This is a genomic window from Tenacibaculum gallaicum, assembly GCF_003387615.1.
GTDB classification, from domain to species: domain Bacteria; phylum Bacteroidota; class Bacteroidia; order Flavobacteriales; family Flavobacteriaceae; genus Polaribacter; species Polaribacter gallaicus.
This window is the reverse complement of sequence record NZ_QUNS01000003.1, coordinates 188591-303933: the sequence shown is the minus strand read 5'-3', so window position 1 is coordinate 303933 and position 115343 is coordinate 188591. Positions and strand designations below refer to the sequence as shown.

Below are 115343 nucleotides of genomic sequence, written 5' to 3'. Positions count from 1 at the left end.
ATATAACTTCTTTTTCAAGTAATAAATCAGCTAATTCAGTTAATTTATCTCTGTTTTGATCTAGTAAATCAACAGCTCTTTTATATTGATTTTCTATTATTTCAGAAATTTCTTCATCAATTTTTTGTGCAGTTGCTTCACTGTATGGCTTTACAAAAGAATCATTACCTGAAGAATCATAGTAAGTAACGTTTCCTACTTTGTCATTTAAACCATAAACAGTAACCATAGCTCGAGCTTGTTTAGTAACCTTTTCTAAATCACTTAACGCTCCAGTTGAGATTTTATTGAAAATTAGTTTTTCAGCAGCTCTACCTCCCATAGTAGCACACATCTCATCAAGCATTTGTTCCGTTTGAATAATTTTTCTCTCTTCAGGAAGATACCAAGCGGCCCCTAATGATTGACCACGAGGAACAATAGTTACTTTAACTAATGGAGCAGCATGCTCTAACATCCAACTAACGGTTGCATGACCAGCTTCATGAAAAGCAATTACTTTCTTTTCTTTTGGAGTAATAACTTTGTTTTTCTTTTCTAAACCACCTACGATTCTATCAACAGCATCTAAGAAGTCTTGATGCTCAATAGATTCTTTACCTTTTCTGGCAGCAATTAAAGCGGCTTCGTTACATAAGTTGGCAATATCTGCACCCGAGAATCCAGGTGTTTGTTGTGCTAAAAATTCTAAATCGGCATTCGCAGCTAATTTTAAAGGCTTAATATGAACCTCAAAAATTTCTCTACGCTCGTGTAAATCTGGTAAGTCAACATAAATTTGACGATCAAAACGACCAGCACGCATTAATGCTTTATCTAATACATCTGCACGGTTGGTAGCAGCTAATACAATTACATTAGTATCAGTACCAAAACCATCCATTTCAGTAAGTAATTGGTTTAAGGTATTCTCACGTTCATCATTACCACCGGTCATGCTATTTTTACCTCTGGCACGTCCAATAGCATCAATTTCATCAATAAATATAATAGAAGGTGACTTTTGTTGCGCTTGTTTAAATAAGTCACGCACACGAGAAGCTCCAACTCCTACAAACATTTCAACAAAATCAGAACCAGATAATGAGAAAAAAGGTACACCAGCTTCACCAGCAACGGCTTTTGCTAATAAGGTTTTACCTGTTCCTGGAGGTCCTACTAATAGAGCTCCTTTAGGAATTTTACCACCTAATTTAGTGTATTTTTCAGGGCTCTTTAAGAAGTCTACAATTTCTTGAACTTCTTCTTTAGCACCTTCTAAACCAGCTACATTTTTAAAGGTAGTTTTAACTTTAGTATTTTCGTCAAAAAGCTTAGCTTTAGATTTACCGATGTTAAAGATTTGCCCTCCAGCACCGCCACCTCCAGCAGCTCCAGACATTCTTCTCATAAAGAAAAGCCAAATAACAATAAGTAAAATAAAAGGAAGGAAGCTAATGATGGTATCCATCATGCTAGTTCTTTCCACATTTACTTTATCGAAATCAAGACCCTTTTCTTCCTTTTCCTTGTTGATTTCATTTTCAAAATTTTGTAAATCACCAAAGTTGTATGTGTAAAGAGGAGATCCTTTTCTGTAAAAAGGAGAATCTGCTAGTTTCTTATGCTCTTCTTTTTTTTCTGCTTCAGGCTTTAAAAATATTTGAGCAACATTGTTGTTTTCTACAACGATTTCTTTAATGTCGTTTGCTTGAAGAATTTTAGTAAACTCGTTTTTTGTAATATTACGAGAACCTAAGTTACCAGAATTAAAAAAGCTTAATCCTAGTAAAATAACTATTATTGGTATGTATAGCCAAAATGAGTTAAAACTAAATTTTGGCGCATTTTTTTTATTATCACTCATAAAAAGGTGTATAAAATGTTAGCAATTATGCTGGGTTGATTTCTGTAATTTTTGCATCTCCCCAAAGGCTTTCGATATCGTAAAATTCACGAACTTGTTTTTGAAAGATGTGTACAACAACGTTTACGTAATCCATAAGAACCCATTCAGAGTTTCCTTGTCCTTCAATATGCCAAGGTTTATCTTTTAGTTCTTTACTTACTATTTTTTGTACAGAGCCCGAAATGGCATTAACTTGTGTGTTCGAGTTAGCAGAACAAACTACAAAATAATCACAAACAGTGTTTTCTATCTCTCTTAAATCTAGTAATTGGATATCCTCTCCTTTTACATCATCAATCCCTTTAATAATCACAGCTAAAAGATCGTCTGTGTTTGTTTGTTTTATTGTCATTAAAAAAAATTAAGTTTTAGCAAAGTTATTATTTTTTTGCGAGTAATTTATGTAATATTGATACTTGTTTTACGCACAAAATCTATATGAAAATAATCAAACTTAATGCCATCGACTCTACCAACACCTTTTTAAAGAATATGGTGTCAAAAGTTGTAGTTGATGATTTTACAGTGGTGGTTACAAAAACGCAAACCAAGGGTAGGGGGCAAATGAATTCTGATTGGGTTGTTGAAGAGGGAAAAAACCTTACTTTTAGTGTGTTTTCTAGCTTTATAGGTTTAAAGGTAGAGCATCACAAATATTTGAATTTTTGTGTTTCGTTAAGTGTTTTTGAAGCTTTAGAAGCGTTGGAATTGCCAAATTTGTCGGTAAAATGGCCAAACGACATTCTGTCAGGGAATAAAAAATTAGGAGGTATATTAATTGAAAATACCCTGAAAGGAAGTAATATAGTGTCTTCTGTAATAGGAATTGGGATTAATGTAAATCAAAATTCGTTTCCTAATAACTTACCCAATGCGTCTTCTGTAAAAAAGATTTTAGGAAGAGAATTTGATTTGGATGTGTTATTAGAAAATATTTTAAAGAATCTAAAAGGGTATTTTAACCTCTTAGAAAGAAAAGAATATAATTTACTAGAAGAAGCTTACTTAAAAGTGTTGTATAAAAAAAATGTTCCAACAATGTTTAAGAATAGTCAGAACACTTTATTTATGGGTAAAATTATTGGAGTTTCAAAAAGTGGAAACCTCCAAATAGAATTAGAAAACGAAACGATTCAAGAATTTGGCTTGAAAGAAGTTTCGTTTGCCACTTTATAGCTTTTCTAAATTTTCAGTTAGCGTACCAATAAACTTTGTTAATGGTGCTTTAACCATCATAGCCATCATTGCATTAAATTCACCGTTGAATTTTAAAGTAGCTTGACTCTCATTATCGCCAATCTCAATAATGTTAGCAGCTAAAGTAAAAGGTAATTTACTACTTGCGGCACCTAAAGTAACATTTGAGTATTCCGTTTTTTCTTTCATTACTAAACGAATTTCTGGCATACCTTTTAAGCCAAAAATAAAACTATCACCATCAACCTCAAATTTTTGAGTATTTTCAGGCATTAGTTGTTCAAAGTTTTCTAATTTGGTTAGAAATTCAAATAAATCTTTAGATGATTTTTTTACAGTAACTGTATTTCCTTCTATATTCATTATTGTGTCGTTATTTATCGTTTTGATTCCATTCACTAGGAGCAATTCTCCAATCTTCTAAAGTTCGAAGTTCTTCACTAGTAATATATTTACTATCTAAAGCTTGTTCTAATAAATTTTCGTAATTACTTAAAGTAGTGAGTTCTACTTTATCATTGTCAAAATTCTCTGTAGCAATATTAAATCCATAAGAAAAAATAGCAATCATTCCTTTTACATTGGCATGTACCTCTTTCAATGCTTTTACAGCATTTAAACTACTTTTACCAGTGCTAATTAAATCCTCAATAACTACTACGTTTTGACCACTTTCTATATGTCCTTCAATTTGGTTTTGTCTACCATGTTTTTTAGGTTCAGGCCTAACGTATACAAAAGGCACTCCTAATTCTTGAGCAACTAGTATACCAATAGCAATAGCACCAGTGGCAACCCCTGCAATAACATCAGGCTTACCATGTTTTTCTTCTACTAGTTTAGCAATTTCTTGTTTTAAAAAGTTTCTAACGGGAGGGTATGATAATGTGATTCTATTATCACAGTAAATAGGTGATTTCCAGCCAGAAGCCCATGTGAAAGGTTCTTGGGGACTTAATTTTATAGCCTTAATTTGCAAAAGAAGCTCGGCAGTTTTTTTTGCTGTATCTTTGTTAAAATCCATAGCGCAAATGTATAAAGTTTTTGTTAATGATAAACCAATAATCTTTACAACTTCAATTAAAAATGAAGAAGATTATCCAGTTTATATTTACAAAAATACAATTATTGAAGAACTTATTTATAAGTTAAAAGTAGGTAAATTAAGTAGTGTTTATATCTATTCTAATAACCTGACAGAGGATTGGTTAGATTTTAAAGTAAAGTTTAAAGTAATTACAGCGGCTGGAGGGCTAGTTTTAAATGAAAACAAAAAAATACTATTTATTTATAGAGGAAATAAATGGGATTTGCCTAAAGGACGTGTTGAAGAAGGGGAAGGATTAGAAGAAGCAGCTGTTAGAGAGGTTGAGGAAGAATGTGGTATAGAAAAACTAACAATTCAACAAAAACTACTTGTTACTTATCATTTATTTATGCAACAAAACGAATATCGTTTAAAAGAGACACACTGGTATTTAATGTATTCTAATTATAAAGGAAGTTTGACACCTCAATTAGAAGAAGGTATTACCAAAGCTGTGTTTAAAGACAAAAAAGTCAGAAACAAAGCGTTACAAAATACATTTGCGAATATAAAAATGGTATATGAATCCTATTTAAAAACAGTAATCGATGACACTATGTCATAAAAAATGACTTGTTTTACATCTTTTCCTGTCAAAATATAGGCAAAAAACCAATGGCATACAGTTTGACTAATACTACTCGTAAAATTGAATTTAAAACTTTTAAAAAGATAAATAAAAATTATGAGTAAAATTATAGGTATAGATTTAGGTACTACGAACTCATGTGTGTCTGTAATGGAAGGTAATGAGCCAGTAGTAATTCCAAATGCAGAAGGAAAAAGAACAACCCCTTCTATTGTAGCATTTGTTGAAGGAGGAGAACGTAAAGTAGGAGATCCTGCAAAGCGTCAAGCGGTAACTAACCCAACTAAAACAGTTTATTCTATTAAACGTTTTATGGGGAATAAATATTCTGAGTCTGAAAGAGAAGCAGGAAGAGTTCCTTACAATGTTGTAAAAGGAGACAACGATACACCAAGAGTAAAGATTGATGATCGTATGTACACGCCTCAAGAAATTTCTGCAATGATATTACAGAAAATGAAGAAAACTGCTGAAGACTATTTAGGTCAAGGAGTTTCTGAAGCGGTAATTACTGTACCAGCATACTTTAACGATGCGCAGCGTCAAGCAACTAAAGAAGCAGGTGAGATTGCTGGATTAAAAGTTCGTCGTATTATCAACGAGCCAACTGCAGCAGCTCTAGCTTACGGATTGGATAAAGCAAACGATGATAAGAAAATTGTTGTATTTGACTTTGGTGGAGGTACACACGATGTTTCTATCTTAGAATTAGGAGATGGAGTATTTGAAGTATTAGCTACTGATGGTGATACACACTTAGGAGGTGATGATGTTGATGAAAAAATCATTAACTGGTTAGCAGATGAGTTTAATGCTGAAGAAAACATGGATTTACGTAAAGATCCTATGGCATTACAACGTTTAAAAGAAGCTGCTGAAAAAGCAAAAATCGAATTATCAAGCACAACTTCTACAGAGATTAACTTACCATATGTTACTGCTACAGCTAGTGGACCAAAGCACTTGGTAAGAACGTTAAGTAGAGCTAAGTTTGAGCAGTTAATTGATGATTTAGTAAAAAGAACGATCAAACCATGTCAAACAGCGTTAAAAAATGCTGATTTATCAACATCTGATATTGATGAAGTAATTTTAGTAGGAGGATCAACTCGTATTCCTGCAATTCAAGAAGCAGTTGAGAAGTTCTTTGGGAAAGCACCAAGTAAAGGTGTAAACCCAGACGAGGTTGTATCGTTAGGAGCAGCAATTCAAGGAGGAGTGTTAACAGGTGATGTAAAAGACGTATTATTATTAGACGTTACACCTTTATCATTAGGAATTGAAACAATGGGTAATGTATTTACAAAGTTAATCGATGCAAATACAACCATTCCAACTAAAAAGTCGCAAGTATTCTCTACAGCGGTAGATAACCAACCATCGGTAGATATTCACGTATTACAAGGTGAAAGAGCAATGGCGGCAGATAACAAAACAATTGGCCGTTTCCAATTAACAGATATTCCACCAGCACAAAGAGGTGTTCCTCAAATTGAAGTAACTTTTGATATTGATGCAAACGGAATCATCAAAGTATCTGCAGTAGATAAAGCAACTGGTAAATCACAAGATATCCGTATCGAAGCTTCTTCAGGGTTATCTGATGAAGAAATTCAAAAGATGAAGCAAGAAGCTGAGGCAAATGCTGATGCTGACAAAAAAGCAAAAGAAACTGCTGAAAAAGTTAACGGAGCAGACTCTATGATTTTTCAAACAGAAAAGCAACTAAAAGAGTTTGGTGACAAATTATCAGCTGATAAAAAAGAGCCAATTGAAGCTGCTTTAGAAGAGTTAAAGAAAGCACACGAATCTAAAGACCTTGATGCTATTGATGCAGCAATGGAAAAGATTAATGAAGCTTGGAAAGTTGCCTCTGAAGAAATGTATAAAGCACAACAAGATGCACAAGCTAATGGAGCTGGTGCGCAAGGAGGTGCTGATGCAGGAGCTTCATCAGAAAGCGGAGATAACGTAGAAGATGTAGACTTTGAAGAAGTAAAATAAATTTTGATTGTATTATCCTAAAAAGCATTACAAGTTTTATTAGGACTATAGATATAAAAAGCTCGTCATTTGACGAGCTTTTTTGCTTTTAAATAGATATTAGGTGTTTTAGAAACAAAAAAAAGTGTTTTAGAAAAAGATAAAATCACTTCAGCAGTTTTTTCATTGTAAAAGGTATCTTGTGTGTAATTTTACTTCCAATATAAGGGAGAAGTGCTTTATAACTATAAGGAAGCACAAAAAATTAAATCAGAAAAATAAACACACATGAGAAAAAAAATTAACATGTATGCAAGTGCTATTCTTTTTGTACTTGTAAGTATCACAAGTTGTGATAAAGATGAAGAAATTATTCCAGCAGAATTTTCTATTACTGATATAGAAAAGAATTTTGGAACAGTAGAAGTAGAACAAACTATTAACTATTCGTTTAAAGTAACAAATAAGGGAGGTTCAGATTTAGAAATAGATGAATTTGTATTAAAAGGAACAAATGCTGCTGATTTTTCAACTAGTGCAGTACCGAAAGTAATTAAAAAGGAAGAATCGTATACTTTTGAAATTTCCTTTGCTCCTTTAACAGAAGGAGAAAAAGAGGCTATCCTAGAAATTACTACCAATATTGGAAAAAAAGAAGTAAAAGTAACAGGAATTGCAAAACCAAAACCATTACCAGGTGTTGATTTAAGTGAAACGGCTTTGGTTTTTGGAAACGTAGAGATTAACCAAACAAAAGACGCTACGTTTACTATAACTAATAATGGAGATGCAGATTTAGAAATTAAGGGTTTTGAAATAAAAGGGGTCAATGCTGCAGATTTTTCAACTTTAGCAACAACAGAAACTTTAGCTGCTGGAGAAACAAAAAACATTACGGTAGTATTTGAGCCAACCAATGTAGGAGAAAAAACAGCAAGTTTAGAGGTGACAACTAATGCAGGTGTTAAAGCTATTGCCTTAAGTGGTAAAGCTACAGCAACACCTATGTCAGTTATAGAATTTAGTGAATCACCTGTAAGTTTTGGGAATGTTGAAGTAGGTAAAGACTTATCTAAAAATATTACAGTTTCTAATACAGGAAATGCAGATTTAGAGATTACTAATGTGAATATTATAGGAGGTAGTTCATCATCATCTTTTACAGTAATAGGAGGAACAAGTTCATTAATAAGAACTATTGCTCCAGGTGATACATATACTTTTGAAGTTAAGTTCACGCCAAGTTCACAAGGATTTGCTTCAGCATCTATTAGATTTTTTAATAACTCTAGTGAAAATGAAGTGTTTTTACCAATGAATGGAACAGGAACAGCGCCAGCACAACCTGCAATTGCTTTTAGTGAAACAGGATTGAACTTTGGTGATGTTACTGTAGGGAACTCTGGAAATGATTTAACTTTTGCTATTCAGAATAATGGTCAAGGAAATTTAGAGGTAAGTAATATTAGAATGAGCGGAGCCAATGCTAATAACTTTACTTTGGTAAATGTATCTGCACCACAAACGATTGCTCCTAATAGCTTTTATGAGGTAACAGCACGTTTTACACCACAATCTGAAGGACAAAAGCAGGCAATGATAGTTGTAGAAAGTAATGATCCTACAAAACCGAGTTATGCTATTATTATTAGTGGAAAGGGGTTGCAAGCTGCTACAGGTACTATTGTAAATATACCAGATGCCAACTTTAAGTCAGCATTGGTAGGGGATTCATCGATAAATACAAATGGAGATGGTGAAATTCAGGTTTCAGAAGCACAAGCTTACACAGGTGTCATTCGTGTAGATGGTCTTAGTATTTCAGATGTTACTGGTTTAGAGGTTTTTGAAAATATTTCACAATTTCATGCAATGAACAACTCTTTAACAAGTATAGATTTAAACCAAAACACAGCAATAACACATTTGTCGTTAAAAAACAATAACTTAACTTCATTAGATCTTTCAGCTAATACAGCTTTACAAACAATATTAATTCAGCAAAATAGTATTAGTACAATAGATTTAACAAATCATTCTAGCTTAGTGAATTTTCAATGTGGAGGTAACAATATTTCTACGTTAGTGTTACCTACTATTGCAAACGGTTTAAGAACTTTATATTTAGAACAGAATCAAATTAGTACGTTAGATGTTTCTATGTATCCAGATTTAAGAATACTTGTTGCTTATAATAACAACTTATCAAGCATGGATATTTCTAATAATTCAAGAGTAATTTCATTGCATTTAAGAAATAATAATTTAACAAGTTTAAACGTAGCAAATGGTAATAATGTAAATTTCATTTATATGATTGCAGATGGAAATGATAACTTAACATGTATTCAACATGATGCTGGTTTTGATCCTTTGAATCCACCAAATACACAAGCAAACCAATGGGTTAAGCCATCTGGAGCTTCTTGGAATACAGTCGCATGTCAATAAAAAACATTCCCTTTAAATAGTAATTCAAGAAAGAAAGTTACCTGTGTAAAAAGCAGGTAGCTTCTAGTAGTATAAAAACAATAATAGAAATGAAAAAATATACAATATTAGTTTGTTTATTCTTCGCTAGTTTTTTGTTTCATCAAACAGCCAATGCTCAGTTTGGTAACATGTTAAAAAAAGCTAAGCAAAAAGTAACAAAAAAAATAGAAGAGAAAGCTTCTTCATCAATAGAAAAATCAACTACAAGTTCAACTACTAATTCAACGTCTAATACAAATGAGTATTCAGATGAAGAGTTTAAGAAAGAGTTAGCTAAAAAGTATCCCAACGATAAAGAAAAGCAAGATTTTTATTTTAAAAAGTATAAAGAATATCAACAAAAACAAGTAGCGGAAAAAGAAGCTTTATTAGCTAAAGAAAATAGTAAAGGAACAGTTGTGAGCGAAATTCCTTCACCTATAGAAAGTAGTGAAAATGATAAATTTAAAGACAATCAAATTTATGTATTAAACAGAACGAAATTTAAAAAAATGCCTGCTTATGATGGTGGTTTTTCTGATAAGATGGAACTGTCTGGTTACTACCATTTATCACAATACTTTGTTAGAAATCCTTCAAGTCATTTTGATAGCAATCCAGGTGATATTTACGAAGGCTTTTCTATTGAATACGATCCAACATCATATCAGTTAAATGCATATTTTTCACCAAACCAAAAACGTTATGGTGTGGTTCCTGAAAAATATAGAAAATCTGCCGATAAAGGCAATATTCAATTCCAATTTGGAATGGGAGGCGGACCAGAATGGACTAATGCTAATGTTCTTTTATTGGAACCAGGAGTATTATTAATTGGAGCAGATGTATATCATAAAAACGATAACGTTGGTCATAAGTGGATGAATAATGCTCAACCAAAGCAGTTTGTAATTGCTGCAAAAAATCCAGAAAAAATTAAGAAGTATTATAAAAATCCTGAATTAACATCTCAAACAACTTTTGCTAAGTTCGATAACTTACGTAAAGATTGGTTAGGAGCAAAGTTAAATAGTGTAACAATGCCGTCAAAAGGAAGTTTTGATAAAAACTCAGTAATTAAAAATGCAGCTGTAAGTGGATTGAATAAATACTATGGTAAAATGAGTATGAAAAATATATATCAATACATGACATCTGATAAATGGTCAACTGTAAAACATAAAGTAACAGGAGTGCCTTTATATCAATGGGCTGTAGGAGCTGTTGTACAGAAAAATTCAGATGAGCAATGTATGTTGCAACAGTTTATAGTAAGAAAGGATTATATAGGTGGAGGAAAATATGGGAGTCCTTTTTTTAATGGAATTAACAGAGGAAGTGTTAGAGCTCCTTATGGAGGATATGTAAAATGTGATGCTAAACCTAAAAACTAAATATAGACTTTAAGTTAAGAGTAGTTCTAAAAGGTGGTGTTTTGCGTATTATTGCATAACCACCTTTTTTTGTAGTAAAATTAAATTTGTGAAAAAAACTTTTTATATACTAGTCTTTATTTCTTTTCTCTTTGAAAATGTATTTTCACAGGAGCCTTTTTATACACAATTTACATCTGATGATGGGTTAGTATCTTTAGCAAATTATAATATTATACAAGATAAAAATAACCTAGTTTGGGTGGGAGGGGAGCAAGGTTTGTTTTATTACAATGGTAAAAGATTTAGGCAAGTTAAAAATACTATTTCAACCACAAAAAGTATTTTTAACTTACAAATAGATGAGGAAGGACAAATTTGGTGTTCGACCATTTCAGGACATATTTATAAAGTAGTAAATAAAGAACTACAATTATTTAAAGATTTTTCAAATGATTTAAAAGGAACCTATGCTCATTTAATAGTGATGAAGAATAATATCTTTTTTCTATCACAGAAGAAGAGCTATCTTATAGCTAAGAAAACCGGATTTGTAAAAAAAGATTTAAATGCAGAAATTTCAAAAATAGCAAAATCTGAAAACGGTTTTTTTTATTATAATTTAAAAGAAAGAAATATAATTACTCATGTTCATGAAAATGAAGATGAACCTGTTTTTAGAAAAGTAAAATGTAATAAAGAAAAATATTTTTTAGATAATGGAAATTTTCAAATGTTTCAATGGTTCGATGAGATTGTAATTAAGTTAGATAGAGATGTCTTAAAACCATTTTCAATTAATATACATACAAGAAAAATTACCACAGCAAAACTTCCTCAAGCTCTTGAAAAAGCACAGGTTTATAATACCAAAAAGTTTAAAGAAAACTGGTTGTTAACATCAAAAGGTATTTACAGAACTTTAAATAAGAATAAAGTAAATAATACTAAACAAATTTTTAAAGATTATCATATAACCGATGTTTTAAAAGATTATGAGAATAATTATTGGCTTACAACACTGCAAAATGGAATTTTCGTTATGCCAAGTTTAGAAATAACGAAGAAAAATTTTTTAGAAATAAAAGAAGATATTATCTCAATAGAAACCATTGGTAATAGTAGGCTGTTATTAGGAACTCAAAATGGTAACTTAATAGATTACAATACAGAAGGTAACGATTATAAAATTATTAGTTTATCTAATCAACGACCTGTTAATAAAATAAAATATAATAAAAACCTACAAAAAGCATATATAAGCACAAACGGAACCAGTAGCTATACATATGATATAAAAAAGTTAAAAATTACTAATGTAGGAAATCAGTTTACCACAGCTAAAGGTTTTACTAAAATAAATAAAGATTCATTGGTGTATTTATCATATCGACGTGCTATTATTTATACTCAACTTTCTAGGAATAAGGAATATATAGTTTTAGAAAATAAAAGACCTATTAGTACTCATTACGATTCAAAAAACAAACTTATTTACGTTACTTATATTGATGGAACAGTAGCCTATAACAGTAAACTACAAACTATTCCAGTACATCATCAAAATAAACCTATTATTTTTTCTGAATATACTCAAACTACTAACGGTAAAATATGGGCAACTACAAGAGATAAAATTTTAGCTTTAGAGGCAGGAAAAGTAACTGACAGCATAACGTGTTTAAACGGATTGTTACAATCTCAAATAAAAGGAATTTTAGGGAAGGACAATTTTCTATGGATTGTTACTGAAAAAGGAATACAGCGATACGATACAGATAAAAAAATAATAAATACAATAAACTTAACTGATAAAAGTGCTATAAAATTTAAAACTCCAGTAATACAAAATAATTATTTATGGATACCTGGTAACAATTTTTTATGTAGAATAAATACATCTGTTCCAGAGTTAATAGAACCAAAATTAGCTCCGTTAGCCTACATAAGTAATGTTAAAATTGGAGGAATAGAACAAGAAATAAAAACAAAATACAAACTGCCTTACAAAACTAACGACATTACATTTAACTTTAATGCTAATGGATTTAAATCTAGTAATAAAAATGTTTTTCAATATAAACTTTTAGGTTTTAATACAGAGTGGCAAACATCTGAGTTAAACGATGATGTAATAAGGTATATTGGGATTCCATCAGGAAAATATAAGTTTTTACTTAGAACCAAAAGTTTAGATGGAAGTATTGGAAAAGAAAGTAAAGGAGTTAAAATAATTGTACAAAAGCCTTTTTGGGAAAGTTGGTGGTTTATCGTGACAATATTTATAATATCTGTTTTAGGAATAATAATATATTACCGAATTAAATTAAAATGGAAAGAAGAGGAAGGAGAACGAGAACTAGAAAGGGTAATTTTAGATAGTAGAATAAGTAAGTTAAGGCTAGAAAACTTACGCTCACAAATGAATCCTCATTTCATTTTTAATTCCTTAGGAGCTATTCAAGATTATGTAATGAAGAATGAGAAGTATTTAGCAAGTGATTACTTAGTTAAATTTTCTCGTTTAATAAGAATGTATTTAAATCATAGTAGAGTAAATGTAATACTACTCAAAGAAGAACTTAGTTCACTCGAGATTTATATATCATTAGAGCAATTACGATTTGAAAATAAATTTAAGGTTCACTTCTTAGTAGATAAAAACATAAATAAAGATCAAATTGAAGTTCCGCCGTTGTTTATACAACCTTTTGTAGAAAATGCTATAAAACACGGACTTGTTCATAAGAAAGACCGAGGGAATTTATGGATAACAGTAGAAGAAAATATTAACAAGGTTTTAATTATAACGATAAAAGATGATGGTGTTGGACGAAAAAAATCTTCAGAAATTAATAAGAAAAGAAAAGGACATAAGTCTTTTGCTGTAAACGCTACCCAAGAGCGAGTTTCGTTGTATAAGAAAGAAAAGTTATTTGATATTTCAGTAGATTTTACGGATAAAGTAGATGAAAACAATAATGCTACTGGAACGATAGTAACACTAAAAATAAAAAGAATTTAATAATGAAAGCTTTAATAATTGATGATGAGGCTAAAGCACGTAGTGTAATGAAAACGATGCTTACAGAGTTTTTTTCTGAAATAAAAAATGTTATTACAGCAGATAACTTAGTAAATGGAGTAAAGTCAATTAAAGAAAACAATCCAGATATTGTTTTTTTAGATATTGAAATGCCTGAGTACTCAGGTTTAGAAATATTAGATTTTATTTCAGAACCTATAGAGTTTCAATTAATTTTTACAACAGCATATCAACAATACGCATTAGAAGCATTAAAATTATCTGCAATAGACTATTTGGTTAAACCAATTGATAGAGAAGAGTTACGAGTAGCTATAAATAAAGCAAAAGTTAATATTAACCAAAAAAAGGTAACAGCACAATTTTCAGAGTTAAAAAAAGCCATTCAATCGTTATCATCACATAAAATAGCTTTAGAAGTACCAGGAGAAATTATTTTTGTTTCGCATGAAGATATTTTATACTTAGAAGCAGATGGAATGTATACAAAAGTACATTTAGCAAATAAAGAAAGAGAATTAATTTGTAAACCACTAGCATACTTTGAAAATCAACTTCAGGGAAATAACTTATTTTTTAGATGTCATAGATCTTACTTAATAAACCTTCATTATTTAGAAAAATTTGTAAAAAAAGACGGAGATTTTTTACTAATGCAAAATCAAACAACAATTCCTATTTCAAAAACAAAAAAGCAAGAATTTCTAAAAATTATAAAAGAAGTATTTTAGATTTGTAAAATGCAATTTTACCAAAAAGAAATTCAATTACCAGCATTTAATAGAGGCTATCATTTAATTACAGGTGTTTTGTTAGAAGTACTTCCAGAGCTTGAAAATATTCAAATAGGACAGCTACAAATATTTATAAAGCATACTTCTGCTAGTTTAACTATTAATGAAAATGCAGACCCAACAGTAAGAATAGACTTTGAGTCACACATCAATAAGATGGTTCCAGAAAATATGCCATACTACAAACACGATTATGAGGGATCCGATGATATGCCAGCACATATTAAAAGCTCTATGTTAGGATGTCAGGTACAAATTCCGATAACCAATGGAGAACTTAATTTAGGAACTTGGCAAGGAGTGTATTTAGGAGAGCACAGAAACCATGGAGGTAGAAGAAAAATAGTACTAACAGCTTTTGGAAGTTAATGAAATATCATAAATTCAATTTTTATAGAAGTACGTATTGTGAGTTTGAAATGCAAAAGATCAATTTCTTTGATGATATGAAGGCGCATTTTCAAAGTAAATCAGGAAGCTATTACTATTACACAGAAGATGGTGTTTTTCGCTATTCAAATCACTGGGGTAGAGTTGCCAATTGCCGATGGAAAATTAAGGGAATAGAAGACTATAAAAATCAGAAATATTATGTGGGGTATGCAAACTGGTCAAGTTTTTATCCATTAAACAGCATCGATAAAGTATTCTATTTAGAGGTAGATTATACAAAAGCAAAAGCAAGCATAAAAAGAGTTCAAGAAGGTTTAGAAAACAATCACTTTTTAATGAATTCAGAATTAGTACATCAACGCCTAAAGCAAATTCAAACTTTGTTTAAAGAGTATAAATGGGCGCGTTATTACGAAGAAGATATTGATGTTTTGAGAAAAAAAATAATCAATAAACTGGTAATAACAAACAAAACTCTACAGCAAGTAAAGTTAGAGTTATAAGCCTTTATAAACTCTATTAACACCAATACTAAAGCCAAAACGCATGTCACTTTCTCTGCCTAATCTGTGAATTGCGACCTTACCTAATGGAATTTTACCAAACTCATCGTTGGTAATCTCTTCATCATTTAAAACAAGCTTTCCTTTAAACTGTTTTTTAGTGTTGTACTCACTTCTATCTTTTTTATTCTGATAAATATTTATAGACAAAATATTGTCTCTTTCAGTATAACCGCAAAAAATACCATGCGTATCCCAAATAATATAATCATTACTTTTCTTTAACTCTCTAGTAGGTTTTCCTAAAATTTCAATCAAAGTAGTATAATCAGTGGGGAATGTAAGAGGTTTACTGTTTATGAGTATAACATCTGTATCGCACACTATAGTTAAACCCTTTACTTTTTTCTTCTTAAAAAAATTAAACATGACAGTTCCTGATTTGATTAACGAGGGTTTAACGTAAAACTAAAAAATAAATTTTAATTAACTCCTTTCTCTTTTAGTTAAATTTGCTTTTTAGATATAAAACCCTAGTAAATAATGAACATACCTCAAACAAGTTTTCCTCGAGTAATTATTATAGGAGGAGGATTTGCAGGATTGGCAGTAGCAAGAGCTCTAGAAAACCAAGAATTACAGGTTGTTTTAATAGATAAACACAATTATCATACTTTTCAGCCTTTACTATATCAAGTTGCTACAGGAGGCTTAGAGCCTGATAGTATAGCGTTTCCTTTAAGAAAAAGGTTTAACGATGTAGAAAATTTTTTCTTTAGATTGGCAAAAGTTACTCAAATACATGCAGAGAAAAACTATATAGAAACTACGATAGGAAACCTAGAGTACGATGAGTTGGTTATAGCCACAGGATCAATAACAAATTTTTTTGGAAACACTAATATTCAAAAAAATGCTATGGAAATGAAATCAGTTCCGCAAGCATTAAATATTCGTAGTTTAGTTTTAGAAAATTTTGAAGAAGCATTATTGGCTACAGATTTAGAAAAACGAAGAGAGTTAATGAACTTTGTTATCGTAGGAGGTGGCCCAACAGGAGTAGAGTTGGCGGGAGCTTTAGCAGAAATGAAAAAAGGTATTTTACCTAAAGACTACCCTGATTTGGATATTCGACAGATGAAAATAAACCTCATTCAAAGTTCAGGTGAATTATTAAAAGGAATGAGTAATAAAGCTTCTGAAAAAGCAGAAGACTTTTTAATAAAACTTGGGGTAGATGTATGGAAAGACCTTCGTGTATTAGATTACGACGGAGAAACTGTTACCACTAACGGAGAAGATCATTTTAAAGCACAAACAGTTATTTGGGCAGCAGGAGTAAAAGGAGCTGCTATTAATGGTTTAAACCAAGAATGTGTAGTTGAAAGAGCCAACCGATTTAAAGTAAATGAATACAACAAGGTAATCGGTTACGATAATATATATGCTATCGGAGATGTAGCATGCATGGAAACAAAAGGTTATAAAAGAGGACACCCAATGATGGCGCAACCAGCCATTCAACAAGGACGATTGTTAGGTAAAAATATCTTAGCAAAATTAAAAAGTAAAAAACAAAAGTCATTTGTGTATAACGATAAAGGTTCCATGGCAACTATTGGAAGAAATAAAGCTGTGGTAGACTTGGCTAGTTGGAAGTTTCAAGGAGTTTTTGCATGGTTTATTTGGATGTTTGTACACTTATTTTCACTTATCGGATTTAGAAACAAAGCAGTGGTATTTATGAATTGGGTGTATAATTATGTACGCTTTGATAGAGAAACTAGGCTTATCATCCGACCTTATAAAAAGAAAAATAAATACAGCTTTAAAGAACAAGAAAATGGCAATTACTAGAAACGTTAAATGTCCTAATTGCGGAGTTTTTAATACCAATAGAGATTACTGTAAAAACTGCAATACATTAATTTCTTTTAAAAAAAAACAAGAACAAAAAGTTACAGCTTACAAACAAGAAGAGCTCAAAAAAGCGAAGCATGAAATAGAAAACCCTAATTTAGCAGAACGATTAAAAAAACATTCATTTTGGTTGTATCGTGTTGTTGGTTGGATTTTATATTCAGCATATTTATTGGTGAGTGCTATAGGTGCTTTAATAGCATGGTTTGTAGCTATGGTCGCAGCAGGGTAGTGTGCAAAAAAAGATACTTACATATTATTTTATAATTTCAATAGTTATAGGAAGTCTTATCTATGTTGCACAAAAATTAAGTGTAAAACTTCCCTCTTTCATTAATAATTATGTGAACGACTTTCTAATAATACCTATAGTATTAACTATATGCCTCTATATTTTAAGGTGGAGTAAGAATAATAAATATTATCAAATACCTTTAGGGGTAATAGTTTATATATGTGTATTATACTCAGTGTTATTTGAGTTTGTTTTACCTAAATATCATATAAGGTATACTGTCGACGTATTGGATGTTGTTTTATATTTTGCAGGAGGCTTTGTGTTTTTCGTTTTGCAAAAAAAAGGAAGTAGTACATGAAAAATCGATTAATAATTTTATCAGACCTTTGGGGAACGACTGATACTCGTTGGGTTTCGATGTATGTTGATAAACTGTCAGAAGACTTTGAGGTTACATTTTATAGTAGCTGTGAACTAGCTGAAATGACAGAAAAGAATTTGTCAGAAGAAGAGCGACATCATTTTTTTGTAAACGGAGGAATAGAGAAGGCAGTTAAAAACTTAATAGAGTTAGAAAAAGAACGACTTACTGTTTTAGCTTTTAGTATAGGAGGAACTATAGTTTGGAAAGCCTGTTTAAAAGGTTTAGATGTTGAAAGTCTTTATACTGTTTCAGCTACAAGATTACGCTATGAAATAGAAAAAAACAAAGGAAAAATAGTGCTTTATTATGGTGAAAAAGATACTTACAAACCAAATAATAGTTGGTTTGAAAAAATGGAGGTTGATTACAGGATAATTCCAAAGAAAGTGCATGAAATGTATAAGGAAGAAGAATTTGCTGAAAGGTTATGTTTACAAGTAAAAAGTAGTTATGAAATCATCTAAAAAAATATCCAGTAAAACAATCATACGAGTAAGTAATGCTATTGATTTTATAGAAGGTAATTTAGATAAGAAATTAATTTTAGAAGAAATAGCAGAAAAGGCCTATTTCTCTCCATACCATTTTCACAGACTTTTTAAAGCGGTAACTAAAGAAACTGTTAATGAATTTATTACCAGAAAAAGAGTAGAGAAGGCAGCAGCATTTTTATTACATAAAAAACAAAAAACGGTTACAGAAGTATCTGAAGTAGTTGGTTTTACAACCTTGTCATCATTTTCAAGAGCTTTTAAGAAGTTCTATGGAATGAGTCCAGTAGAGTTTAAAAAAGAAAGTCCACTAAAATATAGCAAGATTTGTAAAACAGAAAGCAAGAAAGGAAAAATAGAAACACAGTTTGAGCAATACATTTGTAACATACACACAAACTTAGAATGGATGCAAATGAAAGCAAAAACTGAAGTAAAAATAATGCCAATCTTAAAAGTAGCCTATTTAACACATCAAGGAAAAATGGAGGCTGTAGAAAATACTTACCATAAATTAATGAAATGGGCTTATCCTAAAGGATTAATGCAACAAGAGAGTTTAAGAATGTTAACGGTATATCATGACAGTCCTAAAATTACCGATGAAGATAAAATTAGAATGAGTGTTTGTTTAACCTTAAATACAGAGGTAAAAACGGAAGGTGAAGTAAGTATAAAAGAAATACCAGAAGCAAAATGTGTGGTTTCTCGTTTAGAAATTACTTCATCAGAATTTCAACAAGCATGGGAAAGTAGTTTTGTATGGATGAGCGAACACGGTTTTAAAAAAGCAGACCAAGACCCGTATGAAATTTTTTATAACAATCCTAATGAGCACCCAGAAGGGAAGTGTATTGTAGACATTTGTATACCTGTAGAGTAAAATATCATAAAAAAGTTACAAAACAGTGCATAACATTCTTTAGAATGCTATGCACTATTTGTTTTATGGTATCAAAGGTTTAATGTTTTATCACCTAAGATAATTCTTTTAGAGCATTAGGTTTTGCAGACAACATATTTCTAACAACAAAATAACTAGCTAAACCACAAGTCAGTCCTACCATTGCAGCAGGGAAAATAGTATTATCATTTATACCCACAGTAAAGGCAAATATTACAAAACCTAAGATTTCAGCTCCAAACCAAGAGCCAATCATTATACCTCTCCATTTTTTAGGACTTTCTCCTTTTTTTTCTGCTAGTTCAGCTATTTTCTTACCTAAAAAAACTAATGCTAATATTTCTATCATACTTTTATTTTTGATTAAATTTTTCTTTTCATTCATTATGTATTAACACATAAATAAGACAAAAATTACTATTGCGCCTTGTTATAATAATATAAAGGAAGAAGTCTATAGCAATTTTCACGGCGTCAAATATAAAAAATAAATGCAAAACATGTTTAATTATTATCGGGACGGTACCTCAAGCCTAATAAGAGTGAAGAGTGTCTTTCTCCGTATAAGTAGAGTGACACTCTCTCGGTAAAGGGATAAGGGGAGTAACATTCACTGTCTAATAAAAGTTAGTCGGAAACAAACTATTTGTTGTAGAAAAATGTTAGTTGATTAGTAAGGTTGAAAGAGAAGGCTGTAATTGCCCCATAGTTATATAAAACAAAAATCCCGAGTTTATTAACTCGGGATTTTTGTTTTATATATTGTTTTGATTAGTAGTTTACATAATCAACAATTTCTAGTCCGTAACCAATCATACCCACACGTTTGGTTTGTTTGGTGTTAGAAACTAAGCGTAATTTATGAATGTGTAAATCGTGTAAAATTTGTGCACCAATACCAAAATCTTTGTTGTCCATCACCACATTAGGAGCTTTCATTTCTCCTTTAGCTTGGTTTTCTTTTAGCATACGAAGTCTATTCAATAAATTTAAAGCTTGCATTTGTTGATTAATGAATAAAATAGCGCCTCTACCTTCTTCATTAATAACCTTAAACATTTGGTCTAGCTTTTTGTCGGCATTATTAGTTAAGGTTCCTAAAATATCGTTGTTTACTAAAGTAGAGTTTACACGAGTTAAAATAGGTTCGTTTTTACTCCAAGTACCTTTAGTTAAAGCAATATGTACTTGATTGTTGGTAGTTTGTTGGTAAGCACGTAAGCGAAAATCACCAAATCGAGTTTGAATATTAAAATCTTCTTTCTTTTCTATTAAAGAATCATGTTCCATTCGGTAGGCTACTAAATCTTCAATAGAAACGATTTTTAAGTCGAACTTTTTAGCAACTTTCATTAGTTGAGGTAAGCGAGCCATGGTACCGTCTTCATTCATAATTTCAACGATAACTCCAGCAGGCTCTAAACCAGCTAAACGAGCAAAATCAATCGCTGCTTCAGTATGACCAGTTCTACGTAATACACCACCGTTTTTGGCTTTTAAAGGAAAAATATGCCCTGGTCTAGCTAAATCAAAAGGTTTGGTATCTGGGTTCATTAAGGCTTGTACAGTTTTAGCTCTATCAGAAGCAGAAATACCCGTAGTAACCCCGTTTCCACGTAAATCTACCGATACGGTAAAAGCAGTTTCCATAGGATCAGTATTGTTACTTACCATCATATTTAGCTCTAATTCTTTACAACGAGTTTCGGTTAATGGAGTACAAATTAATCCACGACCATGGGTTGCCATAAAATTGATCATTTCTGGAGTAATCTTTTCAGCAGCTGCTAAAAAATCACCTTCATTTTCACGATCTTCATCATCAACTACGATAATAACTTTACCGTTTTTAATGTCTTCTATAGCTTCTTCAATTGTATTTAATTGAATATTAGTTGGAGTTTGTGTTGTCATTATGTTGTGGTTTTCTCTTTTTAGAGAATAAGTTTTTTACTGAGTTTCGTATTGGAGCAAAAAAACTATTAATATCAAATAGTCCTTTGTCTTTGGTCGCTCTAACAGTTAAAGTAATAGCCAAAGGTAGCATTAAAAATACACTTAGCCAAGAGCCAGTAATGGCTGTAAGTGAGCTTTCTTCTGCTAAATTCCTTCCAAAAGTATTGGAGAAAAAGTATAGTACATAAATGGCTATTGCCAAAATCATAGGCAATCCCATTCCTCCTTTTCTAATAATAGAACCCAAAGGAGCACCAATAAAGAAGAGTAATAAACAAGAAAGTGAAAAAGCTACCCGATTGTAAAACTCAATATCATATAAGTTTAAATACTTTCGTTTGTTTTTTAAGGTGTCTTTGTTAGACTTGTTGTTGTTTATTGTACGTTCTAACTTAGAAGTAGCTGTTGAGAGAATATTTCGTTTTTCTTTTAACTCAAAGTTTTCAAGAATATCTAAGGAAAGGTCTTTGTTTTTTAACGAATCAGGATACTGATGTAAGTCTTCTACATCAATACTTAAAAATAAGTTTTTTGCTCTACTTTTAACAAAGGCATCGTAGTTTTGCTTCAAAGTTGGCAAAGTATCTTTTAACTGAGCCAAACTTAGCATGTTATAGTTAGTTTTGTATTTTTCTTCTTCAAGATCATCATTACTAAACGAAGAAATATCAATATTAATGGTGTATTTTTCAAAATCTGCGTATGAGGCAGGCATCTTTTCTCGTTCTTTAAAAGAAGCTCCGTTTTTTAAATGATGCTCAAAATAATAACCATCTTTTAAAACTAATGTCATATAGCGACTACCTTCTTCTGAAAGAATTTCACCTCTTTTTGCTGTAATAATTTTATTGTTTCCTTTTTTTGAAGATAGATCGTAAATCATTACCTCTTTTAAAAGGTTGTCTTCTTCGCCGTACTTCTCTTTAAATTTTATTTGAAAATTAGGAATTTCAGTGTTAAAGCTTCCAGCAACTAAAGCAATAGCTGGTTGTTTCTTTTTAATGTTTACCTTCATGTTTAATTGCTTAAGCATTGCATATGGATACACGTAATTAAGAAACAAAAAGTTAATACCACTTAAAAAAATAGCTAAAAAAACAATAGGACGAACCATGCGTTGTAAAGAAACGCCAGCAGACTTGGCTGCGGCAAACTCGTAGTTTTCAGATAAACTACCCAGTGTCATAATAGAAGATAGTAAAACACCAATAGGCAAGGCTTGAGGAGCTACAATAAGGGTAGTGTACCACAAGAATTTTAAAATAATTCCAACACTAATACCTTTACCAGCAAAATTATCAAAAGCTAACCATAGCGCTTGCATTACCAGTACAAATAAAATGATAAAGAAGGTTGCTAAAAAGGGAACTATAAAGCTTTTTAATATATATCTGTCTAATGTTTTCACAGATGCAAAGGTAGTAGGTTAGTGGTATATAAACACAAAAGTTTTGTTAATGATTTTTTAAGTAAACCAGTAACAAAACTTCTATATAATTTTTTAGTCGATATAGTATCCTTGTTTAGCGTACTTAGTTCTGTCGAAAGAAAAAAGTTGAGCAGATATAGGTTGATTACTTTTAAACTTAGTAATTGTAAAGGTAGTTTCAGCTCCGTTAGAGCCTATTTGGGTTAATTTATAAATATGCTTTGTTTTAGCATCGATACCTAATTGAACTTTTACAATATCAGAGTTACTATCAATAGGAGTAAGCTCTATATATTGAACTTTACGTCCGTTACTGTTCTTTAAAGCTCCCATTTGGTAATTATATCCTTCTTTGTAAAAAGTTAATAGTTTAGAAGGGTAAATAAAACCGTCTTCTTCATCTAAATTACCGTTGTTGATACTAACTTCTTTTTCATCTTGGTTGATAACAACTAATTTTTTTCCATCAAAAATAAAGGTGTTTCCAAGATAATCTAAGTTGTATTTTTCACCAGATAAGGTGATTACTCCTCTGATAGGAGGGTCGTTGGTAATGCCTGCTTCTCTATTTATTAAAGATGAGTTAAAACCGATAACCATATTTCTGTAGGTGCCCATTTTGTCTGAAACTTCATCAAGCATTTTTTTTGCTTCAGAAGAATTTGTTTGCCCCATAGCACTAATGCTAATACATAATCCAATAAATAATAATCCTATTTTTTTCATCGTCTTTCTTGTTTCCACTTTCGGAATAGTTTATAATTATTAATTTTTTTCACTCTCTAATAATTGCTCTAAAGCAATTAAATCTGGTACAAGTACTTGTCGTGCTTTACTACCTTCAAAAGGACCTACAATACCTGCAGCTTCTAATTGATCTATCAATCTTCCAGCACGATTGTATCCTAACTTTAATTTACGTTGCAATAACGATGCCGAACCTTGTTGCGCAGTAACAATAACTTCAGCTGCATCTTTAAACAGTTTATCCCTGTCTGCAATATCAACATCAAGATTTGTGCCACCTTCTTCACCAACATATTCTGGTAATAAATATGCTTCAGGGTAGGCACGTTGAGAGCCAATAAAATCAGTAATTTTCTCTACTTCAGGAGTGTCTACAAAGGCACATTGAATACGTATAACATCATTTCCTCCAGAATATAATAAATCACCTCTACCAATTAATTGGTCTGCTCCTGGAGCGTCTAAAATAGTTCTAGAGTCAATTTTTGAAGTTACTCTAAATGCAATTCTAGAAGGGAAGTTAGCTTTAATAATACCTGTAATTACATTTACTGATGGACGTTGTGTTGCTACAATTAAATGGATCCCAATAGCACGTGCTAATTGAGCTAAACGTGCAATAGGAGTTTCTACTTCTTTACCCGCAGTCATAATTAAATCAGCAAACTCGTCAATAACCAATACGATGTATGGTAAAAAGCGGTGTCCGTTTTCAGGGTTTAGTTTACGAGCCTTAAACTTAACGTTATATTCTTTAATATTACGAACCATCGCATTTTTGAGCAAGTCGTAACGGTTATCCATTTCAATACACAATGAATTTAAGGTGTTTACTACCTTAGTAGTATCAGTAATAATGGCTTCAGAATCGTCTGGTAATTTTGCTAAATAATGACGTTCTATTTTGTTGAATAATGTTAATTCTACTTTTTTAGGATCAACCAATACAAACTTTACTTCCGCAGGATGCTTCTTGTATAAAAGTGATGTTAGAATAGCATTTAATCCTACCGATTTACCTTGTCCTGTAGCACCAGCCATTAATAAGTGAGGCATTTTAGCTAAATCGATAACAAAAGTTTCGTTTGAAATCGTTTTTCCTAGAGCAATAGGAAGTTGCATTGGCGATTCTTGGAATTTTTTAGAAGCAATTACTGAATGCATAGAAACGATAGTTGCTTTCTTATTTGGTACTTCAATACCAATAGTTCCTTTTCCTGGAATAGGGGCAATAATACGAATTCCTAAAGCTGAAAGCGATAAAGCAATATCGTCTTCTAAATTTTTAATTTTTGAAATACGAACTCCAGCTTCAGGTACAATTTCATATAAAGTAATGGTTGGACCAACTGTAGCCTTAATTTGAGCAATACCAATTTTATAGTTTTTTAAGGTCTCTACAATTTGATTTTTCTTTGCTTCAAGTTCAGTAGGGTCAACAGAAATACTTTCGTTATATTCTTTTAGTAAATTGAAAGAAGGGAATTTAAAGTTTCCTAATTCTAACTTAGGATCAAATTCACCAAAATCTTTTACTAATTGATCGGATAAGTTTTCAGAAACACTTTTTTCTTCTGCAATTTTTTCAATAGCAACTTCTACTTCTTTTTTACTTTCTTCTGATATTTTTGATGATGGTTCACCAGTTTGAGTAATATCTAGAGAAATTTCTTCTTTTTTCTCATAGTCTGAAGTTTCATCAACACCAGAGTAGTTAGAAATAGTTGGTTGTAAATTTTCTAATGATAATTCAAAGTCTGATTTATCTTTTTTAGACTCTTCATTTTTTGGACTTTCGGTATTGTTTACATCAGTGTCATTTAAAATAGTTGAATCATCTCGGTTTACTTTTGTAGAGTTTTCTACAGTGGTTGCTTTATTTTCTTTATGAACTTTTACTTTTTCACTAATTGCTTCTGGAGTAATACTAAAACGGATAATTAGATAGGCAACCAAAAAGAAAATGAGAAGAATAGCTAATCCTGTTTTGCCTAAGAAAGTTTGTAAATATTCATTTAACTCAAAACCTATAACTCCTGACAATAGGGCATGTTTTTTTTCAACAAAACCAAGAGCAGTAGCAAACCAAAGCATAATTAAGATACCCCAGTTCCAGGAAATTATAAGTCTTTTTAGGTTGGTTTGTAATAAAATTCTAGCTCCTGTTAAAAATAATGTTATTGGAATGATAAAAGCACCTAAACCAAAACCTTTGTATACAAGAAAGTTACTTAGTTTAGCTCCTATTTTACCTAATAAGTTTTTAGTAGGGATAGTTCTGTTAGCAAATTGATTGAGTGTGCTTTGGTCTTCTTGCCATGAGAAGAAAAAAGAAACAAAAGCAACAGTTAAAAATATAGAAAACAATATCAGAAAAAAACCTAAGATAGTTTGGTTTTGTCTGTTTGAAAAAAAGGATTTAATCCTTTTAATAATAGATTTTTGAGGCTGTTTCTTTCGAACAGTTGTCTTCTTTTTTGCCATGTATTTTTGTTAGAAATAAATTGAACGCTACAATATAGCTATTATTTTAGGAAGGTAAATTATCCCAGCAATAATTAATGATATCATAGCTGCAAATGCAGGAGCACCTGCAGCAATATCTTTAATGAAACCTATTTTTTTATGATAATCAGGATGTATGAAATCGGCTACTTTTTCAATAGCAGTATTTAAAGCTTCTGCTACTAAAACTAATCCGATAATCAAAGTTTGAATCATCCATTCAGTAGAAGAGATTTTTAAATAAAAACCCAATAAAGTAGCTATTAAACCAAAGAAAAGTTGTGCTTTTATACTGTCTTCAGTGGTTATTAATAACCACATTCCTTTTAAAGCAAATTTAATACTACGTATGCGTCCTTTTAAAAAGCCGTCATTCGGATTCTTCATATGTTTTTAAAGTACTTTTAATGCAGCTTCGTAATTAGGCTCATCTACAGTTTCACTTACCTGTTCTGTATATATTACTTCTCCATTTTCGTCAATAATAACGATGCAACGAGAGTGCAAACCAGCTAAAGGACCTGAAATAACTTCTAAACCATAATCTTTACCAAATCTTCCTGCAGCAAAGTCAGATAACATAACTACATTCTCAATACCTTCAGCACCACAAAAACGACCTTGGGCAAAAGGAAGATCTCTTGAAATACATAAAACTTTAGTGTTTTTTAAATCAGCAGCTTTTTTGTTAAACTCTCTAACAGAAGTTGCACAAGTACCTGTATCTACACTTGGAAAAATATTTAAAATTAATCGAGAACCACTGAAATCGCCTAAGTTTTTAACTGATAAATCAGTAGCAACTAGCGAGAAATCAATTGCTTTGGTTCCTGTTTTAGGTAGGTCTCCTATTGTTTCTATTGTATTACCTTTTAGTGTTATTGAAGCCATTTTAATATGTGTTTTTTAGAAAATCAAAAATAAGAATAATAAAATAACTAAGAGGAAAATTCTAAGTTTTCCTTATGATTTTAAATTCTTTTAAAACCAAGAAGTACTCTTTTTCGTAGGTATGATTAAGTAGAAATATTAATTAAAAAATCATAATTTATGAAAACTTCAAACCTTTTTAAAGTAACAGTTTTAGCAATCACTTTATTTGCTGGCAGTAGTATTACAGCACAAGAAAAAACAAAAATGGTTGGAGGAGCAGAAATGTATCCATCTAAAAATATTGTACAAAATGCTGTAAACTCTAAAGACCATACAACATTGGTAGCTGCTGTTAAAGCGGCAGACTTAGTAGATGTTTTATCAAGTGAAGGACCTTTTACAGTTTTTGCTCCTGTAAACAAAGCTTTTGAAAAATTACCAGAAGGAGTAGTTGAAACGTTATTGAAACCAGAAAATAAAATGAAGTTACAAACTATTTTAAAGTATCATGTTGTTGCTGGTAAATGGAGTGCAAATAACCTAGTAAAACTGATAAAAGAGAATGGTGGTAAAGTTTCTATAAAAACTGTTAGTGGAGGTGAAATTACAGCATGGATGAAAGGAGAAAATGTTTACATCTCTGACGCAAATGGGGGGAAAGCAAAGGTTACTATTGCAGATGTAAATCAATCTAATGGTGTAATTCATGTAATTAATAGTGTTTTATTACCTAAATCGTAAGCACGGAAGCAAAGTGTGATTATTCTGATGTTATAAGAACCGCTTTTTAAGCGGTTTTTATTTTGTTATAACCCTACGATTATTTTAGATAACAGTTGTATTTTTGCAAGCTGAAAAGAATACTAAATTGAATATTAAGCAATATACATCAGAGTTTAAATACAACTTAAAACTTGCAGCCCCAGTAATGTTAGGTATGTTAGGGCATACATTTGTGAGTTTTATAGATAATATAATGGTAGGACAGCTAGGAACTGCTGAGTTAGCAGCGGTTTCATTAGGGAATAGTTTTATGTTTATAGCCATGTCGTTAGGTATTGGTTTTTCTACTGCAATTACACCTTTAGTTGCTGAGGCTGATTCTTCTAATAATTTTACACAAGCAAAATCTGCATTTAAACATGGGCTTTTCTTATGTACAATGATGGGAATTATATTGTTTTTGGTAGTTTTCTTTTCTAAACCATTAATGTATTTAATGAAACAACCTATAGAAGTGGTTGAGTTGGCAATTCCGTATTTAGATTTGGTTGCCTTTTCATTAATTCCGATGATTATTTTTCAGGCATTTAAACAGTTTAGTGACGGAATGTCTATGACGCGTTATCCTATGTATGCAACGTTGATAGCTAATGTATTAAATGTAATATTAAACTATTTACTTATTTATGGAAAATTTGGCTTTCCAGAGTTAGGAATAGTAGGTGCAGCATATGGAACTTTACTATCAAGAGTTGTAATGGTAGTGTACCTATGGTGGTTGTTGAGTAAGAAAGAGCGATCTAAACGTTTGGTAACTAATATTAAAATTTTTGTATTAGATACTTTAATGATTCGAAAAGTTATCAATTTAGGTACACCAAGTGCTATGCAAATGTTTTTTGAAGTAGCTATTTTTACAGCGGCAATTTGGTTAAGTGGATTGTTGGGTAAAAATCCTCAAGCAGCAAATCAAATAGCGCTAAATTTATCTTCTATGACATTTATGGTAGCAACAGGATTAAGTGTTGCTTCTATGATTAGAGTTGGAAATCAAAAAGGTTTACAAAACTATAAAGAGTTACGAAGAATAGCATTTTCAATTTTTTTCCTAGGAACTATATTGGCTGTTATATTTGCTACTTTTTTCTTTGTTTTTCATAAATCATTACCAAATTTATATGTTGATTTAAGCGATGCTGAAAATTATGCTGATAATATGGAGGTGATGAACATTGCAGCAAATTTACTAATTGCAGCCGCAATTTTCCAAATTAGTGATAGTATTCAAGTTGTAATGTTAGGTGCTTTACGTGGTTTACAAGACGTTAAAATACCTACATTAATAACTTTTATTTCGTATTGGGTAGTTGGTTTTCCTATTAGTTTTTTCTTTGGTGCAAAAGACATGTATGGTAGCTTTGGTATTTGGCTTGGGCTACTTGCTGGGTTAACTACAGCTTCTGTTTTATTATTTATACGATTTAACAAATTAACTATTAAACTTATTAAAACGAAACATCATGAACTTACCTAAATTTTTATTAGCAGATAATAGTGAACATCCAGAAGATATTTTTGTATTACATACTGAATATCCTCGTTTTTTAATCAATTTAAAAGATGATGAAATTGAATGGTTTGAAGATTTATCAAACGAGAATGAACAAGATCTAGCTAATGAATTAGAAGGGTTAATTGAAGCTGCAGGATTGTTTTACGATGTAGAAATGGAAGGATTAGATTAAAAATTAGTCTTCTAAAAATTCAATAGGGTTTAGATAAAACATTTTTTTCCATCCTTGCTTATCTGAACCTATTCTCCATATATAAGGTATCAATGTAAAGATAGAGTAGTGTAGGTGAGGGGCTTTTCCAGCAGCATTCCCACTAGTTCCTACAGTTCCAATTACTGAACTTTTGTTTACAAAAGTTAAAGAAGATGTTTTTACGTTTTCTAAATGTGCGTAGTAGTGTAGTCTCCATTTTGGACCTAAAACTAGTACTGTATTTCCGCCCATACTTGTTTTTCCAGAAAATAAAACTACTCCAATAGTAGAAGAGGTGATTTTAGTATCTTTCTTAGCAAAAATATCTACTCCTTTGTGAGTAACTGATTTACCCCAAGGGTAATACCAAAATGATTTTGGGTTGTAGTCGGATTTGGTAGCTCCATTAACAGGCATTTTTAAGTTTTGAGGAATTAAAAAGCCTGTTAATAGAATTACTAAAATAATAAGTGTTCTTTTTTTTATTTTAATTGTTCTTACCACCAAAGCTCTTTTTCTTCATCTTTCCAAATAATTAATCTGAAATCTTCATAATGATTTCCATTACCAATGGTATGTGTATCTCTGTGTCCTTTACCTAACTTTAATTTATGAAGAATTCCAGCATAGGTGCTTACCCATAAAGTCTGCTCGTTATCAGAAATTGTAATACCGCTTATGGTAGAGCCAAGATAGTGTCTCCAAATACAGTTTCCGTTTTTATCAAAAGCTTTAATGTATCCGTAAGCATCACCTAAAATATAATAATCTTTAGTGGTTGTACCAACATATACTCTCATTTCATCATCAATAACTTTAAAATTATCTGCTTCATCTACATAAGATTCAACTTCTAATCCGTTTAAATTTTTAGCATCAACTCCGATGGTAATTCCGTTATAAAAATGACAAGAGTTTGTAATAAGTTGTTTGTCGTCTTTAGAAAATAGACAAAAATGAGGATAAGAAGATTGCGGGCCAATTTCTCCAATTTGATTTCCTTCGTTATCTAATACTCGATGATCAAAAGATTGATCACCAACTACAATATATTTATTATCGTTTGATAAAGTTGCATTCTCCATGTCTAAGTATGGCTCCCATTCCTCATCTTCTAAATCAGGTTCAGGATGTACCATATTTATCGAGTTTTTAGAAACGATATATATTCCTTCTGAAGTAGTTACTAACACTTTTTTACCATCGTTAAAAGGTGTCATATTTGTGATGCCTATTTTATGTAATTCTCCAAGTTCAAAAGTTTCTATAATAGTTCCATCCCATTCCTTGCGTGTAATTAATGTTTTTGGAGTTTTAATGGCAAAAATGTTGTTTTGATGAGATTTTCCAATAGCTTCAATAGTACCATCTAACTTAATAAGTGTTCTATTGTCTAAAAGATAGGCTTGCCTTTTTTGATAAGCGCTACCTGTTACAAAAACAATTTTTTCATTTTTAATAAAGCATAGTTGCTCTATATTTTGTCCTTTTTCTTTAAAATATTTTATTAGTGGAGTATGAGCTGGCGGGCATTGTTCTCTAAACTTTTCAACTTGTTCGCTTTTATTAGCTTCTCTTAATTTTTGTATTATGGTATCCGCTAAATGATCACGGTTATCTTCGGGTTCATTACCTTTCCAGTTGTCCCAGCCATGTTCTTCACCAAAAGCAACCATTTTATTTACCTCAGAGGCATAAGTTTCGCCTATATTATACCATTCTTGTTGTATTTCTGTATCGGTTTTTTTAATAGTTTCCATTATGCTTTCTGTATATTACAATTTTAGTTTGTTTCGTTTGCTAATTTTTGAGTACTGATATCTAAAAATTTTTGATAAGATTTTAGAGCGTTATTACCCTGCATATTTGGTTTAGGGTAGTCTTTAAAAAGATTAAAAAGACAATTGGCTATGTGAAAGGGAGTAGTTTGCCAGTTTTTCTTAGAAGAATTTATAGCGCAAGATTTTGCTAAAAGTTTAACAAGTGTATTATGTACTATTTTATTATTATTAGTTGAATTTTTAACTATTTTGAGTAAATGAAACCTAAAGGTATCAAAACGTCTGTCTTCTTTTTCTAAAACTGTATCTATATAATTTAGAATAGGAAGAGTCCCTTCTTTATCAAAACTTCTAAGAAAATCTAATAGTAAATATTCATCAAATCCTTTATCGGTAATTACTGATTTTTCAGAATTAGCTATCTTATTGTATTCATTTAACCAGTAAATGATTTCATCGTTGGTAGAAAGATTAGAGATACTTTTTTTTATCGCTATTTTTCTTTCTTCTTCATGTTCTTCTTCATGAATTGTGATTTCGTATCTATTTAAAAACTGTTCATGAACTTTTTTAGGGTTCAGGTATTTAGAAGATTCTTCTTCGATTACTTCTGCTCTTTTTGAGTCAACAATAGTGGTAAATAGTGTAATGTTATTTCTTTCGTTACCTTTACCAAAGAAGAATTTCTGATCCAATATCTTTAGAGCATTTTGCATAGCTTGCATCACAATATCACAATATCTATAAAAGTCTAGTTGCTCTTCCATAAGATTCATTATAGGGTATATCTCTTTTAGATGGCTACTGTCTATGTGAATCCATTCAAAAGGGCTCCAACGTAAATACTCATCCATAGAAGTGTTGATTTCAGATTTATAATCCTTTAGTCGTTGAAGGTGGCTTTGTGTAGAGTTTGCACAAATACAAATAGATGAAGCATCATCTGTTGTGTATAGAGCAAAAGAGAAAAAGTTTTCATCTGGAAAATTATTTTTGAAATCGGTATATGTCTTTTCAGTAGCTTTAGCAAGCTTAAAAGATAATTCTTTTTCAGTTACATTCATGTTGACGAAGTGAATAGTTAAGTGTTATTCGTAATAAAATTATATATTAGAGCCAATCTGCTTCAATTCCTTTTTCTTGAAATTCTTCTAAAAGCGAGTCATTCTCGCTATAAAGAAGAGAAATACTTTTTAAGTTAGGAAGTAATTTAGCATCAACAACAGAGTTTACGCTAAATACATCATCTTCACCATCCCAAAAAGGAATAATTTGCCCATAGATTTCATCACCACCATCCATGTGTAGTTCTTTAATATTGGTAACCATTTCCGAAGTGATTTTTAAGTTTTTAAAATATTCTAATACTTCAGGAATAATTTCGTAACCTTCTTCTTCAATAACATCATAAGCTTCTGAATCGGATAAGTTTCGTTGTTTTGCTATAAATTCGTACACATCTAATTTAGGCTCTAATACTTCTTGAACGTACATTAATTCATTAATTATAGCTAGTTTAAAGTTTAATTCTTTGAAATTTAATTGATTACTCATAGTCTACTTTGTGTTTTTATTAGTAAGAGGCTAAGTGTAGAAAACACTTAATAGCTTTTTTGGGTGAAATTATTTATAAAAGCAAAGGCAATCGATACAAAATTTGTTAAAAAAAATATAAGGTTGGTTTATGAGTGATGATTGAAGTTTTGAAAGAAACGCAATAGTGTTTTTTTTATCACTATTGCGTTTTAGGTCTATTTAGTTATTTGATGTGTCCAAAAAGCACCACTAATATCAGTTATTTTCAATGTATATGTTCCGTTAGAAAGATTTGAAAAAGCTTGATTTTTGAAAATCATTTTAGCTTTAGCTCCTAAAGGAATAACCAAACTATGTTTGCCTGGTTTTATTTTAGCAACATAGTAATTTGAGATGTTTTGATTAGCTAAAGAGGCTAAGTCTTTTTGAGAATACTGAATAACAGTATTGTTTTGTTGGTTTGATAATTCAACAGAGATAACCCAAGAACCATAAACATCAACACCCTCTGTTCTAAAAAGGTCAAAAGAAAGTATATCGTTACTAATTTTACCTGCTGTTATTTCTAATTTAGGTTTTACTGATTTGTTATGAAGTGTTCCCCAAACTCCGCCATGAAATACTTGGTTAGTGAATAAGGTCATTCCTAAAATAGCTAAGGATCCTATTAAAACAAACCTTGGAAAAATATGGTTCTTAATTGGTATAACACCTGACCCTAACCATGCAAACCATTTCTTTTTAGTAAAGGAAAAATTGTTTTTTATAAAGTAGTTGTCTATTGAATATTTACCGCTACCTGTTAAAAAAAGTACATAACCTGTTGCAATCCCTAGTACACCAATTTGCCATTCGTCAAGACATGTTGTGCCTATCCAACCAGAGCCAAGGAGAATTCCCATTGCTAACCCAAACACACCTATACTCATTATTCTGGTAAATAAACCAAATATGATGAATAGGCCTACAATCCCTTCAATAATGGTGAATATTACCATGTTTAACCATAAGATGTCAGGATTTTCTACTAAATATTGAATAAGTGGTTTAATGCCTAAAGCGTTTGGGAGAAAGTGGTTGAATTTCTCTCCAATATACCCTGCTACTTCAGGATCAAGTTTATTAGCTAAAATTGTTCTTCTCCAAAAGGCAGAAAAATATGTCCAGCCAATAACCAATCGTATAGCAAGAACTAAAAGTCCAGAATCATTTTTTATATTGTTGTTAATCATTGTTTTTATTTAAGTTAAGTGAGGCCAGCTATTTTAAACTTAAAGCATAGCCATGAGCTACATAAGTATTGTTTATGTAGGTTGTTATTGTTTTACTTGTGATTGTTAAGTTCTACTTTTTATTAAAGTAAAACTATTAAGTGGAAAGTAGGGTTAAAGATAAACCTTAAAGTTTTTAAATAAAATATAAAGAGGAACTGAAGGTGTAAGAAACCTCTTTTTTTTGTAATTGGATACTGTTTCGTTAGGTATGTTTTCAATAAACTGAACAGAAAAGTTAAAAGTTCTTACAAAAAACAGTTGGAGCACTTTAACTGATGATGATACTTGTATTAGCGACTCATCTACAATTTTACTACTATAGCAGCTTAAGTTGCTAGTAGTTGTTTGACTTTTGCTTGAAACCTCTGTAAGTGGAACATTAAGTTCCGCTTGTATAAAGTTTCTAACCTTACAGGGAGAAAATAGTAATAAAAATACTAGCCCTACTATAGGAAATAGGGAAGAGGTTTTTGATATTTTGTTGTGTTTTCTCACATTGTAAACTTATAAAATAAACGGAGTGTTGTGTGTTATAGTTTTCTTAATAAAGTTACTGTATTTGTAAATGTTCCATTTCTTTATCAACTAAAGTCTTTTTACCAACAACTTTAAAGCCTAGTTTTAAATACAATTTTTTAGCATTAGGATTGTTTTTATCAACTAAAAGACCTAATGTTTCATTCTTTTTACGAACATATTCATCAATTAAAAACTGAAGCATTTTAGAACCGATACCTTTACCTTGGTAATTAGGGTTTACGCCAATACAATCAATGTAGTATTCTCCAGACTGTGTTTCTTTTTCGTATACTAACTTTTGGTTAAACATAGTTTTCATTAATAAAGCAACTGGTATTCTAAGCTTTTCTAAATCTGCACCATTATATACGTTTGCTGCAGTAATAACTTTATTGTTATCTTCTATGACCCAGCAGTTTTCATAAGAATATTGGTTGTTTTTTTGAATAATTAATGATTCTAAAAAGTGAAGAGCTTTTTTTGTAGAGTTTTCTCCAATAAATTTATAAACAATCTCTTCCATTGCTAGCATCATACAGGTAGCAATTTCTTTAACATCCTTAGTAGTAGCTCTTCTAATAATCATTGTGAATTTTTAATTAATTTTACCTCTAACCAGTCTAACACTCATACCTAAGGATTTTCCTTTATGATTTTTTATATAGGTTATAATTTTCTCTCTGTTTCCAGATACAGCAAACCCTTCTTTAAAACTAATGTAGCTAGCGGTATTTTTATTAGGTGTTGTAGAGCTCCAAAAAGCATAGGCTCCATTTCCCCAGAAGGAAGTAGAGTCAATTTCAATAAAATGTTGTTTATAGTTAGCTCTATCTTTTTTGTTCTTATTAATAGATCGATATTCTTTTATGTTCGGAACTCTCCAATTGTTGAATCCAGCATAATTAATAGAGTTCATTTTTTCTTCCCATTCAAAAACCTCTTCCCACTTATTTAAAAATCTTTTTTCAATAACGCTAAAATCTTTTTTCATCCAAATTAAGTTTGTGGTAGAATCCAATACAATTAAAGTAGAATCGATAGTCTTTTGATTATTCTTAGGAGTAATTTTTTCTATTTTTACTTTAGGTTTCTTTTTAGGTTCGTTATTTTCTTTTTTAGTGTTCTTACATGAAGAAAAGTTAAGTAGTAAAACAGCAAGGATAAGTATTCTCATTTTCTTAAAATTTCAATTTTTGCAAATTTATGAGTCTATAAATTAACTTTTCCTGTTTTATTTAAGTTTATGTGCTAAGATCGGTATCTTCCCATTCAGTACCGTTAGAAAGTATCCATGTTAACGAATGTCTACGTTCATGTATAACTCCTCCATTTCCAATAGGGTCGAAGCCATCAGGAGCAGTGTTTCTTCCTAGTTGAGCACTTCTTACTGCATTATGTAAGCAGTAAAATAAATCTTCTTTTTCTACCAATTTTTCTTCTTCTAGAGTGTGTTGCTGAGGAAGCCAATCACTAATTAAAGTATCAAGTGAGCATGTATGATTTATTAAGATTTCTTGCATTTGCTCTCCTGTCATCATCTGACCAGAAATTTCAGGTTCATCATAACCAAAATACCATGCAAGTGGCCATGCGTTTTCAAATTTCCAACCAATAGAATTTCTTAATTCGATATCATTTCTAGAAGTATCAAGTATTTCTTTTTCCTTTGGGGTCATGTAACCAAGAAGTTTATTTTGATTAATGAAGTTAATGATTTTTTCGTCAGGTAAGTTTTCTGAAGATACCATAAGCCATAAAACAAGAGCTTTTATAGCGTGAAGTCTTCCTGCAATTTCGTCAGCAGGTCTTAACTTTGTTTCTCTGATTGTAGGGAGAGAACTTGCAGGATGAAATCCAGCGTCAAGACAAATAGTAATCGATTGAGATCTAACTATTGAAGAGTCTTTTTGAGTTGTTTGAGGTTTTGGAGTATTATTCTTTGAAGTTTTTTTGGTGTTAAACCATCCCATAGTTTGTTTTTTTGGTGAAAGTATTTATAATAATAATAGGTATTGTTATGAAATTTGTTAAAATATAGTAAAGACTGATAAGAACTTTATGTTACTACTGTTTTAATGAATCGAAACTATTTGATAACATGCTTTTATCATATAAACAAAGTTTAAGTTATTTTGCTTGTAATGAGTTTAATATATTGTAAATGACAGCTCTATTAATTTCAAGGAAATTTCCAGTTCCGAGAAAAGTTTGATGTGCTTGTTTAAAGTATCTATATTTGAGCTCTTAATGAAAATGATTTTAGATGTTAGATTTTGTGATTATTGGTGGTGCACAAGCAGGTTTATCCATGGCTTACCACTTAAAAAAGATGGAAAAAAGCTTTATAGTAGTAGACGGAGAAGAAGAAGTAGGAGCCTCTTGGTTAAATAGATGGGATTCTTTAAAATTATTTACACCAACCGAATATAATCATTTACCAGGTTTAAAATTTAAAGCACCTAAAGGTCATTATCCGACTAAATATGAGGTTAGTAATTATTTTAAATCGTATGTAAAGAAGTTTGACATTCCTGTACAATTGAATACGTTAGTAACCTCTGTAAAAAAAACGGTAAAAGGGTTTCATATCATCTATAATGAAGGAGAAATTGTAGCAAAGAATGTAATTATAGCAACAGGTCCATTTCATATACCGTATACACCACCTTGTCACACCAAATTATCTGATGATATATTGCAAATGCATAGTAATTATTATAAAAATAGTGAACAGTTGCAAGAAGGGGATGTGTTAGTTGTTGGAGGAGGAGATTCTGGCTATCAAATTTTAGATGAGGTTTCTAAATATAAAAACTCAAAGAAGGTTTATTTTTCAGGGGATACTAAGGTGAAAACTTTACCACAACAATTTTTAGGTAAAACCCTGTGGTGGTGGTTTACGTTAATCGGGTTTTTAAGGTTTAGTAAATACAGCTGGATAGGCAAAAAAATAAGTACATCATTACAACCTGTAATTGGTACTGATGTAAAAGAAATTTTATCTCGAGAAAATGTAATTACAGTAGGAAGAACTAAAGATGCTTTAGATAACGAAGTTGTTTTTGAAAACAAAAAAGTAACTTCCATAAAAAATATTATTTGGGCAACAGGGTACCGTCCTAATTTTAAGTGGATAGAAGGCTTGGAGTTAGATTCAGATAACTACCCCAAAAACTATAGAGGGGTGAGTAATATTGAAGGATTGTATTTTATAGGTTTACCTTGGATGCATACACGTGGTTCTGCTACTTTAGGAGGTGTGTCAAAAGACGCTAGCTATTTAGCTGATATAATTAGAAAAAAATAAATTTTTGTACATAAAAGCAAAGCCACTAATACTATGAATTATTAGTGGCTTTGTTGTATAAGAGATAAAATGTTATATCTAATAAGCTTGATTACTTAACTAAGATACTTAAAATTTTAGCACTTAAAAACAATCCAAACCCAAATACAGCATGTGTTATTAAACTCATTATTTGAGCTTTAATAGGATGAGGAGTGTTAGAAGCAGCAATTCCTAATCCAAATGCAGGTTGCATAAAAAAGAAAGGAGCTATAACAGTTATAATTCCTATAATTAAAGCTGGTGAAAACGTAGGGTTTTCAAGCCATTTTTTGCCAAAAAAAAGGACTAAGAATAAAGCAAAAGTGATACCAATGGCGTAATGTGCAACCCAACCAATTATGTGTTCGTGTTTTATGGAAGGAGCGGTAAATATTGTGTGGTGAGAAAATTTACCATTAAAAAAATGCCCAATCCAACGACCAAGAAATTTATAATTAAGAGTTTTAATGCCAAAAGCATTTAAAATAAAAGAATACACATCCATAGTTATTGTAGCTCCAATGCCTACTAAAATTGTTTGAAACAAACTGCTCATGTTTTTTTTTAAACAAAAATATAGTGAGTGTAGTTAAGTGTGATAGGACAAAACAGAAATATAATAGGATAAATTAATAAAATTTAGTTGCTTTTAAACTATTCTGGTTGCAAATACAAACTAAAAAAACTTATTACATTCGCAATATGGAACAAACAACAAATACCATAGTAATGGTTCGTCCTGCAAGTTTTAGGATGAATGAGCAAACAGCAGTAAATAATTATTACCAGCAAGAATTGTCAGGAATGTTACCTGCATCAATAAATGCCAAGGCACAAGAAGAGTTTGATGCTTTTGTGAAAAAATTACAAGCTGTTGGAGTTACTGTAGTAGTTATTGAAGATGCTAAGGAACCAAACACACCCGATGCATTGTTTCCGAATAACTGGATTTCTTTTCATGAAAATGGTGATGTAGCTATCTACCCGATGTTTGCAGAAAATAGACGCTTAGAGCGTAGAGAAGATGTGTTAGAGATATTAGAAGAAAAAGATTTTGTAATAGAAAATGTTGTAGACTATTCGGAAGCAGAAGAGGAAGAAGTTTTTTTAGAAGGAACTGGGAGTATGATTTTAGATAGATACAATAGAAAAGCCTATTGTACCTTGTCTCCACGTGCCGAAGAAGAGTTGTTTATAGAATTTTGTGAAGATTTTGAATATACTCCTGTAATTTTTACAGCAAACCAAACAGTTGAGGGTAGGAGAGAAGCTATTTATCATACAAACGTAATGATGTGTGTCGCAGAAACTTTTGCGGTGGTATGTTTAGATTCGATAGATGATAAAAAAGAAAATAAAAACTTATTAAAGCATTTAAAGTCGGACGGAAAAGAAGTTATTGCTATATCAGAAAAGCAAGTAACACAATTTGCAGGAAATATGCTACAAGTTAAAGGAACGAATGACGAACGTTACTTGGTAATGAGTTCTTCTGCTTTTAATTCATTAAATCCAAATCAAATTAAAGCTATAGAAAAGTATTGCAAAATATTACACAGTTCTCTAGAAATTATAGAAAACTGTGGTGGAGGAAGTGCTCGCTGTATGATAGCTGAAGTTTTTTTACCAAAAGCCTAAGCAACCATAGTATTAGAAACTTTATAGTTTTTATAATACTGCATTAAAATAAAAGAACAGATAACTGAAGAAGCAATCCCTTCAATAGCTAAAGCAAATACAACTAGTGGTAAACTTAAATTCTGACCCCAAAAAGAAGACTGTTCAAGTATTTTCATAAAATCAGGATCAATAAAATCTACATATATAATTAACCCTAAAATGGTTAAAGCTACAGCAATTATAGAAGTTCCTATTCCTAATAAAAAATTAGTAAAATATAATGATTCGTGGTTTTTAACGATATTGGTTTTTATAGCTCTATTAATACCATAAAGAACGAAAGCAAAGTTTAAAAAACGTAGTTCGGAAATATCTTCTAATCCAAAAATTTTCATAACTAAAAAAAAGCTAACAATACCTGCAAAAATAAGCAGCGCATTGTTAAAGATGATTTTATTGTTCGCCATAATAGTACATTTTAAGAGTTAATCGTCTTAAAAGTACAAAATAAAGATATGAAAATCAATTATTTATAGTAAAGCTTCTTTTAAAATTGTTACAGGGTGTTTTGCTAAACGTTTTGTTCCGTCATAAATTTGATGACGACAACTCGTGCCAGCGGCTACTATTTCTGTACTGGTTGAACAGTTTCTAATCTTAGGAAACAACGTATCTTCACCCACTTGCATACTTACTTTATAATGTTCTTTTTCATACCCAAAAGAACCAGCCATACCACAACAACCAGTATTCATAATAGTTACTTTGTAATTCTTAGGGATATTTAAAACTGAAAAGGAAGCATGTGTGCTTGACAAGGCTTTTTGATGACAATGTCCGTGTATTTTAAGTTCTTTTACGGTATTACTAAATTTAGCTGTATCAATAGTTCCTTTTTTATGCTCTGAGGCTAAAAACTCTTCAATAGTAAAACAGTTTTCAGAAAGTTTTTTGGTTACTACTTTATCATCCGCTAAACGTAAGTATTCGTCTCTAAAGGTTAAAATAGCTGAAGGTTCAATTCCAATAAGAGGAGTTTCTTCAGAAATCAATTCTTTAAAAGTGTTCACATTTTTATTTGCAATCTCTTTAGCTTCTTTTAAAAAACCTTTGGAAATGTAACTACGTCCGCTTTCTTCATGATCCACAGTTTTTACTTCATATCCAAGTTTTTCTAATACAACCACAGCATCTTTACCTATTTCAGCATCGTAATAGTTGGTAAATTCATCGTTGAATAGATATACCGTTTTATTGGTAGGTTTAGTATTGTGTTTTTTCAACCAAGCACTCAATGGTTGTTTAGCTAATTTAGGAACGGAACGTTCTGTAGCAACTCCCATCACTTTTTTAGCTAGGGTGGTGTTGGTAAAGAAATTTGTTAGTACAGGGAACTTACTACCTAGTTTGTTATATTTAGAATTGTTAGCAAACAATTTACTTCGGAAAGAATACCCATTTGTTTCTTGGTATTGATATAAAAACTCTGCTTTCATCGAAGCAATATCTACGTTACTCGGACATTCGCTAGCACAAGCTTTACAGCTTAAACACAAATCTAAAACTTGTTTTAATTCTTTTGAATTAAACTTATTTTTAGCAGTATTGTTAGTTAAAACTTCACGTAATGTATTGGCTCTAGCACGAGTAGTTTCTTTTTCGTTTCGAGTTGCTCGATAACTAGGACACAAAGTACCGCCAGCTTCAGGAGACTTACGACAATCACCTGAACCGTTACATTTTTCAGCCAACTTTAAAATACCTTCACTATCTGAAAAATCTTGAATAGTTTCAATAATAAGTTCACTTCTATCAATTTCATAACGTAAGCTTTGATCCATCGGAAAAGCATCCGTAATTTTTCCTTTGTTGAATACATTCTTTGGGTCAAATGCCTTTTTTATTCTTCGCAGCAATTGATAGTTTTTATCACCAATCATCAGCGGAATAAACTCTGCACGTACAATACCGTCACCATGTTCACCACTAAACGACCCTTGATACTTCTTAACTAATTCAGCAGTTTCGGTAGTTATTTTTCTAAACAGTACAACATCTTCCTTTTTCTTTAAATTTAAAATAGGACGTAAGTGTAGTTCACCAGCTCCTGCGTGTGCGTAATACACCGCTCTTTGCTGGTACTTGTCCATAATTTTAGTAAATTCCTCAATATAGGTGGGTAAATCTTCTAAGGCCACGGCAGTATCTTCAATACAAGCCACCGCTTTATCGTCTCCAATGATGTTCCCCAGTAAACCTAAACCAGCTTTTCGTAATTGATGTACTTTTGTGATGTCTTCACCATACACTTTTGGATAGTGGTATCCGAAGTTGTACGTTTTTAAATCTTCAATAAGTTTGTCGGCTAGTACCTCTGCTTCTTCAATAGTATTGGCAGAAACTTCTAACATTAACACTGCTTCAGGGTCGCCTTGTAAAAAGAAGCGATTCTTTGCTTGTTCACGATTATTTTTGGTACAGTCTAAAATTACCTTATCCATTAATTCACAAGCATAAAGCGTGTGTTTCATGGTGATAACGGTAGCTTTTAAACTTTCGTTTATACTGGTAAAATGCGGACATACCATAATACTTTGTGTAGGAGGTAAGTCGTCTAGTTGAATAGTAATTGCCGTTGAAAAGACTAAGGTTCCTTCACTACCAGATAAGAACTTTGCGGGATTGATGGTTGGTTCTGTCCCGCCAAATAAATTGGAAGTTAAAAACTCATCAACAGCATATCCTGTATTTCTTCGGTGAATACTTTCCTTTGGAAATTCTTTTTTTATTTCTTGCTGGATAGCTTCTTGAGAAAGCTCTGTATAAATAGCACGATAGATATTTCCTTCTAACGAATTTTCTATTTTCTTTTGATTGAATTCAGCTGAAGTAATTTCAGAAAAAGTAACTTCACTACCATCACTTAGTAAACCTTGAATAGCAATTACTTTATCACGAGTAACTCCGTAACGAATAGAAGTACTGCCTGAAGAGTTGTTACCTACCATTCCGCCAATCATACAACGGTTAGAGGTTGAGGTATTTGGACCAAAAAACAATCCGAATGGTTTAAGGAAGCGGTTTAAATCGTCACGAATAATTCCTGGTTCTACCGTAATGGTTTTGTTAATTTCATCAAAAGCCAATATGTTGGTAAAGTGTTTAGAAACGTCTACCACAATACCATCTCCTACACATTGTCCAGCTAACGAAGTTCCCGCAGTACGCGGAATTAAGGTGATATTATTTTCAGTAGCAAAATTAATTAGTAGCTGAATATCCTGTATATTCTTAGGGTAAGCAACTGCTAATGGGATTTTACGGTATACCGAAGCATCGGTAGCATAAATGTTTTTATGTAGGTCGTCAAAAAATAATTTGCCAGTTAATGATTTTTTGAACGTTTCTAGTTGCGCTGTCTGTATCATTTATATAATAACCTAGAAAGGTGTTGTATTGTTAAATTATTCTATTGGAATGTGACGTTTAAAACAAGTATCGAAACATATAAAAGTATCGGTTCCTGCCACTCCTTTAATCAAATGTACGTTATCGTATAGTATTTTTTGTAAATGTTCATTGTCTCTAGCAAAGATTAAAATAAAAATAGCGTAGTAGCCAGAAACAAAGTTACATTCGGTTATTTCTGGTATTTTTTCCAACTCATGCATTACTTCTTTAGCAAAGCGAGCTTCACGTAATCGAATACCTGTGTATGATTTGGTTTTATAACCTAGGTTCTTTTCTTCTAAAACAAACTCAGCATTTTTAATAACACCTTCAGCGGTTAGCTTTTTAATGCGCTGATGAATTAAGGAGTTGGAAACTTTTAATTCTTCCGCAATTTGCGAATAGGCTTTACGAGCGTCTAAACGTAATTTTGAAAGTATTTGTTTGTCTATATAATCAAATTGATTTTCCAAAAGAATAATTTTGTTAGAATAAACTTAATATAAGCTACAAGATAAACAATCGTTTTTAACGAAAAAAGTGTAGCCGATAATGCAAATATACGGCTACACTTTTTCAATATTCGATTTTATGATTAAGCATTTATTACTGACAAGCAGTTTTGTATGCTTTCATTTTGCATATCTTCATACCATTTTGTTAACTTATAAACAGGTTCACCTAAATCTTTTTCAAATAATAATTGATTAGAAGTACCTTGATATTCACGTTTAGCATCATCTGTTCCTAAGTTTGAAGCAAAAATTCCTGCTGCACTTACAGGTAAGAAGTCTTCGTAGACTATCGGTTCCATGCTTAAATAACCATCCTCTAATAATTGGTTTACATCTGCTTTTGTATACACTTTATCTTTAGATAAAGTTTTTATTTTATTGGTGGTAAAGTAATGGAAATAAGCTAACTCTTTTAATTGTAATTCTTTGTAGTTATCAGGAAAAACTTTAAAATTTTCTGTCAATAATTCATTGTATTTTAAGGCATTTTCGGCAGTTGGTGATCCACCAATAGCTTTACGTGTTTTACCTAACAGCTCATGATACAGGTCAAGCCCTTTTTGAGTTAATGCTGCACCACGTTGTTCAATCTCACCAAAACGAGCTTTGTGTTCGCCTATTTCTTCTTTTTCAACATTATTTTTAAAAGTTACTTTTTCGGTCAATGCTTTAAAACTTGTTTGACGTAGTAGAATAGGACATTTTCTTGTAGGAGGTCCTTCTATATTATCTTTTGGTGGGATATTACGATCCTCCATACTTACTTGAACCTTATCGATATCTAAAGTTCTAGGAGTTAGGTGATTGATGTGAGGTCCTTTGAAGGCAACTACATCAGCAATTAATCTGTGTTGGTTTAGTAAAGCTTCGTACATTTCATAATCTACGGTAGCAGTATCGTGCCAACGAAAAGTTTCTAAAGCTTCTTGAACAAAGGTTTCGGCATCTTCTTTATTTAAACCTCCTTCTTTTTCAGATTTATCAATGAGTTGTAAAACTTTTTCTGTAAAAATTTGACGTTTTTCTAAAATAGTTTGAACATTGTTACGAAGCTGAACATCATCAATTAAATCTATACGTAATAAAGAGGTAAAAACTCTGAAAGGAGCTTGATTAAGAGTCGTGTTTTCAATAGCTCTAAACGCCGTAGAATGAACAGGAACACCTGCTGTGGCTAAGTCATAGTAACCAACAGAATACATTCCCATAACCTTAAATAGACGTCTCATTGTAAATAGCTCATAGGGCTTACCTAAACGAATTGCTCCGTGGCGTTCCATATCCAGTCGAGTTAATTCTCCAGTATGTGCTAGCTGTTTTTCAATTTCTTTAGACTCTGAAAGAACACTTTCATTAATGTCATGAACCAAATCAAGTAGTTCACCATAAAGTGGTACCTCTTTCTTGTACATATCAGACATAATTTTAGAGAAGCGGTTACGAATGTACTCTGGAGAGACAAATTCTTCAGTTGTATTAGTAAAACTTTCTAGTTTATTTTTTGATGACATAGTTTATTAAGATTTGCTACAAAATAAATGAATTTAATTTTTTTTAGCACTCATAAAAGTGAATTATGTTTTATTGGTGTTTGTTTTGAGTCTATTTTATTTTTTATGTATGTTTTTTAAAACCAAAAAGACATTTTTTTACTAAAAAAATGTTTTTTAAAAGTCAATTTGACTTTGTTTCAATATATGAACCTTAGTAAAATATTTCAGAGTTTTTTTGTTCTCAATTATGATGTGTTGGTAACGATAAGTTTTGTTCTATAATTATATTTTTTTGTTAAAATTTTATTTGTAAGTGTTTCATTATTAGTAGGTAGTGTTTTTGTTTCGGAAAAAATAAATTTTTAGGGTAGGTAATTTAAAGATAAGGTTGTCTTAAGGCTATAAACAAATAAAATAAATACATGAAAGCATTACAAAAAACAGTGTTATTATTAAGTGCAACCTCATTAATGTTATTAGGAACTTCTTGTACTAGCGACGAAGGAAATAATGAAAACTTAAGAATTAAAGCGTCTTCAACTAATACATTTAATCAAAGCAAAATTGCTTCAAAAAATGTAAATAATGCCGAAGTAACCATTTCTGAATTTAAACTAAATATCACAGAAATAGAGTTAGAATTTGATGATAAGTACCAGGATACTATGAATGACAGTATCATAAGTTCTGATGATGAAATTGAGTTAAGAGGACCATTTCAGTTAGATTTGTTAACTGGAACATCAAACATTACTTCTTTAGAACTTCCAAAAGCTGATTACGAAGAAATCGAGTTTGAATTTGATAAAAATACAGATGAATCTAGTGATATGTTTAACAAAACAGTTGTTATTAAAGGCTCTATAAATGCTGTACCGTTTATCTTCTGGCACGATTTTGAAGAAGAAATTGAAGTAGATTTTGAAAACGAAATGACTGATATTATCGTTTCTGAAAGTTTAACTGAGGTAACTGTTAATTTTGACCTAAATACTATGCTAAGTCAAGTAGATTTATCTACAGCTATTGATGGCAATGAAGATGGTACTATAGAAATTAGTCCAGAAGATGTAGATGGAAACAAAGATTTAGCTGAATTATTAAAAGAAAAACTAAAAACTGCAGCAGAGTTATTGGATGACTAATCATTACAATATAATTAGCTGTATTAAAAACCTGCGATACTTAGTGTCACAGGTTTTTTTACATTATTCAGAATAGGTTAAACCAGCTTGAGCTTCTAGTAAATAGCCTAATATTCCAAAACCTATGTTTGAATATTCATGATTAGTTCCTGGTGTGTTCTCAAATTCTATTCTGTTTTAAGATATTCTTTTAAGATATTCTTTTAAGTCTTCTTTTTTATAATTTTTATATGGGTTAGACTGATCAACCTTTTCTAGATTTAAGTTTGACGGTAACTTAGGTATTCCTGATGTATGGTTTGCTAATTGTAGTACAGTTATTTTGTTATTAGCTATAGGAAAGTTAAAATACTTTAGTTATAGAACCTATTTCAAATATATTATGAGAATTATTAGAGTATTGTAAAGTGTCATTTATGAGTTTAACACCATAATATGAGGCCTGACTATTTTTAATCTGTTGATAGAGTAGTGCTATATAAAATTAGTTACATTGTTTGAACTCTTAGTTTAGTAAATACAAACTGAATAGAGAGTTTGTAATGATTTTAAGAAGTAGGTAAGAACAAGCAATCATTTATAGTTATTGTTGGTAATTAGCTTTTCTCATTTCAGCAGTTATAAGTGGCTTAATAAATTTATAGTAACTCCATTCGGATCCTTTATAAAAAACCTTCTAACTCCCCAATTTTCATTAGTTATAGGATATACGATTTCTATATTCTGTTTTTTAGCGCGCACGTACCAATTATCAATATCGGTTACTTCTATTGATAAAAAAACAGATGAATTGTTTAATGGTTTGTTTTCCTCATTACGAAAAACGGAAATTTGTGCGGTCTCATTATTTCTTGATACAAAAGTTAAAATCCAACCCATATCCATCTCTAAATTCATTCCTAAAAAATCAGTATAGAACTCCTTACTTTCTTTTATGTTATTGGAGTAAATATTTGGTACTATCCTACGCATTGTTTTGTTAAGTATTTTTATTTAAACATTAACTTTTGTTCCGATTGTTTTTTTTACTGTATAAAAATTATAGACCATTGTTTGGTTAGTATTTAAATTGTTATTTTATATTCATTATTTACTTTTATTTTTTCTACCGATATTGAATACCAATATCTTTTCGGTGTTCTAGATATGCTTAATGACTTTAGGAGTGGTCGAAAAAATTGAAGATCTTTTCTTATTAAACAGTTCGTCTGGTTTTGTAGAAAGGCATTTGGTGAATTTTTAAGCAATCCAAAAAAATATAATCAACATAGTTTGTGCTAGCTTTATTGTGCTATTTTCTTTTTTTAGTTATTTTATGGTTTGTCTCGTCCAATAAACCTTGTATTTCCGTTTAGGAATTCGATTGCCCTTTCCACGTTTTTATCAATACTTTTTTCTGTTTTCAGAAATGATAGATATTTCAAAATTTCCTTTTGTAAGGATGGTGCTAAACTATCAAATATTTTTCTTGCGCTCTCATTCTCATTCAATGCCTTTCTGAACTTTGGATGAAAGGGTATTTTTCTCTCGCTTGAGTCAAACTCGATTTCAATTTTTGTCATTTGTCCAACTTCCTTTTTGGCAGACTTTCTCATCGGTGTGTTTAAATATAATCGCCAATGCCCGCTGTATTTTATCAAAGTCTGTTCAAATTTATTTCCTTCCACTTTGATATGGACAGGGATTTTTCCTTTGTTTTTCCCTGCCTTTTCAAAAAGATAGTCTAAAATATCATTCGGGATAAAAACGAATGGGTTGATTCCTATAATTTCAATTTTTGCTTTAAATGTTTTCATTCAAGCGATAACTTTTTAGCTTGTTACCAAGCTATTAACAATTTGTTCTCTCAAATATAGATAAATAAACATAAAAATGATGTTTCATCATTATCGAAACAACACCCAAAGCCTGTTCGTTTAAAAATTTAATATATTTACTTAAAAAAGGGCAACTTTTTCGAGTTCAATTTTGTAAGTTAGTTTAACTATAAAATATTCAAAAGTTATATTTTGTATATTAATTTTTCGTAATCTATTACTGTAGCAAATTCTTCATTCAAATTAGCGAGAGAGGTTAAATGTATTATTTCGGCATCGTATTTTTCTCCGTTAATACCAACTCTATCAAAAGAGGCCGTAGCGTCAGAAATTAGATAGGTTTCAAAACCAAAATTACCAGCCATTCTGGTAGTTGTTGATACACAATGATTAGTTGTAATTCCTACAATAACTAGAGTTGTAATAGCTTGTTGGTCTAATTGTTCTTTTAAATCGGTTCCAATAAAAGCACTATTTACTTCTTTAGTTATTATAGTTTCGTTTTCTAATGGTATTACATTTTCGTTAAAATTAAAACCATCATCTTGTTTATTAAGTTTTGAGTTTGGGTTTGTAGAACTATGTCTTATATGAAAAATAGGTAAGTCTAGTTCTCTCCATTTGTTTAATATTTTTCCGCAAATAATTTCAGCATTTTTATTGTTTCTATTACCGCCCCAATATTCTTCGTTTAAGAAAGCTTTTTGGACATCTACAAGGATTAAAGCTGGATTTTTTTCTCTTAATTTCATGCTTAAGTTTTATTTAATACTGTATAAAGGTTTTGAATATGAATAATACTTAGGATAACTAGTTCTTAATTTATTTTCCAAGTAGTTTTTTCCAGAAACTCTTTTTTTCTTTTTTATTACCGGATGTTATATCGATCTCTTCATGTTCTGTTTTTGTAGTTTCTTCGTTTAAACTGTCACTTTTCTCAATTGCTGCAATTTGCTCCATAGCTGCTTGTTGATATAGTAGAGCACCTTCAGGATCACAGTTAAACAAGTTAGAATAGCATGACGAATTGTTTAAGTCCATCGGGTTAGGCTCTATAACTTCTGTAGCTTCTAGTAAACCTAACTTGTTGTCTTTTGAAAAGTTTAAAGCTTTAAGGAAAACGTTAATTCTATCGTGTGAAAACAAGTCGTTTAATTCTTTTTTAATTTCAGAATCGCTTTCATAATCATTTAATAATTCAGTAACCTTATTTTGAGGAATGTAAACACCAGAGCAATAATTCTCAAAAATTTGATTGTTTACACTTTTGGTTAACTTTTCATTAGGTACTATTTCTTGCCATTTTTTATAATACTTTTTTAGCAAAGGATTTTCTGAAAGAGAAAGAGCTGAACCTCTTGTATAAAAGAATTTTTGAAAGAAACCTTGTGTAACAGCTATGTTAAATCCATGGCTTTTATCAAAAATATCATCTTCTTTAATGTTTAAGCCGTTTTCAATGACTTCTTTATAATGGTCTTTGTAAAAATTTTCAAAGGTATTTTCTGAGATTACTTTTTCAATTAAACTTTGATCATCTAATACATCAAAATACCAATCGTTTACTTGCTTTTCTGATATAGGGTGATAACTTATATCCCAACCCATAGTATTGTTTTTTTAGTTATTATTAATGTTTTTGTAAGTAAAAAGTAGTGAGGCTTGCCTATAGAACTTTTTTAATTAAATTGAAAAGCTAAATTTACAAAGATTAGGTTCTTTATAAGTGTTAAAAAACTGTTTTTATTGTAGATCAACTTCAATGATATACGATGTTATTAATTTTATTTTAGCACCTTTCGCTCCTTTGAAAAAATAAAAGTTTGAAAAAGCATGTTTTTTTCCGTTTTGCATTTTAATAGTTCCATTTACAGCGCCCTCTTTTCCGTGAGATAAGATTTGTTTAAGTGTTAATTCGGTTACCTCTTTCTCTTTTATTTTTTTTAATTCTTCAATAAACTCTTTCCTTCCTTCAATTTTTCTATCGCCAACTATACTCCAAACTATTTCATCAGTAACACTTTCGGTAAGAAATTCCATGTTTCCGTTTGCAAAGGCGATATTAAACTCTTTTAAAAATGTCATTTTTGGTGAGTTTCCACAGTTGGGACTTGAAATAATTTTTACCATTTTATTTAATTTTAATTTGTAGTAAAAAGAATGAGTAGTATATATTATTTTTCTACTTTAAATATTTTTTCAAAAGCATTGTACACGGCTTCATGTAAAGCATCTCCATGAGTTTTATCTTCTAAAAAGTCGAAATAAAGCTTCGTGTTTTTAGTTTTTTTACTCAGTAGTTTATCGTGTAGTTCTTTGGCAGTTCTTTCCATAGTTGGTCCTTCTTTACCAACAGCAATGTAAATGTTCTTCTTAGTGTCGTACTTTACTGGTGTAAAGGTTAAAAGTTTTTCATCATCCCACCAAAGACTCGGACTTACAATTATGTAATTGTTAAAAAGAGTAGGGGTTTTGAATAAAACTTCTGTAGCTAAAAGCCCTCCAAGTGATTGACCGATTAGTGTTTTGCCATTTGTAGTTCTGTAATTAGTATCAATAAAAGGAAGAAGTTCTTTTTTAAGAAATTGAATGAATTTTTTAGAGCTTCCTGAGGTAGGAAACTCTTTTTGGTCGATCTCTATAGAAGATGGATACGTAAAGTCTCTTTTTCTATCTACATTTCCAATTCCCACTACGATAGCTTCAGGAAGCATATTTATCCAAGAGAATGAACCAAATTGTACAATTCCGGTAATGTGAATAAAATCTTCATCTTTAGAGCCATCTAGTAAATAAATAACTGGATATTTTTTTGATTTATCAGTATTATAGCTTGCAGGAAAATAAATATTTAACGTTCTGTCTTCTTTCAAAACAGTAGATTTTATTTGAACTGTTTTTCCGATAGAAAAATCACCTTCATTAACTTTTACAGGAGTACTTTGAGCAAATGTTGAAATTGTAATTAATAGAATGGCAAGAGTTAAAATTTTCTGTTTCATATTATTAATAATAATGGTTATCATACAATTATGTAAATATAAGAGACTTTTACTCAATAGTTACTAGTTCTCCATCTTCAGGAATGCAAGTCTTATCAAGCAAATTATGTTGTTTTAGTATAATTTTAAGCTTTTTTCGAGTTAATGGGCAATGATTTATAGCTTCCATATGATTAGCAATGACTAAGCCTGAAGAATTTTTTACAAATTGAAGAATATCTTCTACGCTCATAATAAGTTGTTTGAAAACATCAAACTGAGCGGCTCCGCAAGCTAAGATGTTAATGTCTGGTTTATAGTTAGTTAATACATTATGCATAGCGTCAGTATAAACTGTATCAGAGCTGAGATAAATAGTTTTTTGATTGGGAAGCTTTATATAGAAACCCAATACATTCCCCATAAGTTTAGCTACAAAGCCATAACCATGTTTGGCAGGTATTCCTTCAATTTCGCCTCCTAAAAAAGGTTGTTGCTCCCAATATTTTAGACTTTGTACAATGTTTAACCCTCTCTTTTTAAAAGCTTTTTCATCTTTTACACTACAGGTAACAGGAATGTTATTTTTTATTAGAAATTGTACGCCTGCATTATCTATATGGTCAGGATGTTGATGGGTTATTAAGCAATGGGTTACTTTTTTAAGAAGTATATGTGTTTCTATAGGAAGAGGAACAGTTGGGTTCTTTCTAACTTTATGTCTAAAGAGAGTAAATGGAGGCATAATCCCTTGGTCACCTAACATAGGATCTACAAGAATAACCTCTTTTTCAGTTTCAATAATTGTAGTAGCGTTTCTTATTTGATGTATGTGTAACATTGTATAATATTTTAGTTATGCAAATGTCTTTTATAAACTATTTGTTTTCATTGATTCAAATCAAGAAATACGTTTTTTAATTCTACTTAACGTTTCTGGAGTTATGTTTAAGTAAGAAGCTAAATGATATTGAGGTATGTTTTGTATCCATTCAGGTTTGTAAATGAATAACTCGTTGTATAATTCTTCAGGTGATTTTGTTATGCGATTAAATTCTAATTTTTCTTTTTGTTTTAATAGTTTTTGAAAAGAGGCATTAACAAAGGTTTTACCACATTGATACTTTTCTAACAAATTAAAAAAAGGTTGTCTTTCAATACTTAAAATTTCTACAGAAGTTAAGGTCTCTTGATTTTTCTTGGTAGTAGTATTTTGACTAAAAGTTAGTAAATCGGATATAAACTGAGGTTTTATGTAAAAGTTAATATTGACTTCCTTGTCCTCATTTGCATAATACTCTCTTACAATTCCATTATTTAAAAAACGTAACTTTTTTTCTTTGGAGCTTTCTTGAAGAAAAATAATTCCTTTAGCATGTTTTTCTACTTTAAATAGACTAAATAGTTCATCAAGTCCGTGTTGATTTAAAGGAAACTCAGTTTCGAAGAATTTAGAAATTTCTGAAAATTGTTTCATTAATCTTGTTTTTCAATTCCAAATACCAATGGCTTAGAATCTTTATCTAACAAAAATAAAGAAAGGTTTATAAATGAAAATGCGATACTAATAACTGAGAAAAAAGTTAAAGACATATTTATATAGTTTAAGTTATCAACTTTAGAAGTTATTATAATTAGGGCGGCAAAACTTATAATATAAACTATTAAACATAAAATATAGTTGAAGAAAGAAAAAGTAGTGTTATTTAACCTCATGTAAACCAGTTTTAAATACCATATAATGATTAAAAGACTAGGAATACCAAAAATAATTGATTGCCAAAACATATTTCGATTAAGAGAATTGTTATTATCAGCTATAACTAAAATAGTACCAAATAGTATAGAGAAAATAAAAGCAGTAATAAATAGAAGCCCTAATTGTTTAATAAATTGATTAATAGTTAAACTTCCTTTTTTATATCCATCCTTTATATGAGGTTTAGTTCCTTTAAGAACTGAAAGGAAGAGTATTGAACTTATGCCTAAAATAACATAAAAAATGATGTTAAATGCATGAAAAACCTTTACTTGATTATCAATTTCGATCCCCAACATATTAGAAAACATCCCTAGGCTAGTAGTTGGTTTTAAAAAAACAACATCAAAAAAAAGAAAAATAAGTGTTCCAACTAAAGCACCTACCCATAAATTAGAATTTAAGTCTTTTACTCTTTTAATAGTTAAAGTTAAAACGCTGTAAAATAAAATAAAACCTACAGGTAAATTAGGGATAGTAAATGGTCTTATAACTTTATGCATAGCTAATAGCAGAGCACCTTTTGAGCTTATAATCGACGTAACACTATTAATTATAGTAAAATCAAGAATAAAAATAAAAGCTAAAAAGAATAGAACTATTATCCCAAATAAAAACTCTTCTTTATTAATAGTTTCTCTTGGGTCAAATAGTAGTTTTATTATTTTGTAATTCATAACTGTTTTATTGGGGGATACAGGTTGAGTTTTGTTAAAGTAAAAATTAAATGTTGTTTGTGTTGGCTAGACTATTTTCATTCTTCTCATTTAATTCTAAGTAATTATCTTTTCCGAATGATATATAATACAAAGGGTATAGAATGATAATTCCAGCAAGAATCAGAAAAATAAGACTTTTAGAAAACATAAATAGAGCAACAAATACCATCATAATAGCTTTTATAATTCCCTCATATTTAAAACTGTTAAGAGTTAAGGTTACGGTTTTATCATTAGTAACATTTATGTTGATTTTTTGACTACCACACCAAGATGCTTTGGCGTAAATTTCGTACTCGCCATTATCTAACTCATATTCTTTATCTTCTCTTTTTATTAAACCTAATTCTTTTTCGTTAACATAGATTTTAGCACCAACTGTGCTTTCAATTTTAATTTTTCCCATTTTAATTTTTAAGTGTTTTAATATATTATATGTTTCTTTTTTATAAGAACTATAACCAATATTACTTAGCTAGTTCTTTTGTTTTGTTCCAGAGACTTTTCCCTTTGTTTTTTAAGTCCTCTGTACTAGCATACTTTTTTAAGTTATCAATAAAACTTTTCAAATTGTCAATGGTTTTAAGTATTTCATCTGTATGAGGAATGTTTTGTTTCTTCATGACTTTTCCCCAATCTACTTTAGATAAAATTGCATACATGTATTTTGTGGCGATTTTACTTAAAAAGAATTTATCATAAAAACCATTTAATACTTTACCTGACTCCCTGTTTTTAACATATTCAATAGATTCATCTATTCTTTTTTTATCTTCTGAAGAAAGAAGGTCACTTGTTTTAAGTTTGGTTAAAGAAGCAATAGCCTTTTCGTTTTCTTCGTTTTTTAAATATAAATAGGTTTCTATCGACCAAGTAATTTCATTATTTAAACCAATTTTATTAGCGTCTTTTAAAAATGCTTCAAAATCTTCAAGTGCGCGTTTTTCATCAATTTCTCTTTCCATCATTAGTCGATCGAAACCTCTAAATAAGTGATTTAATGAATGAAGCCCTAAATGAGTACTTTCATTATCAAGATTTCCCCATTGAAAGAAAGCTCTGGTATAGGGTAAATCCACATTTTTATTATTATTTAACCAATTAATGTTTCTTGAAATTTCATCTTCAGATAAATAATAAAGTCCCTTTTCAAAAAAAAGGAAACCTCTAAAGTATTGTAGTAAAGTCTTAATTTCAGAGTCAGGAAGTAATTCTGGGTTTGTCTTTGTGCACTCGTAAAGCGATACTTCTTTTCCTAAGTCTTTACTTAATATTACAATTGCACTTAGAACAGCATGTTCTATATTCTGAACATATTCTTTTTCCTTTCCTTTATAATATTCTCTTTTTTTACTTATAGAGTCTCCATAAACTATATTAAAAGCATCTACTAATGTCGGAAAAACATCTTCATCTGTTTTCATAATGAAGCCTTCCATTCTTTTATAGTCTCGGTATATTAAAATGTAGTCTAATAATGATAAGCTTTCAGGGGTTTCAACATTATATTTTACAACTTTATTAAAAATCTTATCGAGATCTTTTTTAAAAGATTGAAACTCTGTTGAGATAGTGTCTTTTTCAGCTGAAGAACGAATTAAAATTTTACCAAATTTATACGTTGCTATTTTATAAGAGTCTAAATTTTCTTTTAATTCAATTTTGTCTTTTTCAAGTAGTTCTTCGTCTGTTTTATTTTTAGTTGAGCAACTAATAGTCAGTAAAAATAGTACAGGAAGTAGGTGTTTAAAGTTTATTATGTAAACTGTTTTCATAGCGGTTTTGAATAATAGAAAGAACGAATAATTTTTTGGTAACTGTCCTATTCCTTTTTTTGTATTTAAATAGTAGTTAATTTATAACTATAATTTTTGTCGAAAATATTCATAAAAAAGATATATGGCAAGTGTAAAAAAGTTTTTAATTAAAATCTAAGCCTTAAATTGTTTAAGGCTTAGATTGTTTGTATTTACTATTTTTTTAAATTACTGTTAATTAAGAGAGACCATTTATTGGCAACTAATAACTCATTGCTGATTAAAAGGTCTGTTTCTTCATTATAAATTGTAATACTAATATTCTCCTTTTTACTAGCATTAATGAAGTTAAGTTGTATTAAAGAGAGTGTTCTATCGTTTATATTTCTTGTTTTTTTTACAACTGTACATTCTTCAATAGTTTGTAAATCAATAATTTTACTATATGTGTTTTCTTGAGATTGTTTGTAAAAGAAAAGAGTTTTTTTTGTTTTATCAATTCCCAAAACAAAATCATTACAAAACTCATATTCTTGTATGGTACAATTATGCTCTTGCGAAAGAGTATGTAGTGCTTGGAGTTTTTTATTCCTTTTTGTTAATTGTTTTTTGCGTACGAGTATAAAGGGACCTACACACATAACTAATAGTGTAGCACCAACAATTGTGGTTCCTAAATCCATTTTATTTTTAATTAATTGTATTAAGTTTTACTCTTTAATTCATAAAGAGTATTATTTTTTTAATGATGAGTTTGATTAATTCACTGTAAAAACTAAATGAAGCTTCACCAGTGATAATGAAAAGGAAAAATTAAATCGGACTTTCTGTGATTTATTAATATACTTCTTGATAGTAAAGTATATTGAAGGTATTTTCTGTTGAAAAATAATTCAATAGATTTTAAAGTTATACCAAATCCAGAAAATGAGTTTTTTACATTTGTTGTGGGAAGGTTGTTAAGGTAGTTTGAAAGGTTTTCTGATTCAGAAGTATGGTATAAAGCTTTGGGAGAAAGTTTTTGAACATATTTTTCATGAGAAGAATTATCGCTTTCAAAAACTTTAGAAAAAGATTGATTTTTTTGGGTATAACTAATAGCAGAAAAATACACTACTGTTACAAATAGTACGCTTAAAAACCTCAACAACTTATTCATACTACAAAGGTAATCTAATATTTAAAATTAAATTGATTAACTATTGGTTTTTAAGGCTTTTATTAACTTCTTTAAAAATAGTAATTTTATCAGCAAGGACAATTAAAATATCGGAAGCATTTATTGTAGTAGAACCATTGGGAGTTAGATAACTTCCATCTCTTTTTATCATGGCAATTATAGCATTTTTAGGGAAATTCAATTCTACAATTTTTTTACCTACAGCAGCACACGATTTAGTAATTACAATTTCTTCCATTAAAGCTTTTGGGTTTTCTTGTAAGAGCATATCAGTAGCACTTAATTTCTTTGTTTCTTCTGGTAAGGCAACATTTAACCATTTAGCAACAATACTTAATGTAGTACCCTGTATTAATATGGAAGTAACAGAAATAAAAAAAACAATGTTAAAAATAATATTAGCTTTATCTATACCAGCTAAAAGAGGATAGGTAGCAAATACTATAGGAACTGCTCCACGTAAACCGACCCATGAAATGTAAAAACGTCTTCTTAGTTTCATTTTAAAAAAAAGTAAACTAATAAAAACACCTACAGGACGAGCAATAAAAATTAAGAATAAAGAGATTATAAGTCCAATACCTAAGTAAGGAATGATTTGTGATGGAAAAACAAGCAAGCCTAATGTTAAGAAGAGTACAATTTGCATTAACCAAGCCAAACCATCAAACATTTTTAAGATGGTTTTTTTATGTATTAAGTTTTGATTTCCTAAATAAACAGCACATATATAAATAGCAAGGAACCCGTTGCCGCCTATAAAATCACTAAATGAGAAGGTAATAAACATGAGTGCAATTACTAAAACAGGATATAATCCTTCAAAATCAAGCTTAATACTATTAATTATAGTTTTACTTAACATTCCAAATAAAAAACCTGTAATAGCTCCAAAAACCATTTGTTGTAAGAATAAAGGAATAATTGAAGTAATACTTTGATCTTGGTTGATAACTAACGTTAAAAAAGCAATAGTTAATACATATGCCATAGGGTCGTTACTACCACTTTCTAATTCTAAGGTAGGACGCAAATTTTCTCTTAATGCTAAGTTTTTAGAACGTAAAATAGAGAATACTGCAGCAGCATCGGTAGAAGAAACAATAGCTCCTAGTAGTAAACTTTCGAAAATTGTAAAATTAGTAACATTCCAAACAAATAGCCCTAAGGATACTGCCGTAAGTAATACACCTAAAGTAGAGAGTACTAAACCTTCTTTAAGAATCGGTTTTACTGCTTTCCAATTGGTGTCTAATCCCCCTGAAAATAAAATAAAATTTAAAGAAACAATTCCTATAAATTGTGCAGCTTTTGGATCGTCAAAAATAATACCTCCAATACCATCAGAGCCAGCTAACATTCCAATACTTAAGAATAGCAATAAGGTAGGAACTCCAAATTTATATGACGTTTTTCCGACAATAATACTTATTAAAAGTAATAAAGACCCTATTAGTAAAATGTTCTCAATGGTTAAACTCATACGAGGAAAATTTTAAACAAAGATATAGGTTTTAGTATTTTAATTAGTGGGATTTATATAAAGAAAAAGCCAAAGCTAAAGAGCTTTGGCTTAACTAATAAAACCAAGTATTAGTGTCATCGGAGTTAGCTAAACCAATGAACTAATGTTTTTTATATTGTTACGATAATTAAAATAAGATGTATCTCTTATTTTTTGGTCTCAACAAATTAATGTAGGCTAATAACTTTTGTCATTAACCACTGAGCATTTTCTTTTTTCCAAATAGCTATAAACTTACTAGGAATAGACCTAGCATTAGGTTCTCTATTATTAAAAAACGTATGATATCCAATTTCTACAGCTCCATAATTATTTATAGGATACACTTCAATGCTCCCTTTTATTAAGGTACGGGTAACCTTGCCACAAATATTTTTTTTAGTAGCAGCAATAATTTCACTTTTAGAAGTAGACAAACCTCCTTTATCATGAAAAAACTCAATATTATCACTTAAAATATTAGATTGTACTTTCATATCACATGTATTGTAAGCATTGAAAAAAATGCTATCCATTTTTACAATTTGATTGTGTAAGTCAATATCAACAGGTTTATAATTAGGAATTTCTTGTACCTGTCCGTTCATTACCCAAGAAAGTAATAGTGTATATAGCAGGGTAACTATTTTTATAAAAAAATTACCCTTAAAGAAGAAGTCAAATAAATCGTTCATAGTTTTTCAGTTTATGCGTTTACCAAATTTTAAAAGCTAAGCTTTTATCTTCTTCGCTATACTTTCTAGTAAATCCGTGTTTACCGTTATTAATTATTACTCCTTTATAGACACTGTTACCATTAAATCCGTCGTTACAGTCTACAGTTAAAGAATAGGTTTTAATTTTTCCGTCAGGATAAAAATCAGAATCAGAAAAATCGATGTCAATATTTTTACGTTTTTTAAACCAGTCAGCAAGTTTTTCTAATTCTTTTTTAGTAGTTTCTTTAGTAATAATTAATTCAGCTTTTACATCATTTATAGTACTATCAAATAAAAAACTTACATCGTCGTCGTTATTAGAGTCCCAATTATCAGAATCATTATTATTGATATCTTCATCATCACAATCCATACATTCAAAACCTTTAGATGTCATTTTAAAATGATGATTAGCCATATCACGATCGTATACATCTTGAATGTTGTTTACATTATCTAGAAAGTTACGAGACGAACCTTCAAAATATATAGTTGTTCCTTCAGGAATGTATAAAACGGCATCAATTTCTTCATCTTTCCACATGTTTTTGTATTCACTGATAAAAAAAGCATCAAAAACAATAGTATTGTTAGCCGTTTTAAAATTGTACTGAATCGCTTCAGCATTATTATTAGCATCGTTACGTTTTCTTCCTTCTGAAGTTTTTTTGATTTCTATGTATGCACTGCCTGTTTCACTCTTACGAACATCTATATTTATATCGTTAGAGTATTTCATTTCTTTATCATTTACATGAACAGATATTGAGTTATCACGATTTCGTAAACTGTGTTGGTAATAAATATTATCATCGTTTACTATTCTTAGTTTTAGTGGCTCTTCTTTATCGTATGTAATGCTGTGTTTTGAAATATGTGCACCATCATAAGCATGAGTGGTAAAATATTCAATACCAGAGAACCCAATAGCTAATAAGGAAATTAGCCAAAGCCCGAATAATGTTAAAACTGTAGCAATACCGAGTCTTTTAACATTAGGAGATAAAATTCGTAATCCTAAAATAAATAAGACAACAAAAGGAATTCCTATTAAAAAGAAAACAAATGTCATTAACAACCATTTAGGCATTGCCGAATCGTAGAAGAAAGGAGGGTAGTGAATCATATCTCCATCAAAATTTAAGATTTCTAAGCTTCCTACCGAAAATAAGCCTAACAATAATGAGATGATGGTAATACCAGCGATAAATATTAATAATACGCCCATGAATTTACCAAACACTTTAAATATGGCTAATAAAATTTTACCGATAGTGTCTATGAAATCCTGAAAACCAGATTTAGTTTGGTTACGTAGTTTTTGATAATCAGCATTGGAAATTTTATCCGATAAATCATGGGCGCCTTCCTTTACTTTTGAAGAAAGGTTTTCAAATTCGTTACGAATTTTTTTTTCAATGTTATCAATATTTACAGCTTCACCTTCCATCTGTAATTTTTCTGAGGTAGTTTTAGCTTCAGGCAAAATAATCCATAAAATGATATATCCTATAATTCCGAAACCAAACCCTGCTAATGTTAAAATAAGGAAAGCTAAACGAATCCAAACAACATCAATATTAAAATAATGTCCAAGTCCAGAACAAACTCCTCCTAAAAACTTATCGTCACCATCTCTAAACATTTTTTTGCTAGAGGTGTTTCTATTGTAGTTGTAAGAAGCATTCTCGTTATACCCTTCTTCAGCTTCTGCATAATCCTCTGGTTGTCCCATGATAGCAATAATTTCTTCAATATCGCTTTCATTTACTACTTGACGAGCATCGGTAATTCTTTCAGATAATAATTCGCTAATACGAGCTTCGATATCTGCTATAATTTCATTTTTTCCTTGCGGATCGTTACTTAACGAACGAGCGATGGCGTCTAAGTATCGTTTTAATTTCTGATAGGCAATTTCATCTATATGGAAGAAAAATCCGCCCAGGTTTATATTTATTGTCTTATTCATCTTTAGTTGATTTTGTACTTGTTACTTGGTTTACTGCGTTTACTAAATTATACCATGTTTTATTTAATTCTTTTAAAAACATTCCGCCGTTTTCTGTGAGTACGTAATATTTTCTTGGTGGCCCAGAGGTTGATTCTTCCCATCTGTAACTTAATAATCCTGCATTTTTTAAGCGGGTAAGTAACGGATATATGGTTCCTTCAACCACAATCATTTCTGCACTTTTAAGGCTTGAGAGTATTTCAGAGGTATAGGCATCTCCGTTTTGTAAAATAGATAAGATGCAATATTCTAAAACGCCCTTACGCATTTGTGCTTTTGTGTTTTCTATCTTCATGTAATGCGGTTTATGGGTTATTTTATAAATTTTATTGTAAGCGGGTAATGATACATTTCACCTTTGTTAGCTTTCATGGCAGCTATAATTATCAGTGCTACTTTAATAAGAGCAACGATACTTACTACTGAAGCAAAACCAAAAAAGCTAAATAATCCTCTATGTCCATGATGTCCACCAAAATCGATATCTATACCATTAAATCCATTAAAAATACTTCCGAAGAAAAAAGGAATAAAAGAAAGGCCTAGTATAAAAATGTATAAACTATAACTGATGTTAAAATTAACGGCCTCTTTACCATGTTCATCTAAAAAAGGACTTCTCTCTTTTAAGGTTTGCCATAATATAAGCGGGGTGATAATACTTCCTAAAGGAAATAGATACCCTGCAAAAGCAGAAATATGTATTAAAAAAGCATTGGTATTTTGGTTGTTGTGTTGCATAGTGAAATAATTTATATAATACTTTATAATGCAAATATATATCTTTTAAAAGGTATTATGCAATACATAGTACTAGAAATTAACAAAATTTAACATTTAAACGAAATGATATAATTAAATAAAAAGCTGTACATTGCCTGTAAATACTGAAAAAATGAAGTTTATACCTAAAAAAGTTAATGCCTTTTTATTATTTAAGTTACCCTCAGCTTTTTTTACTGGAGTACGATTAAAGTCACTTACTAACGATACAGCAGTGGTTAAAGTAACCCACAAATGGGTAAATCAAAATCCATTTAAATCAATGTTTTGGGCAGTGCAAGGAATGGCATCGGAATTATCTACCGGTATTTTGGTAATGAAAGAAATAGGTGCGTCGAATAAAAAAATTTCTATGCTGGTTACTAACATGAATGGAACTTTTACTAAAAAGGCTACAGGGAAAATACGTTTTGAATGTAACGATGGTAAATTAATAAGAGAAGCGATACAAAAAGCAATTGATACAGGTGAAGGGCAAACAATAACTGTTACTTCAGAAGGTTTTAATGAAGAAGGGGTTTCTGTTTCAAAATTTGAATATGAATGGAGTTTAAAGGTAAAAAATTAGTTTTGTGGTGAGGTTTAATTATGTTTTTATAATTATAGTACTGCTATTTTCTTGTAAGAGTGAAGAAAAGAGTAAAAAAGAGAAAGTTGAAACAAAGTTTTTAGTTAGTAATCAGTTTCAGAAAATTCTTGATAGTACAAAGTTAGAAGGAGCTATACTAGTTTATGATTTGCATAAAGATGTGTATTATTCTAATAATTTTGATTGGTGTAAAGCTGGAAATTTACCAGCGTCAACATTTAAAATTCCGAATTCTATCATTGCTTTAGAAGCTGGAGTTGTAAAAAATGATAGCGCAATCTTTAAATGGAATGGAGAATCTAGGTATCTAAAGATTTGGGAGCAAGATTTAACGTTTAACGAAGCTTTTCATTATTCTTGTGTTCCATGTTACCAAGAGGTTGCTAGAAAGATTGGAGTTGAAAGAATGAAATCCAGTTTAGCAAAGTTAGATTTTGGTTTAATGGATGTAAACGAAACAACTTTAGATAATTTTTGGTTAGAAGGTAAATCAAAGATTAATCAATTTCAGCAAATAGACTTTTTAAAACGATTACATAATTCAGAATTACTTATTAGTGAACGTACCGATAGTATCATGAAAAGTATGATGATAATGTATAAAAGCAATCAGTATGTATTGAGAGGTAAAACAGGTTGGTCAGTAAGAGGTGTAGAAAATAATGGTTGGTTTGTTGGTTATGTTTTAGTTAAAAACAGAGCTTATTTTTTTGCAACAAATGTAGTTCCAAAAAAGAATTTTGATATGAAGTTTTTTAGTAGAGAAAGAAAAGAAGTGACTTTTAAGGCTCTTGACGAATTAAAAGTTTTAGGAGAAAATAAATCATTTGTAACAAAACAGTAAAAAACTCTTCTTATAAATATAAAACAAAAAATTATGAATGCACACGAAATAGATTATCGCATTTTTGGAGAAGAAATGCAGTATGTAGAAATAGAATTAGACCCGCAAGAAGGAGTAGTTGCCGAAAGTGGTAGTTTTATGATGATGGATGCTGATGTAAAAATGAATACAATTTTTGGAGACGGTTCAAATCAAGAAAAAGGATTGTTAGGGAAAATTTTTTCTGCTGGAAAACGAATCTTAACAGGTGAAAGCCTGTTTATGACGGTTTTTACCAATGATGGTCAAGGAAAAAAACAAGTTTCTTTCGCATCACCATATCCAGGGAAAATAATTCCGATTGATTTAACTGAGTTTGGTGGGAAGTTTATTTGTCAAAAAGATGCTTTTTTATGTGCAGCTAAAGGTGTGTCTATCGGGATAGAGTTTTCAAAACGTTTAGGTAGAGGATTGTTTGGAGGTGAAGGATTTATTATGCAAAAAATGGAAGGAGATGGTATTGGTTTTGTACATGCAGGTGGTACTATGGCAAAAAAGGTCTTACAGCCTGGGGAAATTTTAAAGGTAGATACAGGATGTATTGTAGGTTTTACACAAGGTGTTGATTATGATATTGAATTTGTTGGAGGGATAAAAAATACTATTTTTGGAGGAGAAGGATTGTTTTTTGCAAAGTTGAGAGGTCCTGGAACTGTATATATTCAATCATTACCATTTAGCCGATTAGCAGGAAGGGTATTAGCAATGGCGCCTCAAACAGGCAAAGGTGATAGAGGAGAAGGAAGTGTTTTAGGTGGTTTAGGAGATATCTTAGATGGAGATAATCGTTTTTAATTATAACCTATAAAGTAGTATCGTGGCGTCCTAAAAAACCGTTACAGTTTTTATCTACATAGATAATATTTTAAGGCTTCTATATCATTTAATTTTTTCGACTAAATATAGACGTTTTGTTTTAAGTTCTAAAGTAGATATTATTTTAAGGAAGACTTGTTTAGTCATTGAATAGATATGAAATTAACTTTTTTGAAAATGGGAAAAGATAAGGGATACGTTCCTTTTTTTACATCAGAGTGTTTTAATATACTAAATAGGGTGGGCAGTCATAGTAGTGAGAAGATCGTTTTTTAATGTATTGACAATCAGTTTTTAAAAAAAGGAAGGGTTTGAGGTTTTACATAAAAATATTCAATTGAAATTAGTTTAAGAATTTAAAGCCTTAGTGCAAGCCCGAAGGGTATTTATTTAGATTTTATATTGGCCTCACACAAACGAATAATTTCATTAATTCGTTTTATTCTTGTGGCCTCTCTTTTAGCTTGGTATATCCAGTATAAGTAATTCTTACGGTAAGATGGCGCAAAGTTTTGATAGTTATTAAAAGAGGTAGGGTTTTTATCAAACTCAATTTGTAGGTCTTTTGGAACAATCAATTTTTCTACAGGATCTAAAGCTGTCCAAGAGCCATTTTTTTTAGCAATTTTAACAGAGGTAATTCCTGAAGGATGCATTAGGTCATTTTTAATTAATTCTTCAATATACTTCTTATTTAAAGCACTCCAAACACTTTTAGGTTTTCGAGGACAAAAATATTGTCGTCTCTTGCCGTTTCCTAAACTTTTTACAGTGCTATCAATCCAACCAAAACATAAGGCTACTTTTACAGCTTCTTCCCATCGCATACTAGGTATGTCAACATCAATCTTGTATAAAATTAGGTGAACTCCGTCACTTTTATGATGGTTTTCTAATAACCAAACTCGCCATTCAATATCGGTTTTAAAGTATAAATGAGGTTTATTATTCATCGATTAACGTATAATTTTTGAAGGGAACGAAACAATACTTTCGTGTCCGTTTTTACCAACAGCACTTACTCCGAAGAAGTAATTGTCTAAAACAATCCCCTCTAAAGTAAACTCAGTAGTATTTTCTATATACTTGAAATTATCCCAAGTAGGAGAGGTGGTGTCTCTCCAATAGATTTTATAGCCTTTAGCCCCCTCAACTTTATTCCACTGTAGTTTAGCAGAAGCTTCAACAATACCACCAATTCTTACATTTTTTGGTGAAGGTGGTGCAGCAGCAATGCTTGCTAAGTTAATAGCGTTTACAGCAGTTAATTTTTTAGCATAATCAAAATTTACAAACTTTAATCGGTCACCATATTCAATACCATTTTCGGTTCTAATATCTTGATGTTGTTGTGTGTAGTTTTCATGAGCTTCCATAATTCTAATACCAGCAAAGCCAGCATCGTTAAAAGGTCTATGATGTCCGCCACGACCAAATCTGTCTAAGCGATAAATCATTTTCGGATTCATTTCTGGCATATAGGTTTTGGTAGTTTTGTATATGTAACGTGCTAATTGGCGTGATACTCCGTCCACCTCGCCACCGTAAAAACGACGTGCTTTCCGTTGAAGTTCTGTTTCTGTAGGAGGTACAGGTTCAGAGAAAATTCTAAACGTACGATTGTCAATTACTCCATCAACACCTTTAATGTTTCCAATCATATCGTTATTCATAACACCTACAATATTCCAGTCTTTTTCTTTAGCATATTCAGCTAATCCTTTTCCTCCAAACAAACCTTGTTCTTCACCAGACAAACCAACATAAATAATACTGTTTTCAAATGTATAATTACTTAAAACACGAGCCGCTTCAATTGTTCCAGCCATTCCAGAGGCGTTGTCATTAGCTCCAGGAGCATCATCGGTAAAATTATTAGGATCAGAAATTCGAGAATCAATATCACCACTCATAATAATATAATTATTAGGATATTTACTTCCTTTTTGAACGGCAAGGACATTAACAACCCAAACATCTTTGGTAATTCTTTTGTTGACTCCTTTTTTAACGAAGTCTTTTTGATAAAACACCTCTAAACAACTGTTACAATCAGAAGAGATTTCTTCAAATTCAGATTTAATCCAACGACGTGCAGCACCTATTCCACGAGTATTTGAAATAGTGTCACTTAATGTGTGACGTGTTCCGAAGTTTGTTAGTGTAGTAATATAAGTTTTGATTCTATCTGTCGAAATAGCATTAATAATATCGTATATTTTAGTGTCGGTTTGCGCTGATATTGTCGTAGAAATTAATAAGAATAGTACCGTGAATTTTCTCATGTTAAGGAATTTAGCTTACTAAATTACAAAACAAAAAAGAGAATAAAATTAGCTTTATTCTCTTTTAACATATTTATTAAAGTAATTGATTATTTAAACAAATTTTATTCGTTGTCTAATTTTTTAGTATGATTAAAACCGATTAATAAGGCCCCACCTGCACAAAGAAAAATAGATGAGATAAAGAAAACTTCTGAGTCAATAGCGTTTGATGGTCTATCTGCCCAAGAACCACTATACCCAAATAAAGAACTTAAAATAGCACCTAATAAAACACCAACACCTATTCCCATAGCTAATAAAGCTAAGTTTAAGATAATTACCCTACCTGTTAATGTAGAACGCTTTTTTTCGCCTTGCATAAAAATTTTGGCATCTACACCTTTTTCAATTAAAGCTAAACGTTCCTTATTTCTTGTTGAATAGAATAAATAAAAGATTCCGAATATTACTGCAAACAAGAACATAAATACAATTGCTACTTCCATATTTTTGAGTTTAAAATGATTATTTTTAATGTGTTTACAGGTATGACAGCTACATCTAAAAAAAGGTTACAGAAAATTTTTATTTTTTTTAATGAATAGTTGTAACCTTTTTTAACTAGTTACAGTCATAGTATAAAACGACTATTATTAACGATCAAACTTATATAGATAAAATCCTTAGAGGAGATGCTAATGCTTATGCTTTTTTAGTTGAAAAGTATAAAGTAATGGTGTTTTCGTTGGCGTTAAAAATGGTAAAGAGTAGAGAAGAGGCTGAAGAAATATCACAAGATACTTTTATAAAAGCTTACAAGAATTTAAGCAAGTTTAAAGGAGAGTCAAAGTTTTCTACTTGGTTGTATAAAATAACGTACAGAACTTGTTTAGATAGCTTTAAAAAGAATAAAGAGAAGTATAATACTGATACAATTGATGAGATAACGATCAATAGAATTAAATCTACTGATAGTATTTTAGAGGGTATTGAACGAAAAGAACGAGCAGAAGTGATAAATAAGTGTTTGTTAAGTTTGCCAGAAGAGGAGCGTTCTATTTTATGGATGTTTTATTTTGAAGAATTAAGTTTGAAGGAAATAGTAGAAGTAACCGATTTCTCTGAAGCGAATGTTAAAGTAAAATTACATAGAGCTAGAAAGAGTTTATTGAGTATAGTAGAAAAAAATGTAGAACCTGAATTGATAAATCATTATGGGAGAAAATAAAGATATTAAAGAGTTGGATGCTTTTGCAAAAAAGTACATCAACGAAATAGGAGAGGCAACACCATCTATTGATTTTACAGCAAATATTATGGATGCTATTGTACAAGAAGAGCAATCTTCTATTTATAAAGTAGCACCATTAATATCAAAAAAAGTATGGTTTGTATTAGTAGCTATATTAGCTGTTAGTATTTTATATGTTGCTAAAGTAACCCCATCAAGCTGGTTGAAAATTCCAGAGTTAAAAATGGATTATTTATCGAATATTCAATTGCCAAATTTATTTGAAAGTATAACTGTATCTAACCTTATGTTATGTGCTTGTTTCTTTTTTACCATAATGGTATTTATACAAATATACTTTTTGAAAAATCATTTTACTAGAAATTTTAATAGATAAAAAAATCCGCTTTGAATTTTCAAAGCGGATTTTTTTATCTATTAAAGTAGTGAGGTTAGTTTTGAGAAGTAATCCAGTTGTCAATTTTGTTTTCTAAAAGTGCTAGAGGAATACATCCAGTTTCTAAAACTTGGTTGTGGAATTCTTTAATGTCGAATTTATCACCTAATTCCTTTTTGGCCTTTGCTCGTAATTCACGGATTTTTAATTGTCCGATCTTATATGATAAAGCTTGCCCAGGATTTGCCATATAACGTTCAATTTCAGAAATAATACTAGCTTCGCTTTCAGCTTCATTATCTAATGAATATTGAATTGCTTTTTCACGACTCCAACCTTTAGCATGTAGTCCAGTATCAACAACTAAACGAATTGCTCGGTGCATTTCCATTCCTAACATTCCGAAGTATTGATACGGGTCGGTATATAAACCTAATTCTTTTCCTAAATTTTCGGTATACAATGCCCAACCTTCACCGTATGCACTGTACCATAAGGTTTTTCTAAAGTCTGGCAATTCTTCGTTTTCTTGAGTTAATGAAATTTGATAATGGTGTCCCGGAATAGCCTCGTGTAAAAATAAAGCTTCATCAGAAAATACGTTGTATTTAGTTGCATCGGGAATTGGCGTGTAGAAAACACCTGGGCGAGTACCATCTAACGAACCAGGGTTATATTCAGCACTTGCTGAAGCTTCTCTGAATTTTTCAGTTTGCTTAACTACAAAAGGAGTTTTTGGTTTGTTACCAAATAACTTTTCTAATTGTGGCTTCATTTTTTCGTGAATTGCATTAAAGTTATCGATGATTTGTTGCGATTCAGTATAAGGCATTAACTCTTTGTTATTGCGAACAAAATCAAAGAATTCTTTTAAATTTCCTTCAAAACCAACTTGCTCTTTTACCTTTTCCATTTCTGATAAAATTCGAGCAACTTCTTTTAGCCCTAACTCATGAATTTCACCAGCAGTCATGTTAGTAGTTGTGTAGTTTTTAATAGCATGTAGGTAATATGTTTTTCCGTTAGGAATATCAGAAATACCACTACTTTCTCTACCGGCTGTTAAATAATCATTTTTTAAAAACTCGTGCATTGCTTTGAATGAAGGAATTAATTTATCATTCAGTATATTAGTATAAGCTTCTGTTAATCTTGTTTTATCAGCATCCGAAAAATCAGTTGGTAAAGCGTTTATTGGAGAATAAAATAAATGTTCAGAAAAATCAGTAATTCCTTCAGAGGATGTTTTTACAACAGTTAAGCTTTCGAATTGAGGAATTACTTTCTTAATTAATGATTTAGGCAATACATATCCTTCATTAATACCTTGTTGCATACGCTTTTTAGCTGATTGTAACCATGTGTTGTACTTGTCTAATCTACTTAACCAATTGTCATAATCTTCCACTGTTTTAAACGGTTGTGCACTGCTACCACTTGCCAATTGTCCTATGGTAAGGTTAATTGTCCACATTTGGTTAATAGGCATTAATAAGTCGTTTTTATAGCTAGCTTGAGCCAATGCCATATCGCAATCCCAAGCCAATACAGCTTTGCTCATTTGTTGACTTTCAGTTAAGTCAGTATCGTTAAAGTTGTTAAGTTTTTTTTTGTAATTTTTAAAAAACTTATTACTTTTTGCTTGATATTCGTCAGACAACGTATTAGGAAATTGATCGTTAAAACGATTGTCTCCGGCAAAAGTAGCGCTTATAGGGTTTAATTGTAGTTTACCTTCGTTGTAATCTTTTAATAACTGATTGAATTCAGTATTTTCTGGAGTAGGGGTGCTTACTGCTTCCTTTTTTTCTAGCTTACAAGAAACTAGGAAAGTAGCTGTGGCTACTATAATTAAGAGGATTTTTTTCATGGTTTTGTTTTTATAGCTAACAAATATATCAAAAATAAAACCTCTCTGTTTTCACAAAGAGGTTTTGAATATTGATATGTGATACTGAAACAAGTTGTTCAGCATAACATTTTGTTACTTAATTAGTTCGTAAGAACGTTTGATAAAGTTAGTTAAATCTTCACCGTGTAATAGGTTTTGAGATAATTTGGCTAAATCGAAAGCTTGTGAAACTAATTGTTTTTGCTTGTCTTCATTAGCAGTTAAGATTTCTGATACTAACTCGTGATTAGTGTTCACTACTAAGTTGTACATTTCTGGCATGTTACCCATTCCCATCATTCCACCACCACCAGTAGCGCTCATTTCTTTCATACGACGCATAAATTCTGGTACAGTGACTAAGAAAGGAGAAGCACTTGAATCCATAGCTTCTAATTGTACCGTATAACTTGAGTTATTTACAGCGCCTTCGATAACTGGCTTTAATTTCTCTTTTTCTTCATCAGAAAGTTTAGAAATTACCGTATCGTCTTTCTTAATTAAATTATCAACATGATCAGCATCTACACGCTTAAACTGTACTTTTGCATCACCAGATTCAGTTTCTAATTTTTGCATTAAATGTGGAACAATTGGAGAATCTAATAACAATACTTCATATCCTTTAGCTTTTGCATCTTCGATATAACTGTGCTGTGCATCTTTGTTTGCTGCATATAAAACAATGTGGTTACCATCTTTATCTGTTTGAGAATCTTTTGTTTTTTCAACTAATTCATCAAACGTAAAGAATTTGCCGTCAACAGTTGGGTATAAGGCAAATTTCTTTGCTTTACTGAAGAATTTTTCTTCTGATAACATTCCGTATTCAATAATAACTTTAATGTCGTTCCACTTTTGTTCAAAGTCTTCGCGGTTGTTTTTGAATAAAGAAGAAAGTTTATCAGCTACTTTTTTAGTAATGTATCCAGAAATCTTTTTAACAGCTCCATCTGCTTGTAAATATGAACGAGAAACGTTTAGTGGAATATCTGGTGAGTCAATTACACCTTTTAACATTTGTAAGAAATCAGGAACAATTCCCTCTACATTATCTGTTACAAATACTTGGTTTTGGTATAATTGAATCTTATCTTTTTGCATATCCAAGTTTTGCGTTAACTTAGGAAAGTATAAAATTCCTGTTAAGTTGAATGGATAATCTACATTTAAGTGAATGTGGAATAGAGATTCCTCAAATTGCATTGGATACAATTCACGGTAGAAGTTTTTGTAATCTTCATCTTCTAAATCTGCTGGTTTTTTAGTCCATGCAGGATTTGTATTATTGATGATATCATCTACTTCAATTTGCTTGTGAGGTTCAGTAACTTCTTTACCGTCTTCGTCTTTAGTTGTTTGTGGGGTGAAGTCAGGGTCGTTTATTTTCTTGGTTCCAAATTTAATTGGTACTTGGTTAAAACGATTGTACTTAGTTAGTAATCCACGGATTTTACCTTCTTCTAAAAACTCTGTAGAATCTTCAGCAATGTGTAATACGATCTCTGTACCTCTGTCAGCTTTGTCATGTTCTACTATAGTATATTCAGGAGAACCATCACAAATCCAGTGAGCAGCAGGCTCATCTTTAAATGATTTAGTAAAAATTTCTACTTTATCAGCAACCATAAATGCAGAATAGAAACCTAGTCCGAAATGACCAATAACGCCTGTTTCGTTTTTATCATCTTTGTACTTTTCTAAGAACTCTTCAGCTCCTGAAAAGGCAATTTGATTAATGTATTTTTCAACCTCATCTAGGGTCATACCTAAACCTTGGTCTTTAATGGTTAAGGTTTTCGCGTCTTTATCAACGCTGATTTCAATTTTAGCATCACCTAATTCTGTTTTTGCTTCACCAATAGAAATAAGATGTTTTAATTTAGTAGTAGCATCTGTTCCGTTAGAAATTAACTCACGTAAAAAGATTTCGTGATCAGAATACAAGAATTTTTTAATCAGTGGAAATATATTTTCAACCGATACATTAATGTTTCCTTTACTCATAATTTTATATTTTATTTGATATTATTTTCTGATGAATAGAGTAGTCAAAAAAAATACCAAATAACTTTTTATGACAAACTGACACTTTTTGTGCAGACTATATAAAATTCATACTTTTACAGGCTTTTAATTTGTTAATATTAAAATAACCAACATAAAAATATATGTATAACTCAAAAATTACAGGATTAGGTTATTATGTTCCTGAGAACGTAGTGACTAACGATGACTTGACTCAGTTTATGGAGACGAGCGATGAATGGATTCAGGAAAGAACTGGTATCAAGGAACGTCGTTGGATTGACCCAAAAACTTCTGATGATTCAACATCAGTTATGGGGGCAAAAGCTGCAAAAATAGCTATTGAGCGTGCTGGTTTAACAAAAGATGATATTGATTTCATCGTTTTTGCTACGTTGAGTCCTGAATTATATTTCCCAGGAGGTGGTGTACAAATTCAAGATTTACTTGATATGCCAACAATTGGTGCGTTAGATGTACGTAACCAGTGTTCAGGTTTTATTTACGCAATGTCGGTTGCTGATCAGTTTATAAAAACAGGGATGTATAAAAATGTACTTGTAATCGGTTCTGAAAATCACTCAGGAGGTTTAGAACGTTCTACACGTGGTCGTGGTGTTACAGTAATTTTTGGTGATGGAGCAGGTGCTGCGGTATTATCACGTAGTGAAGAAGAGGGAAAAGGAATCTTATCATCACATTTACATTCAGAAGGGAAGTATGCTAAAGAGTTAGTGTTAGAAGGACCTTCTACTGGACGTTGGGTACCGGAGATAATAGAAGCAAATGATCCTGAGGATACTTCATATTACCCATATATGAATGGTCAGTTTGTGTTTAAACATGCAGTAGTTCGTTTTTCGGAAGCTATTGTTGAAGGTTTACAAGCAAACGGATTACAAAAAGAAGATATTGACATGTTAATTCCGCATCAAGCGAATTTACGTATAGCACAATTTATCCAAAAGAAATTCCAGTTGTCAGATGATAAGGTGTATAATAATATAATGAAGTATGGTAATACTACTGCGGCTTCAGTTATTATTGCGCTAACAGAGGCTTGGGAGAAAGGAAAAATAAACGATGGAGATTTAGTAGTCTTGGCTGCTTTTGGTAGCGGATTTACTTGGGGGTCGGTAGTGATTCGTTGGTAGTTTATTTACATATAAAATAAAAAATCCGAAGTTTTAACTTCGGATTTTTTATTAAAACATGCCTCCTTGAGCTTCATTACTATCTCTATACTTTCTGCCTTTACTTTTGTTTTTACCGCTTCCAAAATTATAGGAAAAGCCTAGATAAATTGAGTTGTACTCCAATGTATACTTTCCTTTTTGTATAAACGGGGTATTTGAGGTGTAATCAAAATTTACATTATTAAAAATGTCAGTACCTCTTAAAGTCAAACTTCCTTTACCATCAAATATTTTTAATCTTGCACCTATGTTAACCATAGTGTAAGGTTGCACTGAATATTGAATATTTTCGCTTTTACCTCTAAAAACTCCTGATAATTGGAAACTTAATTTTTTAGAAGCTTTAAAGGAGTTACTTATTCGCCCTTTTACTAACGTATTTTTAACTGTTTCTAAGTTGTTGTTTAGTATTCCTTGAGAGTCTTGTATATAAGTTTCAAAAGAAGGTCTAAGTGTCCACCATTTTAGAGGTTTAAAGCTAGCTGAAAGTTCAATACCATAACTATCAGCGAAGTCATAATTGGTAAAAGAACTAATAGTTCTATCAGGGTTTTGATTGTCTTGTTGTAATAATCGACCAATTTTATCATTTGTTCTTCGATAAAATGTACCGAAAGATACATAACCTTTAGTAATCGTCTTAGTATAGTTAAGTTCCAAAGAGTTTGTAAATTGTGGTTGTAAGTTTAAATTTCCTTTCGATATAGTTAGGGGTGAAAACCATTCTTGAATAGGGGTTACTTGATATGCAGAAGGTCTATCAACTCTTCTACTATATGCAAATTGTAAATTGTCTTTTTTAGTAAAGTTATAGGTGATTGATGCAGAAGGATACCAGCTAAAAATATTATCTTTTAAAGATGTGTTTCCTTGTTCAGTATTTGAAAAAAGAGCATTTAAGTTAAACTGTTCTAATCGAATTCCTGTTTGAATAGCAAACTTATTGAATTTCTTATTAAAATTGATATATCCAGAGTAGATTGAACGGTCGTAGTCTAAATAAGTATTTCCAACAGGTTGTAGTGTAGCAGAATCGTTTATTGCTTCTCTGTCTGTGAGTATTTGATTATAAAAATCTTGCTTTCTGAATTCAATTCCAAACTCTAGTTTTCCAGATTTTATAGGTTTTACATAATCAATATTTAATAACCATAACTTTCGTGTGTCTTTTATATTGTTTGTGTAATTGTATTCTTTTGAATTAGGGGTGATAAATTCTTCGTTGGTAGTTTTTTCTGGGTTTTTTGTTGTAGAGTGATTGAATTCAATTTCTAAATTTTGGCCTTTGTCATCAAAATGATAAACATAATCAATATTGTAGGTTCTGTCTTTTTGATTATAATCAGAAAAACTTTTATTATCAAATATTAACGAGTTGTTTTCATGAACAAGAGTGTTTGTAATTAAACTATTGTTATCAAAGTTCTGAGACGTGTACATAGATAATACACTTTTTGAAGTAATATCTATATCTACACCAAATTTAATATTGTGATTGACTGATGCACTCAAAAAATCAATATTTTGAGTTAAGTCAATGTCGGTTCTTTCTAAATCATTAAAGGTTTCATAATCACCCCAACTTGCATTGTAATTTAAGTGAAAATTGGTAATTCCAGTTTTATAGTTTGTATTTAAGGAAATTTCGGGTCTTAGATTTCTACTTTGAGTTGCACCAACAGATAAATTTCCGTTAAAACCAATTTTAGTATTTTTTTTAAGAATTAAATTGATGATACCACTCATACCTTCTGGAGTGTGTTTTGCCGATGGGTTTGTAATTATTTCAACACTTTTTACTGAATTGGAAGGTATTTGCTTTAACAACTGAGCTGTACTTATGTTGGAGGGTTTTCCGTTTACTAAAACTCTAACATTTTCATTTCCTCGTAAACTTATAGTGCCAGAAAGTTGGTTAATGTCTATAGAAGGAATATTTTCAAGCATTTCTAAAGAAGTTGCGCCAGTTGCTGTTAGGTCATTACCTACATTAATAACTTTTCTGTCAATTTTTTGAATAATGGTTGAAGTTTCTCCTTGTATTTCAACTTCATCCAATTGAGTAGTGTTTTCTTCGAGAAAAATTGTTTCTATTTTATTATGCTCTTTTAAGTTAATTTTCTTTTCAAAGGTTTTATAACCAATAAACTGAAAAGATAAGAGTAAACTATCTTTTGGAAGTTTTTCAATTTTAAAATTACCATTTTTGTCAGAAATACTACCTGTTAGTATTTTGTTAGAAGTATTTTTACAGGTAATGGTAACAAAAGGTAACGGGTGGTTGTTTTTTTTGTCTAAAATGGTTCCTGTAAGCTGCAAGTTTTGTGCTTGACAAAAATAAGTACCTAGGAATGAAAGTAATATTAGCAATCTTTTCATGTGTTGAAGGGAATGAAATTGCGCTAAAAATAAAAAAAACGAAGTATTTAACTTCGTTTTTTTTCAAATAATTAATAAAAACTTATTTTATAAGAAGCCTCCGCCTCCTTGTTTTTCATTGTTATCACGTTGTTTTCTAGAACGAGCTTTGTTTTTACCTCCGCCAAATCTATAGTTGAAACCAATATAAGCAGTTCTGCTTTCCCATTTGAAACGTCCGTTTTGAACGAAAGGTCTTTCAGAGTTAAATTTAAATCTCATATCGTTAAAGATATCATTTACTCTAAAGTTAATGTTTCCTTTTCCTTTAAGTATGCTGTAATTAGCACCAACGTTAACCATTTTCATAGGTTCTACATTCCATTGAATATCTTCCCTAGGACCTCTATACATTGCAAATAATTGTAAACGTAATTTTTTAGATATTGTAAAACTATTACTTATACGTGCGTTAAAAATATCTGTTTTAACTTCGGTAGTTGGAGCGTTCGGGTCACTTAAATCTGTAGTTCCAAATTGTTTTTGAGAATAGTAATCCATACTAGCGTTAGCTCTCCACCATTTCGCAATTTTATAACTAGCAGAGAACTCTAATCCATAAGCATCTGTGTCATCAAAATTAGCAAAAGTTAATATTTGTCTAGTGTTTGTTTCATCTAAAGGGTCCATGTAAGTAGCTCTATTCATTACATCGGTGATGTTTCTATAAAAACTACCTAATGTTATCGATCCACCTTTTATCTTTCTGGTGTAATTAAATTCAACCGAATTTGTAAATTGAGGCACGAGGTCAGGGTTACCTACAGAAGTAATTAAAGGAGTACTCCATTCTCTAATAGGGTTTACTTGTTGTATTCCTGGTCTGTCTACTCTTTTACTATAACTTAGCTGAAATTGATCATCATCATTAGGGTTGTAAGTGAAAAAAGCAGAAGGATATACACTAAAAATATCATCAGTAACTTTGTCGTTCTTTTCAACACCATTTTCATCCAATCCTGTAAAGTTCCCTTCAATTTCATATTGTTCAAAACGTGCTCCTAACTGCATAGATAGTTTACCAAACTGGTGACCATAGTTTACATAAGCTGAATAGATATCTCTGTCATAACTAAAATAAGAGTCTCCTACGTCTCTAAATGTTTCATTACCATTAATATCTTGTAATACAATTTGTTGGTTTGTAAGGTTAATGTTACCTGTACTGTTTACTCGATACTCTAAACCTAATTCAAGTTTACCGTTTTTAGAGATTGGATTTGTATAATCTAAATTTAATAATGTACTTTTTCGATTATTATTAATATCATTGAAGTAATCAGGTTGAGTACCTTCAAAGAAATAGTTATTTAAATAGTTTGGTGCATTGTTTTTAGAATAGTTAGCCTCAAACTCAATAGAGTGACCTTCTTTGTCAAAATCGTGTTTGTAATTTACATTATAAGCTTGGTTGTGACTTTCACTCGTTTGTGTATTAGGGGAATGCTCTATTAAATCACCATTATTATCTGTAATTATAGCACGTCCGCTAGCATTACTGTCAAACCAGTTTTGAGTAGTGTAAAGAGATAAAGTGTTTTTATCATCCAAATAAATATCAGCTCCAATTTTAAATAAGTGAGATTCATTGTCATTTGTAAAAATGAAATCTTGGTTGTTAACTCCGGGCCTATTTACATAACCAAAGTTGTAGCGATCTCCACCATTAAATCCATAATTACCAAAAAAGTTAACTTTTCCTGTTTTATAGTTCATATTTGTTGAAGCGTTGTAACGAACATAATGACCAGCTTCAACACCAGTGTTTATAGAGCCATTAAAGCCCATGTTGGCATTTTTATTAAGTATTATGTTGATAATACCACTCATTCCTTCAGGGTTGTATTTAGCAGAAGGATTGGTAATTAACTCAACACTTTTAATTGATGTAGAAGGAATTTGTTTTAATAATTCAGAGGCAGGAATGTTGGTAGGTTTTCCATCAACTAATACACGTACATTTTCGTTACCACGCAAGCTAATATTGCCTGATTGGCTATCAACACTTACTGATTGTACGTTGTTTAATAACTCAGAAGCAGTAGCACCTGCAGATGTTAAATCTTTACCAACATTAATAACTTTTCTATCTACTTTTTGAGTTACAGAAGAAGTTTCTGCACGAATTTCAACTTCATCTAAAGTTGTGCTATCTTCCTCTAGAGAAATGGTTCCCAAATTAACTTTGTTTGATTTACGGCTTACAGAAATAGGTTTAGAAAACGTTTTATATCCTATAAACTGAACTTCAACAATGCTATTTCCTTCAGGAATGTTTTTTATAGAGAATAGTCCGTTATCATCTGTAATTCCACCAGTAATAATTTTTTTGGCAGCATCTTTGATTATAATATTTACGTAAGGAAGAGGTTGTTTGGTTATTTGATCAACTACCTTACCAGTAATAGTGCCTGGTTTAGGTAGGCTACTTTTAGGCATTTGTGCATATATACTTGTAGTAAATACAGCTAAAAGTATTAGTAATATGTTTTTCATTTTTGTTGTTTTTGAATTGTTTTGATGCTTAATAGACTCTTTATTACCTAAATTTGTTACTTAGTTTAAGAGAGTTTAACGTATTATTAACAGAAAATGAAAAAACGTACTTTGGTATTGGGAGCTTCTTTAAAGCCCTCTAGGTACTCTAATATTGCTATTAAAAGGTTAAGAGATAGTGGTATAGAAACTGTAGCAATAGGTTTACAAAAAGGAAGTGTAGCAGATGTTACTATTGAAACAGAAAATGTTTTTTTTGAAGATGTTGATACTGTGACCTTATATTTAAACCCGGAGCGTCAGAAATTATATTATGATTATATAATCGGTTTGCAACCTCGTAGGGTAATCTTTAATCCAGGTACTGAAAACACAGAGTTTATAAAGCTGTTAAAAGAGAATAGTATTGAAAGTGAAGTAGCTTGTACTTTGGTACTTTTATCAACAAAGCAGTATTAATTTAAAATCTCCACTGGAAAAGAATTAGTGCTATATCGTTTTCCCGCTTCAGCTAATTCAGTGTTCTTGAAAACTGTTTGAGCTTCTACTTTAAAATCGTTAATGTTTTTATATCTGCTAGAGTAATGTCCAATAATTAACTTATTCGCATTTGCTTGATTAGCAATATAAGCTGCTTGTTCTGCTGTAGAGTGTTTTGTTTTATCACACAAATCTTCTCTATCTTTTAAAAATGTAGCTTCATGGTATAGCAAGTCTACATTCTTAATTATAGGAACAATATCTGGCTTGTATTCGGTATCACTACAAAAAGCAAAACTTAAAGGTTTAGGCGGATCAATAGTTAACTCTTCATTCGAAACTATCTCCCCTGTAGAAAGAGTAAAGTCTTTACCAGCTTTTATATTATGAAAGTCACAAGTTTCTATTTCATCATATTGCTGAATATTTTCAATATGTAACTTTCTAAGTTTTGGTTTTTCAGTAAATAAAAAACCATTAGTGTATATTCTATGATTTAAAGGAATCGTTTTTACGGAAACTTTATCATCTTCAAAAATAAGTTGACTTTCTTTAGATTCTAATTCATGAAAAATAATGGGATATTTAGTCCACGATTTAGAAACTTTTAACTGAATTGTTGTTGCTTCTTTGATTCCTTTAGGACCATAAATATGGAGCTCTTTTTCTCTGTTTAAAATTCCAAAAGTAGCAATGAGTCCAACTAAACCAAAAAAGTGATCACCATGTAAATGAGAAATAAAAATATGGTTGATTTTAGAAAAACCAACCTTATACTTTCGCATTTGACGTTGTGTACCTTCACCGCAATCAATTAAAAAATGACGATTGTTAATTTCTAAATATTGGGCGGTAGGGTAGGCGTTAACTCTTGGGGTAGCAGAATGACAACCTAAAACAGTTAAGTGTAAACTCATTTATTTAATTACAAAGCGTTTTGAAATTATTTCCTTATTACTTTGTATTGCATAAATATACATTCCAGATTTTAAGTCGTTACGTTGAAACGGAAAAGAGTTACGTCCCTTAACCACTTTAAGCTCTTTATTATAAACAGTTTTACCCAATACATTTCTAACAGTTAAAATAACTGTTTGATTATGTTTAGCATTAAAGTAAATAGTAGTGTTGTTCGTAAATGGGTTAGGGGATGCTATTAACTTATCGATTGATTTTTCCTGAGAAAAACCAACTGAAATAGCTAAGAAAAAAGTTATAAAAAGTATTTTTTTTATCATAAATTATCTTTTAGGGGATGGATAATTATTAAAAATATAAGGTTAAAAACCTAAATCACGTTGAATATTCTCCATTTCAATAACATCTTCTGCTTCTACTAAAGTAGGAACAATGTTAAATGTTTCAGGAAAATCATCAATAATAACATCTTTAGAGACAACTACAAAAGATGTGCCATTGTTCTGATGCTCATGAGCGTATTTCAAAAATAATAAAATATTTTTGTTAGAGGCATTAAATTCTTCTGAAATTTGAATAATCAGGTTTTTTCCTATAAGGTTTACATGTTCATTTTCAAAGTTTTTTACAAAACTAAAAAACGTTTTTTCATCAGAAGTAATTAAAGTGTAATCAGTTTTATCTGTTATGTTCATGATTATCTTTTTATTTGTTGTGCTAACAAATAAATAACAGCCATACGAACAGCAACTCCATTTTCTACTTGGTTTAGAATAATTGATTGATCACTGTCGGCAACATCACTTGTTAGTTCTACACCTCTATTAATAGGTCCTGGGTGCATAATGACAATTTTTTTGTCTAGATTATCTAATATTTCTTTATTAATACCAAAAAGCTGTGTGTATTCTCTAGTTGATGGAAAATATTTAATATCCATACGTTCGTGTTGCACACGTAATACGTTAGCAACATCACACCATTCTAAAGCTTTTTTAAGATTGGTTTCTACTTCAACACCTAAACTAGAAATATATCTAGGAATTAAGGTACTAGGCCCGCAAACTTTTACCTCAGCTCCTTGTAATTGTAGCGCAAAAATATTTGATAAAGCAACACGTGAATGTAACACATCACCAACAATTACAATTTTCTTTCCTTTTAAGTCACTGTTTAAGGCTTCCCTCATAGAAAAGCTATCTAATAGTGCTTGGGTAGGATGTTCGTGTGTACCATCACCGGCATTAATAATTTTAGCATCTACATGATTTGATAAGAAAATTCCAGCTCCTACATTAGAATGACGCATCACAACAATATCAACTTTCATTGATAAAATATTGTTTACAGTATCAATTAAGGTTTCTCCTTTTTTTACAGAAGATTGTCCTGCAGAAAAATTAATAACATCTGCTGATAAACGTTTTTCGGCTAATTCAAAAGAAAGTTTCGTACGTGTACTATTTTCAAAAAATAAATTGGCAATGGTAATATCACGTAACGAAGGAACCTTTTTTATAGGTCGGTTAATGACTTCTTTAAAATGAGCAGCAGTTTCAAAAATAAGCTCAAGGTCATTTTTGTTAAGGTATTTGATTCCTAATAAATGTTCAACGCTTAACTGCTTCATCTTAGTTTGTTTTTTTAATCATAACTAATCAAGCTTTGAGGGCTTGGGTTCAAGGTAAATTGTGTCTTCTTTATGAGTTTCTTGCCAGTTAACAACTACTTTTTCTTCATTAATGGCGTCTACTTGTCTTCCTCGATAATTAGGTTGAATTGGTAAGTGGCGGCTAAAACGACGATCAATTAACACCAACAATTCAATATTATCAGGTCTTCCGTACGACTGTAGCGCTGTTAAAGCACTTCGAACACTTCTTCCTGAAAATAATACATCATCGATAATTACGACCTTTTTACCTTCAATTAAAAAGTCAATTTGTGTAGAAGTGGCTTCTAAGGGTTCTTCTCTTCTGCGAAAATCATCACGATAAAAAGTAATATCTAGTAAACCTAACTCTAAGTCTTTAATATGATACTCGTCTCTTAATAACTTAGCTAATCGATTTGCTAAATAAGAACCTCTAGGTTGTAATCCTATTAAAACGGTGTTAGAAAAATCGTTGTGATTCTCGATTAACTGACATGCTAATCGATGCAGAATGATTTCAATTTCTTTCGAAGTAAGTAGTGTTTTTCTGCTCATTTGTTGCTACCAAATTGGTTTGATAGTTCAACGTTCAAAATTAAGGCAAAAATTAACGCTGACAAAATTAAACTTAATGAAACCTAAAACTAGGTCTATAAAATTATCTTTACATTTGCGCACTTTTACAAAAGACTCTTAGAAATTATGATGAAATACATTAAAGGTAAGAAGATTAACATAAAAGACGATTCGTTAGCAGGTATAACAGTATCGCTAGCGATGATACCAGAAGTGGTAGCTTTTGCTTTTGTGGCTCAAATTAGTCCTATTGTAGCGCTATTTGGAGCTTTTGTGGTAGGAATTGTTTCCGCAATTTTTGGTGGTAGACCAGGGTTAATTTCTGGTGCAGCAGGTGCTGTGGCTGTAATTTTTGTAAACATGATACAAGAAGGGCATGCCAAAGGATTGTTATTTGATACACCTGTAGAAAACATGGGATACTTTTATTTATTAGCAGCTGTAGTGTTGATGGGAATCATTCAAGTACTAGCAGGAGTTTTTAAGTTAGGGAAATTAGTTAGGTTAATTCCGCACCCAGTTATGATGGGATTTGTAAATGGTTTAGCCGTAGTTATTTTTATTGCACAGTTAGGAATGTTCAAAGAAAATAAGAAGGATGTTTTCGGGCAAAATATGCGTAAAACTGAATCGAAAGAGTTGGTATATAAAGTTGCAGATAATGAGGTACAAGATTTGGTTTCAAATGCTGCGTTGTTTTCAATCAAAGGAAGTTCAATTATCAACAATAAAACAAACCAAGAAGTTTTTGTAAAGTCAGATACGCAAGTCTTTGATGCAAATACAAAAAAGGTGGTTTATAATATAGAAAATAATGGGTTTTATTCAGTAAAAGATAGTGGAGTAGTAAAATCAACTTTACAAGGAACAAAGTTATATACTATGATTGGGTTAGTATTATTAACAATGCTAATTATGTGGTTGCTGCCTAAGCTAACAACGAAGGTACCAGCTGCATTAACTGCTATTTTAATAGTAACGTTTATATCTGTTTTTGGTGGACTAGAGTCTATTAATGTGGGGGCTTTTATTAGAGATGGTGGAGGAGCCGGTTTAAATGGACTTGATGAGATTTCAAAAAAAATGAATTTAGCAGAGCTTTGGAGTAATTTACCATTCAATTTAGATACGTTAAAATTTATCGCTCCGTATGCCTTCTTAGCAGCTTCAGTAGGATTGATTGAAACATTAATGACGATGAACTTAGTGGATGAGTTAACTGACTCTAGAGGTGATGGAAATAAAGAATGTGTAGCACAAGGAGCTGGAAATATGTTAAGTGGATTATTTGGAGGAACAGGTGGTTGTGGTATGATTGGTCAAACTGTAATCAATATTAATGCAGGAGGTAGAGGACGTTTATCAGGAGTTATGATGGCAGTTACCTTATTAGTTTTTATCCTTTTTGCTGATAAGTATATTGAGCAAGTGCCTATTGCTGCTTTAGTAGGAGTAATGTTTATGATGGTGATTGATACATTTGCATGGTCTAGTTTTAGAATTATGAACAAAATACCAAAATCAGATGCGATTGTATTAATTATAGTATCTGCAGTAACAGTAATTTTTGATTTAGCAATTGCTGTATTTGTTGGGGTAATTATTTCAGCATTAGTTTTTGCATGGGAGAATGCGAAGAAAATTAGAGCAAGGAAACGTTTTAAACAAGATGGAACTAAGGTTTACGAAATTTGGGGACCTTTATTCTTCGGAAGTATTACAGCTTTTAATGAAAAGTTTGATATTAAGAATGATCCAGAGAATGTTGAGATTGATTTTGTAGAATCTCGTATTTCCGATCATTCAGCTATTGAAGCTATTTTTATATTAGTTGAAAAGTATCAAAAAGTAGGGAAAAAAGTAACGCTAAAACACTTAAGTGAAGATTGTAAAGTGTTGTTATATAAGGCAAGTCCAATTTTTGCAGATGTTATAGAAGAAGCGGTAGATGATCCTCGTTATCATTTGGCTGCAAACCCCGAAGATTTTCCGAAACCATTATCAGAATATAGTTTCTAAATCGCATAGCGATAGCTAAAGATTTAATTTAGATGCTTGTTTTGAAGTTAAAATAAAAAATCCCGCAATTTGCGGGACTTTTTATTTTTTAACTTTTCTGAAGTGGACTTATAATTTCTACATCACTAAAAGCAATGGCTCCTCTAATCACACTATCAATAGTGCTTTTCAAAGCTTCAATCAATTGCATTTTTAATTGTGATTTATGATAAATAAGGCTAACTTCACGTGCAGGAGAAGGAGTTTCAAATTCTCTTAAATGAGTTTTATCTCGTTCGTTTAAGTCTAAAGTATTTAAGTAAGGAAGTAACGTCATTCCTAAACCGTCTTTAGATAATTTAATCAGTGTATCAAAACTTCCACTTTCTAACTGAAAGTGATGTGTTGAACTTCTTTTATTAGTTCTACAAAGGTTAATTACACTGTCTTTAAAACAATGCCCGTCTTCTAATAATAAAATATCATCAACTTCTAAATCATCAACCTTTAATTTCTTTTGTTTAAATAAACGATGCTCGCTAGGAACCAAGCCAACAAAAGGCTCGTAGTATAAAACTCGTTCTTTAATTGCTTCGTTTTCTAGTGGAGTAGCAGCAATAGCAGCATCAATATAACCATCCATTAATTTCCTAACAATTTCTTCAGTAGTTAACTCTTCAATAACTAATTGAACTTTAGGATAATTTTTACTAAAAGTTTTTAAAAACATAGGAAGTAACGTAGGCATAACCGTAGGAATAATTCCTAATCTAAATTCGCCTCCAACATATCCTTTTTGTTGATGTACAATATCTACAATACGGTTGCTCTCATCAACAATAACCTTGGCTTGTTCCACAATACGTTTACCAACCTCAGTTAATTCAATTGGTTTTTTAGAGCGGTTAAAAATTTTAGCATCTAATTCTTCTTCTAACTTCTGAATTTGCATACTCAAGGTAGGCTGTGTGACAAAGCAATGCTCTGCTGCTACGGTAAAGTTTTTATATTCCGCAACAGCTAGTGTATATTTTAATTGTGTGATAGTCATTTCAATAATAATTTTCGATAAAGATATTAAAACAATCGATTACCTTTATAGTAAAACTGTTAAAACTTGCCTTAAATTTGTAGTAGAAAAAGTAAAAAACTTAAAATCAAAACAATATGTCAACCACAATTTTAGGATTAGATAAACAAAAAACTGAAAATTTAGTGAATGAGTTAAATACATTACTAGCAAATTTTCAAGTGTATTACCAAAATGCAAGAGGATTACACTGGAATATTAAAGGAAAAAACTTCTTTGAGTTACATATGAAGTTTGAGGAGTTTTATACAGATGCACAAGAAAAAGTAGATCTAATTGCAGAACGTATTTTAACATTACAAGGAACACCGTTGCATACTTTTGAGGACTACACTAGTGTATCAAGAGTACCAGTAGGAAAAAATATTTCAAATGATGTTGAAGCGGTGAAATTAATTATTGGTTCATTATCAGAATTATTAAAAATAGAACGTACAATTCTTGATTTGTCAGATGAAGCTGAAGATGAAGGAACAAACTCAATGATGAGTGACTTTATTGCAGAACAAGAAAAAACATTGTGGATGATGAATGCTTGGTTAGGCTAAGAAGATAGTTATCTATGTTTTGGGGATGAAAGAGCAACGTATTTACGTTGCTTTTTTTGTTTTTAATAAAAAAAACGATGTAACCTATTTGCTTTTATGTCGTCCTAAATGTAATAATCATGAAAATAAACCAAATGAAAAACCGAATTCAACTAAAACAAATATTATTCTTCTCTTTATGCTTTTTATTAACAAATTTAGTGTCAGCCCAAAGTTTAACATCAAAGGTTGATGAAATTTTACAAACTCAATTCAAGAATAATGGAACAGGAGCAGTTGCTTTGGTTGCAAAAAAAGGGAATGTTATTTACAGAAAAGCTTTTGGAAAAGCGAACTTAGAGCTTGATGTAAACATGGTGCCAGAAAATGTTTTCGAAGTAGGTTCAATTACCAAACAGTTTACAGCAGTTTCAATACTAATGTTGTTGGAAGAAGGTAAGCTAAGTTTAGAAGACGATATAACTAAGTTTATACCCGATTATCCAACGAAAGGAAAAGAAATTACTGTTCATCACTTATTAACACATACATCAGGGATAAAAAGTTACACTTCAATGCGTAAGTTTGGGGAAGTAATGACAAAAGATGAACCTCCTTTAAAATTTATTGACTTCTTTAAAAATGAACCGATGGATTTTGAACCAGGCGAACAATATAAATACAATAACTCAGGATATTTTATTTTAGGATATATTGTTGAGAAGGTAAGCGAAATGAGTTATCCAAAATTTGTTGAAGAACGAATTTTTAAGAAGCTAAATATGAATTCTTCTTACTACGGAAGTCATACAAAATTGATTAAGAACCGAGCGACAGGGTATCAAGAAAGAGATGGGGAATATTTAAATGCTCAATACATAAGTTTAACATTACCGTATGCAGCAGGGTCAATTATGTCGAATGTAGATGATATGTTACGATGGCAGACAGCAATTCGTAAAAATATTTTAGTAAGAAAAGGAACAATTGATAAAGCTTTTACTAATTATACATTAAATAATGGTAATAAAATAAATTATGGGTATGGTTGGAGTTTTAACGAAATAAATGGTGTACCAACTATTGAACATGGTGGAGCAATTCCTGGGTATAGATCTATGGGAGTATATGTTCCTAGTGAAGAAGTATATGTAATTGTGTTTTCTAATTGTGGAAGTAACTCGCCAACCAATACAGCTATAAAAATAGCAGCTTTGGCTATTGGTAAACCTTTTTCTAAAGGTAGGAATGCTATAGCTTTATCAAAAGAAGAGTTGCAAAAATGGGTAGGTGCTTATAAATTTGAAGATGGAGGAATTCGTTTAATTACGATGGAAAATAACCAACTGTATAGTCAAAGAAAAGGGAGTTCAAGTAAATTTAAGATTTATCCAACTTCACCAAATGAGTTTTCTTTTGAAGACGGATTTTATACATATAAGCTTTTAGAAAAAAAAGGAAAGAAAACAACAATCTTTCAAAACAGAATAAAAAAAGAAAAAGGTGTGTTTACACCTAACCAAAGCTAAAGGCAATAAAAGGAGCAAAAAAGCGAAATTAGAATAAATACTTAATTAAAATCCGAATACTTACAAAGGCAATCAAAATAGCGGTTGCCTTTTTTAGTTGAGCAGGAGTAAAGAATTGATTACTCATTCTACTACCAATTTGACCGCCAATAAAAACGGTAACCAATAAAATAGAGGTTAAACCCCAATCGATAGAAAATTCAGGATTTGTATATTGACCTATCAGTCCAGATATAGAGTTAACCAAAATAAAAAAGCTAGCAGTAGCCGCTATTTTTTTGGGAGTATCCCAGTTGGTTAAATGAAGTAATGGAGCTAAAAAAATACCACCACCAATACCTACCATTCCAGAAACAAAACCAATAACTCCACCATAACCTGCGTTTTTTGTTAAGCTTAAATCAGAAGTTTTGTTATTATTGGTAACTGCTTTATTAGAAACCCACATAGTAATAGCAGCAAAAAGTAACGTAAAACCTAATAGGATAAAGAAAAACGTTTGACTTATACGTAAAAATCCACCCAAAAAAGCCATGGGAATGCTAAATAAAGTGAGAGGAATGACCTTTTTCCAATCATATTGTTTTTGTTGTATATACAGTAAAACATTCCCTGTAACGACCATCACATTACAAAGTAAAGCAGTAGCTCTAATTTGTGTAAAAAGTAACCCAGTAAGTGCTAAAACGGCTAAGTAACTAGAACCTCCTCCAAATCCAACAGAGGAGTATAGAATAGCTACAATAAAAAAAAGTAAGATAATGTACCAGTTAGCACTTAAAACATCTAAGAAAAGAGATATCACCATAGCAAACAAATGTAACTATAAAAGCTTTTTGAAAAAAGTTGAAGATTTACTCTTTTAGAAAAGACTTTTTAAACTGCTGAGGAGTAATCATCTCCATTTTTTTAAACTGTCTGTTAAAGTAGCTAATATTGTTAAAGCCTGATTTGTATGCTATTTCAGAGATTCGGAGGTTTTTAGATTGTTTAATGAGTTTTTTTGAAAATTTAATTTTTTCAGAATTTATATAATCAATAGGAGAGATTCCTAGGGTGTTTTTAAACTTTTTATGAAAATGAGATGTACTCATGCAAGCCTTCTTAGCTAACAATTCTACAGTGATGTCTTTATTAGTAAGATTGTTTTTTATAAACTTAATAACCATACCTATACGTGTATCTGTAAACGTTCCAGAAGGATCATTTAAAATAAAAGCTTTAGCCTTAGTTTGTAATAACCTCACAATAAGTTCTTGTATCATAAGATCAAGAAGAATGTCTTTAGATTTGTTTTGATTGGTAAACGTATGTACCAAACGTCCTACTAAATGATTAATACCCGTATTATGAACAAGGTGAGATGAAGTTTCATTTAGCTTCCAATTATTGTTTTCACGTTCAATAGCTACGTTATGATTAAACTTTTCTACTATCTCGTCAATCTTATCAGAGTCAATACCTAAAGCCAAACATTGAGTAGGGTTATTTTTTTCAGCCAAGGGGAAATCTATAATCATTTCTTTGTTAGTTGGCATTACCACAGATTCACCAGGAAAGAAATCAAAAGGCTCCATGCCTTCTAAATGCATTACTTTTTTTCCGGTAAGCATACTTGCAATCACAGGGAAATCAAAAGTCAAAGAAACCTGTTCAGCACTTTTATGAGTCTCAAAAATATTCAACTCAGCATATTCAGCATTATACGTAGTTCTGTTCTCAATTAAAGTAGTGAGTTTTCTACTTTCTTTATGTCGACTTAATAAATGGTTCATAATCAATAGTACAAAATTCTATCTATGTATTTTTTAAGATAATAGATATGTGTTACAATTTAATAAATACGTTCAATATATTGACTATATGATATTTTAATTTTACAAAAATTACGAAATATTCATTTTTAACATGTGTTAATTAAGGAAGTGTTATTTCGATAGTTGATTTAAGTAAAAAACAAAAATACAAAGTTTTATGAGTTACACGAAACCAAAATTTAAAGACACGTATGCAAATTTTATCAATGGAAAGTTTGTGTCTCCATTAGGAGGAGAATATTTTGAAAATACATCTCCAATTGATAATAGCATTATAGCAAAATATCCTAGATCACAAAAAGAAGATGTTGAATTAGCATTGGATGCAGCAAACGCAGCCAAGGAAAGCTGGGGAAACACTTCAGCTGCAGAACGAGCATCTTTATTAAATAAAGTAGCAGATATTATTGAGGCAAATTTAGAAGAGTTTGCATTAGTAGAAACCTGTGATAATGGAAAGCCAATACGAGAAACATTAAATGCAGATGTTCCTTTAGCGGCAGATCATTGGCGTTATTTTGCTGCAGCAATTAGAGCAGAAGAGGGTAGTGCTACCGAGCTTGACCAAAATACCTTATCAATGAACATTAAAGAACCTTTAGGGGTTGTGGGGCAAATTATTCCTTGGAACTTTCCTCTTTTAATGTTGTCGTGGAAGTTGCCACCAGCATTAGCTACAGGTAACTGTGTAATATTAAAACCAGCAGAGCAAACTCCGTCATCAGCAACATTGTTAATGGAAAAAATAGCGGATGTTTTTCCTCCAGGGGTTATTAATGTAATACATGGTTTTGGTCCAGAGACAGGAAAACCATTAGCATCAAGCCCAAGAATTGATAAAGTAGCATTTACAGGAGAAACTACTACAGGACAGTTAATCATGCAATACGCTTCTAAAAATTTAAACCCAGTAACGATGGAGTTAGGAGGTAAGTCTCCAAATATTTTCTTTAATAGTGTAATGGATGAAGACGATGTATTTTTAGATAAAGCAATTGAAGGAGCGGTGTTATTTGCTTTTAATCAAGGAGAAGTTTGTACCTGTCCTTCACGTATTTTAGTACAAGAAGATATTTATGATAAGTTTATGGAGCGAGTGGTGGCAAGAACAGAAGCAATTGTACAAAACAGTCCGTATGATGTAAATACGATGGTAGGTGCGCAAGCGTCAAACGATCAATATGAAAAAATTCAAGCGTATATTAAAATAGGAAAAGAGGAAGGAGCGAAAGTGCTATGTGGAGGAGAAGCCAATATACTAGAAGGAGAGTTGGCAAATGGATTTTATATTAAACCAACTATTCTAGAAGGACACAATAAGATGCGTGTATTTCAAGAGGAAATTTTTGGACCTGTTGTGTGTGTGACAAAGTTTAAAGACGAAGCTGAAGCGTTAGAAATAGCAAATGATACGATGTACGGATTAGGAGCAGGAGTGTGGACACGAGATGCACATCAGTTATATCAAATTCCAAGAGCTATTAAAGCAGGAAGAGTTTGGGTAAATTGTTACCATGCTTATCCAGCGCATGCACCATTTGGAGGATATAAAAAATCAGGATTTGGTAGAGAAACCCACTTAATGATGATGGATCACTATCGTCAAACTAAGAACATGTTGATATCGTATGATAAAAACAAGTTAGGGTTCTTTTAGTTGTTTGAAAATACTGAGCTTTTAAAGCTCAGTATTTTGTAATTAAAAAATATAATATGCAAAGAGTAGCAATAACAGATGCAGCAAAAGAAATAGTTGAAAAACTAAAAAAGCAACACGATGAATTAATTTTTCATCAAAGTGGAGGGTGTTGTGATGGTTCATCACCAATGATTTTTCCTAAAGATGAAATGTATTTAGATGAAAGTGATATTTTGTTAGGTGTGTTAGATGAAGTTCCTTTTTATATGAATAAAGATCAATATGAATACTGGAAGCACACGCACTTAACCATTGATGTAACTGAAGGAAGAGGATCAAGTTTTTCGTTAGAAATTCCTTTAGGAGTTCGTTTTATTGTGCGTTCACGTTTATTGCAGCAAGAGGATGAAGAGTAGCATATGTTTTAAGAAGAAGAACCAATAAGTTGATAAACAATTAAAAATGATTTATTTTAGTAGCTTTAGCTAAAATAAAAGAAGTATAAGAATGAGTAACTACCACGTAAAAAATCTAGAAGAATATTTTCAAGTATATAGAAAGTCAGTAAGAAATCCAGAATTATTTTGGGAAGAAATAGCAGAAGAACACTTTGTTTGGAAAAAAAAATGGGATACCGTTTTAGATTATGATTTTGATAAAACCGAATTTAAATGGTTTGAAGGAGCAAAGCTAAACATTACAGAGAATTGTATAGATCGTCATTTGCATATTAGAGGAGATAAAACAGCTATTTTATTCGAACCTAATAACCCAAAAGAAGAAGCCCAACACATATCTTATAAAGAATTACACAAGCGTGTTTGTAAATTTGCTAATGTGTTAAAAGACCATGGAATTAAAAAAGGAGATAGAGTTTGTATCTACTTACCAATGATTCCAGAATTGGCTATTTCAGTTTTAGCTTGTGCTCGAATTGGAGCAGTGCATTCGGTTGTTTTTGCAGGATTTTCGTCAACAGCATTAGCTACTAGAGTTAATGATTGCGAAGCAAAAATGGTAATTACTTCAGATGGTTCTTATAGAGGAGCTAAAACAATTGATTTAAAAAGTATTGTTGATGAGGCATTAGAAAATTGTCCTACTATAGAAAATGTATTAGTTGCTAAAAGAATTAATTCAGATATTCAATTAAAAGAAGGACGAGATAAGTGGTTAGAACCTTTATTAGAAGAAGCCTATCAAGATTGTGTTCCAGAGATTATGGATGCTGAAGATCCATTATTCATTTTATATACTTCTGGCTCAACAGGAAGTCCAAAAGGAATGTTACATACTACAGCTGGTTATATGGTATATACAGCATATACGTTTAAAAATGTTTTCAATTATAAAGAAAATGATGTGTATTGGTGTACCGCAGATATTGGTTGGATTACAGGGCATAGTTATATTGTGTATGGTCCGTTAGCAAACGGAGCAACAACTGTAATGTTTGAAGGAGTTCCTAGCTATCCAGATTTCGGTCGTTTTTGGGAAATTGTAGAAAAGCACAACATAAATCAATTTTATACAGCACCCACAGCAATTAGAGCATTAGCGAAAGAGAATTTAGAATTTGTTGATAGCCATAATCTTTCATCAGTAAAAGTGCTAGGAACGGTAGGAGAACCTATAAACGAAGAAGCATGGCACTGGTATAATGATAATGTTGGAAAAAAGAAAAGCCCAATTGTAGATACTTGGTGGCAAACTGAAACTGGTGGAATTATGATTTCTCCTTTACCTTACATTACTCCAACAAAACCAACTTATGCAACATTGCCTTTACCAGGAATTCAAATAGCATTGATGGATGAAAACGGAAAAGAAGTAAAAGGAAATCAGGTTGACGGAAGATTATGTATAAAGTATCCTTGGCCATCTATGGCAAGAACTATATGGGGAAACCATCAGCGTTATAAAGAAACATATTTCTCAGCATTTGATGATATGTATTTTACTGGTGATGGAGCACTTCGTGATGAGGTAGGCTATTACCGAATTACAGGTAGGGTAGATGATGTAATTATTGTTTCAGGACATAACTTAGGAACTGCACCTATAGAAGATGCCATCAATGAGCATCCTGCAGTAGCAGAAAGTGCTATAGTTGGTTTTCCACACGAAGTAAAAGGAAACGCTTTATATGGTTATGTTATTTTGAAAGAAACAGGAGAAGTAAGAAATCAAGATAACTTACGTAAAGAGATAAATCAAATTATTACGGAGCATATTGGTCCGATAGCGAAGTTGGATAAAATTCAGTTTACAGAAGGACTGCCTAAAACACGTTCAGGAAAAATTATGCGTCGTATTCTTCGAAAAATTGCACATAATGAATTAGATAATTTAGGAGATGTTTCTACACTCTTAAATCCTGAAGTAGTACAAAGTATAATTGATAACAGATTGTAAAATAGTGAAAAAGGGATTCTTATAAGAATCCTTTTTCTTTTGCTATTAAAATCAAATCGCGATCATCAGAGTTATCAACCTCAAATATTTTAGCCATTTGTCGTTTTCTTTTTTGTACAGCAGCTAATGATAAGGGTAAGATGTTAGGTAATTTATTTACACGATTACCAATAGATAATTCATACAAAATTTTTCGATCCAAATCATCTAAAAAGTACTCATTAGAAACTTGACTTCTCAGCATTTTCATTACAGTCTTACTATAATATGGAGGGTCGCTAAGTACTTCTTCAATAGCATGAACTAACTCTACAGGGGTAATGTCATTTTTAACTAAGAAACCATCAGGATTTACGTTTTTTAAAATGCTATGTACTCGATAATTATCGTTAAAAGTAGTGGAGATAATAATTTTAGACTCAGGAAGCTTTTCGTTTATAATCAAACCTAAATCCTCACCAGATAAAATACCTTTTTCTTCTAGAGGAGGTAAACTAATATCTAAAAAAATAATTTCAATAGATCGATTAGAAGAAGAATACGTTTCTATAATTTCATCGGCAGTACCGCAGTTATTTGCTATTTGTACCTGAAAAGAAACATTTTTATTTTGACTTTCAATATAAGCAAAAGCACTTTTGTAGGCTTCTGATATTAAGGGGTGATCGTCAATTATTAAAGCGTTATACTTTTTACTTTCCATTTTTAGTATTAAAAGGGGTTATAATAACAAGTGTAGTTCCTTGGTTTTCTTTAGAAAAAAACTCTAAATTACCACCTAGTTTTTGTACCCTTGCTGTAATATTTTTTATACCAATTCCCTTTTTCTTTTTCTCGGTATTAAAACCAATTCCGTCGTCTTTTAACGAAATAATGAGCTCTTTTTTCTTAAAAGAAACGTCTAAGGTAACATTTTTTGCCTTAGCATGCTTAATAATGTTTTGTAAAGCTTCTTGAATGATACGATATACATTGGCTTTTGTAACCTCGCTAATTTCGCTCCAAGGGATAGTTTTATCAAAATCAAATTGATAAGTAAAGTTACCAATGACGCTCCTGTCTTTTAAAAGTTGTGTTAAAATTGTTGTAAAGTTAATATTAGTGCTATCAAAATTATCACTTAATCTGTGAGAAACATCTCTAATTTCCTTTTCTATCTCTTGTAATTCGTCTAAAAAAGCTTGATGTTTTTCTTGGGTTTCAGGTTTCATTTGCATAGCTAAAAAACCAAGGTTTACCCGAGTACCGAAAAGTTTTCCTAAAACACCATCGTGTAGTTCTGCTGAAATACGGTTACGTTCGTTAACACGTTCTTCTTCTAACTTAGCTTGTTGTTGTAGTGTTAATACATACACTTCTTCATTAGCTTTTTGTTGTTCCGCTTCTAGTTTTAATTTTTCGTTCCTTACTTTTTGTACACGTAAAAAATATAGTAGGCTAAGAACTAACAGACCCGCAAAACTAGTTACTATAATCCATATACGTTGTTGACTTAAACGCTCGGTTTCTTCAATATATTCATCTGTTTCAAACTCAATACGCGTAAACTTGTTTTGTATTCTTCGTTCAGCACTAATTAAGCTGTCGTTAAACACAATATAACGATCTAAGTATTTTTTAGAATTTTGTTTGTCTAAGTTGGCGAGTTGATTTAATGTAGTTAAATAATCTCTTCCATTTTTTAACTCTTTAGCTAATAAATTAGCTTCTTTGGCATATTGTAGCGCTTTTGTGGTGTCTTTTATGTATTTGTAATAATCTGAAATATGAATATTCGAAGCTAAAATAGCTGTTTTATTACCTAAACTATCTCTAATAGTTAAAGCTTTAAAAAAAGATTTTTCAAGTTCTGTGGTGTCTTTTAGAAGAAGTTTAGTGTATGCTATGTTGTCAAGAAGGGTAGCATAATGAAGAGGTTTTATTTTTTTATCTAAATCTTTTTTATAAGTTTTAATTGCATCTCTATAATTACCTCTTTCCCTGAATATATTACCTATGTTGTTATAACTGCCTAAATAGATATTCTTTTTATCTTTTATTTTAGAAAAGTAATCAAGAGATTTATTGTAATAAAATAGAGCTTTATCATATTCTTTAACGTCTGCTTGCAATAATGCAAGTTGGTTGTAAGATATATAAAGATCTTTGTTTTTGTTTAGAAGTTTAAAAATTTTAATAGCTTTAATAGTCAAGTTTTCTCCTCCATAGTAATCTCTATACCTTCCTTTAATGTGAGCCATACCAAATAACATTTTTCCTTTTTCATATTTATGGCTTCCTTTATCAAAAGCGTCATATCCTTTATTAAAATGATAGTATGCTTTAGGGTAGTTTTGTTTTCTAACATAATATGTAGCGAAATTCCAATAAGCATCACCTAGAGCATAATAGTTTTTCACTTTTCGAGAAATTTTTATAGCTTTATTATTAACTTCTTTAAATAACGATGTATCTTTTAGTTTATAATATTCATAAGCTATAGAGCTTAATTCAAGAGGTTTGTTTAAATTGTAGCTTAATATGTTTTGATATGCCTTAAAAAGAAGTTTTTTTTTGTCATTAACTTCCAATTTTTTACTTCTGGAATTGTTAATCCAAATATTAATACTATCGTTCTGAACTAATTTAAAGTCGACGTTGTTTCCTAAGCAATTTTTAGAGAATAGAATTAACAAAAAAAATAGAATAAAATCTTTTATCATCTTAATTTTATAGAGTAAACAAATCTAAAAAAAAAGCCCTTAACAAAAAGTTAAAGGCTTAGCTTATTGATAAAGGTTAATTTCCTTTACCTCCATCGTTATCGTTTTCAGTACCACCTGTATCAAGGTCGGTAGTTCCAGTACCGTCATCGCTGGTACCATCGGTAGGTACATTAGTACTTGTAATTAATTCTGTTTGGTTAACAGTGTTGTTTGGTACAATATCTTCTGTTAAGTCTGTACAACTTGTAGTTAACAAAAATAACGTGCTTATTAGTAGTGTAAATTTTAAAGTTCTCATAATTTCAATTTTTAAATTTTGACAATAGTTTTCCTAGCCGCATGTGCGGCTCGTATAGCATCGAAATAAATTTTTCGTGTGTATTACATCATTTTTTTAATGAGGCAATAGTCATCCAACCCAAGTGTTTGGGTAGTAGGTAGAATTAAATTGATTGAAACATCAATTCATGAAGATGCGTTACTACTAAGGCCTATTGAGTACAACAGACTTCAGGGAATTCTACTTTGTCATAAAGGGAGCGTTTGCAATTTTGAAATGAACGCTAGTTGATTTTTAATTCTAAAATAGTGACAGCATTATAGATAATGAAGATAATTTTAGTAAGCGTCCTTGTTTAATGAGTAAACGTCCTTTTTCATTTAGTATGTGCAATTTTAATGTTTTCATAGCATTTATTTGTCTTCTTAATATAGTGAAAAAAAACGAATTACACAAGTTTTAACTTGTTAAAAATGTGTTTTTTAATAAAAAAAAGCGTCTTTTTAAAAAGACGCTTTTGTGTTATATATAAGTGTAGAATAATTACTAATTCCTCATTAAATATTTTGCTCCACAATAAACATCCTTGTCTTTTTTTGTTCTGTAATCAGCTCCTTTTCCATAAGCTAAGCTGATACTTTTGTTTATGTTAGTTAATACCATAGTTTTAAATTATTATTTATTAATATACTTTAATAAGTATGGTACAAATATACGGAATTTTTACAATAAAACAAGTGTTTTAGGTGTTTAATTTATTGGTAATCAGATAGTTGGGTTGTTTTTAAGGTAAGAGAGAGCTGTCCGGATAATATCCAGATAAGTAGTGTTTTTGTAACGTTTTGTACGTTAGTGTCTTAGAGTTCAATTAAGAGTTTTTAGTATGTTTTAAATTAAATTTCCATTTTTCAAAAAAAAATATAAAAAAAAGCGTCCAATTAATTTTGGACGCTTTGTATATCATTAGTTTTTATAATCAAATCATATTTGAGTTTTCATTATAATAAACATACAACGTCCGTTTTCGAAAGATTCCTTCATCAGGATTCCCACGAAAACCACATGTTAAGCTTACAAGCTCTTGTGCTATATGTAAATTCATTTTTTTCATAAAAAGCAAATATATAAAATTTTAAATAATTACTGTTTTAACGAAATTTTTGGCTTTTGAGGCCTTTTTTACATCATTTTGGTGAAAAAGTAAGTCAGTGACTTACTAAAAGTAAGTCACTGACTTACCAAAAAGAAAATTAGACGGCTTATTTTTGTCTCGGTTAAAATTTAGACCTTCAATAAGGTTAAGATATAAAATGGGGAATTATATCACGTCGTAGGGAAAGTTCTATGAAGAAAAAGAAAAACAAAATGATTTTTTACTCTAACCAAAGTAAAAACTTGATGCAAGACAAAAAGCACCTTTAAAAAGGTGCTTTTTGTATTAAAAGAACAAAAAGTAATATTGCTAAATCTAATTCTATATATTTTTTATGTATTAAGTGCTTTTATTTTAGGTATAATAGCATTTTTAAAATAGTGTTGATAATTAATATGTTAAGGTCTTCTTGTTATCATGTATTTAATGTTATGGTAACCTTCGTAACCTTTTAGTGAGCTAGATTTAAACTACAGCTAAGAACTTCTTAAAGTAAGTGTTGTTGATTTGCAGACATAAAACAAAAATTAACATAATAATGAAAAACTTACTTAAATTAGGATTCTTAGGTGTTTGTGGTGCGATTGCTTTAACATCTTGTGATTCTGATAGTACACCTAACCAAGGGGACTTAATTGAATTAAAAGCACACTCAAAAACTCCAAACTTTTTAAAATTAGAATCAGAGTTTTCTGGAGTAAACATTTTTCCTTTATTGTCTTCTGAAGATAAGTTAGAAGATACACCAAACTTTGTATATGGTTCTATGGCAGATGGAGCTGGATTAATGAGGAACTCAGATGGAACTTATACTTTAATAAATAATATTGAGGCAGATTATTCAATTGCTCGTATAAAGCTAGATAAAACTTTTAAGCCTGTGCATGGTGAGTATATTTTAAATGCAAATGCTACTGCGAGTACAGCACAGTGTTCAGGTTCATTAATTACTGAAGAAGAACATGGCTTTGGCCCATTATATTTATCAGGAGGAGAATGGGGAGGAGCTTCTAAAGGAGTTTTCGCAACAGATCCTTCAAAAAATGCTTCAGCAGCAAGTACTCCAAGAATGTTAACAGCTATGGGACAATGGTCTACAGAAAACGCTGTGGTAATAGGTAAAGACGCTTATGCCGGTAAAACAGTAGTTTTTATTGGAGACGATCATTCAGATAACGAAGTTCCTTCAGGTCAATTAGGGATGTATGTTGGTGATAGGGGAGATTTAGAAGGAGGTAAACTATACGGATTAAAAGTGACTGATGAAGGTATTACGTATGAGGTAGATATGAAAGAGGGTGCAACTTATAATGCTTCTTTTGTTGAGTTAACTGAAAAGAATATTGATTTATTAGATGCTGAAGCTAAAGAAAAAGGAGTGATGGGATTCTCTCGTTTAGAAGATATTGATTGGAGAAGAGGTTCTGCTAAAAATAATCGTGAAATCTATTTTTGTGTAACAGGTCGCAAAAAAGATGGTTTAGTTGGTAAAGGAAGTATTTACGGACGTGTGTATAAGGTGGAATTAAATGAAAACGATCCTACTGGGACAGCAAAAATTACGTGTGTATTAGATGGTGATAAGTTAGATGGTAAAGCAAGCGCTTTTCATAGTCCAGATAATATCGTAGTAACAGAAAACTACGCGTATATTCAAGAAGATCCAAACGGTTATTTTGATGGAGAAAAGAATCACGCAGCTAGTCTGTATCAATACAATTTAAAAACTGGAGAGTTAAAGAAGGTGTTAGAGTGTGATCAGGTAGCAGCCTCTGCTCAAGGTTACGGACGTTCTTTTCAAGAAAAAGCATGGGAGATTACAGGTATGATTGATATTTCTAAAACTATTGGAGTAAGTAATACTTTTTTGTTAATTACTCAAAACCACGGATGGGTTCCTGCTGATGGAGGAGCTTTTACAGACCCTTTAGCAAATGATGCAGCTGAAACTTCTAAAGAAGGAAGTCAATTATATGTGATTCAAGGATTAGATAGATAATGGAAAATAATTTTCAAAAAATAAAAAAGACACATGTTATCATGTGTCTTTTTCTGGTATCTATAATTAGTTGTAAACAAGAAAAAACAGCGAGTTATACAAAAGTTGATAATCAAGCTTTAGTAGCTAAAGTTCAGGAATACTATTCAAAACATCTTGACAGCTGTATTTCAAATTTAGAAGAAATTAATGCTGTTGATGAGGCTTCAGAAAAACTGAAAAAATACAAATTAGCAAGAAAAGAGTTTAAGTTAATTGAACCAATATTGGCCTTTGCTGATAAAGAAAATTATAAGAGTTTAAATGCTCCGAATATTTTAAAGGTAGAAGAAGAAGATGCAACAGATATTAAAATAAGAAATCCTTTCGGGTTTCAAGTTATAGAAGAATTATTATATGAGGATAAGTTTGATACTATTGAGGTAGATAACATAGTAAAAGCAACTGCGAATAGACTTAAATTAATAGCTGAAAATAATACACTGTATTTAAAAAAACATCATATTTTATGGTTGTTACGTGATCAAATTGTTCGTATAGCTTTGGTAGGAATTACAGGTTTTGATTCACCAGTATTAGAACAATCATTAATAGAGGCTAAAACAAATTATGAGACTTTATTGTTTATTATAGATGTATATAAAAAGGAGTTTTCAAAATCAGAATTATACACAGCTTGGATAGATGAATTACAAGCAGCGTCAAAAACATTAAATGAAGGGGAGTTTATTTCTTTTAATCGTTATAATTTTATTAAAAATCATGCGCACAAACAATTGGAGTTATTGGCAAAAACTGCTGAAGATTGGAAGGTAGAATTTCCATTAACTATGGCATTTAATAATAATATCACCTCGTTGTTTTCAAAAGAAACGTTTAATATTAATTTCTTTAATGACTATCATCAGTTAGAAAAAGCCATGTCTGATGAGAAAATAGCGTTAGGAAGAAAGTTATTTAATGATAAAAACTTATCTAAAGATGGAGTGATGAGTTGTGCTACTTGTCATATTAAAGACAAGGCTTTTACTGATGGATTAGCAACGTTTCCGAAGCAAAAAAGAAATACGCCAACATTACCGTATGCAGCTTATCAGCAAACTTTTTTTCATGATGGAAGAGCGGGAAGCTTAGAGGGGCAAATTGTTGGAGTGGTGGAAAACAAAAATGAGTTTCATACCAACTTAGAACATTTGACGGAAACTGTAAAAAATGACAGTGTATATACAAAGTCTTTTACTGATTTATATGGAAAAATAACTGATTTCAATATCAGAAATGCAATAGCGAACTACATCAGAAGTTTAGGTGATTTTAATTCTAAATTTGATAAGAATATCAACAATAAAGAAAATACTTTAACAACTTCTGAAGTTAATGGGTTTAATCTTTTTATGGGGAAAGCAAAATGCGCAACATGTCACTTTCCACCAGTGTTTAACGGAACAGTTCCACCTAATTTTACGGAAACAGAAGTAGAATCTATTGGAGTTCTAAATTTAGACGAAACAGGGTTAGATAATGATTTAGGGGGGTATAATATATTTAAAACAGAAGAAAGAAAATACTTTTTCAAAACTTCTACCGTTCGTAATGTATCCAAAACGGCTCCCTATATGCATAATGGGGTATATGAAACTTTAGAGCAAGTAATTGATTTTTATAATAAAGGTGGAGGAGAAGGATTAGGGTACGAAGTGCCAAATCAAACCTTACCGTCAGATAAATTGAATTTGTCAGAAAAAGAAATTGAAGACCTAGTAGCTTTTATGGAGAGTCTAACGGATGAATAATTCATTCAATTTTTATAGTTAACATAAAACTCTCTGAATGTATTTTAGAGAGTTTTTTATTTTTACTGTAATTTTTAGTGGCAGTTTCGACCAATTAAAACAAATCAATTATCATGAAAAAAATAGTAGTACTAATTGCTGTAGTTATAGCTTTGGTAGCTTGTAAAAATAAACCCCAGAAAGAAACTGTAAAGCAAGAAGTAGTTAAAGAAGTAAAATATCCAAAAGTTTTAGAGAAAGTTCTTGAAAAACATGGAGGAATAGCACAATGGAAGAAAATGAAAACATTGTCGTTCACGCTAAAAAATGAAGAACACACTACAGATTTACATTCAAGAAAAACAGTAGTGAATTCACCAGAGTATTCTTTAGGGTTTGATGGAAAAGAAATTTGGATAAACCAACAAGATTCAACAGCATTTAAAGGAAACCCTGAGTTTTATTATAACCTATATTTTTATTTTTACGCAATGCCTTTTGTGTTAGCTGATGACGGAATTGTATATTCAGAAACAGAATCCTTAACTTTTGAAGGAATAACCTACCCAGGAATAAAAATTTCATATAAAGCCAACGTAGGAACTTCACCAGATGATAATTATTTTATATTTTACCATCCAGAAACAAAACAAATGGCATGGTTAGGGTATACGGTAACCTTTTTTAGTAAAGAACCAACCGATGCTTATAAAATTATAAGGTATAACGATTGGGAAAATGTTAACGGTTTGTTGTTACCAAAATCCATAACTTGGTATGCTAAAGATGAAAATGGGCAGCCAACAAAACCAGCAAAAGAACCAATTCAGTTTAAAATGCCTTTGTTAAATGAAGCATCATTAGCCAATAGTTTCTACGAAAAACCAAAATAATAATTAACTAAAAAAATAAAGTATGGATAAAAAGTATGTATGGAAAAAAGAGTATACGTTAGTCTTAGTAGCTAATTTAGTATACATCGTATTATTTTATATAATTACTAACATATATACAAAATAAACATGCAACTAATAGATTGGATTGTTCTTTCAGTAACCTTATTGTTTATTGTTTTATACGGAGCTTGGAAAACCAGAGGGAGTAAAAATGTTGAAGATTATATAAAAGGAGGAAACCAAAGTAAGTGGTGGACGATTGGTTTGTCAGTAATGGCAACACAAGCCAGTGCTATTACTTTTTTATCTACTCCGGGGCAAGCATTTCATAGCGGAATGGGCTTTGTGCAATTTTACTTCGGATTGCCGATTGCCATGGTGATTATTTGTTTGGTATTTATTCCTATTTATCACCGATTAAAAGTTTACACAGCTTACGAATATTTAGAAGGAAGGTTCGACCAAAAAACAAGAACATTAACTGCAATCTTATTTTTAATTCAACGAGGATTAGCAGCAGGAATTACCATTTTTGCACCCGCTATTATTTTGTCAGCAGTTTTAGGGTGGGATTTAGTTACGCTAAACATTATTATAGGTGTTTTGGTAATTATTTATACTGTTTCTGGAGGAACCAAAGCGGTAAGTGTTACACAAAAACAACAAATGGCAGTAATTTTTGCAGGAATGTTTGTTGCTTTTTATTTGATATTACAATACTTACCCGACGATATTACATTTACAAAAGCATTAGAAATTGCAGGAGCTTCTGATAAAATGCAAGTACTCGATTTTTCTTGGGATTTAAATAATCGTTATACTGTTTGGACAGGTATTTTAGGAGGAACATTTTTAATGTTATCGTATTTTGGTACAGATCAAAGTCAAGTACAACGCTATTTGTCAGGAAAATCATTGCGAGAAAGTCAACTAGGTTTGATTTTTAATGGATTGTTAAAAGTACCGATGCAATTTTTTATTCTGTTAGTAGGAGTGATGGTGTTTGTGTTTTATCAATTCAATCCAGCACCGTTAAATTTTAACCCAAAAGCAGGAGAAGCAATAGCGAATTCAAACCTCGAAACGATTGAAAAATATGTTGAACTAGATGAGCAACATCGATTTATCGAAGAACGAAAAAAAGCGTTGATTTTTGAAGGATTGACTCCTGAAAATGTCACGAAAATTCAAGAGTTTAATGAGCAAGATAAAGTACTAAAAGAAACGGCGAAAACTGTTATTTCAAAAGCTGATCCACTGGTAGAAACGAACGATAAAGATTATGTGTTTATCCACTTTATTTTGAATAATTTACCCAAAGGATTGATAGGTTTATTGTTAGCGGTAATTTTATCTGCAGCCATGTCTTCTACAGCCTCTGAATTAAATGCTTTAGCAGGTACTACAGTGATTGATTTATATAAACGAAACTCAACCAAAGAACACAACGAAGAGCACTATGTGAAAATGTCGAAATGGTTTACGCTAGGTTGGGGTATTTTGGCAATTTCAGTCGCCTGTGTAGCCAATTTATTTGATAACCTAATTCAGTTGGTAAATATTATTGGGTCTATTTTTTACGGAAACGTTTTAGGTATCTTTTTATTAGCCTTTTTTATAAAATTTGTTAGAGGAAATGCAGTATTTATTGCAGCAATTATTACGCAACTATTAATTATTACAGTTTGGTATCTCGATTGGCTACCATACCTATGGCTAAATGCTTTAGGGTGTGGTTTGGTAATGTTACTAGCAATACTAATTCAGTCAATTTCTAAAGAAAACTAACTTTTTTCTATTCGTAAAGCGTCAATAATATCAGAAGCAATTAATGCATTGTATCCTTTTTTGCAAGCGGCTTCATCGCCCGCTTTTCCATGGAAATATACACCTAATAAAGCAGCATGTAAAGGAGCGTAATTTTGTGCTAATAACCCAGTGATAACACCTGTGAGTACATCGCCACTACCGGCAGTAGCCATTCCTTGATTTCCAGAAGTGTTGAAGTATAAATTTCCTTCAGGAGAAGAAATCACAGTATATGCATTTTTTAAAACCACGACGCATTGATATTTTACAGAAAACTCAAGTTGCTTCTGAAAACGTTCAGTTGAGGTGTCCGATTTTCCAACCAATCTATCAAACTCTTTAATATGTGGAGTTAAAATAGAATTTTTAGGAAGTAACGATTTTAATTCTTCGTTTTGAGCAATAATATTAATAGCATCGGCATCTATAACCAACGGAGTATTGTTTTCTGACACTAATTTTTTTACAACAAGTGTTGTTTTTTCGTTAACATCCAATCCAGGACCTATTGCGAGAACGTCGTATTTGGAAATTTCTGGGAGTTGGGTCACGAATTCTTCATTCTCATCAGTTAGGCACATAGCCTCTGGAATGGAAGATTGCATAATTTGATATCCACATTTTGGTACATAACTAGTTAATAACCCTACACCACTTCGTAAGCAAGCTTTAGAAGATAGTACGGCAGCTCCCATTTTTCCGTAAGAACCAACAATTAATAAAGCGTGTCCGTAACTTCCTTTGTGTGATTGACGTGGTCTGGGCATTAAAGTATCAGCAATTCTATCGTTTAGAATAAAATAGTTGCTTTCTTGTTGCTGAATAAAATCTTCATCTAAACCAATAGCAACCGTTTTCCAATTTTTTACATGGTTTCCATTTTCAGGAAAAAAGAAAGAAAGTTTTGGTCGTTGAAAACTTACTACTAGGTCTGCTTGTACAACAGTATCGGAATCAGGTAACTTATCGCAATACAATCCAGAAGGAACATCAACAGCATACACAGTTTTTTTAGCCTTATTAATGCTTTCAACAACATGTTTTATAAAACCAGTAATTGGTCTGGAAAGCCCAAAACCAAAAATAGCATCAATAATCACATCATACTCAGAAAAGTCATGAACTTCACTAGTTGACTTTATGCTAATAGTATCATCAAGTTTTTGAAAATTAATATCACAGTCAGGACTAAGTGTATTTTTAAACTGAACCAAGAAAGGCTGTACAGTATATTTTTTACTTCTTAAAATTCTGGTAATAGCAAATCCGTCACCACCATTATTGCCAGCACCACTAACAATAGCAATTTTTAAAGAACGATTTAATAAGGGTTCAATAGCTTTTACAAACGCTAAAGATGCTTGTCCCATTAAAGCAAAAGAAGTAATTTCTTTTTTAGAAATAGTGTGTTCGTCAGCTTTTCGTATTTGAGTAATATTGATTATTTTTTGAAGATTTTCCATGTAAGAAATTTACAACTTTACATAAAAAAAACAAAAAGAAACCAGAAGAACTTTAGGGGATATAACGATGGTTGAAGTTTGTTCTTACTGAACTTTAAGATTAACCAAACTCATAATACGTTCAAACTGTTCTTTAAGCCCCATGTCAGAGTTGTCAAACTCAATAGCATCATCAGCTATAATTAGAGGAGAGTCTTTTCGGGTAGAGTCTATACGGTCACGCTCTTGTACATTGTGTAATATTTCTTCGTAGTTTACTTTATCACCACGATCTAGCAATTCTTTATATCGGCGGGTTGCGCGTTTGTCGGCAGAAGCAGTCATAAATAACTTTAATTCCGCATCAGGAAAAACAACAGTTCCAATATCGCGACCATCCATAACAATACCTTTGTTTTTACCCATTTCTTGTTGCTCACGCACTAACTTTTTTCTAATTTCAGAAACTTCAGCAACTTTACTCACGAATTTAGAAACTTCAATAGTTCTAATTTCTCTTTCAACATTGGTTCCGTTTAAAAACATTTCAGCAAAACCAAGTTCTTTATTAAAGGTAAAAGACAAAGAAATGTTAGGTAAATCAGCAATTAAATCTTCTGAGTTAAAATGATTTTCAGAAATATAATTATGTTGCATGGCATACAAAGTAACAGCTCTATACATGGCACCAGTATCAACATAAATATAACTTAGCTTTTTAGCTAATTGTTTAGCAATAGTACTCTTTCCTGTAGATGAAAAACCGTCAATGGCTATGGTGATTTTCTTAGTCATGATTCAAAAAATAGATAACAAATATACGGTGGATTTTTAATATAATGAGGTTACTTTTCTGTGGTTAGATTTAAGGTTGTTAAGTTATTTTTTAAAAATCTGTTATACAGTGTTTTATTAACAGTTTTTTAGTGTTTTTAAACTTTAGTTGTAGGTTACATATAGATTTTATATATTTCGACGTTAAATTTTGTTAATTTTAGTACCGTTTTTGTTAAGAAAAACTATAAATTTGACACCCCTTAAAGGATCCCTTAGATGAAAAACTACACTAAAAGCATTTTATTACTTTTAGCGACACTTCTGTTTTGTGCAACAAGTGCTGTATCTCAGACGCTACTTAAGCCCGAGGTTCAGTCTGGTGTTGTTTGTCTTAATGGGAGTCAAACTGTTACATTTAATGTAACAACTCTACCTGATTCAGGTAATACTTATACCATTGAATTATCAGATAAAGATGGTAATTGGGGGAGCCCAACAAACGTATTAACATTTACCAATGCGAATAATCGTTATACTTTTACCAGAAGTTTTGGATTACCAGATAATACTTATGGTGCGAATTATAAAGTGAGATTGAGAGCTTCTTCAGTATCTTCATCAGAGGAAACAAGCCCAGACTCAGATCCTTTTGAAGCGTATAAATATGATTCAGATTTAGTGTTAAATAATTATGAAGACGTTATACTTTGTGATAGCGGGTCTGCTGAACTTACATTAAATACTGATAAGAATGCTGATTATCAATGGTATAAAGATGATGTGCTATTTACCACTACAACAGAGCCTAAACTAGAGGTTACTGAGTCAGGAAAGTATCAGGTAAAAATTAATAATGGAAAATGTGGTAGTGTAACTTCAACAATATCTTCTGTAATTATCTTAGATAATACAGCTAAACAAATAAAAGGACCATCAACAGTGGAAATATGTGGGGATGAGTCACATACTTTTGAAGCTAACACGAATCGCTCTGGTTTAACTTATAACTGGTACTTAGATGGTAGTTTAGTTCAATCATCTAATTCTTCAACGTATACAACACCAACAACAGGGCAGTTTGGAACGTATCATTTGATAATTGATACAGGAACCTGTACAACAACAAAGTCAAACGATGTAGTGTTACAGCAACAAACTACAGCTGATTTTACAGTAACGAATGTTGGTGCATTAAAAAGAATTCTTTTGTTTGGAGAAACAAAAGAACTGTGTATTACGCATGATGCTAATCCTACTGACGTTACAATTGATTGGTTTAGGAATGGCTCAACAATGGGTACTGCTGTAAGAGATCAATTATGTATTGATACGTCAACACCAGGAACATATTATGCTAGAGTAACAAAAAGTACTGGTTCAGCTTGTGACGCTGTGGTAGATTCTGAAAAGTTTATAATGTTGGATGTAACATCATTTACCCCAATAATAAGAGCTGAAGATTATGAAGAATGTAATACCGTAAGTACTAAGCTAAGTATAGTTGGGGTTATGGCTGAAGCAGAGGATGGGAATGATTATGATTTAACATCAGACCAAATAGCTTTGTTGAGTTTTGAATGGTATAAAGATAATGTAGCAACAGGAGAAACGGGAAATGAGCATACAGTCAATTCGTATACAGATAATGGAGTGTATACATTAAAAGCAAGTTTTAACGGTACAGAAGGAGCATCTAATGAGTTGAATATTAAGTTAGCTGAAGTACCTGAAATAAGCAGTACATCAACTTCAAACTCATTATGCGCTGGGGCTTCTATAACTTATACAATAAATAATGTAGTAGCAGGTTATACGTATCAATGGATAAAAGACGGTACGGATGATGTTACTCCTGCAAATCCTGAAAACCTAATAGTAACTGAAGTTGGAGAATATGTGTTGAAATACTCAGGTTTTGGTTGTAATAATGAACTAGACCCAATAAATGTAGTATTGTTTGACGATTCTGCAGTAACTATTACTCCTTCTGAGATTGTAGTAATGGAAGAAGGAAGCTCAGCAACCATAACAGCGGCAGGAGGAGAATCGTATGAATGGTACGAAGGAGAAAATACCTCAGGAGCCTTGTTATCAACAACAGAAGAACTAACAGTAACTACTTTGGGGTTTTACACAGTATCTGTTAAAGTAGGAGCCTGTTCAGTAACAAGAACGGTAGAAGTTGTAGAACCAGATGGACAAATAATAGTACCTAATATTGTGTCGCCAAATCAAGATGGAGCGAATGATACTTGGAAATTGTCAAACTCTTATGCATATCAACCTAATGTAGAAGTTGTTTTGTACAATTCAGGTGGAAAAGAAATTTTAAAAACAACCGATTATAAAAATGATTGGCCTATGGAAAGTCTTGGCAATCAGAAAATATTTTACTATAAGATTATTAAAGACGATAAACTGATAAAAGCGGGAACTATATCGGTAATAGATTAAATTTAGATGATAAAAAAAATTACTTTATTTATTGTTTTGGTGTTAAATGTGTTTGTGATGCAAGCACAATTTTCTGATGGTGAGCAGCAATACAATAGCTTTAGCTCCCGTAGCTTCATGAAATTTAACCGTTTTTTAACGGTGCCTACTTTTTCTGCTTTACGAGAAAATAAAACTTCAATTTCGGCTATCGTAAGAAATAGTAATGTTGAATTTGAAGACAATCCTAGACTATATTTAGCAGCCTACTCGGGAAAAATGCGAGAAAATGTGGGAGCAGGTTTAGCAGTTTATCAACAAGAGGTAGGAGTATTTAAAGATTTTGGAGCCTTAGCAAATTATGCGCATCGTTTGCAGTTAAACGAAACGATGGATTTAACTTTTGGGTTTAACTTTTTATATAGTAGGAGAAGTGCTGATGGATTAAAAGTGAATTCAACAGATCCAGAACCACAAATATCCAATTACCAAGATATACCTGTTGTAAATTTTCAGCCAGCTATAACCTTATCAATAGGAAAGTTTGATGTAGGAGTATTTTTCGAAAACTTGTTGGATTTCAATATGAAAAAAAGTGAAATGGCTACTTCTTTTGGAGAAAAAACATTTTCAGGTCACTTAATGTATTCGCATGAGTTTACTTATGCAAAAGGGCTTTTTGAAGGTGCAGATATACGAATGTTAGCAATGGCAAGAAAACCAGGAGAAGGAGAGTTTGGTTATGGAGCAAATGCCATTGTAGATTTACCAAAAGCTGGATGGGTAAAAGCAGGTTATGATAAAACATACGGTATTTCAGCAGGAGTAGGGGTTAATTTATCTGAAAATTTAGCAATTGGTTTTACCTATGAAAAAAGCAGTTTTGCTGCAACCAATGAAATAGGGCTAATTTACAGTTTTGGAAAAAAATCGTTTACAAGAGAGCGACCAAAAAGACGAACGGGTAATGTAAAAGTTAGTCTTCCAGAAAGAGCACCAAAACAAGAAATAGCATATAAAAACCCAGAACATAACGATTTATCTGATGAAATTCAGCAAGCACAAGATTCTATTGATATTTTAAATAAAAAGATTGATGAAGTTTTACGTTTGTTGAAAAATCAACCAGTACCAAAAACAACTACAAACACTATAATAATAAAAGATACTGTTCAAGCAAAAGATACTTCGTTAAAAAGAAGATCAAATAAACCGTGGCGTAAAAGTACAGTAACGCGTTCTGGTGGAGGTGGTACAATGTATTATGTGGTTTCTGATCAGTTTAGAAGTAAAGAAAATGCAGAAGCGTTAATAGATAAATGGTCACGATTAGATATTGAAGCAAAATATGTATTTGAGCCTAAGAAAAAATTATACTATGTATATCTTGACAGGTTTGCTAAAGAAGAAGATGCAGAAGAAGAAGTAGATGATTTTAATGATAAAACTCGTTTGTTTGAGAAAAACGATGATAAAAAAGACAATTCTACAATAAAAGTTAACAAGACTACAAAAGATCCAGTATATGTGGTTAAAATAACCTTAGGGGGAGCGTTAAGTAGCTCCGAAGAACCTAAAACACAACCACCTGCTAGAGTTTATCCTATGGATGCTGAAGGAGTAGAACCAGGATATTATTTACGAGTTTATGTAAACTCACAAAAAGCACTAGCTGACCGTAATGTTGATGAATTACGAGGTGACGATATAGATGCAGATTATTTTGTGGACCCAAAAACAGGCTACATGCATATCTACATTTTTAAAACAACAGATAGAACAGAAGCGATTAAGATGTATAACACAAACTTAAATGGAGCCTTTTACGATCGTAAAGCAATCATACAGATAAAATAAAATATATAACAGAAGAACTTGATTAATTAATTCCCCCAATTGATATTATGAAGAGAATAATTACCCTATTAATAATTGTATTACAGACTCTTATTGGTTTTTCACAAGAGAGATCAGCAAAAGAGGATCTAAATGAAGCTGAAGGTTATGCTAAGTTAAAAGCCTCATTGCCACAAAAAACTCAAAAAGCAATTTCCAAAGCAGCTTCAGGGTTTAATTTAAGAACAATAAAACCTGATGGTACTTCTGGAGGTATTAATATTAAAGGAGATATTACGTTTATTGCCAATAACAGTTTAAGTAGGAGAGGTAGTTACCCTTACTATCCAGTGTACCCATATGATGGCTCTAGCTCTAATGGGAATCTTAATATGCAGTATATTGATATTGATAGCGACCCATCAACATTTTCTTCAAGTTCTGATATATTAAATTTACCAACTTGTTCTAAAGTAGTATATGCAGGATTGTATTGGGCGGGAGTATATCCATATGAATCGTGGGATTATTACAACGATAGGTCAGGAGATCCAAGTCAAATAAAATTCAAATTACCAACAGGAGGATATCAAGATGTAACAGCTGATGAGACTGTTTATGATGAAGGCTTTAGTTATGTGTATTACAAGGATATTACAACTGACATTCAAGGGTTAGCAACAGTAAACCCTGATGGACATAATGGTACCTATGTGGCTGCTAATATAAGAGGAGTAAGAGGAAGGGATTATTCTGGTGGTCTAGGAGGTTCGGCTGGTTGGACTATGGTTGTTATTTATGAAAATCAAACATTATCTAGTAAAAATATAGCTATTTTTGATGGTTATGCCGATGTTAATGGAAGTAATGATGTAGAATTATCATACTCAGGTTTTACAACAGTTCCAGTTGGTCCTAATCCTGCAAATCCAGCACCAGTAAGAGTTAGTCTTTTGGCTGCAACCTTAGAGGGAGATAGAAGTATATATGGAGATAGATTTCAAATTAAAAATACAGCTGGTAATTTTGTAAATCAGTCTACTCCTAATACAAATCCCAGTGGTAATTTTTTTAATGGTAGTATTACTAGGTATGATCAATATGTAACATCCCGAACCCCTGATAGTGAAAACACCTTAGGTTTTGATGTAGATTTATATCAGTTAAGTAATCCTAATAACAGTGTCATAACCAACGGACAAACCTCTGCAGAAGTAAAATTTACAACTAGTGGAGATGTATATTGGCCTTTTTTAAATGCTTTAGCTGTTGAAATTATAGAGCCTAAAGTACAACTAATAAAAACAATAGAAGATGCTAGTGGTAATGATATACAAGGTACACCTGTAGGTTTAGGGAGTGAGTTATTTTATAATATAAGCTTTCAAAATGTAGGAACAGATGATGCTAGAAATACAGTAATTACAGATTTATTACCAAAAAATGTAGATTTATTAACAACTACAGCACCAAATGGATCTGTTGCTCCAGATGGAACACGCTTTGATATAGATTTACCAGCAGGAGTATCTATAACAGCATACGACCCACCAAGTACAGCTAATGATAATAGAGCTGAATTAGAGATTTCAGTGCCAGATAATATGGTGTTAGAGGGAGGTGCGCTTTATAACATTCGAATGCATGTTCAAGTAGTGACAGATTGTAGTCAATTAAGAGATGTGTGTTCTAATGAAGTTCGAAACCAAGCGTTTGCTAGATATGAAGGAATTAGAGGAGGAGTTGTAGTTAATAATGAACCAAGTTATGCAGGTATAGACGATTGTGATTTTGGTATAGTTGGAACTTCAAACTTTTTAGTCGATACAAGTGGATGTTCTTTTGAAACGACTCAAATAATGTGTGGTGCTAGTATTACATTAACTGCCGGAGCAGGGTTTGAATCATACGAATGGAGAGATGCTTCAGGTAATTTATTAGGAACTACTACGGTACCATTTTATGATGTAACTAGCGAAGGAACGTACACAGTTAATAAGATAGCTTCAGCTGCATCAGGGTGTATAAATGCTGAAGAAACCATACATGTTGTAGGATATAATTCAGAACCAAATCCATTGCAACCATTTGCAGATCAAGTGTTAACTTGTGCAAGTAATGGAGAAGAGTTAGCCGAAGTTTACTTATGTGGTGATAGTGGATCTAGAATGATTAATTTACCATTTGATACCTCTTCAGCTACAACAGTACAATGGTTTAAATTAGATGAATCTTCTTGTACTGATGTAACAGAGTCAGGGTGTCCTAATGTAAATACAGCCTGTACATGGAATGAAGTAGGAAGCGGAGAATTTTCTAGAAACTTTGTAGATGCTGGAGAATATCGTTTAGATGTTTTATACGATGGTCGTTGTCCACAGCAATATTATTTTAATGTATACAAAGCCACTTTAAATCCTACTTTTATTAAAGAAGATATTTTATGTGGAAACAACGGGTCTATTACTGTAAACAATATACCGGCAGGTTATCAATACAGTTTAACAGGTCCAGGAGGTTATAATGCTCCTTTTCAAGATAGTAATGTTTTTTCAGGTTTAACAGCCGCAGGAAACTATAACCTTTCAATCCGTGTAAGTAGTGCATCTGCAGCTTCATGTACATATACATTTCCTCCTATTAACATTCAGGAAAATAACATAGATATGGATGTTATTACGACACCTATGCAGTGTTTTAACGATTCAGCACAAATAAGAGTCCAAGTAAATAATGTTCCTGGAGATTATACATATGAATTATTACAAGGTGGAAGTGTAGTAGGAACAGAAGGACCAACAGCTAATAACGATTTTACTTTTAATGTTACAGATGGGGGAGCTTATACAGTGAGAGTTACAACACCTCAGTGTACCGCTACAGAAATGATTGTTATTAATGAACCAGATGAGTTAGTACTTACAGCGTTAAAAACCAAAGATATAACTTGTGAATCAGGAAGTTCAGATGGAATAATTCAATTAACAGCAAGTGGGGGAACATTAGATACGTCGTCAGGGAACAATTATAATTTCGCTGTATGGACGAGTCAAGGAACAGATTTATATACAAATCCTTCAGACATTCCTAATACTGCATTTTTAACACCAGCAACAAACCCATATACCTACAATGTGCCAGTTGGTAGTGAAGGAATATATCGATTTATTGTTATTGATGATAATAACTGTTATACAATTTCAGCCCCAGTTGAAGTTACTGTAGAACCTGAATTAGTATTTACTCATTCAGAAACAGATGTAACTTGTAATGGTTTGACAGACGGAACTATTAATGTTAGTGTTAATGGAGATAATTTAGGGTATGCAGTAGAATACAGCATTGATAACGCTACATGGAATACGACAGGTGCTTTTGATAGTTTAGATGATGGAACTTATACCATTTATATAAGGGCATCTAAGAATTCATACCAATGTTTGTACGAAATTCCAAATATTGTAATTAACGAGCCTACAGCTTTAATAGGCGGTAGTGCAACAGCAACAGATTTAGAATGTAATACTTCAGGAGGAACTACCTATGGTACTATAACCTTTACAACACCAACAGGAGGTACTCCTAATTATACATATTATTATAAGTTAAATTCGGCTGCAACTTATACATTAGCAGCAAATAATCCAGTAACAGGACTTCCGGCGGGAACTTATAATACAAGAGTTGTAGATGCAAATGGTTGTTCTATAGATTTAAATAATGTGACCATAGGAGGTTTACCATCAGCACCAACTTTAACAAGTTCAGTGGTGTACAACTGTGATGGGTCAGGTAATGTTACAATTACAGCGACACCTGCTGGAACTTATACCTATACATTAGGAGGAAACTCTAATAATACAGGAGTATTTAATAATGTAGCAGTAGGATCACATACAGTTGAAGTAACTTATGGAGGTAGTTGTGTAGAAGATATTACGGTTACGGTAAATGCAGGAAATGAATTTTCAGGAAGTATTGTAGGTTCTACGGATAGTGAATGTTATGGTTCAGACAATGGAACTGTTACAATTTCTGCAAACAACGTTGTGGGAGGAAGTTTTGAGTATTCTACAGACGGAGGAACAACTTGGTCAATGACAGCCGATAACCCATATAGAGTTGTAGGATTAGCAGCAGGAACATATAATGTGTTTATAAGAGAAACAGTTAACGGACAAACTTGTCCAATAGATTTAGGTAATGTTGTTATCAATCAACCAGAGGAGTTAACACTTTCTGCTTCAGCAACTCAAGAAGTAACCTGTAATACAGCGACAGGAACAATAACAGCTTCAGCTACAGGAGGAATTCCTCCATATACATTTAGTATAGATGGAGGAGCTACTTGGCAATCATCTCCCGTATTTGCAAATGTACCACCAAGAGCAACTGATTACATTGTAATGGTTAGAGATAGCCGAAACTGTAATGAATGTGGGTGTACAGCAAACTTATTTGAAAATGGAGGTTTTGAATTACCTGCTAATTCAGCAACAACATCACAGCAAATGAATGAAGATTTAGTTCCTGGTTGGGATTCTACAGCTTCAGATAATTTGATTGAAATTTGGTATAACGGTTTTAATGGAGTTCCTGCTCATGAAGGGAATTCTTTTGCAGAATTAAATGCTAATACAGTTTCTTCTTTATACCAAGAGTATTGTACACAACCAGGAGACGTAATCAATTGGTCAGTAGCACACAGAGGTAGAAGTGGTACGGATGAGGCAACAGTAAAAATAGGAAGTGATTTAGCTACTGCTTCAGTTGTAGAAACCATGAGTGATGGTACTTCTGCATGGGGAGTATATTCAGGTACATATACTGTTCCTGTAGGACAGTCAACTACAGTTATTGCGTTTGATGCATTGTCAACAGCAGGAGGAAATAACACGATAGGGAATTTTATTGATGATGTACAAATTAATATTAATAGAACTAACTGTGTACCAGTTAGTGTACCTGTAGTTGAACCAAATACAGTAGATTTTGATGTAACGCCTACATTATGTTATGATGGAAGTGGAAATGGCGAGATTCTTGTAGAAGTTACATCGGGTAATAATGATTATCAATTTAGGATAGATGGAGGAGTTTGGCAAACACCAGCAACGGCAACTCCAGATGAATTTACTTTTACAGGATTAACAGAAGGTACTTACAGTATTGAAGTAAGAGACGGATTAGGATGTACAATTCCAGCAAAAGATGCAACTATTTTACCACAGTTAACAGCAACAATAACAGCAGTAAGCGCTACATGTAACGATGGTCAAATAATAATTACACCAAACGGAGGAGATGGTACTTATGAATTTATAGTAGAAACAGGAGCAGGAGTTCAAACTTCACACACTTCTAGTCCAATTAATGTATCAGCAGGAACCTATACAGTATATGTAAGAGATAAAAATGGAGGAGCGAATTATTGTGAGTATACAGATACAGTAACAGTCAATCAAATAGCAGCACCAACCGTAAGTAGTACGTCAACACAACCAAATTGTAGTACAGATACAGGAACTATAAATGTAACAGTAGGAAGTGGAACATCACCGTATACCGTAACAGTTACAGGACCAGGAGGACCATTTGTACAAGGACCATCAGCAGATGTTAATTACAGTTTTACAGGATTAGGAGACGGTACTTATCAAATCACAGTAAGTGATGCAAATGGTTGTCCACCAGTAGCCACATCAACAGAAACGATTAATGTTCCAACAGCATTAGCAGGAGGCTCAGCGAGTAAAACAGACTTAATGTGTAGCCCTACAGGCACCATTTTAGGAACGATAAATTTTACAGCCCCTACAGGCGGAACAGGACCATACATTTATTATTATAGATTAGTAGGAGCAGGGTCTTATGCACAAATAGCAGGAACATCAGTATCTAATTTACCAGCAGGAGATTATGAGACAAAAGTAGAAGATTCAAATGGCTGTGAAAGAATTTTAGACACCGTAACGATAGCAGATTTACCAGCAGTACCAGCATTTGCAAGTACTGTAGTATATAACTGTGATGGTACAGGAAATATCACCATAACACCATTTGATGCTAGTTATACTTATTCGTTAGATGGAGCCGCAGCACAAACAGGAGCAAATGCTAATATTTTTAATAATGTAACAGCAGGAGCTCATACAGTAACTGTAGATTATGGAAGTAACTGTACAGAAGAT

At 31.4% G+C, this 115343-nt stretch carries 103 protein-coding genes (1 of these 103 cut by a window edge); 39 read left to right on the top strand and 64 right to left on the bottom strand.

The window, feature by feature from the left end:
- Nucleotides 1–1846, bottom strand: partial view of an ATP-dependent zinc metalloprotease FtsH gene (ftsH, locus tag C7448_RS08295; RefSeq protein WP_115900896.1) — the 5' portion only. 80 nt of this gene lie to the left of the window's left edge; the window shows 1846 of its 1926 coding nt (coding positions 1–1846); the start codon lies at nucleotides 1844–1846; its stop codon lies beyond the left edge, outside the window.
- 25 nt (nucleotides 1847–1871) lie between these two features.
- Entirely contained in the window at nucleotides 1872–2240 is a 369-nt protein-coding gene (gene rsfS / locus C7448_RS08290) for a ribosome silencing factor (protein WP_047789323.1), read from the bottom strand.
- Nucleotides 2241–2326: 86 nt separating this feature from the next.
- On the opposite strand from rsfS, the gene C7448_RS08285 reads away from it, so the two are divergent.
- Nucleotides 2327–3064 carry a biotin--[acetyl-CoA-carboxylase] ligase gene (locus tag C7448_RS08285; protein ID WP_115900895.1) on the top strand — a complete coding sequence of 246 codons (738 nt, stop codon included), beginning with the start codon at nucleotides 2327–2329 and terminating at the stop codon, nucleotides 3062–3064.
- Here C7448_RS08285 and C7448_RS08280 read toward each other — a convergent pair.
- Together C7448_RS08280 and pyrE are read right to left on the bottom strand one after the other, a co-directional pair.
- Nucleotides 3059–3448 (bottom strand): SRPBCC family protein, encoded by a 390-nt coding sequence (locus C7448_RS08280; protein WP_115900894.1) that lies wholly within the window; start codon nucleotides 3446–3448, stop codon nucleotides 3059–3061. The two genes, C7448_RS08285 and C7448_RS08280, sit on opposite strands and share 6 nt — an antisense overlap.
- Before the next feature lie 10 nt (nucleotides 3449–3458).
- Nucleotides 3459–4109 carry an orotate phosphoribosyltransferase gene (gene pyrE, locus C7448_RS08275; protein WP_115900893.1) on the bottom strand — a complete coding sequence of 217 codons (651 nt, stop codon included), beginning with the start codon at nucleotides 4107–4109 and terminating at the stop codon, nucleotides 3459–3461.
- Nucleotides 4110–4116: 7 nt separating this feature from the next.
- On the opposite strand from pyrE, the gene C7448_RS08270 reads away from it, so the two are divergent.
- The 8 genes from C7448_RS08270 to C7448_RS08235 all read left to right on the top strand — a co-directional run bounded on the left by C7448_RS08270 (nucleotide 4117) and on the right by C7448_RS08235 (nucleotide 15325).
- Complete coding sequence (locus C7448_RS08270; protein WP_115900990.1) at nucleotides 4117–4737, top strand: NUDIX domain-containing protein; 621 nt, start codon at nucleotides 4117–4119, stop codon at nucleotides 4735–4737.
- 120 nt (nucleotides 4738–4857) lie between these two features.
- Nucleotides 4858–6765 carry a molecular chaperone DnaK gene (gene dnaK / locus C7448_RS08265; protein WP_115900892.1) on the top strand — a complete coding sequence of 636 codons (1908 nt, stop codon included), beginning with the start codon at nucleotides 4858–4860 and terminating at the stop codon, nucleotides 6763–6765.
- Between the two features lie 267 nt (nucleotides 6766–7032).
- Entirely contained in the window at nucleotides 7033–9195 is a 2163-nt protein-coding gene (locus C7448_RS08260) for a choice-of-anchor D domain-containing protein (protein WP_115900891.1), read from the top strand.
- A gap of 89 nt (nucleotides 9196–9284) precedes the next feature.
- On the top strand, nucleotides 9285–10610 hold the full coding sequence (locus tag C7448_RS08255) for a hypothetical protein (RefSeq protein WP_147300512.1): 1326 nt from the start codon (nucleotides 9285–9287) through the stop codon (nucleotides 10608–10610).
- An 88-nt stretch (nucleotides 10611–10698) separates the two neighbouring features.
- The gene (locus tag C7448_RS08250) at nucleotides 10699–13614 is read left to right on the top strand and encodes a sensor histidine kinase (protein WP_115900889.1); all 2916 of its coding nucleotides are present in this window, start codon (nucleotides 10699–10701) and stop codon (nucleotides 13612–13614) included.
- Between the two features lie 2 nt (nucleotides 13615–13616).
- Nucleotides 13617–14366 (top strand): LytR/AlgR family response regulator transcription factor, encoded by a 750-nt coding sequence (locus tag C7448_RS08245; RefSeq protein ID WP_115900888.1) that lies wholly within the window; start codon nucleotides 13617–13619, stop codon nucleotides 14364–14366.
- 9 nt (nucleotides 14367–14375) lie between these two features.
- Nucleotides 14376–14798 (top strand): secondary thiamine-phosphate synthase enzyme YjbQ, encoded by a 423-nt coding sequence (locus C7448_RS08240; protein ID WP_115900887.1) that lies wholly within the window; start codon nucleotides 14376–14378, stop codon nucleotides 14796–14798.
- Nucleotides 14798–15325, top strand: coding sequence for a hypothetical protein (locus C7448_RS08235; RefSeq protein ID WP_115900886.1), 528 nt, complete (start codon nucleotides 14798–14800; stop codon nucleotides 15323–15325). The genes C7448_RS08240 and C7448_RS08235 overlap by 1 nt, the downstream gene beginning before the upstream one ends.
- On the opposite strand, the gene C7448_RS08230 is transcribed toward C7448_RS08235, so the two are convergent.
- Nucleotides 15320–15754, bottom strand: coding sequence for a DUF7738 domain-containing protein (locus tag C7448_RS08230; RefSeq protein WP_115900885.1), 435 nt, complete (start codon nucleotides 15752–15754; stop codon nucleotides 15320–15322). The two genes, C7448_RS08235 and C7448_RS08230, sit on opposite strands and share 6 nt — an antisense overlap.
- Before the next feature lie 114 nt (nucleotides 15755–15868).
- Between C7448_RS08230 and C7448_RS08225 the strand changes: the two genes are divergently transcribed.
- The 4 genes from C7448_RS08225 to C7448_RS08205 all read left to right on the top strand — a co-directional run bounded on the left by C7448_RS08225 (nucleotide 15869) and on the right by C7448_RS08205 (nucleotide 19281).
- Entirely contained in the window at nucleotides 15869–17182 is a 1314-nt protein-coding gene (locus C7448_RS08225) for an NAD(P)/FAD-dependent oxidoreductase (RefSeq protein ID WP_115900884.1), read from the top strand.
- On the top strand, nucleotides 17169–17477 hold the full coding sequence (locus C7448_RS08220; RefSeq protein WP_115900883.1) for a hypothetical protein: 309 nt from the start codon (nucleotides 17169–17171) through the stop codon (nucleotides 17475–17477). Before C7448_RS08225 ends, C7448_RS08220 begins: the two co-directional genes overlap by 14 nt.
- A gap of 360 nt (nucleotides 17478–17837) precedes the next feature.
- Entirely contained in the window at nucleotides 17838–18371 is a 534-nt protein-coding gene (locus C7448_RS08210; protein WP_115900881.1) for an alpha/beta hydrolase, read from the top strand.
- Nucleotides 18358–19281 carry an AraC family transcriptional regulator gene (locus C7448_RS08205; RefSeq protein WP_115900880.1) on the top strand — a complete coding sequence of 308 codons (924 nt, stop codon included), beginning with the start codon at nucleotides 18358–18360 and terminating at the stop codon, nucleotides 19279–19281. The genes C7448_RS08210 and C7448_RS08205 overlap by 14 nt, the downstream gene beginning before the upstream one ends.
- A 94-nt stretch (nucleotides 19282–19375) precedes the next feature.
- Here C7448_RS08205 and C7448_RS08200 read toward each other — a convergent pair whose 3' ends face one another.
- The 7 genes from C7448_RS08200 to tpx form a co-directional block, all read right to left on the bottom strand.
- Complete coding sequence (locus tag C7448_RS08200) at nucleotides 19376–19651, bottom strand: hypothetical protein (RefSeq protein ID WP_147300511.1); 276 nt, start codon at nucleotides 19649–19651, stop codon at nucleotides 19376–19378.
- A gap of 422 nt (nucleotides 19652–20073) precedes the next feature.
- A complete protein-coding gene (ribB, locus tag C7448_RS08195) occupies nucleotides 20074–21216 on the bottom strand; it encodes a 3,4-dihydroxy-2-butanone-4-phosphate synthase (protein ID WP_115900878.1) in 1143 nt (380 codons plus the stop codon).
- Complete coding sequence (locus C7448_RS08190; RefSeq protein ID WP_115900877.1) at nucleotides 21194–22666, bottom strand: LptF/LptG family permease; 1473 nt, start codon at nucleotides 22664–22666, stop codon at nucleotides 21194–21196. Before C7448_RS08190 ends, ribB begins: the two co-directional genes overlap by 23 nt.
- Before the next feature lie 93 nt (nucleotides 22667–22759).
- Nucleotides 22760–23413, bottom strand: coding sequence for a LolA family protein (locus C7448_RS08185; RefSeq protein ID WP_115900876.1), 654 nt, complete (start codon nucleotides 23411–23413; stop codon nucleotides 22760–22762).
- A 39-nt stretch (nucleotides 23414–23452) separates the two neighbouring features.
- Nucleotides 23453–25918: a DNA translocase FtsK gene (locus tag C7448_RS08180; protein WP_115900875.1), complete on the bottom strand. Its 2466-nt coding sequence runs from the start codon at nucleotides 25916–25918 to the stop codon at nucleotides 23453–23455.
- Between the two features lie 27 nt (nucleotides 25919–25945).
- Nucleotides 25946–26326, bottom strand: a complete 381-nt coding sequence (locus C7448_RS08175; RefSeq protein ID WP_115900874.1) for a diacylglycerol kinase family protein — start codon at nucleotides 26324–26326, stop codon at nucleotides 25946–25948.
- Nucleotides 26327–26332: 6 nt separating this feature from the next.
- On the bottom strand, nucleotides 26333–26830 hold the full coding sequence (gene tpx, locus C7448_RS08170) for a thiol peroxidase (RefSeq protein WP_115900873.1): 498 nt from the start codon (nucleotides 26828–26830) through the stop codon (nucleotides 26333–26335).
- 159 nt (nucleotides 26831–26989) lie between these two features.
- On the opposite strand from tpx, the gene C7448_RS08165 reads away from it, so the two are divergent.
- The 3 genes from C7448_RS08165 to C7448_RS08155 all read left to right on the top strand — a co-directional run bounded on the left by C7448_RS08165 (nucleotide 26990) and on the right by C7448_RS08155 (nucleotide 29280).
- Nucleotides 26990–27553, top strand: a complete 564-nt coding sequence (locus C7448_RS08165; RefSeq protein WP_115900872.1) for a fasciclin domain-containing protein — start codon at nucleotides 26990–26992, stop codon at nucleotides 27551–27553.
- A 127-nt stretch (nucleotides 27554–27680) separates the two neighbouring features.
- Nucleotides 27681–29069: an MATE family efflux transporter gene (locus C7448_RS08160; protein WP_211321898.1), complete on the top strand. Its 1389-nt coding sequence runs from the start codon at nucleotides 27681–27683 to the stop codon at nucleotides 29067–29069.
- A complete protein-coding gene (locus C7448_RS08155) occupies nucleotides 29056–29280 on the top strand; it encodes a hypothetical protein (protein WP_115900870.1) in 225 nt (74 codons plus the stop codon). The genes C7448_RS08160 and C7448_RS08155 overlap by 14 nt, the downstream gene beginning before the upstream one ends.
- Nucleotides 29281–29283: 3 nt before the next feature.
- Here the strand turns inward: C7448_RS08155 and C7448_RS08150 are convergent, their stop codons facing one another.
- From C7448_RS08150 to C7448_RS08115, 8 genes are all read right to left on the bottom strand, one after another.
- A complete protein-coding gene (locus C7448_RS08150; RefSeq protein ID WP_245939456.1) occupies nucleotides 29284–29805 on the bottom strand; it encodes a M23 family metallopeptidase in 522 nt (173 codons plus the stop codon).
- Nucleotides 29799–31061 carry a hypothetical protein gene (locus C7448_RS08145; RefSeq protein ID WP_115900869.1) on the bottom strand — a complete coding sequence of 421 codons (1263 nt, stop codon included), beginning with the start codon at nucleotides 31059–31061 and terminating at the stop codon, nucleotides 29799–29801. Before C7448_RS08145 ends, C7448_RS08150 begins: the two co-directional genes overlap by 7 nt.
- Nucleotides 31062–31084: 23 nt before the next feature.
- Nucleotides 31085–32146: a DUF4303 domain-containing protein gene (locus C7448_RS08140; protein ID WP_115900868.1), complete on the bottom strand. Its 1062-nt coding sequence runs from the start codon at nucleotides 32144–32146 to the stop codon at nucleotides 31085–31087.
- Nucleotides 32147–32192: 46 nt separating this feature from the next.
- Complete coding sequence (locus C7448_RS08135) at nucleotides 32193–32636, bottom strand: DUF6892 domain-containing protein (RefSeq protein WP_115900867.1); 444 nt, start codon at nucleotides 32634–32636, stop codon at nucleotides 32193–32195.
- A gap of 197 nt (nucleotides 32637–32833) precedes the next feature.
- Nucleotides 32834–33850, bottom strand: a complete 1017-nt coding sequence (locus tag C7448_RS08130; protein WP_115900866.1) for a TQO small subunit DoxD — start codon at nucleotides 33848–33850, stop codon at nucleotides 32834–32836.
- Nucleotides 33851–34442: 592 nt separating this feature from the next.
- Nucleotides 34443–34997, bottom strand: coding sequence for a GNAT family N-acetyltransferase (locus tag C7448_RS08125; RefSeq protein ID WP_115900865.1), 555 nt, complete (start codon nucleotides 34995–34997; stop codon nucleotides 34443–34445).
- Between the two features lie 9 nt (nucleotides 34998–35006).
- Nucleotides 35007–35585 (bottom strand): Lcl C-terminal domain-containing protein, encoded by a 579-nt coding sequence (locus C7448_RS08120; protein WP_115900864.1) that lies wholly within the window; start codon nucleotides 35583–35585, stop codon nucleotides 35007–35009.
- 67 nt (nucleotides 35586–35652) lie between these two features.
- Nucleotides 35653–36381 (bottom strand): DUF4272 domain-containing protein, encoded by a 729-nt coding sequence (locus C7448_RS08115; protein ID WP_115900863.1) that lies wholly within the window; start codon nucleotides 36379–36381, stop codon nucleotides 35653–35655.
- 293 nt (nucleotides 36382–36674) lie between these two features.
- Between C7448_RS08115 and C7448_RS08110 the strand changes: the two genes are divergently transcribed.
- On the top strand, nucleotides 36675–37718 hold the full coding sequence (locus tag C7448_RS08110) for a flavin-containing monooxygenase (protein WP_115900862.1): 1044 nt from the start codon (nucleotides 36675–36677) through the stop codon (nucleotides 37716–37718).
- Nucleotides 37719–37809: 91 nt separating this feature from the next.
- On the opposite strand, the gene C7448_RS08105 is transcribed toward C7448_RS08110, so the two are convergent.
- Nucleotides 37810–38295, bottom strand: a complete 486-nt coding sequence (locus C7448_RS08105) for a DUF2938 domain-containing protein (protein ID WP_115900861.1) — start codon at nucleotides 38293–38295, stop codon at nucleotides 37810–37812.
- A 146-nt stretch (nucleotides 38296–38441) separates the two neighbouring features.
- On the opposite strand from C7448_RS08105, the gene ctlX reads away from it, so the two are divergent.
- Nucleotides 38442–39377, top strand: coding sequence for a citrulline utilization hydrolase CtlX (gene ctlX, locus C7448_RS08100; RefSeq protein ID WP_115900860.1), 936 nt, complete (start codon nucleotides 38442–38444; stop codon nucleotides 39375–39377).
- On the opposite strand, the gene C7448_RS08095 is transcribed toward ctlX, so the two are convergent.
- The 4 genes from C7448_RS08095 to hglS form a co-directional block, all read right to left on the bottom strand.
- On the bottom strand, nucleotides 39374–39826 hold the full coding sequence (locus tag C7448_RS08095; protein WP_115900859.1) for a hypothetical protein: 453 nt from the start codon (nucleotides 39824–39826) through the stop codon (nucleotides 39374–39376). The two genes, ctlX and C7448_RS08095, sit on opposite strands and share 4 nt — an antisense overlap.
- 63 nt (nucleotides 39827–39889) lie before the next feature.
- The gene (locus tag C7448_RS08090; RefSeq protein WP_115900858.1) at nucleotides 39890–42787 is read right to left on the bottom strand and encodes an FAD-binding and (Fe-S)-binding domain-containing protein; all 2898 of its coding nucleotides are present in this window, start codon (nucleotides 42785–42787) and stop codon (nucleotides 39890–39892) included.
- A gap of 36 nt (nucleotides 42788–42823) precedes the next feature.
- Nucleotides 42824–43282 carry an Lrp/AsnC family transcriptional regulator gene (locus C7448_RS08085; RefSeq protein WP_241210203.1) on the bottom strand — a complete coding sequence of 153 codons (459 nt, stop codon included), beginning with the start codon at nucleotides 43280–43282 and terminating at the stop codon, nucleotides 42824–42826.
- Nucleotides 43283–43404: 122 nt separating this feature from the next.
- Complete coding sequence (hglS, locus tag C7448_RS08080) at nucleotides 43405–44835, bottom strand: 2-oxoadipate dioxygenase/decarboxylase HglS (protein ID WP_115900856.1); 1431 nt, start codon at nucleotides 44833–44835, stop codon at nucleotides 43405–43407.
- A gap of 404 nt (nucleotides 44836–45239) precedes the next feature.
- Here hglS and C7448_RS08075 point away from each other — a divergent pair, with 404 nt between their 5' ends.
- The gene (locus C7448_RS08075) at nucleotides 45240–45962 is read left to right on the top strand and encodes a hypothetical protein (protein WP_115900855.1); all 723 of its coding nucleotides are present in this window, start codon (nucleotides 45240–45242) and stop codon (nucleotides 45960–45962) included.
- A 63-nt stretch (nucleotides 45963–46025) separates the two neighbouring features.
- On the opposite strand, the gene C7448_RS16160 is transcribed toward C7448_RS08075, so the two are convergent.
- The 19 genes from C7448_RS16160 to C7448_RS07980 all read right to left on the bottom strand — a co-directional run bounded on the left by C7448_RS16160 (nucleotide 46026) and on the right by C7448_RS07980 (nucleotide 61153).
- Nucleotides 46026–46133, bottom strand: coding sequence for a serine hydrolase (locus tag C7448_RS16160; RefSeq protein WP_115900988.1), 108 nt, complete (start codon nucleotides 46131–46133; stop codon nucleotides 46026–46028).
- A 447-nt stretch (nucleotides 46134–46580) separates the two neighbouring features.
- Nucleotides 46581–46934 carry a VOC family protein gene (locus C7448_RS08065; protein WP_115900854.1) on the bottom strand — a complete coding sequence of 118 codons (354 nt, stop codon included), beginning with the start codon at nucleotides 46932–46934 and terminating at the stop codon, nucleotides 46581–46583.
- Between the two features lie 341 nt (nucleotides 46935–47275).
- On the bottom strand, nucleotides 47276–47758 hold the full coding sequence (locus tag C7448_RS08060; RefSeq protein WP_115900853.1) for a YdeI/OmpD-associated family protein: 483 nt from the start codon (nucleotides 47756–47758) through the stop codon (nucleotides 47276–47278).
- A 206-nt stretch (nucleotides 47759–47964) separates the two neighbouring features.
- Nucleotides 47965–48531, bottom strand: a complete 567-nt coding sequence (locus tag C7448_RS08055; RefSeq protein WP_115900852.1) for a cysteine hydrolase family protein — start codon at nucleotides 48529–48531, stop codon at nucleotides 47965–47967.
- A gap of 70 nt (nucleotides 48532–48601) precedes the next feature.
- Entirely contained in the window at nucleotides 48602–49387 is a 786-nt protein-coding gene (locus C7448_RS08050) for a hypothetical protein (protein ID WP_115900851.1), read from the bottom strand.
- A 135-nt stretch (nucleotides 49388–49522) separates the two neighbouring features.
- Complete coding sequence (locus tag C7448_RS08045) at nucleotides 49523–49909, bottom strand: nuclear transport factor 2-like protein (protein ID WP_115900850.1); 387 nt, start codon at nucleotides 49907–49909, stop codon at nucleotides 49523–49525.
- Between the two features lie 44 nt (nucleotides 49910–49953).
- The gene (locus C7448_RS08040) at nucleotides 49954–50781 is read right to left on the bottom strand and encodes an alpha/beta hydrolase (protein ID WP_115900849.1); all 828 of its coding nucleotides are present in this window, start codon (nucleotides 50779–50781) and stop codon (nucleotides 49954–49956) included.
- A gap of 49 nt (nucleotides 50782–50830) precedes the next feature.
- Nucleotides 50831–51601, bottom strand: coding sequence for an MBL fold metallo-hydrolase (locus C7448_RS08035; RefSeq protein WP_115900848.1), 771 nt, complete (start codon nucleotides 51599–51601; stop codon nucleotides 50831–50833).
- A 60-nt stretch (nucleotides 51602–51661) separates the two neighbouring features.
- Nucleotides 51662–52237: a Crp/Fnr family transcriptional regulator gene (locus C7448_RS08030; RefSeq protein ID WP_115900847.1), complete on the bottom strand. Its 576-nt coding sequence runs from the start codon at nucleotides 52235–52237 to the stop codon at nucleotides 51662–51664.
- The gene (locus C7448_RS08025; protein WP_115900846.1) at nucleotides 52237–53196 is read right to left on the bottom strand and encodes a hypothetical protein; all 960 of its coding nucleotides are present in this window, start codon (nucleotides 53194–53196) and stop codon (nucleotides 52237–52239) included. Before C7448_RS08025 ends, C7448_RS08030 begins: the two co-directional genes overlap by 1 nt.
- Nucleotides 53197–53242: 46 nt before the next feature.
- Nucleotides 53243–53644 (bottom strand): hypothetical protein, encoded by a 402-nt coding sequence (locus tag C7448_RS08020; RefSeq protein ID WP_115900845.1) that lies wholly within the window; start codon nucleotides 53642–53644, stop codon nucleotides 53243–53245.
- Between the two features lie 61 nt (nucleotides 53645–53705).
- Nucleotides 53706–55013, bottom strand: a complete 1308-nt coding sequence (locus C7448_RS08015) for a short-chain dehydrogenase (RefSeq protein ID WP_115900844.1) — start codon at nucleotides 55011–55013, stop codon at nucleotides 53706–53708.
- A gap of 197 nt (nucleotides 55014–55210) precedes the next feature.
- On the bottom strand, nucleotides 55211–55678 hold the full coding sequence (locus tag C7448_RS08010; protein WP_115900843.1) for a hypothetical protein: 468 nt from the start codon (nucleotides 55676–55678) through the stop codon (nucleotides 55211–55213).
- 104 nt (nucleotides 55679–55782) lie between these two features.
- Entirely contained in the window at nucleotides 55783–56154 is a 372-nt protein-coding gene (locus C7448_RS08005; protein ID WP_115900842.1) for a hypothetical protein, read from the bottom strand.
- A gap of 40 nt (nucleotides 56155–56194) precedes the next feature.
- Complete coding sequence (locus tag C7448_RS08000; protein ID WP_115900841.1) at nucleotides 56195–57658, bottom strand: potassium/proton antiporter; 1464 nt, start codon at nucleotides 57656–57658, stop codon at nucleotides 56195–56197.
- Nucleotides 57659–57867: 209 nt separating this feature from the next.
- Nucleotides 57868–58374 carry a nuclear transport factor 2 family protein gene (locus C7448_RS07995; RefSeq protein WP_245939455.1) on the bottom strand — a complete coding sequence of 169 codons (507 nt, stop codon included), beginning with the start codon at nucleotides 58372–58374 and terminating at the stop codon, nucleotides 57868–57870.
- Between the two features lie 19 nt (nucleotides 58375–58393).
- Nucleotides 58394–60370 carry a PspC domain-containing protein gene (locus C7448_RS07990; protein WP_115900840.1) on the bottom strand — a complete coding sequence of 659 codons (1977 nt, stop codon included), beginning with the start codon at nucleotides 60368–60370 and terminating at the stop codon, nucleotides 58394–58396.
- On the bottom strand, nucleotides 60363–60707 hold the full coding sequence (locus C7448_RS07985) for a PadR family transcriptional regulator (protein ID WP_115900839.1): 345 nt from the start codon (nucleotides 60705–60707) through the stop codon (nucleotides 60363–60365). The genes C7448_RS07990 and C7448_RS07985 overlap by 8 nt, the downstream gene beginning before the upstream one ends.
- 17 nt (nucleotides 60708–60724) lie before the next feature.
- A complete protein-coding gene (locus C7448_RS07980) occupies nucleotides 60725–61153 on the bottom strand; it encodes a DUF4870 domain-containing protein (protein WP_115900838.1) in 429 nt (142 codons plus the stop codon).
- 154 nt (nucleotides 61154–61307) lie between these two features.
- Here C7448_RS07980 and C7448_RS07975 point away from each other — a divergent pair, with 154 nt between their 5' ends.
- Genes C7448_RS07975 through C7448_RS07965 form a run of 3 tightly spaced genes read left to right on the top strand, consistent with a single transcriptional unit; the run spans nucleotide 61308 to nucleotide 63462 of the window.
- The gene (locus tag C7448_RS07975; protein WP_115900986.1) at nucleotides 61308–61763 is read left to right on the top strand and encodes a DUF4442 domain-containing protein; all 456 of its coding nucleotides are present in this window, start codon (nucleotides 61308–61310) and stop codon (nucleotides 61761–61763) included.
- A gap of 7 nt (nucleotides 61764–61770) precedes the next feature.
- Nucleotides 61771–62628, top strand: coding sequence for a class D beta-lactamase (blaOXA, locus tag C7448_RS07970; RefSeq protein ID WP_115900837.1), 858 nt, complete (start codon nucleotides 61771–61773; stop codon nucleotides 62626–62628).
- A 33-nt stretch (nucleotides 62629–62661) separates the two neighbouring features.
- On the top strand, nucleotides 62662–63462 hold the full coding sequence (locus tag C7448_RS07965; protein WP_115900836.1) for a TIGR00266 family protein: 801 nt from the start codon (nucleotides 62662–62664) through the stop codon (nucleotides 63460–63462).
- Between the two features lie 407 nt (nucleotides 63463–63869).
- On the opposite strand, the gene C7448_RS07960 is transcribed toward C7448_RS07965, so the two are convergent.
- From C7448_RS07960 to C7448_RS07950, 3 genes are all read right to left on the bottom strand, one after another.
- A complete protein-coding gene (locus tag C7448_RS07960; RefSeq protein ID WP_115900835.1) occupies nucleotides 63870–64436 on the bottom strand; it encodes a YdeI/OmpD-associated family protein in 567 nt (188 codons plus the stop codon).
- Nucleotides 64437–64439: 3 nt separating this feature from the next.
- A complete protein-coding gene (locus C7448_RS07955; protein ID WP_115900834.1) occupies nucleotides 64440–65768 on the bottom strand; it encodes a M28 family peptidase in 1329 nt (442 codons plus the stop codon).
- Between the two features lie 104 nt (nucleotides 65769–65872).
- Entirely contained in the window at nucleotides 65873–66256 is a 384-nt protein-coding gene (locus C7448_RS07950) for a DUF6249 domain-containing protein (protein WP_115900833.1), read from the bottom strand.
- Between the two features lie 143 nt (nucleotides 66257–66399).
- Here C7448_RS07950 and C7448_RS07945 point away from each other — a divergent pair, with 143 nt between their 5' ends.
- Nucleotides 66400–66978, top strand: coding sequence for an RNA polymerase sigma factor (locus C7448_RS07945; protein WP_262510984.1), 579 nt, complete (start codon nucleotides 66400–66402; stop codon nucleotides 66976–66978).
- The gene (locus tag C7448_RS07940) at nucleotides 66965–67378 is read left to right on the top strand and encodes a hypothetical protein (protein WP_115900831.1); all 414 of its coding nucleotides are present in this window, start codon (nucleotides 66965–66967) and stop codon (nucleotides 67376–67378) included. The genes C7448_RS07945 and C7448_RS07940 overlap by 14 nt, the downstream gene beginning before the upstream one ends.
- A gap of 55 nt (nucleotides 67379–67433) precedes the next feature.
- Here C7448_RS07940 and C7448_RS07935 read toward each other — a convergent pair whose 3' ends face one another.
- On the bottom strand, nucleotides 67434–69248 hold the full coding sequence (locus C7448_RS07935) for a DUF885 domain-containing protein (protein ID WP_115900830.1): 1815 nt from the start codon (nucleotides 69246–69248) through the stop codon (nucleotides 67434–67436).
- Nucleotides 69249–69362: 114 nt separating this feature from the next.
- On the bottom strand, nucleotides 69363–71276 hold the full coding sequence (gene htpG, locus C7448_RS07930) for a molecular chaperone HtpG (RefSeq protein ID WP_115900829.1): 1914 nt from the start codon (nucleotides 71274–71276) through the stop codon (nucleotides 69363–69365).
- A gap of 164 nt (nucleotides 71277–71440) precedes the next feature.
- On the opposite strand from htpG, the gene C7448_RS07925 reads away from it, so the two are divergent.
- Nucleotides 71441–72451 carry a 3-oxoacyl-ACP synthase III family protein gene (locus tag C7448_RS07925; RefSeq protein WP_115900828.1) on the top strand — a complete coding sequence of 337 codons (1011 nt, stop codon included), beginning with the start codon at nucleotides 71441–71443 and terminating at the stop codon, nucleotides 72449–72451.
- Nucleotides 72452–72502: 51 nt separating this feature from the next.
- On the opposite strand, the gene C7448_RS07920 is transcribed toward C7448_RS07925, so the two are convergent.
- Both C7448_RS07920 and C7448_RS07915 read right to left on the bottom strand, forming a co-directional pair.
- Nucleotides 72503–74872, bottom strand: a complete 2370-nt coding sequence (locus tag C7448_RS07920) for an outer membrane beta-barrel family protein (protein ID WP_115900827.1) — start codon at nucleotides 74870–74872, stop codon at nucleotides 72503–72505.
- 87 nt (nucleotides 74873–74959) lie between these two features.
- Nucleotides 74960–77407 carry a TonB-dependent receptor domain-containing protein gene (locus C7448_RS07915; protein WP_115900826.1) on the bottom strand — a complete coding sequence of 816 codons (2448 nt, stop codon included), beginning with the start codon at nucleotides 77405–77407 and terminating at the stop codon, nucleotides 74960–74962.
- 96 nt (nucleotides 77408–77503) lie between these two features.
- Here C7448_RS07915 and C7448_RS07910 point away from each other — a divergent pair, with 96 nt between their 5' ends.
- Nucleotides 77504–77866 carry a CoA-binding protein gene (locus C7448_RS07910; RefSeq protein ID WP_115900825.1) on the top strand — a complete coding sequence of 121 codons (363 nt, stop codon included), beginning with the start codon at nucleotides 77504–77506 and terminating at the stop codon, nucleotides 77864–77866.
- Here C7448_RS07910 and C7448_RS07905 read toward each other — a convergent pair.
- From C7448_RS07905 to pyrR, 5 genes are read right to left on the bottom strand one after another with little or no spacing between them, the layout of a single operon-like run.
- Complete coding sequence (locus C7448_RS07905) at nucleotides 77863–78804, bottom strand: ribonuclease Z (RefSeq protein ID WP_115900824.1); 942 nt, start codon at nucleotides 78802–78804, stop codon at nucleotides 77863–77865. The genes C7448_RS07910 and C7448_RS07905 overlap by 4 nt on opposite strands.
- Nucleotides 78805–79125 carry a T9SS type A sorting domain-containing protein gene (locus C7448_RS07900; RefSeq protein WP_115900823.1) on the bottom strand — a complete coding sequence of 107 codons (321 nt, stop codon included), beginning with the start codon at nucleotides 79123–79125 and terminating at the stop codon, nucleotides 78805–78807.
- A 42-nt stretch (nucleotides 79126–79167) separates the two neighbouring features.
- Nucleotides 79168–79500 (bottom strand): hypothetical protein, encoded by a 333-nt coding sequence (locus C7448_RS07895; RefSeq protein ID WP_115900822.1) that lies wholly within the window; start codon nucleotides 79498–79500, stop codon nucleotides 79168–79170.
- Nucleotides 79501–79502: 2 nt separating this feature from the next.
- Entirely contained in the window at nucleotides 79503–80435 is a 933-nt protein-coding gene (locus tag C7448_RS07890) for an aspartate carbamoyltransferase catalytic subunit (protein ID WP_115900821.1), read from the bottom strand.
- A gap of 24 nt (nucleotides 80436–80459) precedes the next feature.
- Nucleotides 80460–81014, bottom strand: a complete 555-nt coding sequence (pyrR, locus tag C7448_RS07885) for a bifunctional pyr operon transcriptional regulator/uracil phosphoribosyltransferase PyrR (RefSeq protein ID WP_115900820.1) — start codon at nucleotides 81012–81014, stop codon at nucleotides 80460–80462.
- 147 nt (nucleotides 81015–81161) lie between these two features.
- On the opposite strand from pyrR, the gene C7448_RS07880 reads away from it, so the two are divergent.
- On the top strand, nucleotides 81162–83054 hold the full coding sequence (locus C7448_RS07880) for a SulP family inorganic anion transporter (protein ID WP_115900819.1): 1893 nt from the start codon (nucleotides 81162–81164) through the stop codon (nucleotides 83052–83054).
- 88 nt (nucleotides 83055–83142) lie between these two features.
- On the opposite strand, the gene C7448_RS07875 is transcribed toward C7448_RS07880, so the two are convergent.
- A complete protein-coding gene (locus tag C7448_RS07875; RefSeq protein ID WP_115900818.1) occupies nucleotides 83143–84084 on the bottom strand; it encodes a hydrogen peroxide-inducible genes activator in 942 nt (313 codons plus the stop codon).
- Nucleotides 84085–84200: 116 nt separating this feature from the next.
- Here C7448_RS07875 and C7448_RS07870 point away from each other — a divergent pair, with 116 nt between their 5' ends.
- On the top strand, nucleotides 84201–84671 hold the full coding sequence (locus C7448_RS07870) for a Dps family protein (RefSeq protein ID WP_115900817.1): 471 nt from the start codon (nucleotides 84201–84203) through the stop codon (nucleotides 84669–84671).
- A 119-nt stretch (nucleotides 84672–84790) separates the two neighbouring features.
- Nucleotides 84791–86179, top strand: coding sequence for a serine hydrolase domain-containing protein (locus C7448_RS07865; protein WP_245939453.1), 1389 nt, complete (start codon nucleotides 84791–84793; stop codon nucleotides 86177–86179).
- A gap of 28 nt (nucleotides 86180–86207) precedes the next feature.
- On the opposite strand, the gene C7448_RS07860 is transcribed toward C7448_RS07865, so the two are convergent.
- Together C7448_RS07860 and C7448_RS07855 are read right to left on the bottom strand one after the other, a co-directional pair.
- Nucleotides 86208–86987: a sulfite exporter TauE/SafE family protein gene (locus C7448_RS07860; protein ID WP_115900816.1), complete on the bottom strand. Its 780-nt coding sequence runs from the start codon at nucleotides 86985–86987 to the stop codon at nucleotides 86208–86210.
- Between the two features lie 46 nt (nucleotides 86988–87033).
- Nucleotides 87034–87954: an AraC family transcriptional regulator gene (locus C7448_RS07855; RefSeq protein WP_115900815.1), complete on the bottom strand. Its 921-nt coding sequence runs from the start codon at nucleotides 87952–87954 to the stop codon at nucleotides 87034–87036.
- A 199-nt stretch (nucleotides 87955–88153) separates the two neighbouring features.
- Between C7448_RS07855 and C7448_RS07850 the strand changes: the two genes are divergently transcribed.
- The 3 genes from C7448_RS07850 to acs all read left to right on the top strand — a co-directional run bounded on the left by C7448_RS07850 (nucleotide 88154) and on the right by acs (nucleotide 92050).
- The gene (locus C7448_RS07850; RefSeq protein WP_115900814.1) at nucleotides 88154–89653 is read left to right on the top strand and encodes an aldehyde dehydrogenase family protein; all 1500 of its coding nucleotides are present in this window, start codon (nucleotides 88154–88156) and stop codon (nucleotides 89651–89653) included.
- A gap of 56 nt (nucleotides 89654–89709) precedes the next feature.
- Nucleotides 89710–90051, top strand: a complete 342-nt coding sequence (locus tag C7448_RS07845; RefSeq protein ID WP_115900813.1) for a DUF779 domain-containing protein — start codon at nucleotides 89710–89712, stop codon at nucleotides 90049–90051.
- Nucleotides 90052–90142: 91 nt separating this feature from the next.
- Nucleotides 90143–92050 carry an acetate--CoA ligase gene (gene acs / locus C7448_RS07840; protein WP_115900812.1) on the top strand — a complete coding sequence of 636 codons (1908 nt, stop codon included), beginning with the start codon at nucleotides 90143–90145 and terminating at the stop codon, nucleotides 92048–92050.
- Between the two features lie 19 nt (nucleotides 92051–92069).
- On the opposite strand, the gene C7448_RS07835 is transcribed toward acs, so the two are convergent.
- From C7448_RS07835 to C7448_RS07825, 3 genes are all read right to left on the bottom strand, one after another.
- On the bottom strand, nucleotides 92070–92753 hold the full coding sequence (locus tag C7448_RS07835) for a response regulator (RefSeq protein WP_115900811.1): 684 nt from the start codon (nucleotides 92751–92753) through the stop codon (nucleotides 92070–92072).
- Complete coding sequence (locus tag C7448_RS07830) at nucleotides 92743–94752, bottom strand: ATP-binding protein (protein WP_115900810.1); 2010 nt, start codon at nucleotides 94750–94752, stop codon at nucleotides 92743–92745. Before C7448_RS07830 ends, C7448_RS07835 begins: the two co-directional genes overlap by 11 nt.
- Before the next feature lie 76 nt (nucleotides 94753–94828).
- Nucleotides 94829–95053 carry a hypothetical protein gene (locus tag C7448_RS07825; RefSeq protein WP_115900809.1) on the bottom strand — a complete coding sequence of 75 codons (225 nt, stop codon included), beginning with the start codon at nucleotides 95051–95053 and terminating at the stop codon, nucleotides 94829–94831.
- Between the two features lie 1673 nt (nucleotides 95054–96726).
- On the opposite strand from C7448_RS07825, the gene C7448_RS07820 reads away from it, so the two are divergent.
- The 4 genes from C7448_RS07820 to C7448_RS07805 all read left to right on the top strand — a co-directional run bounded on the left by C7448_RS07820 (nucleotide 96727) and on the right by C7448_RS07805 (nucleotide 102643).
- The gene (locus C7448_RS07820) at nucleotides 96727–98187 is read left to right on the top strand and encodes an alkaline phosphatase PhoX (RefSeq protein ID WP_115900808.1); all 1461 of its coding nucleotides are present in this window, start codon (nucleotides 96727–96729) and stop codon (nucleotides 98185–98187) included.
- The gene (locus C7448_RS07815) at nucleotides 98187–99980 is read left to right on the top strand and encodes a cytochrome-c peroxidase (RefSeq protein WP_245939452.1); all 1794 of its coding nucleotides are present in this window, start codon (nucleotides 98187–98189) and stop codon (nucleotides 99978–99980) included. The genes C7448_RS07820 and C7448_RS07815 overlap by 1 nt, the downstream gene beginning before the upstream one ends.
- A 113-nt stretch (nucleotides 99981–100093) precedes the next feature.
- Entirely contained in the window at nucleotides 100094–100852 is a 759-nt protein-coding gene (locus tag C7448_RS07810; protein ID WP_115900807.1) for a DUF6503 family protein, read from the top strand.
- A 129-nt stretch (nucleotides 100853–100981) separates the two neighbouring features.
- The gene (locus C7448_RS07805; RefSeq protein ID WP_115900806.1) at nucleotides 100982–102643 is read left to right on the top strand and encodes a sodium:solute symporter; all 1662 of its coding nucleotides are present in this window, start codon (nucleotides 100982–100984) and stop codon (nucleotides 102641–102643) included.
- Here C7448_RS07805 and C7448_RS07800 read toward each other — a convergent pair.
- Nucleotides 102640–104127 carry an NAD(P)H-hydrate dehydratase gene (locus C7448_RS07800; protein WP_115900805.1) on the bottom strand — a complete coding sequence of 496 codons (1488 nt, stop codon included), beginning with the start codon at nucleotides 104125–104127 and terminating at the stop codon, nucleotides 102640–102642. The genes C7448_RS07805 and C7448_RS07800 overlap by 4 nt on opposite strands.
- 84 nt (nucleotides 104128–104211) lie before the next feature.
- Nucleotides 104212–104901: a (d)CMP kinase gene (cmk, locus tag C7448_RS07795; protein ID WP_115900804.1), complete on the bottom strand. Its 690-nt coding sequence runs from the start codon at nucleotides 104899–104901 to the stop codon at nucleotides 104212–104214.
- 258 nt (nucleotides 104902–105159) lie between these two features.
- Between cmk and C7448_RS07790 the strand changes: the two genes are divergently transcribed.
- The 3 genes from C7448_RS07790 to C7448_RS15820 all read left to right on the top strand — a co-directional run.
- A complete protein-coding gene (locus tag C7448_RS07790; RefSeq protein ID WP_115900803.1) occupies nucleotides 105160–107337 on the top strand; it encodes a T9SS type B sorting domain-containing protein in 2178 nt (725 codons plus the stop codon).
- A 6-nt stretch (nucleotides 107338–107343) separates the two neighbouring features.
- Nucleotides 107344–109173 (top strand): PorP/SprF family type IX secretion system membrane protein, encoded by a 1830-nt coding sequence (locus tag C7448_RS07785; protein ID WP_115900802.1) that lies wholly within the window; start codon nucleotides 107344–107346, stop codon nucleotides 109171–109173.
- Between the two features lie 47 nt (nucleotides 109174–109220).
- A partial coding sequence (locus C7448_RS15820) for a SprB repeat-containing protein (protein WP_115900801.1) occupies nucleotides 109221–115343 on the top strand: 6123 nt, incomplete at its 3' end.

Coding starts and splice junctions, on each gene's coding strand:
- C7448_RS08040 (WP_115900849.1), bottom strand. CDS start 50,781: ATGAAACAGAAAATTTTAACTCTTGCCATTCTATTAATTACAATTTCA.
- C7448_RS07985 (WP_115900839.1), bottom strand. CDS start 60,707: ATGAAGATAGAAAACACAAAAGCACAAATGCGTAAGGGCGTTTTAGAA.
- C7448_RS07785 (WP_115900802.1), top strand. CDS start 107,344: ATGATAAAAAAAATTACTTTATTTATTGTTTTGGTGTTAAATGTGTTT.
- C7448_RS07805 (WP_115900806.1), top strand. CDS start 100,982: ATGCAACTAATAGATTGGATTGTTCTTTCAGTAACCTTATTGTTTATT.
- C7448_RS08075 (WP_115900855.1), top strand. CDS start 45,240: ATGAAAGCATTACAAAAAACAGTGTTATTATTAAGTGCAACCTCATTA.
- C7448_RS07835 (WP_115900811.1), bottom strand. CDS start 92,753: ATGGAAAGTAAAAAGTATAACGCTTTAATAATTGACGATCACCCCTTA.
- C7448_RS08000 (WP_115900841.1), bottom strand. CDS start 57,658: ATGAGTTTAACCATTGAGAACATTTTACTAATAGGGTCTTTATTACTT.
- C7448_RS07955 (WP_115900834.1), bottom strand. CDS start 65,768: ATGAGAAAATTCACGGTACTATTCTTATTAATTTCTACGACAATATCA.
- C7448_RS08120 (WP_115900864.1), bottom strand. CDS start 35,585: ATGAGAATACTTATCCTTGCTGTTTTACTACTTAACTTTTCTTCATGT.
- C7448_RS07915 (WP_115900826.1), bottom strand. CDS start 77,407: ATGAAAAACATATTACTAATACTTTTAGCTGTATTTACTACAAGTATA.
- hglS (WP_115900856.1), bottom strand. CDS start 44,835: ATGTCATCAAAAAATAAACTAGAAAGTTTTACTAATACAACTGAAGAA.
- tpx (WP_115900873.1), bottom strand. CDS start 26,830: ATGGCTTCAATAACACTAAAAGGTAATACAATAGAAACAATAGGAGAC.
- C7448_RS08055 (WP_115900852.1), bottom strand. CDS start 48,531: ATGAAATTAAGAGAAAAAAATCCAGCTTTAATCCTTGTAGATGTCCAA.
- C7448_RS07880 (WP_115900819.1), top strand. CDS start 81,162: ATGATGAAATACATTAAAGGTAAGAAGATTAACATAAAAGACGATTCG.
- C7448_RS07830 (WP_115900810.1), bottom strand. CDS start 94,752: ATGATAAAAGATTTTATTCTATTTTTTTTGTTAATTCTATTCTCTAAA.
- C7448_RS07855 (WP_115900815.1), bottom strand. CDS start 87,954: ATGAACCATTTATTAAGTCGACATAAAGAAAGTAGAAAACTCACTACT.
- C7448_RS08030 (WP_115900847.1), bottom strand. CDS start 52,237: ATGAAACAATTTTCAGAAATTTCTAAATTCTTCGAAACTGAGTTTCCT.
- pyrE (WP_115900893.1), bottom strand. CDS start 4,109: ATGGATTTTAACAAAGATACAGCAAAAAAAACTGCCGAGCTTCTTTTG.
- C7448_RS07950 (WP_115900833.1), bottom strand. CDS start 66,256: ATGGAAGTAGCAATTGTATTTATGTTCTTGTTTGCAGTAATATTCGGA.
- C7448_RS08095 (WP_115900859.1), bottom strand. CDS start 39,826: ATGGCGAACAATAAAATCATCTTTAACAATGCGCTGCTTATTTTTGCA.
- C7448_RS07865 (WP_245939453.1), top strand. CDS start 84,791: ATGAAAATAAACCAAATGAAAAACCGAATTCAACTAAAACAAATATTA.
- C7448_RS08020 (WP_115900845.1), bottom strand. CDS start 53,644: ATGGGAAAAATTAAAATTGAAAGCACAGTTGGTGCTAAAATCTATGTT.
- C7448_RS07980 (WP_115900838.1), bottom strand. CDS start 61,153: ATGCAACACAACAACCAAAATACCAATGCTTTTTTAATACATATTTCT.
- C7448_RS08165 (WP_115900872.1), top strand. CDS start 26,990: ATGAAAACTTCAAACCTTTTTAAAGTAACAGTTTTAGCAATCACTTTA.
- C7448_RS08130 (WP_115900866.1), bottom strand. CDS start 33,850: ATGATTAACAACAATATAAAAAATGATTCTGGACTTTTAGTTCTTGCT.
- C7448_RS07850 (WP_115900814.1), top strand. CDS start 88,154: ATGAGTTACACGAAACCAAAATTTAAAGACACGTATGCAAATTTTATC.
- C7448_RS07900 (WP_115900823.1), bottom strand. CDS start 79,125: ATGATAAAAAAAATACTTTTTATAACTTTTTTCTTAGCTATTTCAGTT.
- rsfS (WP_047789323.1), bottom strand. CDS start 2,240: ATGACAATAAAACAAACAAACACAGACGATCTTTTAGCTGTGATTATT.
- C7448_RS08145 (WP_115900869.1), bottom strand. CDS start 31,061: ATGGAAACTATTAAAAAAACCGATACAGAAATACAACAAGAATGGTAT.
- C7448_RS08125 (WP_115900865.1), bottom strand. CDS start 34,997: ATGATTATTAGAAGAGCTACTACTAAGGATGTTAAAGAAATTGCTACC.
- dnaK (WP_115900892.1), top strand. CDS start 4,858: ATGAGTAAAATTATAGGTATAGATTTAGGTACTACGAACTCATGTGTG.
- C7448_RS08260 (WP_115900891.1), top strand. CDS start 7,033: ATGAGAAAAAAAATTAACATGTATGCAAGTGCTATTCTTTTTGTACTT.
- C7448_RS07995 (WP_245939455.1), bottom strand. CDS start 58,374: ATGAACGATTTATTTGACTTCTTCTTTAAGGGTAATTTTTTTATAAAA.
- C7448_RS08220 (WP_115900883.1), top strand. CDS start 17,169: ATGGCAATTACTAGAAACGTTAAATGTCCTAATTGCGGAGTTTTTAAT.
- C7448_RS08140 (WP_115900868.1), bottom strand. CDS start 32,146: ATGAATGTAACTGAAAAAGAATTATCTTTTAAGCTTGCTAAAGCTACT.
- C7448_RS07890 (WP_115900821.1), bottom strand. CDS start 80,435: ATGAAGCAGTTAAGCGTTGAACATTTATTAGGAATCAAATACCTTAAC.
- C7448_RS07925 (WP_115900828.1), top strand. CDS start 71,441: ATGTATAACTCAAAAATTACAGGATTAGGTTATTATGTTCCTGAGAAC.
- C7448_RS08185 (WP_115900876.1), bottom strand. CDS start 23,413: ATGAAAAAAATAGGATTATTATTTATTGGATTATGTATTAGCATTAGT.
- C7448_RS07790 (WP_115900803.1), top strand. CDS start 105,160: ATGAAAAACTACACTAAAAGCATTTTATTACTTTTAGCGACACTTCTG.
- C7448_RS07870 (WP_115900817.1), top strand. CDS start 84,201: ATGTCAACCACAATTTTAGGATTAGATAAACAAAAAACTGAAAATTTA.
- C7448_RS08035 (WP_115900848.1), bottom strand. CDS start 51,601: ATGTTACACATACATCAAATAAGAAACGCTACTACAATTATTGAAACT.
- C7448_RS08010 (WP_115900843.1), bottom strand. CDS start 55,678: ATGGATTTAGGAACCACAATTGTTGGTGCTACACTATTAGTTATGTGT.
- C7448_RS07910 (WP_115900825.1), top strand. CDS start 77,504: ATGAAAAAACGTACTTTGGTATTGGGAGCTTCTTTAAAGCCCTCTAGG.
- C7448_RS08225 (WP_115900884.1), top strand. CDS start 15,869: ATGAACATACCTCAAACAAGTTTTCCTCGAGTAATTATTATAGGAGGA.
- ctlX (WP_115900860.1), top strand. CDS start 38,442: ATGGAACAAACAACAAATACCATAGTAATGGTTCGTCCTGCAAGTTTT.
- htpG (WP_115900829.1), bottom strand. CDS start 71,276: ATGAGTAAAGGAAACATTAATGTATCGGTTGAAAATATATTTCCACTG.
- C7448_RS07975 (WP_115900986.1), top strand. CDS start 61,308: ATGAAGTTTATACCTAAAAAAGTTAATGCCTTTTTATTATTTAAGTTA.
- C7448_RS08285 (WP_115900895.1), top strand. CDS start 2,327: ATGAAAATAATCAAACTTAATGCCATCGACTCTACCAACACCTTTTTA.
- C7448_RS08200 (WP_147300511.1), bottom strand. CDS start 19,651: ATGATAGAAATATTAGCATTAGTTTTTTTAGGTAAGAAAATAGCTGAA.
- C7448_RS08255 (WP_147300512.1), top strand. CDS start 9,285: ATGAAAAAATATACAATATTAGTTTGTTTATTCTTCGCTAGTTTTTTG.
- C7448_RS08230 (WP_115900885.1), bottom strand. CDS start 15,754: ATGTTTAATTTTTTTAAGAAGAAAAAAGTAAAGGGTTTAACTATAGTG.
- C7448_RS07875 (WP_115900818.1), bottom strand. CDS start 84,084: ATGACTATCACACAATTAAAATATACACTAGCTGTTGCGGAATATAAA.
- acs (WP_115900812.1), top strand. CDS start 90,143: ATGAGTAACTACCACGTAAAAAATCTAGAAGAATATTTTCAAGTATAT.
- C7448_RS07845 (WP_115900813.1), top strand. CDS start 89,710: ATGCAAAGAGTAGCAATAACAGATGCAGCAAAAGAAATAGTTGAAAAA.
- C7448_RS08110 (WP_115900862.1), top strand. CDS start 36,675: ATGTTAGATTTTGTGATTATTGGTGGTGCACAAGCAGGTTTATCCATG.
- C7448_RS07960 (WP_115900835.1), bottom strand. CDS start 64,436: ATGAATAATAAACCTCATTTATACTTTAAAACCGATATTGAATGGCGA.
- C7448_RS08135 (WP_115900867.1), bottom strand. CDS start 32,636: ATGAGTAATCAATTAAATTTCAAAGAATTAAACTTTAAACTAGCTATA.
- C7448_RS08045 (WP_115900850.1), bottom strand. CDS start 49,909: ATGGTAAAAATTATTTCAAGTCCCAACTGTGGAAACTCACCAAAAATG.
- pyrR (WP_115900820.1), bottom strand. CDS start 81,014: ATGAGCAGAAAAACACTACTTACTTCGAAAGAAATTGAAATCATTCTG.
- C7448_RS07810 (WP_115900807.1), top strand. CDS start 100,094: ATGAAAAAAATAGTAGTACTAATTGCTGTAGTTATAGCTTTGGTAGCT.
- C7448_RS07825 (WP_115900809.1), bottom strand. CDS start 95,053: ATGAGAACTTTAAAATTTACACTACTAATAAGCACGTTATTTTTGTTA.
- cmk (WP_115900804.1), bottom strand. CDS start 104,901: ATGACTAAGAAAATCACCATAGCCATTGACGGTTTTTCATCTACAGGA.
- C7448_RS08270 (WP_115900990.1), top strand. CDS start 4,117: ATGTATAAAGTTTTTGTTAATGATAAACCAATAATCTTTACAACTTCA.
- C7448_RS08005 (WP_115900842.1), bottom strand. CDS start 56,154: ATGAATAAGTTGTTGAGGTTTTTAAGCGTACTATTTGTAACAGTAGTG.
- C7448_RS08245 (WP_115900888.1), top strand. CDS start 13,617: ATGAAAGCTTTAATAATTGATGATGAGGCTAAAGCACGTAGTGTAATG.
- C7448_RS08090 (WP_115900858.1), bottom strand. CDS start 42,787: ATGATACAGACAGCGCAACTAGAAACGTTCAAAAAATCATTAACTGGC.
- C7448_RS08155 (WP_115900870.1), top strand. CDS start 29,056: ATGAACTTACCTAAATTTTTATTAGCAGATAATAGTGAACATCCAGAA.
- C7448_RS07935 (WP_115900830.1), bottom strand. CDS start 69,248: ATGAAAAAAATCCTCTTAATTATAGTAGCCACAGCTACTTTCCTAGTT.
- C7448_RS08175 (WP_115900874.1), bottom strand. CDS start 26,326: ATGAAGAATCCGAATGACGGCTTTTTAAAAGGACGCATACGTAGTATT.
- C7448_RS08015 (WP_115900844.1), bottom strand. CDS start 55,013: ATGAAAACAGTTTACATAATAAACTTTAAACACCTACTTCCTGTACTA.
- C7448_RS07820 (WP_115900808.1), top strand. CDS start 96,727: ATGAAAAACTTACTTAAATTAGGATTCTTAGGTGTTTGTGGTGCGATT.
- C7448_RS07990 (WP_115900840.1), bottom strand. CDS start 60,370: ATGAATAAGACAATAAATATAAACCTGGGCGGATTTTTCTTCCATATA.
- C7448_RS08280 (WP_115900894.1), bottom strand. CDS start 3,448: ATGAATATAGAAGGAAATACAGTTACTGTAAAAAAATCATCTAAAGAT.
- C7448_RS07860 (WP_115900816.1), bottom strand. CDS start 86,987: ATGGTGATATCTCTTTTCTTAGATGTTTTAAGTGCTAACTGGTACATT.
- C7448_RS08235 (WP_115900886.1), top strand. CDS start 14,798: ATGAAATATCATAAATTCAATTTTTATAGAAGTACGTATTGTGAGTTT.
- C7448_RS08050 (WP_115900851.1), bottom strand. CDS start 49,387: ATGGGTTGGGATATAAGTTATCACCCTATATCAGAAAAGCAAGTAAAC.
- C7448_RS08240 (WP_115900887.1), top strand. CDS start 14,376: ATGCAATTTTACCAAAAAGAAATTCAATTACCAGCATTTAATAGAGGC.
- C7448_RS07800 (WP_115900805.1), bottom strand. CDS start 104,127: ATGGAAAATCTTCAAAAAATAATCAATATTACTCAAATACGAAAAGCT.
- C7448_RS08060 (WP_115900853.1), bottom strand. CDS start 47,758: ATGAAAACATTTAAAGCAAAAATTGAAATTATAGGAATCAACCCATTC.
- C7448_RS08025 (WP_115900846.1), bottom strand. CDS start 53,196: ATGAATTACAAAATAATAAAACTACTATTTGACCCAAGAGAAACTATT.
- C7448_RS07815 (WP_245939452.1), top strand. CDS start 98,187: ATGGAAAATAATTTTCAAAAAATAAAAAAGACACATGTTATCATGTGT.
- C7448_RS08210 (WP_115900881.1), top strand. CDS start 17,838: ATGAAAAATCGATTAATAATTTTATCAGACCTTTGGGGAACGACTGAT.
- C7448_RS08180 (WP_115900875.1), bottom strand. CDS start 25,918: ATGGCAAAAAAGAAGACAACTGTTCGAAAGAAACAGCCTCAAAAATCT.
- C7448_RS08105 (WP_115900861.1), bottom strand. CDS start 38,295: ATGAGCAGTTTGTTTCAAACAATTTTAGTAGGCATTGGAGCTACAATA.
- C7448_RS08115 (WP_115900863.1), bottom strand. CDS start 36,381: ATGGGATGGTTTAACACCAAAAAAACTTCAAAGAATAATACTCCAAAA.
- ribB (WP_115900878.1), bottom strand. CDS start 21,216: ATGACAACACAAACTCCAACTAATATTCAATTAAATACAATTGAAGAA.
- C7448_RS07965 (WP_115900836.1), top strand. CDS start 62,662: ATGAATGCACACGAAATAGATTATCGCATTTTTGGAGAAGAAATGCAG.
- C7448_RS08065 (WP_115900854.1), bottom strand. CDS start 46,934: ATGCGTAGGATAGTACCAAATATTTACTCCAATAACATAAAAGAAAGT.
- C7448_RS07895 (WP_115900822.1), bottom strand. CDS start 79,500: ATGAACATAACAGATAAAACTGATTACACTTTAATTACTTCTGATGAA.
- C7448_RS07920 (WP_115900827.1), bottom strand. CDS start 74,872: ATGAAAAGATTGCTAATATTACTTTCATTCCTAGGTACTTATTTTTGT.
- C7448_RS07905 (WP_115900824.1), bottom strand. CDS start 78,804: ATGAGTTTACACTTAACTGTTTTAGGTTGTCATTCTGCTACCCCAAGA.
- C7448_RS07940 (WP_115900831.1), top strand. CDS start 66,965: ATGGGAGAAAATAAAGATATTAAAGAGTTGGATGCTTTTGCAAAAAAG.
- C7448_RS08205 (WP_115900880.1), top strand. CDS start 18,358: ATGAAATCATCTAAAAAAATATCCAGTAAAACAATCATACGAGTAAGT.